This window comes from Lentzea sokolovensis (assembly GCF_033949975.1).
Taxonomy (GTDB): domain Bacteria; phylum Actinomycetota; class Actinomycetes; order Mycobacteriales; family Pseudonocardiaceae; genus Lentzea; species Lentzea sokolovensis.
Window position 1 is genome coordinate 674,312 of the sequence record NZ_JAXAVU010000009.1, and the last position, 113,732, is coordinate 788,043.

Sequence of the window (113,732 nt, forward strand, 5' to 3'; positions counted from 1 at the left end):
AGCCGTTGCTGCTCGTCCCGCAGCCACCGGTGGTGGTTGCGCAGGACCGTCAGCTGGTCCGTGCCGTCCAGCACCTTCGCCACCACGTCGAGGCCCAGACCCAGGTCGCGCAGCAGCAGGATCTGCTGCAGGCGGTGCACCTGTTCCTTCTCGTAGTAGCGGTAACCGTTGTCGCCGATCCAGGCCGGCGGCAGCAGCCCGATCGAGTCGTAGTGCCGCAGCGTCCTGGACGTCACCTTCGACATCCGGGCCACCTGGGCGATCGACCAGGCCATTCCGGTTCCTCCTTCGCGCTCTGAAATCGAAGGTAGAGGTTGACGCAGCGTCAAAGTCAAACAGCATTTGGCAGGATGGTGCGAATTCGCGCTGGCCGGACGACCAGCTGCCAGGCGAATTCGCCGGAGTCTGCGGAGCAGCGACAATGGATTCTGTGTGGACCATCGCCGGGTCTCTCGAACCCGTACCTGTGCTTTCCCGCCTCGACCTGGTTCCCGAACCCGTCGCGGCCGCGTTGAAGACCCTGGACGGCGCTGACCGTGTCGCCGTGGCCGAGATCGATCCGACTCTCGCCGACACCGCCGAGTTCTGCGCGCACTACGGCTCGCCGTTGGAAGCGTCGGCGAACTGCGTGGTCGTCGCGGGCAAGCGTGGCGACGTCGTCCGCTATGCGGCCTGCATGGTGCTCGCGACCATGCGTGCGGACGTCAACGGCGTCATCCGCAAGCGGCTTGACGCGCGCAAGGCGTCGTTCGCGCCGATGGACGAGGCCGTGGCGCTGACCGGCATGGAGTACGGCGGCATCACGCCCGTCGGCGTGCCCGCGGACTGGCCGATCCTCGTGTCGCCCGAGGTGGCCGCCGCCCCCGAACTGATCGTGGGCAGCGGCATCCGGGGCAGCAAGATCCTCATCCCCGGTGACGTGCTGATGAAGCTCACCGGGGCCGAGGTGCTGCCTGACCTGGCGCGCTAGCAACCAGAGGCGCACAGCCGGGTGATCACCTGGTCCGGGTCGAGGTTCCACCTGATCACCCGCGGGTCCGGGCCGGACGACGTGAGGTCGCCGCCCGCGTCGAACAGCACGGCGTTGACCGGGCCGGTGTGGCCGGTCAGCGTCGCGACCTGCGCGCCGTCGGTGACCTGCCACAGCGTGATCAGGCTGTCGTTCGCGGCCGCCGCCACGGTCGTGCCGTCCTGGCTGGCGGTGACCGCTCCGATGGCACCCCGGCCGGTGACGAGTGTGCGCGCCTTGCCGTTGCGATCCCACAAGGCGACCTCCCCGCCCGCGTCGCCCACCACCAGCAGGCCCGAACCGGGCACCGCGGCGATCGACTTCACCGCGGGGCCGGTCTCCCGGACGACCTCGACCTGGTCGCCGGACCACCGCAGCACCCGGCCGTCGGCTCCGCCCGAGACCACGAGGTCGCCGAGCAACGCCACGGCGTTGACCGGCCCCGAGTGACCGGTGGGCAGCGCGCGGCCTGGTTCGGCGGAGTTCAGGTCCTGCACGACGACCGCGGCGTCGGCACCGCCGGTCACCGCCCGATCGCCCGACACGACGAGGCTCTTGATCGCGCCGCGATGGCCCTGCCAGGTGCGCAGGACGCTGCCGTCGGTCCGCCACGACGACAACACTCCGCGCACGTCGGCGACCACGATCTCGGTCGCGGTCCGGAACGCCAGCGCCGTCACGTGCGCGGGGACGTCGATGCGTCCGATCTGTCTGCCCTCGCGGTTCCACAGCAGGACCATCCGGTCGCGCCCGCCGGTGGCCAGCACCGCACCGTCCGGGGAGAGGGCGATGCCGTCCGGCGGACTCGTGTGCCCGGTCAGAGGGGGCAGCGGCAGGCTCCAGAGGCTCACGCTCTCGTCGCCGCCCGCCGCGAACCAGTTGCCGTCCGGGCTGAGCGCCGCCACGTAGAACGGATGCGTGCGGGTGATCAACCCGGTCAGCCACCCGCCGTCGGGCACCGTCCACCAGCGGATGCTGCCGTCGTCGCTGGTGGACACGACCTTGGTGCCGGTCGCGTCGAACTGCACCGACTGCACACCGCCGACGTGCCTGCGCAGCCCGGACGTCTTGCCGGTCGCCAGCACCCGCAGCACCACCTGGTAGTCGTCTCCGCCGGACGCGAGGACACGGCCGTCGGGACTCAACGCGACCGTGCGGACGGCTGCGACGTGATCGGTGAACGAGCGCGCGACGCCGTTCTCCACCACCAACGTGCCCTTCTCGCCACCTGCGGCAAGCACGGATCCGTTCAACGCCAACGCGTGGACCTCGCCCAGTTCGTGCAGGACCGTGCCCGTCCGCGTCCAGTCATCCGTGCGCCACGAGGAGATCAGGCCGTCGGCTGTCGCGACTGCGGCGGTCGTTCCGTCCGCTGAGAGCACAAGGGCTCGTACCCCGGCGTCGAGAGAGATGGTCCGCAACGGAAGGTGCGTTCTGGTGTCCCACAAGATGATTCGCTGGTCGTCACCCGCGGACACCAGGGTCGTGCCGCCCGGTGTGAACGCGAGAGCACGCACGGCGCCGTTGTGCTGCATCAAAATCGCCGGTGCGTCAGCGGACGAGGGCGACCGCAGCAGCACCGAGTGGTCATCGCCCGCAGTGGCGAACAACGAGCTGTCCGCGCTGAACGCGACCGCGCGAACCGGCCCGCGATGATCCTTCAACACCGTCCGTGCGGGCTTGTAGGCCGCGGTGCTGAGCAACGCGCCGCGCGCTTCCGCGGTCGCCGACGTGCGGTAGGCGTCCACGGCGAGTTGCGCGGCCGCGTCCGGCCACGACGCGCTGAGGTCCTGTGCCTGCACCGCGATCTGACGTGATTCGGCGATCTGCTGTTCTCGCAGCGCGGCATTGCCCTGCACGACGGCCACGAACGTCACCACCAGGCACGCCACGGTCAGCACGGCCAGTGACTTCACCAGCGTGCGCAACCGGCGGGACTGCCGGTCCGCCGCCTGCCTGGAGGCACTCTCCTCGTCCACCGCCGCCTGCAGGAACTCGCGTTCCAGGTCGTTGGACGACATCGGCCACTCGATCCGGCCTGCCAGCTCGCGCATCGCGGCGAGCCGCGCGCCCCGGTAGAGCTCGCCGGGATCGCGCCCGGCCGACTGCCACGCCGCGGCGGCGGTGGTGAAGTCGCGGTGCAGCCGCAACGCCTCCCGGTCGTCGTCGATCCACTGCCGCAATCGGGGCCACGCGCGTACGAGTGCTTCGTGCGCGAGCTCCACAACGCCGTCCGCGACGACGATCAGCCGTGCGTTCGCGAGGACGTTCACGACGTGCGCGGTGTCGGTCGGCCGGCCCGCGGCCATCACCTCGTCGAGCGGGGCCCGGCGGCGCAGGTCGTTCACGTCGTCGTGGGTCTGCACGAGCCTGAGCAGCACCGCGCGTGCGACGGCTTGTCCGCGCACGGAGAGCTCGGCGTAGGTGCTCTCGGCCGTGGCGGCGACGGCGCCGGTGACCCCGCCACTCGCCCGATAACCGTCGAGGGTCAGCCGGCCGCGTTCGCGTCTTCGCCACGTCTCCAGCAGTGCGTGCGACAGCAACGGCAACGCGCCCGACTGCCCGCGCACGTCGGCCATCACGGCCGCGAGCACGTCCGGCTGCACCTTCAGCCCGGCGCGCACGGCCGGTAGTTCGACGGCGGCCCGCAGTTCGTCGTCGGTCATCGGCCCGACCAGCACCTGGGCATCGCGCAACGCGTCCACCAGGGCGGGCACCGTGGCGCAGTGACCGAGGAAGTCGGCCCGCACGGCGAGCAGCACCCGATTGCCGCCGTCGAACAGCGACTCGACGAACGCCTCCCGGTCGACCGCGCTGTCGAAGTGGGTGAACAACTCCTCGAACTGGTCGACCACCACGAGATCGGCCTGGCCGCCGCGCCAGGTCGTCGGTGTCGCGGTGAGGACCGTCCAGTCGGTCAGCGCCGGCAGCACCCCTGCGTGGATCAACGAGGACTTGCCGGAGCCGGACGGCCCGAACACGCCGACGACGCGCTGTCGCCGGATGCGGCCGGCGATGTCCGCGGCGAGGTCGTCCCGTCCGAAGAACCGGTCGGCGTCCTCGATCCCGAACGCACTGAGCCCGAGGTACGGCGTGGAGTCGTTCTCGCCCGTGGCAGCCTGCCGCCAGCGCTGCTCCCATTGGGCCACATCGCCTTCGCACGCCTGGACGTACGCGAGCGCCACCGCCAGCGACGGCAGCTGTTCTCCCGCGGCGGCCTGCGACAGCGCCGTGGCGGAGAAGTGCGCGCGCAGGGCGAGTGTCCGGTAGTTCGGCGAGCCTGCCTTCTCTCTCAGCTGCCGCAGCTCCCACGCGAACCGCTGGACGGGGCCTTCCTCGGGATCGATCGGCCGCTCTCGTCTACCCACTCGGACTCCAGTTGGTCTGGGTTGATTGAAAAGCGCCTGCGCCACTGCCTGATCAACTCAACCCGCTCTAAACCTGGTGCCGCAACGACTTCGGGCTGAGCAGGAGCGATGATGACCAGACGCTGGCGCACAGCACTTCTAGTGGCGTTGACGGGTGCGCTGAGTGCGGCGTTGCCCGTGCAGGCACAAGAGGCGGCGGACGAACTAATCCACAGCCGCCCAACGGGTGCGTTCGCATTGACGCCCGATTGGAGTCTCGAGTCCTCCGCGGCGCGGCTGCAGTCCGCGGTCGGCACCACGACGTCGGTCGCCGCCCTGCTGCGCGACGCGAACCGGGACATCGCCTCGTGCAACAGCGCGCAGCAGCAGGCGCTTCCGGAGAACTACGGCCGAACGGACTACCCGCTGACGTCCGGGCAGATCCTGCACAGCAGCGAGAAGTTCTGCTGGGACCCCGGTGACAGCAAGGTCGCCTACTGGATCCCCCAGGGCGTCACCGGTTCGTCGGACGCCGACGACGACGGCCTGTGGGGCGAGAACCGCATCCTGCTCGTGAGCTGGCACTACCGCGACTCCGGGCCGGACAAGGGCGTGCGCGTCTCGTTCGTCGACATGAAGAACCGCAAGTACCGGCACGTGCTGCTGGTCGAGCCGACCGCGAACGCCGACTACAAGGCGGTGCCGATCCACGCCGGCGGGCTCGCCTGGCTCGGCCACTACCTCTACGTGGCCGACACCTCCGGCGGGCTGCGCGTGTTCGACGTCGAGCGCCTCCTCGAGGTGTCCGACGCGCAGGACAGCATCGGCAAGAGCGGCAGCAACTACTACGCCTACAACTACAAGTACGTGCTGCCGCAGGTCGGCTGGTACCGGCAGCCGGTGCAGACGGAGTGCGAGCTGCCCAGCGCCTCCCAGCTGTGCTTCTCGTCGTTGTCGCTGGACCGCAGTTCCACGCCGGACACGCTCGTCGTCGGCGAGTACCGCGACGAACGCAGCACCGACGCCGCCGTCGACGGTGGCCGGGTGGTCCGCTACCGCGTCGACGCCTCGTCCCGGCAGCTCACGCTGACCAACGGCAAGGCCGTGCCGCAGGACGTGGTGACCGTGCCGCGCAGCAACCTCCAGGGCGTCCAGACCTGGAAGGACACCTACTACCTCGGCCGAAGCTCGAACCGCAACCACAGCTGGATGCACTTCGGTTCCCTCGGCGGAGCCACGAGCACCAACAGCTGGGCCATCGGCGGCGAGGACCTCTACCACGAGCACGGCCCTGGGATCACCGCCGGAAAGCTCTGGACGGTCTCCGAGCACGCCTGGACCGAGGACCGCAGCACCTTCATCGACCGGCGAGCGATCTTCGCCGTTCCGCTCAGCGAGATCGGCTGAGCCCACTCGACTTCCGCCTCCTCCGAGGCGGGAACCCCGGCAAACCTGGAGGAATCTTCATGCGCAGGCTCGTGCTTGCTTTCTCGATGGCCTTCCTGGCCGTCATGGGCTCGATGATGCCCGCTTCCGCGTCAGCGGAGGTCACCTCGATGCAGGCGTTGTCCGAGATCGGTGCGGCGGCGGACGGGATCGAGTTCGCCGTCGCCGGCACGCTGCCGCCCCGCTCGCAGCTGACGTGCCACTCCTACACGCCCGTCGAGATCTGTTACGAGAAGGGCGGTGACCACTGGTGGGTGCAGGACCAGGACAGCTCTGACGCGGCGTCGGCCGGTGTGTACTGGGAGAACTACCGAAACGGCTCGCTGTACCGCAACGGCACCTGCATCACCAGCCTCGGCAAGGGCAACTGGGGCCAGTGCAACAAGAACTACTACGAGGACAGCGAGCTGTACGGCATCCCCTGCACCTGGAACCGCAGCGCGGGTGGCGACATCGTGTGCAGGGGCACGGTCTACCCCTACCAGTAGGAGCTGATCGCCTCGCGCCCTGCTGGAGGGCGCGAGGCCGTCACAGGGCTAGGACTGGTACTTCTGCAGTAGCTCGATCGCCTCGTCCACGTCGTCGGTGACGAGGATCCACTGCTCGGCCTCCCGGCCCGCCGCGAGCTTCATCACCAGCGGCGCGGCCGGGATCTCGTCCGTCCAGAAGGCCTTGCCCAGGAAGATCATGGGCGCGGCCGGGCCGACGCTGCCGTAGTAGTTCTGCGTGAAGTCCTGGAAGACCTCCTGGACCGTGCCCGCCTTGCCCGGCGTGTAGACGATCCCGCCGGTCGCGACGGTCAGCAGGCCCTCCTCGCGCACCGAGTTCGCGAAGTACTTCGCGTGCAGCTCGCAGGCCGGGTTGGGCGGCTCGTGGCCGTAGAACCAGGTCGGGATGCCGATCGTGCGCGGGGTGTCGAAGCTGTGGATCTCGGGGAACGCCGCGAGCCACCGGCCGATCGACTCGTCGTCGTGGCCGAACGTCGGGGCCTGCGCGATGGCGTCGAGAACGTCCTGGTCGACCTCGCCGAGCCGCACGCCCAGCGGCACCGCCTCCATCGCGCCCGGTCCGCCGCCGGTCAGCACCGTGAAGCCCGCGTTGCCCAGCGAGGCGCCCAGCGCGACGGCGTTGCGGTAGCCGTCGGAGCCGCGGGCCAGCGCGTGGCCGCCCATGACCGCGACCGGCGAGCCCGTCAGCGTCTCGTCGAGGGCCTCGGTGATCGAGTGGTCGTGCAGGCGTTCGGCCAGCGCGTGCAGCGGGTCCGGGTGGTGGCCCTGCTGCTTGCTGTGCCGGTAGATCTCGGCGTCCGGGGTGTCGGCGTACGACTTGGGGTCGGCCGGGTCGAAGCCCGCGAACAGCTCCTTCGGCGTGTACAGCGACGACCGGTAGACGTCGTACGGCAGGTCGGGGATCACCGGGAAGACCAACGCTCCCGCGGCCTCCGCCCGGCGCTGCATGGTCTCGCTGAGGGTGCAGCCGAGCAGCAGTGCCCCGTCGAACGGCACCCGCACGTCCTCGCGAGTGAGGTCAAGCCCGATGATGACGGCTTTGCGCAGGTCAGGAGCTGCCCGCAGCTGGTCGAGGTCGGTGATTTCGATCCGCACGAGAAAAAGCCTATGCCCAGGGCGAACCAACGTGGCCTGGAATCCGAATGAGTTTGTGGGAACCGAGGTCCGCTCGCCATGCAAGACGAGCGGCCGCGGGCCGCGCTGCCCAGGAAAGGTTCCCCGCAATGACCACCGAACTGCTGACAGGATGCGCCGCCCGAGGCGCACGAGTGGTAGATCCCCACCGCGTCGAGTACCTCGACTGCGGTGGGTACGGAGTCCCTCTTCTCGGCCACGCCCACCCGGCCGTGGTGCAGGCCGTGGTCGGCCAGGTGCGCCGGCCGTCCCTGCTGGACCGCCTGATGCTCGACCTGGTCACCCCCAACGGGCTCGACCACGTCCACACCTTCGCCTCGGCCTCCGAGGCCGCCCAGTTCGCCGTTGCCCTCGCACAGGCGAACGGCCGCCCACGGGTGCTGACCACCGGTGACGTCCCGTACGGCGGCATCGACTCGTTGCGCGCCACCCTGGCCTCCGGGCCGCCGGCGTGCGTGCTCGTGGAACCGGTCCGCGGCGCCTCACTCCCGCCGACCGGCTATCTGAGCGCCGTGGCCGAGGTGTGCCGCGAGTCCGGCGCCCTGCTCGTCGTGGACGAGACGCGCTCCGGCCTCGGCCGCCTCGGCGTGTGGTGGGGCGTCGACCTCGACGGCGTGACGCCGGACATCATGCTGGTCGGCGAGGGCCTGTCCGGTGGCGTGCTCCCGATCGCCGCCGTGGTCGCCACGGCCGAGGTCGAGGTGCCGCTGCTGCGCGGCTCGGAAGCCGTGTCACCGCTGGCCTCCGCCGCCGTGAACGCCTGCCTGCGCGTCACGGCTTCCGAGGGGCTCGTGGAGCGGGCCAAGCTGCTGGGCGACGAGCTGCTGTACGGGTTGCGGGCCGTTGTCGCCGGCAAGGCCCATGCGACCGGCACAGGGCTCCTGCTCGGCGTCGAGTTGCCGGACAAGCACGCCGCCGACGTCTTCACCGGCGAGTTGCTGAGGTCGCGCGTGCTCGCGGACTTCCGCGGCCGGACCGTCTGCTTCACCCCGCCCGCCGTCATGTCGGCGGAGGACGCGGGGTGGATGATCGAAGCCGTGGGAATGGCAGCCAACAAGATCTGACAAACCGCTTCGCACGCACCGCGCACCCCTGCCATGATCACGGCCTGGGGGGTGTGCGGTGCGTTTGATTTCAGTGCTGATGTTGTTGCTGCTGACCGGTTGTGTGCCCGAGAGCAAGACCTCTCGGGAGCTCGAAGGCCTGGGCGAGCAGATCGTGGACCACTGGGAGGCGCGTCAGGAGGTCGCCGACGCGGACTACGAGTACTCCCAAGGCCTCGCGCCCGACGCCTATTACCTGCGCCTCGAGGTCACGCTGAAGGCCGAGGCCGTCACCGACCAGGTCGTGGACGAGATCGTCGAGATCGGTGAGCGAGACTGCTGGCTCGGCCCGTGGGACACCTACGACCCGACCTACGCGATCCGCAGCACCGACGGCACGGAGGTCCGTTCGGGCACCTTCTACCTGAGGCGCGACATGGAACAGAAGTGGGGACCTCGCACGCCCCAGGTGATCCCCACCAGCCGCTAGAAGATCACCGTCTGGTTTCCGTGCACCAGCACGCGGTCCTCCAGGTGCCACCGCAACCCGCGCGCCAGCACGACCTTCTCGATGTCGCGCCCCTTGCGGACCATGTCCGCCACCGAGTCGCCGTGGTGCACGCGCATCACGTCCTGCTCGATGATCGGCCCGGCGTCCAGGTCGGCCGTGACGTAGTGGCAGGTCGCGCCCACGAGCTTCACGCCGCGGCGGTGGGCCTGGTGGTAGGGGCGCGCGCCGATGAACGACGGCAGGAAGCTGTGGTGGATGTTGATCGTGCGGCCGGTCCAGGCGGCGCAGATCTCCGGCGGCAGGATCTGCATGAAGCGGGCCAGCACGACGGCGTGCGGGTCGTGCTTCTCCACCAGTTGACGCAGCTCGGCGAACGCCGCCTGCTTGCCCATGGGGTCGTTCGACGGGAACGGCACGTGGTGGAACGGGATGCCGTGCGCGCGCGTGATGTCGCCGAGTTCCGGGTGGTTGCCGATGACGGCGGACACCTCGACGTCGAGCTCGCCGGTCGCGACCCTGGCCAGCAGGTCGTAGAGGCAGTGGCCTTCCTTCGACACCAGGATGACCACGCGCTTGCGGGAGCCCGTGTCGGTCACCGTCCACGTCGACTGCGCGCCCAGCGACGCGGCCACCTCGGCGAACTGGGAGCGCAGCTCGTCCACGCCGAAGGGCAGCGAGTCCGCGCGGACCTCCTGGCGCGTGAAGAACCAGCCCGTCTCCGGGTCGGTGTGGTACGCGGCCTCGACGATCCAGCCGCCGTTGTCCGCGAGGAACGACGAGATCCTCGCGATGATGCCGGTGCGGTCCGGGCAGCCGAAGGTGATCACATAGCGACGCTCAGGCGATGACACGCCGCAGAAGTATTCACGGCCTGGGCAGCCCCGCCAACAGCGACTCGTCTCCGGTCACGATCGCGTGGCTCGGACGGCCCCACAACGCGCGGTAGACGGCGTCGGCCGTACCGGCGAGGGTGACGTCGGCGTCGACGGCCGAGTCCAGCACCCCGGTCACGACCAGCGGCTCACCGGGCGCGAGCCAGACCTCCCACGTGCGGCCCGCGTCGGCGGCGTGCACGAGGACCCGGCCGGTCGCCTCGATCACGCGGCCCAGCACCAGCTGCCGGGGCATCATGATCGTGAGCATCTCGTCGATGCCGTCCGCGGCGAACTCCGGGTCGAAGATCAGCGACGGCAGCTCGTGACCGGTCGCGAGTTCCGCGTCCAGGCGGTGGATCGACGTCTCGTGCGCCTGCCTGCGTGCCCAGAACCCCGCCTGCGAGGGGCCCTGGAAAGTCCACGCCGGACTGTTCGGGGGCGTGGAGCGCAGCCGTTCGAGAAGCAGGGAGGTCCCGTTCTCCCACCACGCGAGCGCCTCGTCCCAGTCCCGAGGGGCCTTGGGCCACTCCGGCCGGCCCGCCGCGGGCTCGGTGACGACGGACTGCGCCGCCCACGTGTGGACCTCGGCCATGTGCCGCACCAGTTTCCGCACAGTCCACTCAGGACACGTGGAAACGGGGGCGTCCGGGCCCGCCTTCACAGCGGCCGAACGCATCAACGAAGCCTGGGTCTCGATCTGCGCGACGAAGTCCACCCGGCCCACCCTAGGGCGCGACAGCCGCCCATTCGAGCGTGATTTCGCCGAGCCGCCACCGCCGCCGGTCGTCCAGCACCGGCCAGCCCCGCTCGGCCAGCAGCCGCGCCGACTCCACCCACCGCGCCCGAGGCCCGAACGGCGCGAACGGCGCCGCGGTGGCCCAGCAGGCGTCCAGCTCGGCCAGCAGCGCGTGCACGCGCTCGCCCGGCACGTTCTTGTGGATCAACGCCTTGGGCAGCCGTTCGGCCAGGTCAGAAGGCACGTCAATGCCGGACGGCTTGCACGCCAGCGTGAACCGCAACGGCCCGTCGGCGGACAGCGTCACCCAGGTGCACCGGCGCCCGATCTCGTCGCACGTGCCCTCGACGATCAACCCGCCGGGAGCCATGCGGCCGAGCATCGTGTCCCACGCCTCGAACGCCTGCTCCTCGGTGTACTGGCGCAGCACGTTGAAGGCGCGCAACAACACCGGCCGCGCACCGGCCAGCTCGAAGCCACCGCGCCGGAAGTCCAGGAAGGGCGGTGAAGCGACTGCCTTGCCCGCCTCGACCCGGTCGGTGTCGATCTCCAGTCCGAGCACGCGCACGTCCGGCCGCACGACCCGCAGCCGGGAGGCCATCTCGACCGTGGTGATCGGCGTCGCCCCGTACCCGAGGTCGACGACGAGCGGATCGGCCGCGCCGGCCAGGAAGCCGCCGAGCGTGCCGGTCATCCACCGGTCGACCCGGCGCAGGCGGTTCGGGTTGGTCGTGCCGCGGGTCGCAACGCCGAGCGCGCGGGCCCGGCCGGCCGCTAGCCGCGGTTTGCGAGCCATTGAGAGGTGAACTCGCTCTCCTTGTCGAGCAGCACGACGACCTGCTCCGCGATCAGCTTCTCGATCTTGCCGCCGACGAACGGGATGCTGACCTTGACCTCCCCCGTGAGGGTGAGCTTGGAGCCGGACCCGTTGTCCAGGACCGTGAACGAGCCGTCGAGCTTGCTGGGCACGCCGTTGACCGTCACCTCGACCGTGCCGGCGCCCGCCGCCCAGGTCTCCGTGCGCTGGATCACCAGGTCGCCACCGAGCACGGCCTTGACCGCCGATGGCACGTGCTCCGCGGGCACACCCTGCTTGAGCTGGTACGACGTCTGCTCGTCGGTGCTGGAGAACGTCACGAGCGCGGCGCCGGGGCCACCGATCGACGCCAGCCGGTCGCGCAGATAGGTCTCGTCGACCATCGCGCCGTAGACCTTCTCCGCCGAATGGGGTGACGTGGTGTGGTGCTCGATGCGGCGTGCCATGTCGCGGAGGCTACCGTTGACGTCTGTGACCACCACGCAGTCCGTACCTCTGGCCGAGCGCACCACGCTCCGACTCGGTGGCCCGGCCGCGCGGTTCGTCCACGCCACGACCGCCGCTGAGCTGGTCGAAGCCGTGCGAACAGCCGACGCGGCCGCCGACGAGAAGGTCCTCGTGCTCGGTGGCGGCTCCAACCTCGTGATCTCCGACGGCGGCTTCGACGGCACGGTCGTGCACGTCGCCACCAAGGGTTTCCGCCTCGACCCGCTGGGCGGCGGCATCGTCCAGTTCACCGTCGAGGCGGGCGAGGAGTGGGACGCGGTCGTCGCCGAGGCGGTCGCGCAGGGCCTCGGCGGCCTCGAGTGCCTGTCGGGCATCCCGGGCCTCAACGGCGCCACGCCCGTGCAGAACGTCGGCGCGTACGGCGTCGAGATCTCCCAGGTGCTGCAGTCGGTGGACCTGCTGGACCGCCGCAGCGGCAAGGTGCACCAGGTGCCCGCCGCCAAGCTGGGCCTCGACTACCGCACCAGCGTCCTCAAGGGCACGGACAACGCGGTCGTCCTGCGCACCAGGTTCTCGCTGACCTCCGGGGGCATGTCCGCGCCGATCCGCTACGGCGAGCTGGCGCGCGTTCTCGGCGTGGCGCAAGGTGATCGCGTTCCGGCGGACGCCGCCCGCAAGGCCGTGCTGGAACTGCGACGCGGCAAGGGCATGGTGCTCGACGCCGCCGACCACGACACGTGGAGCGCGGGCTCGTTCTTCACCAACCCGATCATCGACGACTCGACGTTCAGCGGCGTGCTGATCCGCATCGCCGAACGCCTCGGCGCCGACGTCGACGTGCCGAGCTACCCGGCGGGCCACGGCCAGAAGAAGCTCTCCGCCGCGTGGCTGATCGAACGGGCCGGGTTCCGCAAGGGTCACCAGGGCCCCGGCGGCCGGGTGTCGTTGTCCGGCAAGCACACGCTGGCCCTGACGAACCGCGGCGGAGCCTCGACCGAGGACCTGCTCGACCTCGCGCGCGAGGTGCGCGACGGCGTGCGGGCCGCGTTCGGCGTGGAGCTGCACCCGGAACCGGTCTTCGTAGGCGTTCAGCTGTAAGTCCGTCCGGGTGACTCCGTGTGACGAACCGCTACTTCCCGTGTTTCATTGAGGTAGGGCTTGTTGAACGGGGGTTGCCATGAGCTACCTCGACGAGAACGCGCGAGAGGTCATCAGGCCGGTCAAGCGCATGGTCGAAGACGAGTTCCTGTCGCGGCCCGGAGTGATCGGCGTCGACATCGGCGAGAAGGTCACCGGCGGACGCCCGACGGGCAAGGCCGCGATCGTGGTCTACGTGTGCGCCAAGGGACCTGACCATCCGCAGCAGATCCCGGTGGAGGTCGGCGGCGTGCCGACGGACGTCGTCGCCGAGTCGATCGTGCTGCACCGCGCCAGGATCACGCGCGCCGAAGACGAACAACCCGTTGCGGTGGAACGGCATCCGGTGCTGCGCGGGGGCATCGGCATCGGCCCGGCCAGGTCGTTCAGGGTCGTGCCGCCCGAGGTCGAGCGTGCCGGCGAGTACGTGATCGCGGGCACGCTCGGCGCGTTCGTCCTCACCCGTGACGAGTCTCGCAAGGTGTTGGGGCTCACCACTTTCCACGTCGGGTGTGTCGACGACTCGTGGTCGGTGGGCGACGAGTTCGTGCATCCGTCCCGAGTGGATGGTGGCGTGCCCGGTGCCGACCAGATCGCCGTGCTGGACCGCGCGGCGCTCGCCGGTGCCGTGTCCGCGGCGGGACTGAAGATGGGCGCCCGGCCGTTCCGCGCGGAGGTGCTCGACGTCGGCGCGATCATGGGCAGCGCCCGGGCGAAGATCGGCTCGACCGTGCGCAAACGCGGCCGCACCACCGAACTCACGTACGGCGTGATCGAGTCGACGGACTCGACGCTGCGACTCGACTTCGGCGACGGGATCGGCGTCCGCACGTTGCGCGACCAGATCCGCGTCCACTCGTCCGAACGCTTCGGCGACCACGGAGACAGTGGCGCGGTCCTGGTCGACGCCGACAACTTCGTGGTGGGCCTGTACGTCGCCGGATCAGGCTCGACGGGGTTCGCGAACCCCATCGAGCCCGTCCTGCGTCAGCTGGACGTGGACCTGCTCACTCCCGGTGTGCCCGAGTCGCGGAGGCCTGGGCCCGCGGCTTGAGCACGATGGTGTCCAGGTTCACGTGCGACGGCCGGGTGACGGCGAACGCGATCACGTCCGCCACGTCGTCCGCGACCAGCGGCGTGATGCCCTGGTAGACCTTGGCCGCGCGCTCGGTGTCGCCGCCGAACCGGTTCGCCGAGAAGTCCGTCTCGACCATGCCCGGCTGGATCTCGGTGATCCGCACCGGCTGACCGAGCAGCTCGCCGCGCAACGTGCGGTGCAGCGCCGACTGGGCGTGCTTGGCGCTCGTGTACCCAGAGCCGTTGTCATAGGCCTCGTACGCGGCGATGGACGTCACGGACACGATGTGCCCGTCCCCGGACGCGATCAGCTTCGGGATGAACGCCTTGGTCACCAGCAGGGTGCCCAGGACGTTCGCCTCCCACATCCAGCGCCACTCGTCCGCGACGCCCTCGGCGACGGTCGAGAGCCCGCGCGCGCCGCCCGCGTTGTTCACGAGGACGTTCGCCTGGGGTACCCGGTCCGCGAAGGCGGCGACGGAGGCTTCGTCGGTGACGTCCAGCTCGATGGCCGTCCCGTCGATCTCCTTCGCGATAACGTGGAGAAGGTCCAGACGACGTGCTCCGAGCACGACGTGGAAGCCCTCGGCGGCCAACCGGCGCGCGGTGGCCTCGCCGATGCCCGCGCTAGCTCCGGTCACAACTGCGACAGGTCGATTCACGACTTCGATCGTAGGTGCCGAACAGGGTGTGACTGACATCACTCACACCCCGGTGGGGTTCTGGACGTCCACCATGGTGGGAGGTCGAAACCGTGAAGAGAACACTTGTCGCGCTGGTCGCCGGACTGACGCTGCTGACCGGCTGCTCGAGTGTCGAGGCAGGATCGCCGAAGGCGGACAGCTCGTTGCCGTCCGCGAAGGTGACCCTGTCCCCGGTCGACGGAACCAAGGACGTGCAGGTCACGACCCCGGTCCAGGTCACCGTGGTGGACGGCAAGATCGAGTCCGTCGCACTGAAGTCCCCCGAGGGCGCCGACGTCAAGGGCACCCTCACCGAGGACAAGTCCGGCTGGACGACGGCCGAGCCCCTGGGCTACGGCAAGACGTACAGCTACAACGGCAAGGCCGTCGGCTCCGACGGCAAGCCGGTCGAGCTCAAGGGCTCGTTCACCACCGTCGCGCCCGGTTCGCAGACCCGCGCGACGCTCTGGCCCTCCGACAACCAGACCGTCGGCGTCGCGGCGCCGATCATGGTCAAGTTCGAGGCGCCGGTCGAGGACAAGGCCACCGTCGAGAAGGCCCTCAAGGTCACCAACTCGGCGAACGTCCAGGGTTCGTGGGCCTGGCTCAGCGCCCAGGAAGTGCACTACCGGCCGGAGAAGTACTGGCCCGCCAACACGACGATCAAGGTCGAGGCCAAGCTCTACGGCGTCAACTACGGCGGCGGCGCGTTCGGCAAGGCCGACGTGACCAGCGACTTCACCGTTGGCCGCAACCAGGTCGTGAAGATCGACAACCCGACGCACCGGCTCAAGGTGTTCCGCGACGGCGCACAGGTCGCCGACTACCCGGCGTCGTTCGGCAAGGACGCGGACCCCGAGCTCACGACGCCGAACGGCACGTTCGTCGTCATGTCGAAGAACGACACGTTCTCGTTCGACAACCCGCGCTACGGCTACACCAACGTCGTGAAGAAGTGGGCCGTCCGGTTCTCCAACCACGGCGAGTTCATCCACGAGAACAACGACAACGCGGCGAACATCGGCAGCAACAACACCTCGCACGGCTGCGCGAACCTGCTGGAAGCCGACGCGAAGGCGTACTACGACTCGGCGCTGGTCGGTGACCCGGTCGAGGTGACCGGCTCGATCACGACGCTGCCGGCCCAGTTCGACTGGTACGACTGGCAGCTCTCGTGGGACCAGTGGAAGGGCAAGTCCGCCATCAAGTAGGACCGGCGGGAATGCGTCCCCCGACCAGGTCGTTCGTACTTGTGTGCATCTGACACACGTTGCGGCGGCCGGCGGGGGACGACTGGCCGTACGTGAGGCAGGCAGGCCCGGCGCGCCACCGGTGGTGCTGATCCACGGCTGGGCGCAGACGGGCGCCGTCTGGGACCTGCCCGATTTTCACACTTACGCCGTTGACCTGCGAGGACACGGCGAGTCAGAGGACTTCGGCGACTACCGCGATTCCGCCCAGTGGGCCGCGGACCTGAAGGCCGTGCTCGATCACACAGGGCCCGCGACCGTTGTCGGATGGTCCTACGGCGGGCTCGTCATCACCGACTACCTGCGCGTGCACGGGACCGCGGGCATCAACGCGCTGGTGTTCGTGAGCGCGATCACCGAGATCGGCCGCGGTCGCCCCGGAGGCGAGACCGGCCCGGTGATGCGGGACGCGCTGCCCGGCGCGATCACCGACGACGCCGTGATGACGAAGTTCTGCGAGGCCATGGCGCCTCTCCTGCCTGGTGGGACCGTCGCCAAGCTCACTGCCTCCGCGACCTCCGTGAGCCATAAGGTGCGAGGCGAGCTGTTCCGCAGGGACGTGGGCAGCGCCGACGTGCTGAAGGCCGTAGACGTGCCGACCCTGGTCGTGCACGGAACTCAAGACGAGGTGGTCGCCCCTGCCGCCGCCGAGTACTCCGCCGCCCTGATCCCCGGAGCCGAGTTGAGCCTGTACCCCGACACCGCGCACGCGCCCTTCCTGGAGCGGCCCGCGCGGTTCACCGCCGATCTCCTGCGAGTCGCCCGATGAAGCGCGTCGCGGTGCTCTCAGTGCACACCTCGCCGCTCGAACAGCCGGGGACGGGTGATGCGGGCGGGATGAACGTCTACATCGTGCAGACGGCCACACGGATGGCCCAGCGCGGTGTCGAGGTGGAGATCTTCACGCGCGCCACGTCGTCGGAGCTGCCGCCGGTGGTCGAGCTGGCGCCTGGCGTGCGCGTCCGCAACATCGCGGCTGGACCGTTCGAGGGGCTCGGCAAGGAGGAGCTGCCGGGTCAGCTCTGCGCGTTCTCGGCGGGTGTCCTGCGCGCCGAGGCCCGGCACGAGCCCGGCTACTACGACGCGATCCACTCGCACTACTGGCTGTCCGGGCAGGTCGGCTGGATCGCGCGGGAACGGTGGGGCGTGCCGCTCGTGCACACCGCCCACACGCTGGCCAAGGTGAAGAACCTGGCGCTGGCCGAGGGCGACGCGCCGGAGCCCAAGATGCGGGTGATCGGCGAGGACCAGGTCGTCGCCGAGTCGGACCGGCTCGTGGCGAACACCGACATCGAGGCCGGCGAGCTGATCAAGCTCTACGACGCGGAGCCGTCCAAGGTGGCCGTCGTGCCGCCCGGAGTGGACCTCGACCGCTTCACGCCCGGTGACCAGTGCAAGGCCCGGCAGCGCTTCGGCATTCCGCAGGACGCGGTCGTGCTGGCGTTCGTCGGGCGCATCCAGCCGCTGAAGGCTCCTGACGTGCTGCTTCGCGCGGCCGCCGAGATGCTCGTGCGCGATCCCGGACTGCGGTCCCGGCTGGTGGTGCTGATCGTCGGCGGGCCGTCCGGCAGTGGGACCGAACGGCCGAAGGCACTGGAGGAGCTGGCCGCGCAGTTGCAGATCACGGACGTCGTGCGGTTCCTGCCGCCGCAGCCGGGGCCGGAGCTGGCCGAGGTCTACCGGGCAGCCGACCTGGTCGCGGTGCCGAGCTACAACGAGTCGTTCGGGCTGGTGGCGCTGGAGGCCCAGGCGTGCGGGACGCCGGTGGTCGCGGCGGCCGTCGGCGGGCTGCCGGTGGCCGTCAACGACGGGATCTCCGGGGTGCTCGTGCACGGGCACGAGCCGGAGGAGTGGGCCAGGGCGATCGGCTCGGTCGCGTTGCCGCAGCGGGAGCACCTGGCGAGCAACGCCGTGGGGCATGCGCGACGCTTCTCGTGGGACCGCACGACTGACGCCCTGCTGGCGGGGTATCAAGAGGCGGGAGAAGTGTTCCGCCGGGAGGTTTTCGCTTGAGCATCGATGGCGTCATCAAGGCTTTTCTGGACGAGCGTGAGCTGAAGTACGACCGGAGCGAGCCCGGCAAGTTCTTCGTGACGCTGCCGGGCACCAAGAAGCTCCAGACCAACCTGTGGCTGGTCGAGACGAAGCACGCGCTCGTGGTCGAGGCTTTCGTGTGCCGGCGGCCGGACCAGTCGTTCGAGGACGTGTACCGGTTCCTGCTGAGGCGCAACGCACGGCTGTACGGCGTGCACTACACGATCGACGCCGAGGGTGACATCTACCTGGTCGGACGGGTCGGCAAGCACGCCGTGACGCCCGACGAGCTGGACCGAGTGCTCGGGCAGGTGCTGGAGGCGGCGGACGGCGACTTCAACCCGTTGCTGGAGATCGGGTTCGCCGACGCGATCCGGCGGGAGTGGGCCTGGCGGGTGTCGCGCGGCGAGTCGCTGGCGAACCTGCAGGCCTTCCAACATCTCGTTTCGGACTAGCGGGCAACTCGTTTCGGCTTCCCCGGCAACCCCCGGTGCGCTCCAGCCCGTCCGATGAGCATGCGCAGACCAGGGGTGTGGGTGGGAGTCGCGTTGCTGGCCCTTGTCACGACGGGGTGCGGCAGCAGCAACATGAGTGGTGGGACGTCGGCGAAGGACGCCGCCGCGCCACCGCAGGCGGCGCAGAACAAGGCGCCGCAGCAGGAGAACAACGCCGGGCAGGGCGTGCAGCCGGTGCAGCAGCAGGAACGTCAGCTGGTGCGCACGGCGAACGTCGACCTGCGCAGTGACGACGTGCTGAAGGCGATCGGCCAGATCAAGGACCGGGCGGCGGCCGTCGGCGGGTTCGCGGGCGAGGAGAACTCGACCAAGAGCTCCGGGTCCGTGACCGTGCGGGTGCCGTCTGCCGAGCTGGACAAGGTCGTCCGCGACCTCACGAGTGTGGGCGAGGTCACCCGCAGCGAGGTGCGCAGCGAGGACGTCACCGATCAGCTGGTGGACGTCGAGGCGCGGATCGCGACGCAGAAGGCCAGCGTCGAGCGCCTGCGCGTGCTGTTCGAGCGTGCCGGGTCGACCTCCGAGGTCGCGCAGGTCGAGCAGGAACTGACCAAGCGGCAGGCCGACCTGGAGTCGATGCAGCGGCGCAGCGCGTCGTTGAAGGGCCAGGTCTCCATGGCGACGCTGACCGTCCGGGTCGCGACGGTCCCGATCGCGGCGCCCGAGCCCGAGAAGGTCGGGTTCTTCGGCGCTCTGGCGGGCGGCTGGGACGCGCTGGTCGCGGTGGTGGGCGTGATCCTCATCGGCGTCGGCGCGATGCTGCCGTTCCTGGTGGCACTGGGAGTGCCCGCCGCGCTGGTGGTCTATCTGCTGCGCAAGCGCAGGCGTGTCACCCGAATGAACGAAGCAGGGTGATCAAGTTCTACTGAGAGCGTGCCTTTGATGATGCGCGGAACGGCTCGGGAGAGAGGGGGAGTCGCATCGAGCCGTCCCGCGTCAAAGGTCCCCGCTGCTGTGGATCCGTGGACGGGGGGAGCCTGCGGATCCCAAGCGGGCCACGCGATTCGACGGGGGATGACGAATCGCGCTCGGTGCCTCGCGCTCGTCGAGTAAGCGTGGGAGCCGACTCGCGGAGGCGGTATCAACTTCTCAGATACATCCTTGCGATCACAAGTGCTTGTATTACTCCATTCGAGTGTATTTAGACGTGCTAAGTAACGTATCTGTAGCGATCGAGCAGTCCTTGACCTGCTCAGTGGGCTGGATCACGATGACCCCACAGGCTGGGTGTACAGCGCTGTACAGCGAGTGAATGAGGTCGCCGCATGGTCTTTCGCAGTCCGTACCCCGATGTCGAGATCCCTGATGTGTCGCTGCACCAGCTGTTGTTCGGCGACATAGCCGACCGGGCGGACCGGGTTGCGCTGATCGACGGCATGTCCGGCGCGTCCATGACCTACGGCCAGCTCGCCGGGGCGATCGACCGGATGGCCGCCGCACTGGCCGCGCGAGGTATTGGGAAGGGTGATGTCGTCGGCATCCTCAGCCCGAACACGCCCTACTACGCCGTCGTGTTCCACGGCATCCTGCGTGCGGGCGCCACGGCCACCACGATCAACGCGCTCTACACGCCTGACGAGGTCGCGCACCAGCTGCACGACGCGGGCGCGAAGATGCTGTTCACCGTCTCGGTGCTGCTGCCCAACGCCGCCCCCGGCGCCGCGAAGGCCGGCGTGACCGACGTGGTCGTGCTCGACGGCGCCGAGGGCTACCCGTCGTTGCCGGAGCTGCTCGCGAACGACCACCCGGTGCCCGAGGTGGAGATCAACCCGTCCGAGGACCTCGCGGTGCTGCCGTACTCCTCCGGCACGACCGCGTTGCCCAAGGGCGTGATGCTCACGCACCGCAACCTCGTCGCGAACCTCGTGCAGTGCGGCCCGATCCTGTCGGACGTCGGCGCGCACACCCGAATCCTCGCCGTGCTGCCGTTCTTCCACATCTACGGCATGCAGGTCCTGATGAACAACGGCCTGTACATCGGCGGTGTCGTCGTGACGCTGCCGAAGTTCGAACTGCCGGAGTTCCTGCGCGTCATCGCCGAGCACAAGACCGACCGCGTCTACATCGCACCGCCGGTCGCCGTCGCCCTGGCGAAGCACCCGATCGTCGACAACTACGACCTGTCACCGTTGCGCACGCTGTTCTCCGGCGCGGCCCCGCTGGACGAGGACCTCGCCGCCGCGGTGCGCAAGCGCATCGGCTGCCGCGTCGTGCAGGGCTACGGCATGACGGAGATGTCGCCGGTCAGCCACGCCATCCCGGACGGCCGCGACGACATCTCGGTCGGCACCGTCGGCGTGATCATCCCGAACCTCGAGTGCCGCCTGGTCGACCCGGCCACCGGCGAGGACGTGGGTGCCGGCGAGCGCGGTGAGCTGTGGTGCAAGGGCCCGAACATCATGAAGGGCTACCTGAACAACGCCGAGGCCACCGCCGCCACCATCGACGACGACGGCTGGCTGCACACCGGCGACGTGGCCGTGATCGACGCCGACGGCATCGTCTCGATCGTCGACCGCGTCAAGGAACTGATCAAGTACAAGGGCTACCAGGTCCCGCCGGCCGAGCTCGAGGCCGTGCTGCTCACGCACGAGGAGATCGCCGACGCGGCGGTCATCGGCGTGCGCGACGCGGACGGCGAGGAGATCCCGAAGGCGTTCGTGGTGCGCCAGGACGGATCGTCGATCGAGGGCGACGCCGTGATGGCGTTCGTGGCCGCGCACGTCGCGCCGCACAAGAAGGTGCGCGTGGTCGAGTTCATCGAGGCGATCCCGAAGTCGGCCGCCGGCAAGATCCTCCGGAAGGACCTCAGGGCCCGCGAACAGGCCTGATCTGAGGAACTTGAACGCCCTGGCGACGATCGTCGCCAGGGCGTTCGCCGTCAGTGCTGGGCCACTGGCTTCCGCACGCGGAAGCGGAGCATCGTCACCGAACCCGACTGCGTGCTGGCGAACGGTTCCAGGTCGATCCGCCCGAGATCCGGGGTCGAGAACCGCACGCCGTCGCCGAGCAGCACCGGCAGGACGTACACCAGGACCTCGTCGACGAGCCCTTCCCGCAGGCACTGGCTGGCCAGGTCGGCACCGAGGATCTCCAGGTCCTTCCCGCCCGCCGCCGCGCGCGCCGTGGCGACGGCCTCCGCGAGGCCGCACGTGAGGAACGTGACGCCGTGCTCAGGCTCGTCCGGCGGCCGGTGCGTCAGGACGAACTGCGGTCCGCCGTCGTAGGTGGTGTCCTCGTGGCGCATCTTCCTGGCGACCTCGTGGGTGCCCCTGCCGACGAGCATGGCGCCGGTGGCCTGCTCGACCTCGGGGAACGGGTTGTCCTTGAAGTGCTCGAAGACCCAGTCCATCGCGTGGCCGGGGCCTGCGATGAAGCCGTCCAGGGACATCGCCCTGTTGACCACGACCTTGCCGGGATCGGCATCCGAATCGCTCATACCGGTGCAGACCCGGTGAGGACCGCGAACTCATCGGTGCCGGCGGATCTCATGGCGTGGATCACGGAGCCCTGCCGGGGTACGGCGGGAGGGTCGGCATGGCAGGCTGGTCGCCATGTCTGTCGGAACTTTGATCCTGCTCCGCCACGGCGAGAGCACGTGGAACGCGGAGAACCTCTTCACCGGCTGGGTGGACGTTCCCCTGTCGGAGAAGGGTGAGAAGGAGGCCCGTCGCGGCGGCCAGTTGCTGCGCGACGCGGGCGTCCTGCCGGAGATCCTGCACACGTCGCTGATGCGCCGGGCGATCATGACCGCGAACCTGGCCCTCGACGCCGCCGACCGGCACTGGATCCCGGTCAAGCGCGACTGGCGTCTCAACGAACGCCACTACGGCGCTTTGCAGGGCAAGAACAAGAAGCAGACGCTCGAGGAGTTCGGCGAGGAGCAGTTCATGCTCTGGCGCCGCTCCTACGACACCCCGCCGCCGCCCATCGAGCCCGGCAGCGAGTACAGCCAGGACACCGACCCGCGCTACGCGGACCTCGGCCCCGACCTGCCGCTGACCGAGTGCCTGCTCGACGTCGTGAAGCGGATGATCCCGTACTGGGAGTCCTCGATCGTCCCGGACCTGCGCACCGGCAAGACGGTCCTCGTGGCCGCGCACGGCAACTCGCTGCGCGCCCTCGTGAAGCACCTCGACGGCATCTCGGACGAGGCCATCGCCGGGCTGAACATCCCGACCGGCATCCCGCTGCGCTACGACCTCGACGAGGACCTGAAGCCGATCAAGCCGGGCGGCCAGTACCTCGACCCGGACGCCGCCAAGGACGCCATCGCGGCGGTGGCGAACCAGGGTCGGTGATTTCTGCCGCGCCTCCGGCGCGGCGGCGAGTTCGCCTTGAAGTCGGTCGTCCGGCCGACTCGCGCACGCCGAAATTGGGCTCCGCCGAATTTCGACGTGCGCGGGTGACCGGACGACCGACGCGAACTCGCAACTTGGTCGAGCGCTGTTCCAAGCCCTTCCATCACGGTTGGGTGAACGGCGCCTGACCAGGGACGAAACAACCGTCCATTGAGGTGTCGCGGGCGTCACGGTTCACGCTTCCGCACTAGGCCAAGACACCTCTGAGCTGCTTACCATTCGCCTCGTGACCACAACGGGTTACCTCGCTGTGTCGATCGGCCTCGCGCTCATCGGCGTGATCGCCGCTTTCTTCATCGGCCGGTCCACCGCTCCACGGCACCCCCGGAAGCCGGAAGGCCTCACGGTCGCCGACCTCATCCAGCAGATCGTGCACGACTCGCACGACGGCATCGTGGTGCTGAACCACTTCGGTGACGTCGTGCTGCACAACCCCCGTGCCGAAGAGCTCGGGATCGTCCGCAACAACCGCGTGGACGACCGGGCCCGCAAGGCCGCGGAGGGTGTCCGCAACAGCAACGAGGTCGTGTACGTCGACCTCTCGCCGTTGGAGGGCTATCGGACCGGGCGTCAGCCGGAGGCCGTGCACGCCGAGGTCCGCCTGCTCATCGAGGACTTCACGGTCGTGGACGCCACGGACGAGTCGGAGTCGGTGCGGCTGGAGAAGACCCGGCGCGACTTCGTGGCGAACGTCAGCCACGAGCTCAAGACGCCGGTCGGCGCCCTCGCGCTGCTGGCGGAGGCCGTGCTGGACGCGAGCGACGACCAGGAGGAGGTCCGCCGGTTCAGCGCGAAGATCATGCAGGAGGCCACCCGCCTCGGCATGCTCGTCACCGAGCTGATCGCGCTGTCCCGCCTGCAGGGCGCGGAGAAGCTGCCGGAGCTGTCCGACACCGAGATCGACGTCGTGATCAACGAGGCGCTGTCGCGCTCCAAGCTCGCCGCCGAGTCAGTCAACATCTCGATCAACGTCGACGAACCGAGCGGGTTCGTCGTGCCGGGCGACCGGTCGTTGCTGGTCACGGCGCTGACGAACCTGCTGGACAACGCCGTCGCGTACTCGCCGCCCGGCAGTCCGGTGAGCGTGAGCCGGCGGCTGGTGGACGGGCACGTCGAGATCGCGGTGACCGACCGCGGCATCGGCATCGCCGAGGACCAGCAGATCCGCGTCTTCGAGCGGTTCTACCGCGTCGACAAGGCCCGATCGCGCGCGACCGGGGGCACCGGGCTCGGGCTCGCGATCGTCAAGCACGTCGCCGCCAACCACGGCGGTGAGGTGAAGCTGTGGAGCCTGCCAGGAACGGGGTCCACCTTCACGCTGCGGATTCCCGCCGCGGCGACCGAACCGAATCCGACTCTCGTGCCTTCCGGCGCGGGTGATCCAGGAGGAGAGCTGTGACCAGAGTGCTCATCGTGGAGGACGAGGAGTCCTTCGCCGATCCGCTCGCCTTCCTGCTGCGCAAGGAAGGGTTCACCGCGGCGCTCGCGGCCACCGGCCAGGAGGCGCTCGAGGAGTTCGACCGCAACGGCGCCGACATCGTGCTGCTCGACCTGATGCTGCCCGGCATGAGCGGCACGGACGTGTGCAAGCAGCTCCGCCAGCGCTCCGCCGTCCCCGTGATCATGGTGACGGCCCGCGACAGCGAGATCGACAAGGTCGTGGGTCTCGAACTCGGCGCTGACGACTACGTCACCAAGCCGTACTCGGCGCGGGAGCTCATCGCCCGCATCCGCGCGGTGCTGCGCCGTGGCGGCGAGTCCGAGGACCTGCTGCCGCAGATCCTGGAAGCGGGCCCGGTGCGGATGGACGTGGAACGCCACGTCGTCACCGTCGCCGGTCAGGACATCAGCCTGCCGCTCAAGGAGTTCGACCTCCTCGAGTACCTGCTGCGCAACGTCGGCCGCGTCCTGACCAGGGGCCAGCTGATCGACCGCGTGTGGGGAGCGGACTACGTGGGCGACACGAAAACGCTGGACGTGCACGTGAAGCGGCTCCGTTCGAAGATCGAACCCGACCCCTCGGCACCGCGGCATCTCGTTACGGTCAGGGGTCTGGGTTACAAGTTCGAGTCCTGACGGACACGACCAGGTACCGTTTCCGGCGTGCGCCTGGGCGTTCTCGACGTGGGGTCCAACACCGTCCACCTACTGGTGGTGGACGCGCATCGTGGTGCCCACCCAATCCCGATGACGTCCGAGAAGACGATCCTTCGTCTCGCCGAGCAGCTCGACGACCGGGGTCAGCTCTCCAAAACGGGCGCTGACCAGCTCGTTCGTGCCGTGGCCGCCGCCAAGGCGTCGGCCAAGAAGTCCGGCTGCGACGACATGATGGCGTTCGCGACCTCGGCGGTGCGCGAGGCGGGCAACTCGGCCGAGGTGCTCGACCGGGTGCGCACCGAGACCGGGGTCGAGCTGAAGGTCTTGTCCGGCGAGGACGAGGCCCGCTACACCTTCCTCGCGGTTCGTCGCTGGTACGGCTGGTCCGCGGGCAGGTTGCTCAGTCTCGACATCGGCGGCGGCTCGCTGGAGCTCGCCATCGGGCGTGACGAGAACCCGGACCTGGCCTTCTCCGTGCCTCTCGGCGCGGGAAGGCTCACCAGGACCCGGTTCAAGAAGGATCCGCCCCGGCGTTCGGAGGTCCGCGAGACCACCGACTGGCTCGCCGAGCAGCTCGCGCCCGTGGCGCGGAAGCTGAAGCGCGCGGGTGAACCCGATCGAGTGGTTGCGACCTCAAAAACTTTCCGAACGCTGGCGCGGCTCACCGGGGCCGCGCCATCGTCTGCCGGGCCCAGGGCGCGTCGGGTTCTCACCGACGCCGGCCTGCGGCAGCTGATCGCGTTCATTTCCCGGATGTCGGCCAACGACCTCGCGGAGCTGGAAGGCGTGAGCACTTCACGCGCACACCAGCTCGTCGCGGGAGCGTTGGTCGCGGAGGCAACAATGCGAGCCCTGTCACTCACGCAGCTGGAGATTTGCCCCTGGGCACTCCGGGAGGGTGTCATCCTCCGGCGGCTGGATCACACTGATGGGACGGACCAGAGCGATACTGGACGGACTGGCCAGACCGGGGCACGGTGGAGTTGATGAGTCGAGAGAGCGGATCGGACCAGACGCAGCGCACTGTCGCTGAGCTGCTCGCCCAGTACGGGGGCAGCGCAGAGAGTGCGCCACGTCGGCGACGCCGCCGCGCTGACGACGAGGAAGACGTCCAGCAGCCGGAGACCGCGCCCCAGACGATCATCGAGCGGGTGCTGTCCGACAGCGGCCGCCTGATGGCGATTCGCGACGACACCGCCGCACCGCAGCCCGGTCGTCGCGCCGCCCCGGAACCGCCGGCCGAGCGCACCGCGTACCAGCCGAAACAGCAGGTCGCGCCGCCGAAGCCGCCACAGCAGTCGCAGCAGATGCCGTTGCCGCAGGCCCAGCCGCCGCAGGTCCGCAGACCGGTTCCGCAGCCGCCGAAGCCGGCGCCTCCCGTGCCCAAGCCCGCCGCGCCGGTGCCGCCGCCTCCCGCGGCCGCCGAGCAGACCCGGCAGGTGCCGCAGGTCCGCGACCAGCCGTCCCGCTCGGACATGCCGCGCCCGGACGTGCCCGGCCGCCTGGAGGCACGGCTCGACCAGTCGGCCGCCGCGCCGTCGCGCACGAACATCGCCCGGCCGCCGAAGCCGGTGCCGCCGTCGGTGCAGATGCCGGTGCCGGGTCCGCCGCGCGAGGCGATGACCGAGCAGCTTCCGCGCATCCCGGCGAAGGCGCCGGTGGACAAGATCGCCGCGCTCGAGACCGAGTCCGTGCTGATCGTGCCGCCCGCCCCGCCGAAGCTGCCGGAGCCGTTGCCGGGCAACGTGCCCGACGCCTGGTTCAGCGACGACGACGCGCAGGCCAAGACCGATCTGTCCATGCCGCCGATGGAGGCGACCGCGGCGCACCCCGCCCCGTACGTGGACGACGACTCGCAGGAGTACGCCGCCTACCGCGCCGAGGACGACTACCTCGCGGACGCCGACGAGGAGGACGACGAGGACGAGGGTCCCGCCGGCCTCGACGACGCGGCCGATGTCGAGGAGGACGCGGAAGCCGAACCGCGCTCGGCCGGCAAGGAATGGCTCATCATGATCGGCCAGCTCGCCGTCGGCGTGCTCGGCGGCGCCGGGCTGTGGCTCGCGTTCAACTACCTGTGGCGCTCGGTACCGGCCGCCGCACTCGTGGTGGCGCTTGCCGTTACCGTGGGTCTGGTGTTGCTGGTTCGAAAGATCCGCAGAGCGGACGATCTGCAGACCACCGTCCTGGCCGTGCTCGTGGGCCTCATCGTGACCGTCTCACCAGCGGCGATGCTGCTGGTGAAGAATTGACCGCCCGCATCCCGGTCGGGCTTTCCACGGCGTCGGTCTACCCGCAGCCCGCCGGAGCGGCGTTCGAGATCGCGTCCGAACTGGGCTACGACGGCGTTGAGCTGATGGTGTGGGCCGACCCGGTGTCGCAGGACATCCGCGCGGTCGACCGCCTGTCGGCCCGGACGGGCATGCCGGTCCTCGCCGTGCACGCGCCCTGCCTGCTGATCTCGCAGCGGGTGTGGTCGCCGGACCCGGCCGAGCGGTTGCGCCGGTCGGTGCGGGCTGCTGCCGACCTCGGGGCGTCGACCGTCGTGCTGCACCCGCCGTTCCGGTGGCAGCGCAAGTACGCGGACGGGTTCGCGGAGCTGGTGTCGTCTTTGGAGGACGAGAGCGGGATCGCCATCGCGGTCGAGAACATGTTCCCGGTGCGCCGGCCTTTGGGGCGGGGGCGGTCGGTGGAGATGAACGCGTTCAAGCCTTCTGTGGACCCGACCGACGTCGGGCATGCCAACTACACCCTGGATCTGTCGCACTCGGCCGCTGCGCACATGGATGCGTTGGAGCTGGCGAAGCGGATGGGGGACGGGCTGCGGCACATCCACCTGGCTGACGGGTCCGGGGCGCCCAAGGACGAGCACATGGTGCCCGGGCGCGGGACTCAGCCCTGTGCGGAGCTTTGCGAGATGCTGGCTCGGAGCGGGTTCGACGGGCAGGTCGTGCTGGAGGTCAACACGCGTCGGGCCGGGACTCCTGCCGGGCGGCGGGAGATGTTGGCTGAGGCGTTGTTGTTCGCCCGGCTGCATTTGGACTGGGCCGCTGAGGGTGGGGCTGGGAAGGCTCGGCCTGGGGTTTCTCGCTGAGGGCTCGACCGGGCGGGTCGGCTTGCGGGCTACTTGCGTGCGTTCGTTCCTGTTCCAGCGGGGTTGGTCGCGTTCCTGACGTTCGGTCGCCTTGCGAGGGTGCTCGCGCAGGTCGTGACGAAGTGCGGGGTTGCGATTGGGGCTTGACCTTGAGCCTCTAGCTGGGTGCGCCGCATCCCAGGCGGCAGAGGTTCGGACGGCTCGCTTCGCATCGCCACGCCAGGCTTCGTACGTGGTCGCCTTGCGTTGATGGCTGCCGGTTGGCACCGCGCGGGGCGGGTTGCGGTGGTGCGTTGCGTTCCAGCGGGGTGGTTGCCTGCCGTGCGGGCCGTCGCCTTGCGAGGGTGGTCCCTTGGGCGTCTCTGGGCTGCGAGCCGCGCGTCCCGCCACCGGTCAACTGAGTGGCGAGTTAGGGTTTCCGGTGTGAACCCGCTGCGAGCGTTGATCATGGCCGCGTCTCGCAACGACGCGGTTCGTCATCTGGTCGCCAACGCGCCGATCAGCCGCGATGTCGTGAAGCGGTTCGTCGCGGGCGAGACCACGGAGGACGCGGTCGAGGTCGTGCGCGGTCTTGGGCTGCCGGTGACGCTGGACTACCTCGGAGAAGACACGAAGGACGAGTCCCAGGCCGAGCGGACCGTGCAGGCGTACCTCGAGTTGCTCGACGCGTTGCACGCTGCGGGGCTGGCGGTGAATGCCGAGGTCAGCGTGAAGTTGACCGCGGTCGGGCAGGCGCTCGACGAGTCGCTCGCCCTGACGAATGCCTCCCGGATCTGTGCCGCCGCCGAGCAGTGCGGGACGACCGTCACGCTCGACATGGAAGATCACACGACCACCGACTCGACGTTGCGGGTCCTGCAGGAGTTGCGTCGTACGTGGCCTTGGGTCGGTGCGGTGTTGCAGTCGTACCTGCATCGGACGTTGGACGACTGCAAGGCGCTCTCCGGGGCCGGAAGCAGGGTCAGGCTGGTCAAGGGGGCCTACGCGGAGCCGCCCGAGGTTGCGATTCAGGATCCATCCGAGGTTGATCTGAACTACGTGCGGTGCCTGAACGTTCTCCTCGCCGGAGAGGGGTATCCGATGTTCGCGACGCATGACCCGCGCTTGATCGAGATCATTGGCGAACGAGCGCGCTGGTATGACAAAACTGACTTCGAGCACCAGATGCTCTACGGCATCCGGACCGAGGAGCAGAAGCGTCTCGGCACTCGTGTTTATGTTCCCTACGGCGAGCAGTGGTACGGATATCTCATGCGGCGACTTGCGGAACGGCCTGCCAACGTGACCTTTTTCCTGCGGTCGCTGGCCAGCCGCTCATGACCTTCTCGAAGTCCAGCGCGGTGCGGTCGCTCGGTGACGGAACCTTCACCGCGTCCCTGCCCGCCGAGTGGACCGTGGGCCCGAAGCCCCACGGCGGTTTTCTTCTCGCGGTGATGACCCGTGCGGCTGCTCACGTCGCTGACGGTGATCCGCTGGCCGTGTCCGCGCAGTTCCTGCGTGCGCCGGAGGTCGGGCCCGTGCTGGTCCGCACCGACGTGCGCAAGGCCGGGCGGACGGCGACGGTCATCGCGGTGACGCTGGAGCAACGCGGTCAGGTGTGCGTTGAGGCGTCGGTCACCACGGGGCGGATCCCCGAGCACCGGGCCGACTACGTGAACCTGCCCACCATGCCCGCGGCGCCACCGCCCGGTTCGGTGGAGATGGCCACGTTCCCGACCGGCGGGGTCTACCGGGTGGGCGCGTTGTGCGACCTTCGGGTGGACCGCGAGTCGGCGACGTTCCTCGACCGGCGCACGGACGGTCCGCTCACGCTGAAGCTGTGGGCGCGGCCCACCGACGAGCAGCCCGACCCGTACTTCGCGTTGCTCGCGGGTGACCTGTCGATGCCCGTGACGTTCAACCTCGGGCGTTTCGGCTGGTCACCGACGGTGCAGCTGACGGCGCTGCTGCGGGCCCGGCCGGCGCCGGGCTGGCTGCGCATCCACGTCACCTGCCAGGCGGTGCACGGTCAGTGGTTCGACGAGGACGCCACGGTGATCGATTCCGCCGGCCGGTTGGTGTGTCAGGCACGGCAGCTGGCGTTGACGCCCGCTGTGTGAGACTTGACCGATGACGAAGATCGCGGTGCTCGGCGCGGGCAAGATCGGTGAGGCGCTGCTGTCCGGGCTCTTGCAGGGCGGCCGCGCCGCCACGGATCTGATGTTCACGGAGAAGCACGAGTCACGGGCTCGTGCCTTGACCGAGCAGTACGGGTTCGAGGCCGTCACGGTCGCGGGCGCGGCGGCTCAGGCCGACGTGCTGATCGTGGCGGTCAAGCCGCAGGACATCGAACCGCTGCTGGTGGAACTCGCGCCGGTGCTGCGTCCCGGCACGTTGATCGTCTCCCTGTGCGCGGGGCTGCCGACGGCCCTGTACGAGCGCAGGCTGCCCGAGGGCACCCCGGTCGTGCGGGTCATGCCGAACACCCCCATGGTCGTCGGTGAGGCCATGAGCGCCGTCTCCGGCGGTTCCAACGCGACGGCCGAGCACCTCAAGGTCGTCGAGGAGATGCTGTCGACCGTGGGCAAGGTCGCGGTGGTGCCGGAGTCGCAGCAGGACGCGGTGACGGCGCTGTCCGGCTCCGGGCCCGCCTACTTCTTCTTCCTGGTCGAGGCGATGATCGACGCGGGCATCCTGCTCGGCATCCCGCGCGACCTGGCCTCGACGCTGATCATCCAGTCGGCCGTGGGTGCCGCGACGATGCTGAACGAGGGCTCCTCGCACCCCGTGATCCTGCGTGAGGCCGTCACGTCGCCCGCGGGCACGACGATCATGGCCATCCGCGAGCTGGAGAAGCACGGCGTCCGTGCGGCCCTGCTCGCGGCCATCGAGAGCGCCCGTGACCGTTCGGTCGAGCTGGGCCGTCAGCACGAGGACTGAGCCAAGTGAGGGGTCGTCCCCACTTTGGACGTCGCAGGAGTCACACCAGTCCCGCTACTCTCAGAGGCAGCACGTGCGTGTCGAACCGTTGGTGGGGAAGACCGACGGCACGACACGTGTCGAAGGATGCGGTGATGTATGCCTGCGAAGGAGAACGAACGAACAGGTCTCGCTCAGGTTCAGTTCCTGACCGTGGCCGAAGTGGCCTCGATGATGCGGGTCTCCAAGATGACCGTGTACCGCCTGGTGCACTCCGGTGAGCTGCCCGCTGTTCGGGTCGGCAAGTCGTTCCGGGTGCCCGAGAAGGCGGTCCACGCCTACCTGGAGAACGCGTACTTCGACGCTGGCTGAAAGCTGGTGAACCTCGCCGGGTAGACTGGTAGGCCGATCGTGCTTACCGGCGCGCCGTGCTTGACACGGCCAAGGCTGGGGCGCGCCAGTCAAAGCAACGTCTAGAGCTAAGGAACCCGCATGGGCTCGGTCATCAAGAAGCGCCGCAAGCGCATGTCGAAGAAGAAGCACCGCAAGCTGCTGCGCAAGACCAGGGTCCAGCGCAGGAAGCGCGGCAAGTAAGCCCGCATGCGCTCTGCCGCCGCCGGTCTCCTCACGGAGGTCGGCGGCGGTTGCGTTTCCAAGGACGGCTCAGGGGTACTCGCCTGGGTGCTTGCACCGGCACGGATATCACCCTCTGAGACGAACCACGGGAAACACGGGATCGGTCGCCGCCGTTCGGGTGATTAGCCGGTAAAGCCTGCGTGACCTGCGTCAAGACGGCGTTCCGGCCCCCTGCGGTTCTCTATTCGGTCTGTAGCATCGACCAATCGCACCACCCTTCGTGCTTGGAGTCGCATGACGCCCAAGGTCGTCCTCGTCACCGGAGTCAGCCGCTTCCTCGGCGGCCACCTCGCCGCGCGCTTCGCCGCGAACCCGGACATCGAGCGCGTGCTCGGTGTGGACACCGAACCGCCGCCGCGCGATCTGCTGCGCCGCATGGGCAGGGCCGAGTTCGTGCGGGCCGACATCCGCAACCCGCTGATCAGCAAGGTCATCTCCACCGCGAACGTGGACACGGTCGTGCACGCCTCCGTCACCGCGAACCCGGCCGGGCCCACCGGCCGCACGGTGATGAAGGAGATGAACGTCATCGGCACCATGCAGCTGCTGGCCGCCTGCCAGAAGTCGCCCAAGGTGCAGAAGCTCGTCGTGAAGTCCACCAGCGCCGTCTACGGGTCCAGCAGCCGCGACCCGGCGGTGTTCACCGAGGACATGGGCCCCAAGGACCTGCCGTCGTCCGGGTACGCCAAGGACGCGGTGGAGGTCGAGGGGTACGTGCGCGGGTTCGGCCGCCGCAGGCCGGATGTGAACGTCACCACGCTGCGCTTCACGAACTTCATCGGCCCGCGCATCGACACGGTGCTGACGCGCTACTTCGCTCTTCCGGTCGTGCCCACGGTTCTGGGCTACGACGCTCGTGTGCAGTTGTTGCACTCCGAGGACGCACTGGCGGTCCTGGAGCGCGCGACGATGCACGACCTGCCCGGTGTGTTCAACGTGGGCGGCGACGGCGTGCTGCTGCTGTCGCAGGCGATCAGGCGGGCGGGCAGGCTGAACCTGCCGGTGCCCAGCATGGCCGTGCCCACGGTCGGTGGCTTCTTCCGGAGCGCCCGGCTCGTCGACTTCTCGCCGGACCAGATGAGGTTCCTCAACTGGGGGCGCGTGGTCGACACCAACCTGCTGAAGAAGGAATTCGGGTTCACGCCGCGGTGGACCACCCAGCAGGCGTTCGACGACTACGTGAACGGCCGAGGTCTGAAGCCGCTCATCGACCCGGAGACGGTCGAAGCCGCGGAGCGGGGAATCCTCGACGCGGCCGCCAGATTCCGCTGATCTTTGCTTTGAGGAGATGAACGCAGTGGCAGGAGCACGCGTTATCCCGCTGCACGACCCGGAACGCGACGCCGCGCGCCGAGCGCGCCACGTCGAGGTGGTTCCCGAGCCCGAGCAGCAGCAGTCCGAGACATCGGACTGGGAACGCAGGCTGGCCGACCTGCTGTCGTTCGCACGCAGGCGGATCGCGGGCGACTACCAGATCGACGAGTTCGGGTTCGACCGCGACCTCACCGAGAACGTGCTGATGCCGCCGCTGAAGCCGTTGTACGAGAAGTGGTTCCGCGTCGAGACCATCGGCATGAACAACATCCCGCTGGCCGGCGGTGCGCTGATCGTCGCGAACCACTCCGGGACGTTGCCGCTGGACGCCCTGATGACGTCGTACGGCATCGCGTCCGAGCACCCGGCGCACCGGTCCCTGCGCGGGCTCGGCGCAGACCTGGTGTTCCGCACGCCGCTGCTCGGCGCGATCGCCCGCAAGGGCGGCCAGACGCTCGCCTGCAACGCGGACGCCGAACGGCTGCTGTCCTCCGGTGAGCTCGTCGGCGTGTGGCCGGAGGGCTTCAAGGGCGTCGGCAAGCCGTTCAAGGACCGCTACAAGCTGCAGCGCTTCGGCCGCGGCGGCTTCGTGTCGGCGGCGCTGAAGACCGGTGTGCCGATCATCCCGTGCTCGATCGTCGGGGCAGAGGAGATCTACCCGATGATCGGCGACATCAAGGCTCTCGCGCGGCTGTTCGGCTTCCCGTACTTCCCGGTGACGCCGTTCTTCCCGCTGCTCGGTCCGCTGGGCGCGATCCCGCTGCCGTCGAAGTGGTACATCGAGTTCGGCGAGCCGATCCAGACGGACGTGTTCGGCGAGAACGCGTCCGACGACCCGATGCTCGTCTTCAACCTCACCGACCAGGTGCGGGAGACGATCCAGCAGACCCTCTACCGGCTGCTCACCCAGCGTCGGAACGTGTTCCTCGGCTGATCAGGTCCTGGACCTGGTCGTAGCTGAACGACGGTGAGGCGGGCTTGCCGTCGCGCACTGCTTCGGCGGTCGCGACGGTGTGGCGCAGCGCTGCCCTGAACAGCAGCGAGCCGGTGCTGATCCGCTTCACGCCGAGGTCTCCGAGTTCCTTCGGCGTGCGTTGCTGGGCCAGCACGTTCAACGGAGCGAGCGTCGCGAGCTTCTCGATGTCCCGCGGCTCGGTCAGGCCCGCCACGAAGATCCCGTCCGCGCCGGCGTCGACGTAGCGGCGGGCCCGGTCCTCGGTCTCCTCCAGGGCCACGCCCTGCCAGTGGGTGTCGATGCGGGCGTTGAGGAAGACGCCGGGCGCGCGTTCCTTCACGGCCGCGATGAGTTCTGCCTGCTCCTGCGGGGTGGCGAGGCCGTGCGGGCGGCCGTCCTCCAGGTTCACCCCGGCCACGCCGAGGTCCGCCACGAGTTCCGCGACTTCCGCCGGTGTCCTGCCGAAACCCGACTCCAGGTCCGCGGTGACCGGGCAGGGCAACGTGGCGAGCAGCCTCGCCAGTGCCGTCGCCTGCTCGCCGGCCAGGCCCATGCCGTCCGGGATGCCGTGCGCCGCCGCGACACCGAGGCTCGTCGTGCCGATCGCCGTGAAGCCCGCCGCGTGCAGAGCCACGGCCGAGGCGTGGTCCCAGGCGTTGGGGAGGATCAGCGGCTCGTCCTGGTGGTGCAGGGCCCTGAACGCCATGTTCTTGGCGATCCGGGTGGCCAGGTGCCGGCCGGGGCAGGCGTGCGGGCCGTGGCCGAACGGGTGGGCGTCGAGACTCACCTCGATGGTGCCGGTCTCCGCGGCCCTGCGGGTGATCGGGACCGGCGGGGCCTGGTTGCCGGTGCGCAGGTGCTCGGCCAGGGCGTTCGTGGCCGCCCAGGCCTGGACGAGCAGGCCGATTCGCGCTGCCGACTCCTCGTCGTGGGTGCCGGCCAGGCGTTCCACGGCCGCGTCGGCTGCCGCGGTGATCGGCTCGTGCGGCTGGTAGCTGGGGGCGATTCCGGCGATGTCGTCCAGCGAGCCGGGCAGGCCCAGCGCGGTGGCCAGCTCGTCGAGCGTGGTCGCGGTGACGTCGTCGAGGAGCTTGGTCGTGAGCGCACGCCTGCGGGCGTGGTCCGGGCCGTTGCTGAAACGGACGACGGTGGCGCGCAGCCACGCCACGCCCCGGTCGCCGCCGGGGACGCTTGGCACGGGGAGGCTCAGCAGCTCTTCGGTCATGGTGCCGACGCTAGAGCCGGGACGGTTCGGCGCGGGCCGAAGTGTTCCGGCCGCAGAATGGGTTCATGGAGGGACTTGCGCAGGTGGCCGGGTTGCTCGCGGACCGGACGCGGGCGGCGTTCTGCGGGGCCCTGCTGGACGGACGGGCCTGGACGGCCCGAGAGCTGGCCGTTCACGCCGGGGTGGCCGCCTCCACCGCCAGCGAGCACCTGACCAGGCTGGTCGAGGGCGGGCTGCTGGTCGAGCACCGGCAGGGGCGGCACCGGTACGTGGCTCTGGCCGGGCCGCACGTCGCGGAGCTGCTGGAGAGCATGGTCGCGTTCGCCGGGCCCGGCGCGCGGCCTCGTTCGCTGCGGGCGGCCTCTGCCTCGGAGGCGATGGCGCGCGGCCGGACCTGCTACGACCACCTGGCCGGGCAGCTCGGGATCGCGTTGAAGTCAGGGCTGGTCGGACTGGGCGTGGTCACGGCGGAGCTCGCCGTCACCGAGCCGGGGATGGTGTGGCTGAAGGAGCTCGGGTTCGAGCCCTCGCCGCGCCAGGTCAGCCGGGCCTGCCTGGACTGGACCGAGCGCGTGCCTCACCTGGCCGGCGCGGCTGGAGCCCATCTGTGCCGGGTGTTCTTCGAACGCGGCTGGGTGCGGCGGATCGGGTCCGGTCGTGCCGTCGTCCTCGCTCCCGCGGGCGAGCAGGCGTGGCGGGAGCTGGGGATCGTCTGACCCGCTACTTCACCCGGCGGCGGTAGGCCATCGTGGCCGCCACGGCTCCGGCCAGCGCGCCCGCGCCCAGCACCGACGGGACGCCGATCTTCGCCGCCTTGCGGCCGGTGCGGAAGTCGCGGATCTCCCAGCCCTTGCGGCGGGAGACCTCGCGCAGCTGCGAGTCCGGGTTCACGGCCACGGCGGTGCCCACGACCGACAGCATCGGGACGTCGTTGGACGAGTCCGAGTAGGCGGTGCAGCGGCGCAGGTCGAGGCCTTCCTTGGCGGCCAGCGAACGGACCGCCTGCGCCTTGGCCTTGCCGTGCAGGAGGTCGCCGACCAGGCGGCCGGTGTAGACGCCGTTCGTCGACTCGGAGACCGTGCCCAGGGCGCCGGTCAGGCCCAGGCGGCGCGCGATGATCTGGGCGAGCTCCACCGGGGTCGCGGTGACGAGCCAGACGCGCTGACCCGCGTCGAGGTGCATCTGGGCGAGGGCCTGGGTGCCCTTCCAGATGCGGTCGGCCATCAGCTCGTCGTAGATCTCCTCGCCCAGCGAGACCAGTTCGGCGACGCTGCGGCCCGCCACGAAGGAGAGGGCCTGCTCGCGGGAGGCCTTCACCGACTCCGGGTCCTCGCGGCCGCCCACGCGGAACTTCATCTGCTGCCAGACGAAGCCCGCCAGGTCCGAGGACGAGAAGTACTTGCGCGCGGCCAGGCCACGGGCGAAGTGGAAGATCGACGCGCCCATCATCATCGTGTTGTCCACGTCGAAGAAGGCCGCTGCCGTCAGGTCCGGCGGGACCGTCAGTGACGCTTCGAGCTCCGGCGCCATCGCGGCGGCCTGGATCGCGGCGTCCGCCGATGCCTCGCCGGCTAGTGCGGCCAGCCGGTCGCTCTCCACGTCACGCTTGCTTGCCATGTCCCAAGCGTAGCGATCAGGTTCGTCGGAAACCGCTCGACTCAGCCGAAGCTGATGCCGGGGAGCAGCGGAAGCGAGATGCTCGGCAGCGGGAGCGGCAGCGGAATCGTGATTCCGGGCTTGCCGGTCGAGGGCTGGGGCGAGGTGCCCGGCTTGGGCGTCTGCGGGTTCGACGTGCCCGGCGCCACCGACTGGGTGGGCTGGACCGGCGGGACCGCGGAACCCGAGGGCGTGGGCAGGCCGGACGGGGTCGGCTGGACCGAGGACGGCTTGCGGCCCGACGAGGAGTTCGGGTCGGTGACCGCCGCGGCGCACTCGTCCTTGGCCGGCAGCGGGCCGAGCGGGTCGGAGGAACCGCTGATCACGGCGTCGCATCCGGCACGGGCGGCCAGGTCGTGGGCTCGCTGGGCGATGCTCGCCAGCAGCCACATCGTGGTGTCGGCGTGGGCGCCGGCGTCACCGGGCAGGCGGGGGCGCAGAGTGCCGATCTTCACGTACTGGGCGAGCGCCCAGTCGCGGAGCGCGGGCAGAGCGGTCTCGTCGGACGAGGTCGCGTAGGTGGTGAGCTGGCGGGCGCCCTCGACCGCGTCGGCGTCCAGGTCGGACAGCGCGGTGAGCTGCGCTTCCGGGGCCGAGGAGCGGTCGGCCAGGGTCTCCATCTCGGTGACCCGGGACGCGGCGAACTCCAGGTGCTTGAGGGCGCGGTCCTCGTCGTCGAAGGTCAGGCCCAGCGACGCGCTTTCGGTGGTGCGCTTGATGCCGTAGAGCGGGTCTCCCGGGAGCGCGTCACGGCTGAGCAGCACACTCATGCCGGCGAGTGACAACAGCAAGCAGAGGACCGCGGCCGCTGCGACCGCTAATCGTGCGCGCGCTCCCACCCGTCTTACCGACGAGAGCTCCAGTGGCTTCTCGGGCGGGGGCGCGGTGAGGACGCGCTGTCTCATCCGTTCGCGCGCCTCGGCGTCCGGGCCGACGTCCATCCGCCGGAGGAGTTCGACGATCGCGAGGTCCTCAGCGAGGTCGTCGTTTCCCACCGGCTGTGGGCCGCCTTCAACGGCACGAGCGAAGCGCTCGTGCTCCGTGTGCCGCCACCGCGGTGTTCTTCCCTTGCCGTCCATCTCAGCCCGAGTAACGAAGTTGATCTAGTTTGGGTTACGCGTCTGCGATCGCAATCACCGCAACCACGACGGAAGAATCTGTGCGAGCCGCCTCACGGCCCTGTGTTGCAGCGCCTTCACGGCGCCCTCGTTGCGGTCCATGATCTGCGCGACCTCGGACACGGACTTGCCCTCGATGAACCTCAGCACGATGCAGTCGCGCTGGTCGTCACCCAGCTGGGAGACGCATCGGAGCAGCTCCGCGTTGGTCGCCTCGGTCATGACCTCCTGTTCAGGGCCGCTCGTCTCCTCGCGGTTGTCCTGCAGCTCAGCCGTGGTGATCTCGAGCCGGTAGCGGCTCGACTTCACGTGGTCGAACACGATGTTGCGGGCGATCGTGACGAACCACGCCCCGACGTCGCGGCCCTGGTAGCTGACCGAACCGATGCTCCGCAGCGCCCTGAGGAAGGTCTCGCTCGTCACGTCCTCGGCGAACGCGCGATCGCCGCCCACCCGGAAGAGGACATAGCGGAAGACCATGTCGACGTAGTTGTCGTACAGCACTCCGAACGCCTCGGTGTCACCCGCCTGGGCGGCCTTGACGAGCTGCCACGGCTCGTCGGCGGCGTTGTCGTGCTGACCCCCCGTCATGGTCCGGGTGGTCCTGATCGTGTTCGGTCGTGCCCGCGCGGTCATCGGCTCGCGGCACCTCCACAGAGTCGCCGTGGCGGCAGCATACGTGTTGTTACTCCGTAGTAGGTAGCGGATGGTTCTGTGGTGCAGACGAGCCAACCGTGACTTCATGACGCTCGTCACGCGTGGAAGACTGCTCGAAGCGTCCAGTTGTTCATGAGGAGGCCATGTTGACTTCCGCTCGCAATGTGTCAGATCTGGTCCGTGCTTCGGCACAGCGGGGACCCAGCCACGTCGCCTTGGTCGACGTAGCGAGCGGTAAGAGCCTCACGTGGGAAACCATCGACGGCGCGACCGATGCTTTCGCCCGCCATTTGGCTGATTCAGGACTCGAATCGGGCGACCGAGTGGCGGTACGGCTGCCCACGAGCCCCGAGTTCGTGGTCGCCGTGTTCGGAATTCTGCGTGCGGGCGGCGTCGTGGTGCCCACCGGCCCCGGCATCCCGCCGCGCGAGCTCCAGCGGATCCTCGCCGACTCCGGCGCCGCGCTGCTGGTCGGCGACGGCGAGGGCTCCGACGCGACAGTGATCGACGTTCCGGACGTCACGGCTGTGGGTGAGCCCTTCGAGGCCGTTCGCGGCGGTGAGGACCTGGCGGTTCTCGGCTACACCTCGGGCACGTCCGGCGTGCCGCGCGGAGCGATGCTGTCGCACCGCGCGTTGCTCGCGAACGTCTCGCAGTGCGCCTCCCTGCGCCCCGCCCCCGTGACGGCGGGCGACCGGGTGCTGCTCGCGCTGCCGCTGTTCCACGTCTACGGCCTCGGCCCCGGCCTGCTGCAGGTGGCGGGCGCCGGTGCCACAGCGGTACTGCTGGAGCGCTTCGACCCGGCGGCGGTGCTGGACGTCATCGAGGAGCACCGCGTCACCACGATGGTCGGCGTGCCGCCCATGTACCGGGCGCTGCTCGCGCACCCGGTCGAGGTGCTGCGCGAGAAGCTCGCCACCATCCGCCTCTTCACCTCCGGCGCGGCTCCGCTCCCGGCGCGCGTCATCGCGGAGATGCGCGGCGCGATCGGCATCCCGATCTACGAGGGCTACGGCCTGACCGAGACGGGCCCGGTGCTGACGTCCACGCTGGTCGGCGGCGTGCCGAAGCCGGGTTCGGTGGGCCAGGCACTGCCGGGCGTCGAGATCCGCCTGGTCGACACCGACGGATCGGTGCTCGACATCGACGAGGACGAGCCCGGCACGGGCCTGGTGTCCGCGAAGGGCGACAACCTCTTCAGCGGCTACTGGCCGGACGGCGCGTACGGCCCGGACAGCTCCGGCTGGTTCCGCACGGGCGACGTCGGCTTCATCGACGCCGACGGCGACCTGCACCTGGTCGACCGCGCGGGAGACCTGATCATCGTCAACGGCTTCAACGTCTACCCGCACGAGGTGGAGCAGATCGTCGGCGAGATGGACGGGGTCGTGGAGGCCGCGGCCGTCGGCGTGCCGGACGAGAAGACCGGCGAGTCGGTGAAGGTCGTCGTGGTGCTCCGCGACGGCGCCACGGTGTCCGTCGAGGACGTCGTCGCGCACTGCGCCGCGCGCCTGGCCAAGTTCAAGGTGCCGACGTCGGTCGAGTTCGCCCCGGCCCTGCCGCACTCGCCGACCGGCAAGCTGGCGCGCGCCGTCCTGCGCAAGCCGCTGGGAGCATGACCGGCATGAGCCACCACGTGACGCTGATGAGCCGGGTCGACTGCCACGCCTGCGAGGAGGCGGCGACCGAGATCGAGCGGATCTGCGCCGACCTGGGCGCGACCTGGTCCGTTGAAGACGTGGACTCCGACTCGGAGCTGCGGGCCGAGTACGGGGACCGGGTGCCGGTGTTCCTGGTGGACGGGTCCGAGCACGGGTACTGGAAGGTCGAGGAGGACCGCCTGCGGGCGGCTCTTGCCGACTAGTTGATTACCGAGGGCTTACGACCTGAGCGAACCAGGGCCGCTCGGGTGTCGAATGAGAGGCATGAAGCCCGCCAAGGCCGCACTCACCGGACTGCTCGCCCTCGTGGCCGCCCTGGCGGCAGGGCACCTGGTGGCGGCCTTCGTGGGCATCAGCGCCTCCCCGTACCTCGCGGTGGGCAACGCCGCGATCGACCTCACGCCGTCCTGGCTGAAGGACTTCGCGGTCACCACGTTCGGCACGGCCGACAAGCTCGTGCTGCTCACCGGCATGGCCCTGGTCCTGGCGGGCATCGGCGTCGGTGCGGGCCTGGCCAGCAGGAACAGTGCCGCGCCGGGGTCCCTGGTGGCCGTGCTGCTCGGGTTCGTGGGGGTCGTGGCGGTCGTCACGAGGCCGGACGTCGGCCAGCTCGCGGTCCTCGCACCCGTCGCCAGCACGGCCGCGGGCGTCTACGTGTTCCGCTACCTGCACAAAGAGGCCGAGGAGAGTGACAGCAGGCGCGGCTTCCTGATCACCGCCGGGCTGACGGTCTTCGCCGGGGTCGCGGGGCAGCTGTTCGGCAACCGGACGGACGTCGAGGGCTCGAGGCAGGCCATCGGGGACCTCACGCCGAAGACGAAGGCGCCGGAGATCCCGTTCAACGCCGACTTCGTCAAGGACGGCACCCCGAGCTTCATCACCAGCGGCAAGGACTTCTACCGGATCGACACCGCGCTGAGCGTGCCGCGGATCCGGGCGGAGGAGTGGGCGCTGCGGGTGCACGGCATGGTCGAGCGGCCGATGGTGCTGACGTTCGAGGAGATCCGCAGCAAGGACCTCGTGGAGGAGACCGTCACGCTGACCTGCGTCTCCAACGAGGTCGGCGGGCCGTACATCTCCACGGCCAACTTCATCGGCGTCAAGATCGGCGACGTGCTGCGGGAGGCCGGCGTGAAGGCGGGCGCCGACCAGCTGTTCAGCACCAGCGACGACGGGTTCACGGCGGGCAGCCCGCTCGACTACGTGCTGGAGAACGGGCTGATCGCGATCGGCATGAACGGCGAACCGCTGCCCGCCGAGCACGGCTTCCCCGCGCGGCTCGTGGTGCCGGGGCTCTACGGCTACGTCTCCGCGACCAAGTGGGTCACCGACCTCAACGTCACCACGTTCGCGAAGGAACAGGGCTACTGGATTCCGCGCGGGTGGGCGACCAGGGCGCCGATCAAGGCGTCCTCGCGGATCGACCGCCCCCGGCGGATGGGCAAGGTCCAGGGCAAGACCATGATCGCGGGAACGGCGTGGGCGCAGCCCAAGGGCGTGGCCAAGGTCGAGGTCCGCGTCGACGGCGGGCCGTGGCAGGAGACCGAGCTCGGGGCCGACGTCAGCGACAGCACCTGGCGGATGTGGAAGATCGAGATGGACCTCTCCCGGGGCAGTCACACGGTCGAGTGCCGGGCCACCGACAAATCGGGGTTCACCCAGGACCAGGCCCGCCTGGACCCCGTTCCCGACGGCGCGACGGGATGGCATTCGGTCACCTTCACCGTCGAGTAGGCGCTCACCCCGTAGTGATCATGAACCGCTGAAGTGCTGGTCACGCCCTGTCACCAGTGCTGTGACACCCGATCACCGACTTTGTGCATGCGTTCACAAGCGGTACGGTGTGAGCATCACCAACGCCGCGGGGTCCCTGCGGTGAAGCACACCCGGAGGTCGGAGAGCGTGGCATCACAGCGGGGCGAAGGTGAGACGACCACCACCCCTCTGGAGCCTGCCGACAGGGAGCGCGCTCGTGCGATTCCGGAGGCGGCCGTGGCCCGCCTCGCCGTGTACCTGCGCGTGCTGTCCGGCATGGCCGACCAGGGCGTGACGGCGGTCTCGAGCGAGGAACTGAGCCAGGCCGCCGGCGTCAACGCGGCGAAGCTCCGCAAGGACCTGAGCTACATCGGCAGCTACGGCACGAGGGGCGTCGGGTACGACGTCGAGGTCCTCGTGAGCCACATCGAGCGCATCCTCGGCCTCACCCGCAACCACTCCGTGGCCGTCGTCGGCATCGGTAACCTTGGTCACGCTCTCGCCAACTACGGCGGGTTCCCCGGCCGTGGGTTCCCGGTCACCGCCCTATTCGACGTGGACGACGATCTCGTCGGAATCCCTGTTGGGGGCATCCCCGTCAACCACATCGACGAGATCACGTCGGTCTGCATGGAGCGCGAGGTGTCGATCGGCGTCATCGCGACGCCTCCGCCAGCGGCTCAGTCGGTTTGCGACCGTTTGGTATCTGCGGGCGTCCAGTGCATTCTGAACTTTGCACCAGTTGTCCTTCAGGTTCCAGACAACGTCGAGGTGCGCAAGGTTGACTTGGCGGTCGAGATGCAGATCCTGTCGTTCCACGTCGCTCGACGTGCGGACGAGGCTGCCAGCGTCTCGGTCGGCAACAACGGACTCGGTGTGGACGGGATGGTGATTCGCCCGTGAGCGTGAGCCAATCGGCTCCGGCAGACGTGGTGACCACATGAGCTTGCTCGTAGTCGGTCTGTCGCACCGCACCGCCCCCGTTCCGGTCCTGGAACGCGTCACCGTGGCCGAGCCCGACCTGTCCAAGGTCCTCGGTCAGCTGCTCGCCGCGCCCAGCGTCTCCGAGGCGATGGTCCTGTCGACCTGCAACAGGGTCGAGGTCTACGCCGTCGTCGAGTCGTTCCACGGCGGCATGTCCGAGGTCGTCGACGTCCTCGCGCAGCACGCCCAGGTCGACGCGAACTCGCTGTACGAGCACTTTTACGTGCATTACGCCGCCGCTGCCGTCGAGCACCTGTTCTCCGTCGCGGCCGGCCTCGACTCGATGGTCGTCGGCGAGTCCCAGATCCTCGGCCAGCTGCGCGGTGCGTACGCGGCGGCGGACGAGGCGGGCACCGTCGGCAGGACCGTCCACGAACTCACCCAGAACGCGCTGCGCGTCGGCAAGCGCGTGCACTCCGAGACCGGCATCGACCACGCGGGCGCGTCGGTCGTGTCCGAGGCCCTCGGTGACGCGGAGGCCCAGCTGGGCACCCTCGTCGGCAAGCGCGCGCTGCTCGTCGGCGCGGGCGCCATGGGTGGCCTGGCCGCCGCGCACCTGCGCAGGGCGGGCATCGGCGAGGTCGTCATCGCGAACCGGACGCAGGCCAACGGTGTGCGTCTCGCCACCTCGCTCAAGGCCGAGGGCGTCCCCGCGACGGCCGTCGACCTGACCGCGCTGGGCGTCGAGATCGACCTCGCGGACATCGTCTTCGCGTGCACCGGGTCGGTCGACACGGTCGTCCGCGCGGACATGATCGGCAAGCGCTCGCGGCCGTTGGTCGTGTGCGACCTGGGCCTGCCCAAGGACGTCGACCCGGCCGCGGCCGTTCTGCCGAACGTTCGTGTGGTGGACCTGGAAACGCTGCAGCGCCGTCTCTCGGACGCGCCCGCGGGCCAGGACGCACGCCTGGCGGCCCAGCTGGTCGCCGACGAGGTCAAGGCCTACCTCGCCGGCCAGCGTTCCGCCGAGGTCACGCCGACCGTCACGGCCCTGCGCAAGCGGGCCGCCGAGGTGGTCGACGCCGAACTGCTCCGTCTTGATTCGCGACTTCCCGAACTGGACGCCGCGACACGCGGTGAATTGGCCAAGACGGTGCGTCGCGTTGTAGACAAGCTCCTGCACACGCCGACCGTCAGGGTGAAGGAGCTCGCCTCCGCCCCTGGTGGTACCGGCTACGCGGAGGCTCTCCGCGAACTGTTCGGGCTCGACCCCCAGGCTCCTGGGGTTGTCAGTCAGACCAAGCAAGCTTCTGTGGATGGTGAAACGCGGTGACCCGCACCCTACGGATCGGTACCCGAGGCAGCGCTCTGGCGCTCGCGCAGACGGGGACCGTGGCCGAGGCGCTGAAGGCTGCCGGAGCACAGGTCGAGATCGTCGTCATCAAGACGCCGGGCGACCTCTCCGACGCTCCGATCGCCCAGATCGGCATCGGCGTCTTCACGTCGGCCCTTCGCGACGCGCTCGCGAACGGTGAGATCGACGTCGCCGTCCACTCCTACAAGGACCTCCCGACCGCGCCGGACCCCCGGCTGACGCTCGCGGCCGTGCCCCGGCGAGAGGACCCGCGCGACGCTCTCGTGGCGCGCGACGGCCTCACGCTCGGTGAGCTGCCGCAGGGGTCCACTGTGGGCACCGGTTCGCCGCGCCGCGCGGCCCAGCTGGAGGCCCTCGGCCTCGGGCTGGACATCGTTCCGTTGCGGGGCAACGTGGACACGCGGATCGGCAAGGTCCGCAACGGCGAGCTCGACGCGGTGGTGCTGGCTCGCGCCGGCATCGCGCGGCTCGGCCGCACGAGCGAGATCACCGAGAACCTGGAGCCCATCCAGATGCTTCCCGCACCCGCGCAGGGTGCGTTGGCAGTCGAGTGCCGGGTCGACGACGTCGACGCCGAGCACCTGATCCAGTCCACTTTGGACGATTCGGCCAGCCGGGCCGCTGTGACCGCTGAGCGCGCCATGCTGGCCGCGCTCGAAGCGGGCTGCAGCGCGCCGGTCGGCGCGCTGGCCGATGTGGTGGAAGACCTCGATGACGACGGGAAGGTCGTGTACCGACTTTCCCTGCGCGGGGTCGCTGCGACGCCGGAGAACGATCTCCTCCGGGCGTCCGCCACCGGTGACTTGACCGAAGCTGAGGGACTTGGCCGGGCGCTGGCCGCCGAGTTGCTCGACCTCGGGGCCGCGGTTCTCAGCGGTCCAGAGGCGTAATCGATGGGGAGTGCCCTGATGACCCGCGCACGCAAGACCCCCGGACGCGTCGCCTTCGTGGGCTCCGGCCCCGGCGACACCGGGCTGCTCACGGTCCGGGCCCACGACTTGCTCACCAGGGCTGAACTCGTGGTCACGGACCCGGACGTTCCTGCGGACGTCCTCGCGACCGTGCCGGAGGGAGTCGAGGTCCGCCCCGCTGTCGGTGAGTCCGCCGACGTGGCCAAGGACCTGGTGAACGAGGCGCGCAACGGTGCGACCGTCGTCCGTCTCGTCGCGGGTGACCCGCTGACGCTCGACTCGGTCGTCAAGGAAGCGCAGGCCGTCGCGAAGTCGACGATCCCGTTCGACGTCGTACCCGGTGTGCCCTCGGGCACCGCGGTGCCGGCGTACGCGGGTGTCGCTCTCGGTGGCGTGCACACCGAGGTCGACGTGCGCGCCGTGACGGACTGGGCCGGCCTCGCCGCCGCGCCCGGCACGCTCGTGCTGCACGCGACCGGCTCGCACCTGGCCGAGGCCGCGTCGAACCTGGTGGAGAACGGCCTCGCGCCGCAGACACCGGTCGCCGTGACCGCCGAGGGAACGGGCTTCCAGCAGCGCACCATCGACACCACGCTGGCCGCCGTCGCGGCCGACGCCGGTGAGATGGGCGGCCCGCTGGTCGTCACCGTCGGTGCCGCCGCCGCCAACCGCTCGAAGCTCTCCTGGTGGGAGTCGCGGGCGCTGTACGGCTGGCGAGTGCTGGTCCCGCGGACCAAGGAGCAGGCAGGCGCGATGTCCGAGCGTCTGCACTCGCACGGCGCTATCGCCGTCGAGGTGCCGACGATCTCGGTCGAGCCGCCCCGCAGCCCCGCGCAGATGGAGCGCTCGGTCAAGGGTCTCGTCGACGGCCGCTACCAGTGGGTCGTCTTCACCTCGACCAACGCCGTCCGCGCGGTGTGGGAGAAGTTCCGCGAGTTCGGCCTGGACGCCCGTGCGTTCTCCGGCGTGAAGATCGCGTGCGTCGGCGAGGCCACGGCCGCGAAGGTGCGCTCGTTCGGCATCATCCCGGAGCTCGTGCCGTCGGGTGACCAGTCGTCCGAGGGCCTGCTGAACGACTTCCCGCCCTACGACGACATCCTCGACCCGGTCGACCGCGTGCTGCTGCCGCGGGCCGACATCGCCACCGAGACGCTGGCCGCCGGCCTGCGCGAACGTGGCTGGGAGATCGACGACGTGACGGCGTACCGCACCGTGCGTGCGGCCCCGCCGCCCGCCGACACCCGCGAGATGATCAAGTCCGGTGGCTTCGACGCGGTGTGCTTCACCTCGTCGTCGACCGTGCGGAACCTGGTCGGCATCGCGGGCAAGCCGCACGCCCGCACGCTCGTCGCGTGCATCGGCCCGCAGACCGCCGAGACGGCGCGGGAGTTCGGCCTCCGGGTCGACGTGCAGCCCGAGGAGGCGAACGTGCCCGCGCTGGTCGACGCGCTGGCCGCCCACGCCGCCCGGTTGCGCGCCGAGGGAGCCCTTCCTCCCCCGCGCAAGACCAAGCGCCTGCGCAGGAGCTAGAACACACTGAAGCCGTCGGGGCCACTCAAGATCCTTTGAGTGGCCCCTTCGACTCTCTTCCGTCAGGGAGTCAAGATGTACCCACTTCACCGGCCGAGGCGTCTGCGCACGACGCCCGCCATGCGCCGCCTGGTCTCCGAGACCGAGGTGCGCCCGAGGCAGCTCGTGCTGCCGATGTTCGTCAAGGAAGGCCTGGCCGAGCCTGCTGAGATCAGCAGCATGCCGGGCGTCCTGCAGCACTCCCGTGACTCGTTGCGCAAGGCCGCGGTCGAGGCCGTGCAGGCAGGTGTCGGCGGCATCATGCTGTTCGGCGTCCCCGCCGTGCGCGACGCCGTCGGCTCCGGCGGCACCGACCCGGACGGCATCCTCAACGCCGCACTGGGCGACCTGCGTGCGGAACTGGGCGACAGCACCGTGCTCATGTCGGACTGCTGCCTCGACGAGTTCACCGACCACGGCCACTGCGGCGTTCTCGCCGCCGACGGCACCGTGGACAACGACGCGACCCTTGAGGTCTACGGCGAGATGGCCGTGGCCCAGGCGCGCGCCGGTGCCCACGTCGTCGGCCCCAGCGGCATGATGGACGGCCAGATCGCCTTCATCCGCAACGCTTTGGACCAGGCGGGCCTGCCGGACACCGGCATCCTCGCCTACTCGGCCAAGTACGCGTCGGCGTTCTACGGCCCGTTCCGCGACGCCGTCGAGTCGCAGCTCGCGGGCGACCGCAAGACCTACCAGCAGGACCCCGCGAACGCCCGTGAGGCGATCCGCGAGGTGCAGCTGGACCTCGCCGAGGGCGCGGACATGGTCATGGTCAAGCCCGCCCTGCTGTACCTGGACGTGCTGCGCTCGGTCGCCGAGGTCTCGGACGTTCCCGTTGCGGCGTACCAGATCTCGGGCGAGTACTCGATGATCGAGGCCGCTGCTCAGAACGGCTGGATCGACCGCGAGCGCTCGATCCTGGAGTCGCTCACGTCCATCCGCCGGGCCGGGGCGGACATCGTGCTCACGTACTGGGCAACCGAAGCCGCCCGATGGCTGGACCGGTAACTCCCGCTCCTGTCCCGAAGCTGGTCGACGTCGCGCGCTGGTTGTGGATCGCCGGCGCGTGCGTCGGCATGCTGCGGTTCGTGGTGCAGCTCTTCGACCGCGAGACCCTCGTGGCCGAGGCGCGCCGCCAGAATCCCTCGCTGGGGCAGGATCAAATCGATGCGGGCGTGAATGGCGGTGTCCTCTTCGGACTGCTGATCGCCGTCGCCGTGCTGCTCGCGTACACGCGGTTCGCGAACGCGATGGCGCGCGGCCGCAACTGGGCCCGGATCGTGCTGACCGTGCTGGGAGGGGCGTCCGTCGCGTTCGGACTGTTCCGGCTCGGCGCCTGGGCCAGCGGGGTCGCGGCGGAGCTCGGGGTGGAGATGCGGGCGGTCGATCTGGCCGTAACGCTGGTCACCACCGTGCTGGACGCGACCGCGATCGTGCTGATGTACCGGGTGTCCGCGCACTTCAGGAAGCGCGTCACGGTGGACAGCACCTTCCCGCGGACCTAGGTTTCGAGCGTGACGTCTCCGAAGGAATCGGGCACCCCTCGCACCATCACCGCGGGCTACTGGCTCGTCGTGGCAGGTGTGGCCCTCAGCGTGCTGGCCTCGCTGTACGTGCTGCTGAACAAGCAGGTGCTGGTCGAGGCCGCCGTCCAGGGCAACAAGGATCCGAAGATCACCCCGGACATGATCGCCTCGACGGTGAACACCCTGGTGATCGTCTCGCTGGTCGTGACTCTCGTGCTGGCCGGCCTCGCGGCGTGGCTCGCGGGCAAGGTCAGGGCGGGGATCAAGAAGAGCCGCACCGGCCTGATGATCACGTTGCTGATCGGCCTGTTCTTCCAGATGATCACGAACACGCTGGGCATCGTGACGGTCCTGATCGCCGTCTCCGGCCTGGTGCTGTTCTACTTCCGGCAGTCGACCGACTACCTGACCGAACGCGAGCAGCTGACGTGAACGACGCTCCCCGGCCGGTCCGCATCGCCGTCGGGCTCTGGCTCGCGATCGCCGTCTTCGTGTTGTTCACCACCGCCGGCCTGTGGTTCCAGCGCGGTGAGGTGCAGGAGCTGACCGGCTGGACGTCCGGGCAGGTCACGAGCTTCCTGGCCACGCTGTCCGTCGTCGCGCTGCTCTTCGTGGCCGCCTACGCGTTGCTGACCAGGCTGTTCCTGAAGCGCAGGAACTGGGCTCGGATCGCGTTGTCGTTCATCGCGATCGTCCACATGATCTGGATCCTGTTCGTCGGGATCAGCGCGTCGAGCTTGGTCACGTTGCTGCTCATCTGCGTCGCAATCGTCTTCACGTGGCAGGCGCGTACGGCACAGTGGCTCGCGGAGGTGCGTGAGCAGTGACCTATCCGCAAGACCCGTGGCAGCGGCAGAACCCCGACGACGTCCAGTGGCAGAACCCCGCGGGCGCCTATCCTGTGACCCCGGCGCCCACCGGGCAGTACCAGGTGAACCACGTCGGGCAGGCGAGCTTCTCGATGGCGCCGCTCGCGCCCGTGCTGCCCCACGAGATGGCGCCGCCGCGGCCCGCGACGATCACCGCCGCGATGTGGATCTGGATCGCGGGCGCCGTGCTCTCCGTGGCCGTGCTCCCGGTGATGCTGCTCGTCAACGGCGACTACTTCATCAACGAGGGCAGCGTCGTCACGGACGAGGAGCGGCAGGCCAACGAGCTCGGTGTGCGGGTCATGGCCGTGCTGTTCGGGTTCGCCATGCTCGTCGCCGCCGCGCCGTACGTCGCGTTCGCCGTCGTGCTGCGCAACGGCCAGAACTGGGCGCGCATCCTGCTCACGATCCTCGGCGTCATCGGGTTCCTGTCGATGATCGCGATCATGCTCATCTCGCTGAACGCGCGGGTGTGGCAGCCGAGCGTGGTGATCAGCGTCGTCGTGATCGGGCTGACGATCGCGGCCGTGGTGCTGCAGTTCCTGCCCGCCTCGAACAAGTTCGTGCGCTAGTGCTCTACCGGGAGTCCGGCAGCAGCTGGTGGCCGTTGGTGTGGGGACCGGGGTTCGCGGTCGCCGGGTACCTGATCGAGCTCATCACCGGGCCCGCGTCCGTGGCGCTGTGGGCGATCGTGGGGCTCGTGCTGACGCTCTGTGCGGTGTTGTGGGTGAACCTCAGGGTGAAGACCGGCAGCGTCGCGCTGACGACCGAAGAGGCCCAGTTCGGGCGGGAGAAGCTGCCGGTCGCGATGATCCAGGCCTTCACCGACGTCGGCGCGCCCACGGGCGCCAAGGTGCTCGGTGGCGGCTGGTCGGTGCCCAAGGGGACGACCGCCATGCCGTTGCGGCTGGTCGACGGCACGGTGGTGCTGGGATGGGCGCGCGATCCGGAAGCCTTCCTCGCGGCGCTGCGGCGGGTCGTGAGAGGGTGAGCGACGTGACAGAGGCCGTGACTGAGCCGGAGTCGGACACCGTGGTGGAGGAGCCTGAGCAGGCCCCGCCGGCCGGTCCGAGCCTGCACCAGCCCCAGCGGTGGCTCATCGCCGCGGGCGAGGTCGTCGCGATCGTCGTGCTGGTGATCGTCGCCGTGTGGGCCTGGAACCGCGGCGTCGTGCGCCTCGAGTACCCGATCGAGGGCCGCGAGCCGTTGATCTCCACGCGCTATCACGGCAACTGGCTGGGCACCGCCGCCGGCGCGCTCACGCTGGCCGTGGTCCTCGTTCTGGACGTGGCGCGGCAGGTCCTGCTGGCTGTGCGCACCCGGCCGCAGAAAGCCGCCGACTCCGACATGTGAGACTGGGGTACGTGACTGCGAGTCGATCCCAGGCCCTGTTCGAGCGCGCGTCGACGCTGACCCCCGGCGGGGTCAACTCTCCGGTGCGGGCGTTCCACTCCGTCGGCGGCACCCCGCGATTCATGGTTCGCGGCGAGGGCCCGCACCTGTGGGACGCGGACGGCAACCGGTACGTCGACCTGGTGTCCTCGTGGGGCCCGATGATCCTCGGGCACGCCCACCCGGCCGTGGTCGAGGCCGTGCGGAAGGCGGCGGTGAACGGCCTGTCGTTCGGCACGCCGACCGAGGGCGAGATCGACCTCGCGGCCGAGATCATCGACCGGGTCGAGCCGGTCCGCCAGGTTCGCCTGGTCAACTCGGGCACCGAGGCCACGATGAGCGCGATCCGCCTCGCCCGCGGCTTCACCGAGCGCCGCAAGATCATCAAGTTCGCCGGTTGCTACCACGGTCACGTCGACGCGCTGCTCGCCCAGGCGGGCTCCGGTGTCGCGACCCTGGGCCTGCCCTCGTCGCCGGGTGTCACGGGCGCGCAGGCCGAGGACACGATCGTCCTGCCGTACAACGACATCGAGGCCGTCCGCGCCGCGTTCGCGGAGAACCCCGGCGAGATCGCCTGCGTCATCACCGAGGCGGCGGCGGGCAACATGGGCGCGGTCGCGCCCGGCCAGGACTTCAACGCGGGCCTGCGGGAGATCTGCGACGCCGACGGCGCGTTGCTGATCATGGACGAGGTCATGACCGGCTTCCGCGTCTCGCGCGCCGGCTGGTTCGGCCTGGAGCGCGTGCGCGGCGACCTCTACACGTTCGGCAAGGTCATGTCCGGCGGCCTGCCCGCGGCGGCGTTCGGCGGCCGCGCGGACGTCATGGCGCGGCTGGCGCCCTCCGGTCCCGTCTACCAGGCGGGAACGCTGTCCGGTAACCCCGTCGCCGTCGCCGCCGGCCTGGCCACGTTGAAGGCCGCCGGCGAGGACGTCTACCGGGCCCTCGACCGCAACGCCGCGCGCCTCGGCGCGCTGTTCACGGCAGCGCTGACGGAAGCGGGTGTCGAGCACCGAGTGCAGTTCGCTGGCAACCTGGTGAGCGTGTTCTTCGGTGCCACCGAGGTGAAGGACTACGCGGGCGCGCAGGCGTGCGAGACGTGGCGTTTCCCGCCGTTCTTCCACGCCCTGCTGGAGCGAGGCGTCTACGCCCCGCCGTCGGCGTTCGAGGCGTGGTTCGTGAACGCCGCCATGGGTGAAGAGGAGTTCGCAGTGATCGCCGACGCACTGCCGCACGCGGCCCGTGCCGCCAAGGAGGCCCGCAAGTGACCCGCACCGTCGTCCACCTGCTCCGCCACGGCGAGGTGCACAACCCGACCGGCGTCCTCTACGGCCGCCTTCCCGGCTTCAAGCTGTCCGAGCGGGGGCAGAAGCAGGCGCTGACCGTGGCCGAGCACCTGGCGGACCACGACATCGTGCACGTCGTCGCGTCCCCTTTGGACCGTGCACAGCAGACCGCCTCGCCCATCGCCGACTCGCATCGGCTGGAGCTGGCCACCGACGACCGGTTGATCGAGGCCGACAACCAGTTCGAGGGGCTGAAGGTCGCCGTGGGCGACGGGGCACTGCGGTCGCCCCAGCACTGGCCGAAGCTGGTCAACCCGTTCAAGCCCTCGTGGGGTGAGCCGTACATCGAGATCGCCCACCGGATGATGGGGGCGGTGCAGAAGGCCCGGGCCGCCGCCGAAGGTCATGAGGCCGTGTGCGTTTCGCATCAGCTGCCCATTTGGACCGTGCGACGGTTCCTGGAGGGCAAGCGGATGTGGCACGACCCGCGCAAACGGGAGTGCTCGCTCGCCTCGCTCACCTCGCTGATCTTCGAGGGCGAGCAGCTGGTCCGCATCGCCTACTCCGAACCGGTGGGTGCGACCAATCCTCGGGTGACCGGGGCATGAAGCGGTTTCTCGTTCTGCTTCTGCTGCTCGCCGGATGCACCACCGGGAAGGACGCCGCCCAGATCGGGGCCGGGGACTTCTACCTCGTGGCTCCTGGCGGGCAGGTCAAGCTCCGGTACGCGCCGAGCGAGCGCAAGGAGTTGAAGGGGCTCGAAGGCGAGTCCCTGCTCGAAGAGGGCAAGGTCGTCAAGCTCTCCGACTACGCGGGCAAGCCCGTCGTGATCAACATCTGGGGGGCCTGGTGCGGGCCCTGCCGGACCGAGGCGCCCGAGATGCAGAAGATCTTCGACGCCGGCACCCAGGTGGTCGGCGTCGACGTCAAGGAGACCTCGAAGGACCATCCCCGGGACTTCATGAAGGACCGGTCGCTGACCTATCCGTCCATTTACGACGCTTCGGCCCGGAGCTTCATCAACGTGTTCCGGGGAGTTCCCGCCAACACCGTGCCTTCCACGTTCATCGTGGACAAGAACCACAAGGTGGCGGCGGCGTTCCTGGTGCCGGTGCTGGCTTCCGATCTCCAGACCGTCCTGGACGAGCTGGCCAAGGAATGAGAAAAGGGGGCCGCGAGGCCCCCTTCTTCGTGTCGCTCGCCTACTGGGCGGGCGGTTCCACCGGGGCGTTCAGCGACGGGATCTTGGCCTTGAAGGCCTTGACCATCGCGTCGCGTCCGATCGAGTTGAACTGCTTGCCCAGCGTGCGCATGATCGAGTTGCCGGTCGGCCGGTAGAGGCCCGTCTTGTAGTACCGAGCACCCTCGACCGGGGCGATCACGCCGCCGTCCGGGGAGGGCTGGCCGAGGTACTCGCCCCACTTGGCGCCGGTCGGGTCGCTGGTCACGTTGATCTCACGCGGTTCGGAGCCCGTGTAGTTCGCGTACGGGTAGTCGTACTCGTCGGCCAGGCCGCCGATCGAGTGGCCGAGCTCGTGGATCGCGATCTGACCGGCCTGGGCGTTCGAGCCGGAGGCGGTGGCCACCGAACCGCCCGCACCGCCGTACTTCGCGGTGTTGCCGAGCGCGATCACCTGGTCCGCCTGCGGGGCGAGGGCCGCGAACTCCTTGGCCTTGGTCTCGTTGACGCAGAGCAGGCGCTCGGTGTTCGCGTCGCGGCCCTGGCACCAGAAACCCATGTCCAGCGCGGTGTTCTTGAGCAGGCCCTTGGTCGGGTCGTGGTCCACACCGGACTCGGCGGAGACGACGTTGACCTGCCAGACGTTGAAGTACTCCTTGTAGGAGGCGAAGGGCTCCACGGCGGAGAGCTCTTCCCACTTGCTCTTCACGTTGCCGGTGTAGGTCTCCAGGTCGTCGGTCGTGTAGCCGTCGCCCACGAAGACGAGGTCGAAGCGGTCGGCCGAGTCGCCGGTCACCTGGACGGGGACCACGTCGGCCGCGACCAGGGCGCGGAGGTTCGTCGATTTCTCGGCTGGTGCTTTCGGGGTCAGGGCCTGGGTGATGGAGCCGTCCTCGTTGAAGACCTCGCGCCATTCCATCGCCGGGGCAGCGCCACCGGCCGGTACCTGCGCGAACAGTGCCAGCGCCGCGACGGTGAACGCGGGAAGTAGCAGCCGGGAACGATGCATGAGCTGACGCTAAGCAACCGTGATGTCACCCACAAGCGGCAATTGTCGGTACTTTTGGCCCAAGCCTTGTGTCGGGTCAAAACCGGTGCCGGTCGTCGCGTGATCTGGGCAACTACCTACTCTGAGGTCTGTGAACCCCACCGATCTGGCGATCTCCGGGCCGTTGCTGCTGGCCACCGGGGTTGCTCTGCTCGCTGGGTTCATCTCGTTCGCGTCACCGTGCGTGGTGCCGCTCGTGCCCGGCTACCTCGCGTACCTCGCCGGTCTGGTCGGTGCCGAGGCGCCTCGGGTGGAGGCGAACGAGCCGGCGAAGCAGGGCCGGTGGCGCGTCGCCGGGGCCTCGTTGCTGTTCGTGCTCGGGTTCACGGTCGTCTTCGCGTTGGCCTCGATGGCCATCCTCGGTGCGTCGGACGCGCTGTTCCTCAACGCCGATCTGTTCCAGCGCATCGGTGGCGTCGTCACGATCCTGATGGGACTGGTGTTCCTCGGACTCGTGCCGGCGTTGCAGAAGGACGTGCGGTTCCACACCAAGCCCAACGCCGGGTTGTTCGGAGCTCCGGTGCTCGGGGCCGTGTTCGCGCTCGGGTGGACGCCGTGTCTCGGGCCGACGCTGGCCGGCGTGCTCGCCGTCGCGCGCAGCACCGAGGTCGGGTCGTCGACGGCGCGTGGCGCAGTGCTGGTCCTGGCCTACTGCCTGGGCCTCGGGTTGCCGTTCGTGGTGCTCGCGCTCGGCGCTCGGTGGGCGCTGGGCGTCACGAAGTGGCTGCGCACGCACGCCCGGCAGGTGCAGATCTTCGGTGGTGTGCTGCTGATCCTGGTCGGGATCGCGCTGGTCACCGGGCTCTGGGGTGAGTTCGTCGGGTGGCTGCGCTACTCGTTCGTCGACGTAGTGAGGCTGCCGCTCTAGTGATCGCCTTCCTCCGCAACACGTGGCGCGGGCTCACCTCGATGAGGACCGCGCTGACCCTGCTGTTCCTGCTCGCGCTCGCGGCGATGCCCGGCGCGTTGCTGCCGCAGCTCTCGCTCAACGCCGCCAAGGTCGACGAGTACGTCGCCCAGCGCGGCTGGTGGGGGCAGTTGCTGCTCAAGCTCGGGTTCTTCGAGGTGTACGCCACGCCGTGGTTCGCCGCGATCTACCTGCTGCTGTTCACGTCCCTCGTCGGGTGCCTGCTTCCCCGCACGTGGGAGTACTTCAAGCAGATGCGCGCGAAGCCGGTGCTGACGCCGCGCAATCTCTCGCGGATGCCGCACCACGCCCAGGCCGAGCTCGACGTGACGCCGGACGAGGCCGTCGCACGAGCCAAGAAGGTCCTGCGCGGCTGGCGGATGGAGACCGGCGAGGACACGGTCAGCGCCGAGCGCGGGTTCCTGCGCGAGACCGGCAACCTGGTCTTCCACTTCGCGCTGCTGGGCCTGCTGGTGTCGTTCGCACTGGGCAAGATGTTCAACTACGAGGGCCAGATCATCGTCCAGGCCGACGGCGGCCAGTTCTGCAACGGCGGCATCTTCAACTACGACCAGTTCCGGCCGGGCCTGCGGGTCGACGGCACGGACCTCACGCCGTTCTGCGTCGAGATCGGCAAGTTCTCCGCCGAGTACCTCGACAACGGCCAGCCCGTCGGCTTCAAGGCGGACATCCGCTACCAGTCGGGCGAGAGCCTCGCCTCGAACACCTGGAATCCGTACACGCTGCAGGTCAACCACCCGCTGCGCACCGAGGGCGATCGTCTCTACCTGCTCGGACATGGCTACACGCCGACGTTCACGGTGACGTTCCCCAACGGCGAGAAGCGCACGCAGGGCATCCAGTGGCTGCCGACCGACCAGCTCACGCTGGCCTCGGAGGGCGCGACGAAGTTCGACCCGCCCGGAGTCACGGACTCCGAGACGCGGCGCAAGAACCAGATCGCGGTGACGGGCCTGCTGGCGCCGACGCCGTTGCTGCACGGCAACATCCTGAACTCGAAGTTCCCGGCGCTGAACGACCCGATGGTCGCCGTCGACGTGTACCGCGGCGACCTGGGCGTGGACGACGGCCGCGGTCAGTCGATCTTCTCGATCGATCAGAAGATGGTCGACCAGGGCCGGTTGCAGAAGGTCGCGCGCAAGAACCTCGCGCTGGGCGAGGAGATCGCGCTCGACGACGGCACCAAGGTGCGCTTCGACTCCGTGAACGACTGGGTGTCGCTGCAGGTCTCGCACGACCCGACCCAGGGTTACGTGCTGATGTTCGCCATCCTGATCATCCTCGGCCTGGGGGTCTCGCTGACCGTCAAGCGCCGCAGGGTGTGGGTCCGTGCGACTCGTCTGGACGACGGGCGTACTTTGGTCGAGGTCGGCGGGCTCGCCCGTACTGACCAGGCAGGATACGGCGAGGAGTTCACGCGGCTCGCCCGCGCGGTGCTGAACGAGGAGAAGTCCTGATGCCGGTCAACGAGACCCTCGCGACCTACAGCGACTGGCTGTACCGCAGCGCACTCGGGGTCTACCTCTTCGCGATCCTGCTCTACGCGGTCGAGCAGGCCTTCGCCCGTGCCCCGCGCAAGGCGCTGGTCGGCGCCGGCGGGCCGGACGTCCTCGTCGACGAGCCGAAGGCCGAGCTGACCAGGGCCGAGCGCATCGGCCGCATGGGTGCCGCGATGACGGTCCTCGGTGCGGTGCTGCACCTCGGCTCGTTGGTCATGCGCGGACTGTCCGCCGGGCGCGCTCCCTGGGGCAACATGTACGAGTACATGTCGCTGCTGTGCCTCGCGGCCGTGGTGACGTGGATCGTGCTGATGGCGAAGTTCCCGATCCGCCGTCTCGGCGTGTTCGTGCTGCCGCCGATCCTGGTCCTGCTGTTCCTCGGCGGCACCGTCCTGTACGCCGAGGCCGCGCCCGTCCAGCCGGCGCTGCGGTCGTACTGGCTGGTGATCCACGTCTCGGTGATCTCGATCTCGTCCGGCGTGCTGCTGATCCCCGGCGTGACGTCGATCCTCTACCTGCTCAAGGACACCAGGTCGGACCGCTTCCCGAAGCTGCCGTCCGCCGACGTGCTCGACCGGATGTCGTACCGGACCACCGTGCTGGCGTTCCCGCTGTTCACGGCCGGAATCATCCTCGGCGCGATCTGGGCGGAAGCCGCGTGGGGCCGGTTCTGGGGCTGGGACCCGAAGGAGACGGTCGCGTTCGTCTCGTGGGTGGTCTACGCGGCGTATCTGCACGCGCGCGCTACGGCCGGTTGGCGTGGCCGTGGGGCCGCTTGGATCAACATCGCGGGCTTCGCCCTGAACGTGTTCAACCTGTTCTTCATCAACTTGGTCACCAGCGGGTTGCATTCGTACGCGGGTCTCTAACGAGTTAGCCCCCAGGTCGATGGAACCGTTGTCGGTTGCGTACCGTCGCAACCTGGGGGTCGGGGAAGTCTCGGTCCCTCTTGCTCAGGGAGGGCCACAGCGGTGACATGGCAACCACCGGGTGAGGAACAGGGCTCCGGCCCGCAGTACGTCGACCCGCAGGCGGCGGCCTACCTCGACCCGCAGCAGTCCGGTCCGCAGCACGTCAGCGGCGGCCAGTCCGGCCCGTACAACTTGGGCAACCAGTCGGGGTCCTACCAGGTGCCCGGCAACGCCTCCGGCCCGTACCAGGTGCCGGGCAACGCTTCAGGTCCCTACCAGGTTCCCGGCACCACGTCGGGTTCCTACCCGGTGCCGGGCGCGCAGTCGGGCCCCTACCAGGTGGGTGGCGGCCAGTCGGGTCCCCACAACACCCAGAACACGGCGCAGTACGGCCAGTTCGCCGGCGCTCAGTACCCGAACAACTTCCCGCAGCAGGAGTACCGCTCGCAGGCGCAGGAAGTGTCGTCGCAGCAGCTGATCAAGAAGGAGAAGCGTCCGCCGACGTCGGGATGGCGCAAGTCCCTGCACTCGCTGACCGGTGGCGCCATCAACCTCGGCGAGAGCCCCGCCGACGTGCGGCGACGCGAGCTGATCGCACGGATCAACCAGCCGCTGCGCGGGTGCTACAAGATCGCGATGCTGTCCCTGAAGGGCGGCGTCGGCAAGACCACGACGACCACGACGCTGGGCTCGACGTTCTCGTCGCTGCGCGGCGACCGGGTGGTCGCGGTCGACGCGAACCCCGACCGCGGCACGCTCGCGTTGAAGATCCCGCGCGAGACCACGGCGACCGTGCGTCACCTGCTGCGCGACGCTCCGAAGATCAAGAAGTACAGCGACGTGCGCGCGTACACCTCGCAGTCGCCGGCGCGCCTCGAAGTGCTGGCGTCCGAGCAGGACCCGTCCGTCTCGGAGGCGTTCAGCGAGGACGACTACCGGCGCACGGTGGACCTGCTGGAGCACTTCTACAACATCGTGCTCACCGACTGCGGCACCGGCCTGATGCACTCCGCGATGAAGGGCGTCCTGGACGAGGCGGACTCGCTCGTCCTGGTGTCGTCCGGCTCGGTCGACGGCGCGCAGACGTCAGCGGCGACGCTCGACTGGCTGGAGGCGCACGGCTATCGCGACCTGGTCGCGAAGTCCGTCTGCGTGATCAACTCGGTGCGCCCGAAGTCGGGCAAGGTCGACCTCGACAAGCTCGCCGCGCACTTCCAGCAGCGATGCCGTGCCGTGGTCCGCCTGCCGTTCGACGAGCACCTCGAAGAAGGCGCGGAGATCGCTCTGGACCAGCTCGCGCCGGAGACCCGCCTCGCGTTGCTGGAGCTCGCCGCCGTGGTGGCGGACGACTTCCCGCACTCCTGAGCCGGTCTGGAAACTAGCGGAAAGGGGTCCTGTCGATCAGGGCCCCTTTTCCGTCACTCGTCGCGCTTGCGCTGCTCGTCGAGCTTGCGCAGGAACTCCGGGTCGTCGTCGGGCGCGATCACCTTGCGGCCTGGGGTGTACTCCGAGTGCTGCGGGGCGAAAGCTCGCCACACGAGCACAGCCACGGTGAGCGCACCGATCACCGCCAGCAGGTAGATCATCGTGTCGCCACCTCCCTTTGCCACGAGATTACCCGCGGCACAGGGATAACTACGGTTTCAGTGGCGGACGGGTTCAGTCGCCTCGGTGGTCAGCTCTGAAAGCAGGGCCTTCACCTCGGTCTCACGGAACCTGCGATGTCCTCCAGGGGTGCGGATCGAGCCGATGCGACCTGCGGTGGCCCATCGGGTCACGGTCTTCGGGTCGACCCGGAACAGATTGGCGACTTCCCCAGGCGTCAAGAGCCGCTCGGTGGCTGCAGTCACTCGTCCTCCTCAGATCAGACGTTCCGGTCTGATCGTGGCATCTGACCCATCAGGTACTCGAACGCTTGTTTTTTGGTAAAGAGGTAGTAAGGGACGACCGGCGCGATTCGGACAGAACTGTCTGCGCTCGCTCCGCTCCCGCGGCGAGTTCGCCCTCAGGCGGCCGTCGCGAACTCGCGGCCATGTGACCGGGGCGACCTGCAGGCACTCCGTAGGCATAGGGTGTCGCGGGTGGATGCTCTTGATCGACAGATCATCGCCGCACTTCGTGCCAACGGACGGGCCACGTACGCCGACCTCGGCAGGCAGGTCGGCCTGTCCGCCTCCGCCGTGCACGAGCGGGTCGGCAAGCTCGAGTCCAGCGGCGTGATCGTCGGGTATCACGCGGTCGTCGACCCCAGCGCGGTCGGCCTGGGCGTGACGGCGCTGATCGGCATCCACCCCACCGACATCGCGGACGACAACGAGGTCGCGGTCGCTCTGGCCGAGCTCAACGAGGTCGAGTCCTGCTATCGGGTGGCGGGCGACGAGTCGTTCATCGTGAAGGTCAGGGTCGCGACGGTGGACGATCTGGAGCGTGCGCTCGGGCGGTTGCGGCGCATTCACGGTGTGGCTCGCACGCGAACGACGGTGGTGCTTTCCACTCGCTTCGAGGGACGCCCGAACACCGGTGACGAGGAAGGCGACGTAACCTGAACGGGTGCTCGCTCGTGATGTGACGCTCTACGTCCTCGCCCGCCTCGGCCTCGTGGTCGTGGTGATGGGCGCGCTCATGTTGTTCAAGGTTCCTTTGCTGCCGGCCCTCGCCGTGGGCGTGGTCGTGGCGCTGCCGGCCTCGCTGTTCATCTTCAAGGGGTTGCGGGAGCGGGTCGCGACCGGCCTCGACGCGCACCAGGCCGTGCGCAGGGCCGAGCGCGAGAAGCTGCGTTCCGAACTGCGTGGTGACGAAGGTCCTCTCACCCAGGCGTAGGACGTCTGCCCGGTTATCGTGCGGGCTGTGAGTACCTCCGTTGACCGCGTTTGCAGCAGGACCAGGCACTGGGTGTGCGAGGCCGTCGGGATCATCGAGGCGGACGCGAACCGCAGCGCGGACACGCATCTGCTGCGCTACCCGTTGCCGCTCGAATGGGGCATCGACCTCTATCTGAAGGACGAGTCGACGCACCCCACGGGTTCGTTGAAGCACCGGCTGGCGCGCTCGTTGTTCCTCTACGCGATCTGCAACGGCTGGATCACCGGTGGCACGCCCGTCATCGAGGCCTCCTCCGGTTCCACGGCGGTGTCCGAGGCGTACTTCGCCCGGCTGCTCGGGCTGCCGTTCATCGCGGTGATGCCCCGCTCGACCTCGGCCGAGAAGGTCGCGCTGATCGAGCGCCAGGGCGGCAGGTGCCACTTCATCGACGAGCCGTCGGCGCTCTACGACGAGTCGCGGCGGCTGGCGTCCGAACTCGGCGGCCACTTCATGGACCAGTTCACGCACGCCGAGCGCGCCACGGACTGGCGGGGCAACAACAACATCGCCGAGTCGATCTTCGAGCAGATGAAGCTGGAGCCGTCGCCCACCCCCGACTGGATCGTCGTGGGCGCGGGCACGGGCGGCACGTCGGCCACGATCGGCCGGTACATCCACTACCAGAAGCTGAACACGCGTCTCGCCGTCGTCGACCCCGAGCACTCGGTCTTCTTCGACGCGTGGCGCGACGGCAACCGCGACCTGGTCGCGACGCGCGGGTCCGGCATCGAGGGCATCGGGCGGCCGCGGGTGGAGCCGTCGTTCATCGGTGAGGTCATCGACCGGATGATCAAGGTGCCGGACGCGTCGTCCGTCGCGACGATCCGGTACGTCGAGGACCTGCTCGGACGGCGGGTCGGAGGGTCGACCGGGACGAATCTCTGGGGAGCGTTCCAGATCGTGGCCGAGATGAGGCAGTCTCGCACCCGCGGAAGCGTGGTGACTTTGTTGTGCGACGGTGGCGAGCGTTACGCGAACACCTACTACGACGACACATGGGTATCCGCTCAGGGCATGCATCTCGACCCGTGCCTTGAACGTCTCGACAACTTCCACCGCACGGGGAACTGGTGACGAGAGTTCTGCGTCACAGCGTGACCTGAGCACCTGAGTCCGCAGGGGGGACGCTGTGTCGTCGCTGTTCACCGACGCGGCCGAGATGCGCGCGTACGCCGAGTACCTGCGCACCGAGGCCCAAGAGTTCGACACGATCCGCAAGTACGTCCACGCCACGGCGTGCGACAAGGCGGGCTTCACCGGCCTGCTGACGTTGCTGCAGCCGGGCGTGGACATCGTGCGGGCGTTGTTCGACGAGACGCTCGACTTCGGCAAGTCGAAGCTCGAAGGCACGGCCGCGGCGGTGGACGCGACGGCGAAGGGCTACGAGGACATCGACGCCCTTCAGCGGCGGATCTTCGAGGGGCTGCTGAAGTGACGACCGCGTCCTACAGTTCCCCGCGCCCGGTCGCGGCCTCGCTCAAACAGCCCGACGTCGACACGGCGTCGTTGAACGATGTCCTGCGCGACCAGGGCTGGGGCGTGCAGGCGGTCAACTGGGTGTTCGAGGCCGTGACCGGCGAGAGCCTGGTCTCCACGATCATCACGCCGATCACCGGCGACTGGTCGAAGATCCGTGCGGACGGCGACGCCTGGCGCATGGTCGGCAACGCCATGAACGACGTCTCGTACAACCTCACCGACGCGGTGGGCAAGGTGCGCGGCCACTGGGACGGTGACGCGGCTCGCGCCCACGAGAAGTACATCGCTCTGGGCTGGAAGGCCGGCCTGCTCGCGGAGATGGGCGTCGCCCAGCTGATCGCGAAGGGCTTCGACACGGTCGCGTCCGGCGCCGAGGCCCTGGGCAAGCAGGCAGCCAGGCTTTTGGACTACCTGGTCAACAAGCTCCTCGAAGCCGCCGCCACCGTCTGGATCCCGGTCGCGGGCTGGATCAAGGCAGCCGAGATGGTCTGGAACGCGTACCAGATCTACCGGCGCGTGATGGACATCATCGACACGGTCCAGAAGCTCATCGCCGACGTGAAGGCGCTCTTCGACGCCGTCGGCCGCGTCTTCTCCGCCATCGGCAAGCTGAAGGACGCCGACTCCCTCGCCGAGGCCATGAACGCCACCCAGGAGGTGGCGGAGGCGGGCCGCGACGTCCGCAACGCCGTCAGGGACATCAGCGACGACGCCGCGTCCATCAAGGACTCGGCCACCGAGATCGCCGACCGGGGCCGCGACGTCGGCTCGAAGGTCCGCGAGATCTACACCCCGCCAGGCGGCACGGAGGACACCAAACCGGCCGCCGTCTCCTCCGTGGCGCCCGGCGGCGCTTCGGTAGCGCCCCCGCCCACCCTGCACGCAGGCCCCGACGCCCCCGCCACCCACGCCGCGGCGGCCACTGGCCCAGCCGTGTCCGCACCGCCTTCGACGGGCGGCGGTGGAGGCGGCGGCATGCCGACCGGCGGCGTTCCCACCGGCGGTCACTCCAGCTCGGGCGGCGTGCCCTCGTCCGGCGGGCCTTCGTCCGGCGGTCACGGCCCCGTCGTGCCACCCAGCACCAACACCACCCACGCGGCCGGCGCAGCCCCTGCTGCGGCCCCGCCGGCCTCCCACCAGCCCGTCATGGGCGGCGCGATGCCGATGGGCGCCCCCATGGCCCCGGGAGCGGGCGGCGGCGACCAGACCAGGAGCTCCGGCTCCCGTCCGGGCGCGGGCGGCGTCCCGTCCTTCCCGAGCGCGGGAGCCCCGGCCGGGCCCAAGGCCCCCACGGGCCTGCCGACCCCTCCCGGCCACGCCTCAGGTCTCCCCACCCCGCCCGCGACCCCGGCGTCCGGCACTCGCCCTGGTGGCTCCGGCCTGCCCACGCCCCCGTCGGGCACCGGCACGTCGGGCAGCAGCCACCCCGGCACGCACCAGACGCCAGGTTCCGCCGGTACCCACCCGACGCCCGGCTCGGGCAGCGGCCTGCCGACCCCGCCGAACTCGGGCAGTCACGCGACTCCTGGCAGCGGTCTGCCGACCCAGCCCAACTCCGGCGCGCACGCGACGCCTGGTTCGGGCAGCGGCCTGCCGACCCCGCCCAACTCGGGTGCTCACCCGACGCCAGGCGGCTCCGGCCTGCCCACGCCCCCTGACCACCCGACCGCCGGCTCGGGCACGGCAACCGCGCCGGCCCCGTCCCACACGGGCGGCGGTCTGCCCTCCCCTCCCGGTCACCCGAGCCCCGGCACGGACCACCCGGCGCCGAGTTCCGGTGGCGGCCTCCCGTCGCCTCCCGGGCACGCGTCCCCGAGCGCGGGCGGCGGTCTGACCTCCTCTCCGGGACACCCGAGCCCCGGCACGGACCACCCGGCCCCCAGCGGCTCGGGAGGCTCGGCGCCGCACGACGGCGACACGCGTCCCCACGACACGACTCCGTCCGGCACCGCTCCTCACGACCCGTCGACCACGCGTCCCCACGACACCACGCCCAACGGGTCGACGGACACCAAGCCCCACGACACCCCGGACGGCACCAAGCCCCACGACGCCGACACCCGGCCGCACGACGCTGACCCGAAGCCGCACGACAGCGACACCAAGCCGCACGACGCTGACGCCAAGCCGCACGACAGCGACACCAAGCCCCACGACGCCGACCCCAAGCCCCACGACGGCGACACCCGGCCCGACGACGGGAAGCCGCACGACACCGACGCGAGCGGTGCCGAGGACGTCAGGCCCCACGACACCCAGCCGGACCACGACACCCCGGCCCCCCACGACACCGACCCCAAGCCCGGCCACGACGACGCCACCACCCCCGGCCACAACGACAACGGCGACGGCAGCACCCCGCCGCCGCCCACCGGGCCGGACCTCAAGGGCCACTTCGACGCGGCCGCCATGGCGGCGCAGGGCCAGGGCTACCAGCACCAGCTCGAGCAGATGCTGCCCAACCAGGCCGACCGCGACCGCTACGTCGAGCTGAGCCAGAAGCTGTCCACCGACCTGAGCCCGGCCGAGGCCCAGCACGTGGCCGACGTCCGCAACCAGATCAAGGTCGACTCCGGCGACATCGTCACCAAGGCCCTCAACCCGAGTGCGGTCAGCACCTACCTGCCCGACCAGCCGCACGCCGCCGGCAGCAAGCAGGAGACCTGGCAGAACCAGATGGGCGGCTCGATCGCCCGCGGCCAGGACGTGGTCGACGTCAACACGCCGCAAGGGCTCAGGGACGGCCTCGCGCTCGACGACAAGGGCAAGGGCTGGACGCCCATCCCGGCGGGCGCGCCGAACGCGATGCAGCTCAGGTACGAGATCACCGACCAGAACGCCGGTGCACACAACGTGCCGTTCGGCGGGCCGAAGAAGGACACGCCGGACTTCACCCAGCCAGGGCCGTACCCGGCGGACCAGTACCAGTCACCGCAGGAGAAGGCGCACTACGAGGCGTCGCAGCAGCAGATGGCGGCGGCAGGTGGCGCGGCGAAGCCGTACGACGGCTACGACCCGTTCACCGGTACCGGGTCCACGATGGGCGGGATGCCGGAGTGGCGCGTCGACGGCGGCACACCGTTGCCTGATCGTGCCGAGATCTGGCAGGTGAACGCGGACGGAACTGAGAAACTGCACGCCGTGTACGACCGCAAGTTCGGCTGGACGAAGCTCTGATGACCCAGTACTCCCAGGAGATGGCCGAGTACCGCGGCGAGACCTACTTCGCGGGCGCGGAAGGGAACGACGTCTGGATCCGCAAGATCCCCGGCGTGACCTACGCGAACAGCGAAGGGTTCCAGACCTACGGGAACCGTGAGCTCAAAACGGTGGCTGTGAAAGAACTCCAGGCCTGGTACCTGGACACCTGCACGGCCACCTGGCGCGGGCAGCCGTTCAACGTCGTCAGGACGGAGAACGGCAAGGCCGAGGCCGGGTACGCGGGTGGCGAGTACGTGTGGGCCGCGCAGAACGGGCTCGAAGGCGACCAGTACAACGGCTATCGGGCCACGCTCGACGTCGACGAGCTTCAGGACGTGCAGATCGACCGCACGGACTTCCTGGCGCGGTGGAAGGAGAAGAACCCGGGATGAGCACCCCACAGGCCGTGCGCAAGGCGGCCGGCATCGGGCCGGAGACGATCCTGCAGAAGATCGTGCACCCCGCGATCGCGCAGCTCTACCTGGGCAACGTCGTGGTGCCCGGCAAGTTCGAACCGCACCGGGTTGCCGGGTTCGTGACGCGCGGGCAGGACTTCCCGCAGGGCACGTCCGACCAGTTCGCCGAGGCGTTCGGCGTCGACAAGGTCGCTGACTGGCCGAAGGGCACCCAGTACCTGCTGCGCTTCCTGGCCCACACCACCGAGCTCTTCGACACCAGCTTCGGCGGTCCGACGCTCGACGGCGCGCAGAAGATGGGCACCACCCGCGTCTACCCGGTCCCGTTCACCGGCACCGGCTACACGCCGAGCGCGAACCCCATCCCCGAGTACGTCATGGAGCTCGCGGAACTCCCCGCGGGCACGGAACTCTGGCGCTTCGAGCCCAACGGAGAAGGCCGCAGCGTCGGCAAGTACCTCAACCGTCAGGTCGGCTGGGTCCCCACGGGAGACGTCGGCTTCGGTCCCGGAAGGTACTGGCAGGCACCGGTTCCGCACCGGCCGACCGTCCGTCGTGGACTGATCGGGAAGTTCCAGGGCCGGGACTTCGACGTCGACTTCGGTCCGGCGCCCGGCTCCGTTCTGCTGCACCCGCTGGCCGGTCAGCCCGCGCCGCCGGACTTCACCGAGGAGAACGGCGTCCAGTTCCTCGAGGTGCCGGACGCGGTCGTCGAGGACCTCCAGCTGGTCCGCACGCTCTGCACGTACCGGGGCGCGGAGTTCGAGATCATCGGTGTCCTCGGTGACCAGGCCGTGCTGCACTTCCTCGGCGAGAACTACGAAACGGCCCAGCGGCTCGGTCTGTCCGAAGTAGACTTCCGGCAGTGGCGCACCCTCGCTCAACGCGCCGAGGTGAACGACATCCGCGGTGAGGCCAGGCCGATTCAGCGCGGGCTCTTCGCGAGGGAGAACTGATGACCACCCCGAACGACAGCTGGAAGTCCGCGGAGCTGCGGGCGGCCGAGGCGCAGGTCGACGCGCGCTTCAAGGAGGCGCAGGACCTGGCGAACCGCCTCAAGGACACGCCGCTGCCGCCCGTTCCGCCGGTCGACTTCAAGGCGATCGCCCAGCAGGTCGAGCGGGCAGCGCAGGAACGGGACGCGCCCGAACAGCTCAAAGCGTTGAAGCGCAAGGTGGACGCGGGCGAGTTCACCTGGGAGGACGTCGTCTCCGGCAAGGCGGCGCAGGACCCCGACGTGCAGGCCATGCAGCAGGAGAACGTCAACAAGATGAAGCAGGCGTTCCAAATGTTGCAGGAGGGCCTGACCGCCGAGGAGATCATGGCCGCCCAGGACCCGCGCAGGAACCGGGGTGACGACGGCGACGAGAACGCTCCCGACATCTTCACGGAGGACAAGTGGTGATGACGGCCTGGCGGACACCGGACATCCTCGCGGCGGAGGACTTCCTGAGCAGTGCCGTCGCCGAGGCGGACCGCGCGATGCGCTCCGCCCAGCAGAACCTCAAGGGCAAGGAACCATCCACTGAGGACATCCGCAGGGTGATGCAGTTCGCGAAGTCCAGCGACGCCTCACCGGCGATGCGTCAGCTCGCCGACCGCATCGCGCGCGGTGCCGGCCTGAGCTGGCGTCAGGTCCTCACCGGCGAGGCGGGCCACGATCCGCTGGTGCGCCGGGCACTCGACGCCGACCGCGCCAGGCTGGACGAGCTGATCAAGGGCGAGACGGCACCGCCGCCACCTCCGCGCAGGCCCGTGCGAACGGATGACGACGAGCCGACCCAGTTCACCGAAGACGCCTGGTAGAGCCTCAGTCCAGGACTAGACCGACGCTGACCAGCACGGCCCACGCCAGCATCGCGATCCCGGTGAACTGCAGCACCGGGATCAGGTCACGGCCGCCACGCCCGGCGGCCACCCGGCGCACGGCGGGCAGCAGCACCGGCGCCGCGAGGAAGCCCAGCAACGCGTACGGCACCCGCACGGTCATGCCCAGCGCGATCAGGAACGGCACCGCGACCAGCGCCAGGTACAGCCTGCGGGTGTCCTTGTCGCCCAGCACCACGGCCAGGGTCCGCTTGCCCGTCACCGCGTCCGTCGGGATGTCGCGCAGGTTGTTCGCCACCAGCACCGCGGCCGAGATCGCTCCCATCGCGATGGACGCCCCGATGCCGATGCCGGTGATCTCGCCGGTCTGCACGTACAGCGTGCCCAGCACCGCGGCCGGGCCGAAGAAGAGGAACACCGCGATCTCGCCGAGGCCCGCGTAGCCGTACGGACGCTTGCCGCCCGTGTAGAACCACGCCCCGGCAATGCACACCGCGCCGAACCCGAGCAGCCACCAGTGACCCGACAACGCCACCAGCGCCACGCCGGCCAGCGCGCCGACGCCGAGCGAGATGAACGCCGCCAGCCGCACCTTCGCGGGCTCGGCGGCACCGGACCCGGTCAGCCGGAACGGTCCCACCCGGTTGTCGTCGGTGCCGCGGATGCCGTCGGAGTAGTCGTTCGCGTAGTTCACGCCGACCTGGAACGCCACCGAGACGACGAGAGCGAGCACCGTGTAGAGCACGTTGAACTCGTCGATGTGGTGCGCCGCAGCAGCTCCCACGACCACGGGGGCGATCGAGTTCGGCAGCGTGCGCGGGCGGGTCCCCTGGATCCACTGGACGACTGAGGCCATGCCTCCATCCTCCGGTATGGCTCCTGAGGACCCGCCGAAGGGGTGTATCAGCAGGCAGTAGCGCCGCTCACACCCGCGACGTACGCCTTGGCGATGTGCTTGCCCGACGCGATGCGGTACCAGACGTTCGACGTGCCCTGCGTGCCCGACACCGACTCGCCGGTGAGCTGGCAGGTCACCCTGACCTGCGCGTAGTTGCCGGCCAGACCCACCTGCGACGACGAGGAGTTCGCGCCGCTGCGGACGTTCACCGTGCCGTTGGCCGCGGACGTGCGCACCGTCCCGACAGGACCGGAGCCCGTCCACAGGTAGGTCACGGTCACCCACGAGTTCGTGGTCAGCTTCAGGCCGTCCCAGAACGTGCCGTCCGCCAGGTCGATGCCCGCGGGGTTCGCGACCTCACGCCCGTACTGGTCCTTGCCGCCGTTGTAGTTGTTCTCGTACGCGGCCTGCGCTTCTGGCTTGCCCTGCGGCAGGTCCTTCCACATCTCACGGGTCGCGGACGGGTTCCAGTAGTCGTCCTTGGTGTTCCACGGGCCGACGTCCCACACGGGCGCCCATTCGCAACGGCCGTTCGACGCGCACACCTGCACGCTGTAGTTGCCGGAGTTCTTGTTCGCCAGGCCACGCCGCGACGGCAGCGCGACGAAGTGGTCGCGCGAAACGATCGTGTGGCCGTTCGCCGTGGTGCCGCCGACCAGACCCTCGCGCGTCGCGTAGACCCGGTACGAACGTCCAGCGGCAGCAACGGAAACGTCGTCCGCGGCCACGGTCGCGGGCGCCTGCCTGGCGGTCAGCTTCACGCGCGATGCCTTGCCACTGCTCAAAACCACGCGGGTCTCGATCGTGGACGTGGTCACCGGCAACGTCGCCGGCGCCTCCAGCCACTCGGTCCACTGGCCGTCCGCACGCAGGCCGCGCACGTCGACGACACCATCGCCGGTCACCGCCGCCGTGACCGCGTTGGCGGGCTGAGCGAGTCTGTGCGAGCCGAGCTCGATCAGCCCCGTGCGCGGAGAACCGCCCCACGTGACGGTGCGGCCGCTGACGTCGGCGGTCCACTCGTTCGAGGCGGCCGCCGCCTGGGCGGGCGACGCCAGACCGACCACCAGCGTGGCGCCGGCGACCAGCGGTAACAGGTAGCGCATGAAGAAACCCCCATCGCTAACGCACGCGGCTAGGGTTCCGCGCGCTTCGCGGGGAGAGTTGTCCTCAGCGGTAAAGGTTCACCTAAAAGCGTCGGCGACGGCTGTCCTGTCGACCTTGCCCGGTCCGCGCAACGGCAGCTCGGACACGAACCGCACCAGCTTCGGCGCCGCCGCCCTGCCCACGTCCCGTGTCACGGCAGCCTTCAGCTCGTCGACCGAAGGCTCCTCACCGCGTGCGACGACCACGGCGGCCACGACCTGACCCCACTCGTCGTCCGGAATGCCGACGACACACGCCTCCAGGACGCCCTCGACGGTCGCCAGGGCCCGTTCGACCAGCACCGGAGGCACCTTCTCGCCGCCTGTGACGATGACGTCGTCCGCGCGGCCCAGCACCTCCAGCCGTCCCTCGCGCAGCCGCCCGAGATCGCCGGTGCGGAACCACTCGCCGAACGGTTCCGCGCTGCCGCGATACCCCAGTGCCAGCACCGGACCGCTGATCTCGATGACGTCATCGGTGCGCAACGAGACGCCCCGCAACGGTTCGCCGTCGTACACGCACCCGCCGGCCGTCTCGCTCATGCCGTACGTCGTCACGACCTGCACGCCGAGCGCGCGCGCCTGCTCCAGCAGCTTCGGCGGGGTGGCGGCCCCGCCGATCAGCACGCCGTCGAACTGCCGCAGCGCCTCCAGCCCCGGCCCCTCACCCACGACGAGCCGCGAGAGCTGCGTGGGCACCAACGCGGTGTAGTGGCGTCCCGGCTCGTCTAGCACGGGCCGCGCGGCGTGCGCGAAACCCATGGCGCGGAAGCCCTTCGACATGTCGAGCACGCCGGGGGTCGTGCCGGCGACGATCGACCGCACCAGCACCTGCGCTCCGGCGATGTGGCCGGTGGGCAACGCCAGCAGCCACGTGCCGGGCCCGCCGAGGCGTTCGTGCGTGGCCTGGGCGGACGTCGTCAGCGCGTCCGCGTCGAGCAGCACCGTCTTCGGCTCGCCCGTCGACCCGGAGGTCGGCACGCCGAGCACGGCCCGCTTCTCCCAGCCGTCGAGCGGTCCGTCCACCAGCGGGTCGCCGCCCTGCAGGGCCGCGCGCAGTTCGTCGAGCATGTTCTACCTGCTCAGAAGTAGTACGGATAGTTCGACCAGTCGGGGTCGCGCTTCTCCAGGAACGAGTCCCGCCCCTCGACGGCCTCGTCGGTCATGTACGCGAGACGGGTCGTCTCGCCGGCGAAGATCTGCTGTCCCACCAGACCGTCGTCGATCAGGTTGAACGCGTACTTGAGCATCCGCTGGGCGGTCGGCGACTTGCCGTTGATCTCGCGCGCCCACTGCAGCGCCGTCGTCTCCAGTTCGGCGTGCGGCACGACCTCGTTGACCGCGCCCATCTTGTACATGTCCTCGGCGGAGTACGTGCGGCCGAGGAAGAAGATCTCGCGGGCGAACTTCTGCCCGACCTGCCGTGCGAGGTAGGCCGACCCGTAGCCGCCGTCGAACGAGCCCACGTCCGCGTCGGTCTGCTTGAACTTGGCGTGCTCGGCGCTCGCGATCGTGAGGTCGCACACGACGTGCAGGCTGTGCCCGCCACCGGCCGCCCAGCCGGGAACGACCGCGATGACGACCTTCGGCATGAACCTGATCAGTCGCTGGCACTCCAGGATGTGCAGCCGGCCCGCGCGTGCCGGGTCGACGCTCTCCGCGGTCTCACCGGAGGCGTACTGGTAGCCGCTGCGACCACGAATCCGCTGGTCACCGCCACTGCAGAAGGCCCAGCCACCGTCCTTGGCACTGGGGCCGTTGCCGGTCAGCAGCACGCACCCGACGTCCGACGACATCCGCGCGTGGTCCAGTGCCCGGTACAGCTCGTCCACCGTGTGCGGCCGGAACGCGTTGCGCACCTCTGGCCGGTTGAACGCGATGCGGACCGTGCCCTGGTCGAGCGCGCGGTGGTAGGTGATGTCGGTGAAGTCGAAGCCTTCGATCGGCTTCCACAACGACGGGTCGAAGAGCTCCTGATCTGCCACGGACGAGACTCTAAGCGCCCCGGACCGAGACCAGCGGGCGACCTCTCAGGTGTCCCGGTGACAATTGAGGGATGAACCCGTCCACGACGCAGGCGAGGGTGATCGTCGACGAGCTGGTGCGCAACGGCGTGCGTCACGTCGTGCTGTGCCCCGGTTCGCGCAACGCCCCGCTGTCGTTCGCGCTGCACCAGGCCGAGCAGCAAGGCCTGCTCACGGTGCACGTGCGCATCGACGAGCGCAGCGGCGGCTTCCTCGCGCTGGGCCTCGCGAAGACCGGCGAACCAGCCGTGGTGACGTGCACCAGCGGCACCGCCGTCGCGAACCTGCACCCGGCCGTGATCGAGGCGCAGCTCACGAACGTGCCGCTGATCGCGCTGACGGCCGACCGCCCGGTCGACCTCTACCGCACCGGCTCCAGCCAGACGATCAACCAGTACGACGTGCTCGGCATCCCGACGCTGCACATGCCCGAGGGCGCCGACGAGCCCACCACGCGCTCGTTGATCTGCCGTGCGATCGCCGCGGACGGCCCCTCGCACGTCAACGTGCCTTTCCGGCCGCCTTTGACGCCTTCCGACGACACGTGGCCGTCCTCGGATCGAGGCCCGTGGACGGAGACGGACCGCACGTTCACCGTCGAGACCCGGCCGTCCTCGCTGCCGGCTCGCACGCTCGTGCTGCTCGGCGACGACCGTCCGGAGCGGCTGTTGAAGGCCTCTCGGCTGGGCTGGCCGGTGATCGCCGAGCCGACCGCGCCCGGTGGACTGCGGCACGGGTCGTTGCTGCTCAACGTGGGTCTGCCGGAGCATCTGAAGCCCGATGCCGTGCTCGTCGTCGGTCGCGTCACCCTGTCGAGGGGTCAGCAGACGCTGCTGGGAAGCGCTCCCGTCGTGCACGCGGTCGGTGACCAGGCGCAGTGGCCGGACGTCCAGTTCACCGCCACGCGCGCCTCGACCTGGCTGCCGGAGCCCGCCGCGCTCGACGGCGAGTGGCTGCAGTCGTGGCAGAGCGCCGTGAAGAACGTCAGCGTCGCCGTCGACGACCTGCTGGACGCCGAGCCGTGGCCGACCGGCCTGCACGTCGCACGTGATCTGACGCAGGCGATGCCGCCGGGTTCGCTGCTGTTCGTGGGCTCGTCCAACCCGATCCGCGACGTCGACTTCGCGGGCGAACGGCGCTCGGACATCGCCGTGCACGCCAACCGGGGTGCCGCGGGCATCGATGGAAGCGTGTCCACGGCCATCGGGCTCGCCCTGAACCACGACGGGCCCGCGTTCGCGCTGATGGGCGACCTGACGTTCCTGCACGACAGCAACGGCCTGCTGGCCGACCGGGTGCCGGACCTGACGATCGTCGTGCTCAACGACGACGGGGGCGGGATCTTTTCATTGCTGGAACAGGGCGCGCCGGAGTACGGCGGAAGTTTCGAGAAGATTTTCGGCACCCCGCACGGGACTGATCTGACCGCTTTGTGCGCGGGCTACCGAATTCCCCACTCCACAGTGGACGGCCAGGAGGAGTTCCGTAGCGCGATTGCGTCACCGAAGGGCCTCCAAGTGGTCGAAGTGCAGGCAAAACGTGACGAACTGCGCGCGTTGCACCAACGTCTCAAGTCGACGGTGTCAATCGTTTTCACCAGGTAGGAAACATACGTAAGTCGGTAGTTCGTCCATGATCGTGTGGATAGCGTCCGCCGCATGTCGATCAGATCAAAGACGACGGCCGCGGTGGCGTCCGCGGCCGCGATTGCGTTCTTCGCGGGGACGGCGCTCGCGGCGTCTCCGGGTGCTCCCGGAGCCGGCGACCCGTACTTCCCGACGTACGGCAACGGCGGGTACGACGTCTCCCACTACGACATCAGGCTCAACTACAACCCGACGGGCGACCAGCTGTCGGGCACCACGACGATCCTGGCGAAGGCCACCCAGGACCTCACGCAGTTCAACCTCGACTTCCTGCTCAAGGTGAAGTCGGTCCGCGTGAACAACGTGCCGGCCTCGTTCGTCTCGGACGCGGGCGAGCTCACGCTCACCCCGCGCGGCGGCGTCCGCAAGGGCCAGGACCTCACGATCGTCGTCACCTACGCCGACAGCCCGTCCACGGTGAAAGACCGCAACGGCTTCACGGCGTGGACGAAGACCACCGACGGCGCCCTGGCCATCGGTGAGCCGGAGATCGCCTCCTGGTGGTTCCCGTCCAACGACCACCCCACCGACAAGGCCACCTTCGACGTCAACGTCGCCGTCCCGAACGGCGTCGAGGCGATCTCGAACGGCACCTTCGTCGGCCAGACCCGCCAGATCAACGGCTACACCCGCTGGAACTGGCGCAGCACCAAGCCGCAGGCGACGTACCTGACGTTCCTGACCATCGGTCAGTTCGAGCTCCGCCAGGGCACCACGCCCTCCGGCCAGCCGTACGTCAACGCCTACTCCGAGCGCCTCGGCGAGAACGCCGACGCGGCCAAGGCCAGCATCGAGCGCACGCCCGAGATCACCGAGTTCCTGGCGGAGAACTTCGGCCCGTACCCGTTCGAGGCGCAGGGCGGCGTCGCCACCCCGAACCTCGGCTACGCGCTGGAGAACCAGACCCGCCCGACCTACGACACGGGCTTCTTCCGCCGCGGCGCCAACACCTACGTCGTCGCGCACGAGCTGGGCCACCAGTGGTTCGGCGACTCGGTCTCGGTCCACCACTGGCGGGACATCTGGCTGAACGAGGGCTTCGCCTCCTACGCGGAGTTCCTCTGGTCCGAGCACGTCGGTGAGGGCACGGCGCAGGAGAACGCCGACTTCACCTACGACCTGTACCCGGCCGACAGCGAGTTCTGGAACGTCCTGCCCGGCGACCCCGGTGCCGGCTCGGTGTTCGACGGCGCCGTCTACGACCGCGGCGCGCTGGCCGTGCACGCCCTGCGCGTGGCCGTGGGCGACGAGAAGTTCTTCGAGATCCTGAAGACCTGGACCGCGGAGAAGAAGTACTCGGACGCCACGATCGAGGAGTTCATCGCGCTGTCGGAGCGGGTCTCCGGCCAGCAACTCGACCAGCTGTTCCAGACGTGGCTGTTCACGAAGGGCAAGCCGGCCGAGGCCCCCGGACGCCCGGCGGACGTCGCGTCGAAGTCGCTCTCGGTGGCCAAGGCCGCGGAGCCGAAGTCGCGCGCCAAGATCCAGCTGACCCACGAACTGCTGGACGCGCACAAGTAGTCCGCGCACGAGCGATGCCGGACTGTCAGACCGGCTGAGTACGTTATGACGCAGGGGTTCCCAACTCGGGGGGGACCCCTGCGTCAGCGTGTGGAGGAGCCTTGACCGCAGACCGTGACCGACCTGGACCCGTGGCCTGGCCGCCCGCGCCGATCAAGACCGAGCGGCTCGTGCTCCGCCAGTCGGAGGCGCGCGACCGACCGGCGTTCGTCGACCTGTTCTCCTCACCGGAGGTCGGCACCTACATCGGTGGCGCCCAATCGCGCGAAGAGCTGGAACGCACCGTGCCCGAGCTGCCGGGACGGCGCTTCGGCTTCTTCGTGGTCGAACTCGACGGCACGATGATCGGCATGATCACGTTCGACCGGCGCGACCCCAGCCGCAAAGGCCGAGTCTGGCCGGACGCGGGAGAGGCCGAGCTCGGCTACATGTTCCTGCCGCACTCGTGGGGCCACGGGTACGCGGCCGAGGCGTGCGCGGCGGCTCTCGACTGGTTCACCGCCACGCACCCCGGCGAACCGGTGGTGCTGTCGACCCAACTCGCCAACAGGGCCTCGCTTCGCCTCGTGGCGAAGCTGGGGTTCACCGAAGTGGACCGGTTCGAGGAGTACGGAGCCGAGCAGTGGTTCGGAGCGCGGTCCGGGCCGAATGAATGAGGACGCCCCGGCCTGGGCCTACGAGCGGGCCGAACTCCACCCGCACGACCCGCGATGGGCCGGCCGCGCGGCAACAGAACGCGACACCCTCCACGAGCTGCTGAACCCCTGGCTGGTCGACGGCATCGAACACATCGGCTCCACAGCCGTCCCGGGCCTCTCCGCCAAGCCGATCGTCGACCTGATGGCCTCGGTGACCGACCTGGACACCGTCGTCACCAACGCGTCCGATCTCCTGGCCGCAGCGGGCTGGTCCTACGTGCCCGAGGAACTCGACAACCGCCCGTGGCGCCGCTTCTTCGTCAAACCGGACGCCACCAAGCAGCGACGAGAAGCCCATCTGCACCTGATCCAGGCAGGCCACCAGAGGTGGACCGACCAGCTCCGCTTTCGAGACGCACTGAGAAACGACAAAGAGCGAGCGCAAGCCTACGAAGACCTGAAACGCCAACTAGTTCAACAAAACGGCCACGACCGTGAGGCCTACACGAACGGCAAAGCAGCGTTCGTGGCGAGCGTTATAGGCCTTCCAGGGCCTCACGCATAGGCCGCATCTTGGCGTGCGCCTCCTGCACCTCGATGTCGGGATCGGAGTCGGCCACCAGCCCACATCCGGCGAACAACCGAGCCGTGGATCCCGAGATCTGCGCACAACGCAGCGCGATTCCGAGCTCTCCGTCGCCGTTCCCGTCGATCCACCCGACGGGCCCGGCGTACCGCCCGCGGTCCATCCCCTCCAGCTGTGAGATCAGCTGAGTGGCGTCCAGCCGAGGCGTCCCGCCCACGGCAGCGGTCGGATGCACGGCCTCACCGAGGTGCAGCAACGACACGGACGACTCCAACGTCCCGATCACGTCCGAAGACAGGTGCGACACGTTGGGCAGCCGCAGAACCGAGGGGCCCTCGACGGACATGGTCGTGCAAAAGGGCCGCAACGTCTCCGCGAGAGAGGTGATCGCGTAGTCGTGTTCCTCGAGGTTCTTCTCCGACGACATCAACGCCGAAGCAAGCTCTTCGTCCGACACCCCGTCGTGCGGCCAGGTGGTCCCGGCCAGCACTCGCGAGTCCACGACCGACCCGGTTCGCCGAAGCAGCAGCTCAGGTGTGGCGCCGATTAGGCCGTCCACGGCGTAGGCCCAGCACTCGGGGTAGCGGCGGGCCAGGCCCTGCAGCACGAACCGCTGGTCCAGCCGCCGGTCGGTGCGCGCCACCAGGTCGTGGGCCAGTACCACCTTGTCCAGTTCGCCGCCGCGCATCCGGTGGACGGCCTCGCGCACGGCCTCGCGGTACTGCGTGACCGGCAGCTGTCCGTTCGAGTACCGCACGGTGGAAGGTCGCGACAGCGGCGTGACCAGCGGCGCGGGGTCTGAAGCGCCGATCGTGGTGACCCACTGCTCGCCGTTGCGGCGGCCGACGACCACCTCGGGCACGATCAGCACCGAGTCGCCGGGCGAGTCGGCGAAGGCCATCGAGACGAACGCCACGGGGCCGCTGCCCGGCACGCCCAGTTCGTCGTCCACGTCGAGGTGCGACACGAACTCCTGCCACCACTTGTCGGCCTGCGCGAACCTGTCCGGGCCGCTGACCTCCAGCCGTGCCGCCTCGCCCCAGCCGACCAGACCGGACCCGTCGCGCACCCACGCGAGCGCGCGCTCCGGGTCGGGCAGCATTCCGAGCAGGTCACCGGCGGTGTCCCGCTTCGACCGGACGCGGATTCGCTGCCGTGCTCGCGATGTCGGTGCTGAGGTCACTCTTTGACTGTATGGACCTCAACCTGAAAGCGCGGCATCCGCCCGGCTCTAGACTTCTCAGTTGTGGTGGAGGACGCAGTGACCAAGTCGCCCCGCGGTGTACGCGTCCGCCGTGCGGTTTGCAGGGCTTTGTTCGTCGTCGGTGGCGTGATCACGCTTGTATGCGTGCTTCTGCCGATCGCGTGCTGGCGTGATGACGTGGCCATCGAGCGGTCGATGGGGCAGGCGGTCGCGCAGGTCGACTCCGTGTCCTTCAACCGGACCGTTGTGCGCTACGCCACACCGGACGGGCGCGTGATCATCCCGTCGCAGGGCGTGCTGTACCCGGACGGGCTGAAGGTCGGGGACAACGTGCGGGTCGAGTACGACCAGACGAACCCCGAACTCACCCGCGTCGCCGGCCGGACCGCGACGCTGAGCTTGCTTCCCGTCGGAACCTTCCTCGTGTCCGTCTGGATCGTCATCGCCGCCGTTGTGACAGTTCTACGCAGATTCGGCGTCCGGGTGTAACATCGGGGCATGGCGGATGACCTGGAGCTGCGCTTCGAGCGCACCGTGCGGTCCGAATCGCGCATCGAACCGCGCGACTGGATGCCCGACGGCTACCGCAAGACCCTGATCAGGCAGATCGCCCAGCACGCGCACTCCGAGATCATCGGGATGCAGCCGGAGGGCAACTGGATCAGCCGCGCGCCCTCGCTGCGCCGCAAGGCGATCCTGCTCGCGAAGGTGCAGGACGAGGCAGGTCATGGCTTGTACCTGTACTCGGCGACGGAGACGCTCGGCGCCGACCGCGAGGACCTGACGACCAAGCTCATCGAGGGCCGCCAGAAGTACTCGTCGATCTTCAACTACCCGACGCTCACGTTCGCCGACGTCGGCGTCATCGGCTGGCTGGTCGACGGCGCCGCGATCTGCAACCAGGTCCCGTTGTGCCGCACGTCCTACGGGCCGTACGCGCGCGCCATGATCCGCATCTGCAAGGAAGAGTCGTTCCACCAGCGTCAGGGCTACGAGCTGCTGATGACGATGATGAGCGGCACCCAGCAGCAGCGCGACATGGTGCAGGACTCGGTGAACCGCTGGTGGTGGCCGGCGCTGATGATGTTCGGCCCGCCGGACGCCGAGTCGACGAACACCGAGCAGTCCATGGCGTGGCGGATCAAGCGCGACACCAACGACGAGCTGCGGCAGAAGTTCGTGAACATGAGCATGCCGCAGGCCGAGAAGCTCGGCGTGACCTTCCCGGACCCCGAGCTCAAGTGGAACGAAGAGCGCGGCGAGTACGACTTCGGTCAGCCCGACTGGAACGAGTTCTGGCAGGTCGTCAAGGGCGGAGGCGTCTGCAACGAGCAGCGCATCGCCCACCGCCGCAAGGCGCACGAGGACGGTGCGTGGGTCCGTGAAGCCGCGGCCGCGCACGCTCAGAAGCACGCACGTAAGGAAGGTGCCGCGTGAGCACGTCTTGGCCGCTGTGGGAAGTGTTCGTGCGCGGCAAGCGCGGGCTGAACCACGTGCACGTCGGTTCGCTGCACGCGCCGGACGCCGAGATGGCGCTGCGCAACGCCCGTGACGTCTACACGCGCCGCAACGAGGGCGTGTCGATCTGGGTGGTGCCCGCGACGGAGATCACCGCCTCCTCGCCGGACGAGAAGGACCCGTTCTTCGCGCCCGCGGGGGACAAGGTCTACCGGCACCCGACGTTCTACGCGATTCCCGAGGACGTGCCGCACCTATGAGCTTCGACAATGCCTATGAGTCGCTTCTCGGGCACGAGGACGCGCACTGGGCGTTCGGAACGGGCTTCTCGGAGGCCCTGTCCGGCGTCAACCGCGAGTTCCCCGCCGGGGTCGACAAGGAAGCCCTCGCCGCGTACTGCCTGATGCTCGGTGACGACGCGTTGATCTTCTCGCAGCGCCTCTCGGAGTGGTGCTCGCGCGCTCCAGAGTTGGAAGAGGACATCGCGCTCGCCAACATCGCGCTGGACCTGCTCGGCCAGGCCCGCATGCTGCTCACGCGCGCCGGCGAGGTGCTCGGCCGGGACGAGGACGCCCTGGCCTACCTGCGCGACGAACGCGAGTTCCGCAACGTGCACCTGGCCGAGATCGACTGCGGCCCAGGCCCCGGCGGCGACTTCGCGACGACCATCGCGCGCCTGCTGGTGTTCTCGTCGTGGCGTCTCGCGCTCTTCTCGCGCCTGCGCGGTTCGGCCGACCCGGTCCTCGCCGCGATCGCCGAGAAGGGCCTCAAAGAGCTGGCCTACCACCGCGACCACGCCGCCCAGTGGACCGTCCGCCTCGGCGACGGCACCGACGAGTCGCATCGCCGCATGCAGGCGGGCCTGGAACGCGTGTGGCCGTTCGTGGACGAGCTGTTCGCGACGCACTCGGTCGAAGCCGCGCTTCAGGGCGTCGCCGTCGACCCGGCCTCGCTGCGGTCCGAAGTGGACGGTGTGCTGGAAGCGGTGCTCAGCGCCGCAGGCCTCACACGTCCCAAGGACACCCGCGCCGCCCGTGTCGCGGGCATGGCGGGCCGCGACGGCGTGCACACCGAGGCCATGGGCTACCTGCTCGCCGAGATGCAGCACCTGCACCGTTCGCTGCCGGGAGCGGTCTGGTGACGACGGCACTGGAGGTCGCGTCGGCCGTGCGGGACCCGGAACTCCCGGTCCTCACGCTGGCCGACCTCGGCGTGCTCCGCGAGGTCTCCGAACAGGACGGTCGCGTCGTCGTCACCATCACCCCGACCTACTCGGGCTGTCCCGCGATCGACGAGATGGGCGCTGACCTGCGCCGATCGCTCGTCGGCGCCGGGTACGCCGACGTCGAGGTGCGCCTGTCGCTCTCCCCGGCCTGGACCACGGACTGGATCAGCGACGAGGGCCGTTCGAAGCTGGCCGCCGCCGGCATCGCGCCGCCGTCCCGGATCGGCCCGGCGGTCGCGGGCCCGATCCCGCTGAACCTCGTGCCGCCGTCACGCCAGGTCGCGTGCCCGCAGTGCGGCTCGCTGAACACCTCGGAGATTTCACGGTTCGGCTCGACCGCGTGCAAGGCCCTGCGCCGCTGCCACGCCTGCGCCGAACCGTTCGAGCACGTCAAGGAGATCTGAGTTGTCGCGCCGCGCCGCCTTCCACAAGCTCACGGTCGCCCAGGTCGACCGCCTCTGCGACGACGCCGTGGCCGTCACCTTCGACGTGCCAGGGGACCTCGCGGACGAGTTCGCCTTCGCCGCGGGCCAGTACCTGACCCTGCGCCAGGGCGACGAACGCCGCTCGTACTCGATCTGCGCCCCCACGGGTGCCGCCCCGCGCATCGGCGTGCGCCGAGTGGACGGCGGCCAGTTCTCGACGTGGCTCGTGGACCGGCTCGTCCCAGGTGACGTGATCGAGGTCCTGCCTCCACTGGGCAAGTTCACCCCGACCGGCGTCGGCACCCACCACGGCCTGGTCGTCGCCGGCTCCGGCATCACCCCGGCCCTGTCGATCGCCGCGACCGTGCTGGCCACCGGCGCCCGTGTGACCCTGATGTACGGCAACCGCAGCACGAACACGGTGATGTTCGCCGACGAGCTGGCCGACCTGAAGGACCGCTACCCGGCCACGTTCCAGCTGATCCACGTCCTGTCCCGCGAACCGCGCGACGTGGAACTGTTCACCGGCCGCCTGACCGCCACGAAGCTGACGGCTCTATTCGGCAGCGTCGTCCCGTTCGACGCCATCGACGAGTGGTGGCTGTGCGGCCCCTACGAGATGGTGCAGGACGCCACAGCCGTGCTGCGCGATCGCGGCGTTGCTCCCGACCGCGTGCATCACGAACTCTTCTACGTGGACGAGCCACCACCCCCACCGCGCCGCACGGAAGCCGTAGTAGACGCCGCGGCATCGGTCACGGTCGTGCTGGACGGCAAGTCGACCACGCTGCCCCTGCCCGCCGACGAGGCGATCCTGGACGCGGCCCAACGCGTCCGCGCCGACCTGCCGTTCGCCTGCAAGGGCGGGGTCTGCGGCACGTGCCGTGCGCTGGTGACCGAGGGCAGCGTCGAGATGCGCCGCAACTACGCGCTCGACGAGTCCGAGGTGGCCGCCGGGTTCGTGCTGACCTGTCAGGCGTTGCCGACCAGTGAGTGCGTGACGGTCGACTTCGACGCCTGAACGGAGTAGCTCGTTACTTCTTTGAGACCATATGGTCATGTGGCACGGATTCTTGGACGAGTCGCGGCGCGGCCCCACCTACCTCGTCGTCGCGGTTGTCGTTCGACCGCGGGAACTGGACGCCGTCCGCACTTCTTTGCGACGGCTGGTGAGGTCTGGCCAGCGCCGCGTCCATTTCAAGAAGGAGAGCGACTCGCGCAGACGAGAGCTCGTCTCCCGACTGCGCGAGATGGGCCTGCGCGCGGCTGTGTGGACTGTTCGCGACTCGGATGACATCCGTGCTCGCCGGCTTTGCCTGTTTGCGGCCGCCGCTTGGCTCCAGGAGTTCGGAGTCACCCGGCTCGCCATCGAAAGCTGTGCCCACCAGGACGTTCGTGACAGGCAGACTCTTGCTGCCGCACTGGAGAAGGTGGATGTGCCGTTCGCCTACGAGCACCTGCGGCCGGCGGAGGATCCGGTTCTGTGGGTGAGTGACGCGCTCGCGTGGTGCTTCGGCGCGGGAGGCGACTGGCGGCAACGAGTGCAGCCGATGCTCGATGTGGTGGTGCGGCTCGACCAGTGCCCAGAAAGCGCGAAACCCGGCAACCGACCGTCCGGACGGTGAACCGGGTCCACTTTCAGCTCCTACTGGAACTGACACGACAACTTTAGCACCTCGAGAAACCCCCGCACGGCCTTCCCGGCCGTGGCACGATCAACGTCATGGGGATCGTCGTCCGCTCAGCTCTCTGGGGTGCCGCCACCGGCACCCTGCTGATGGGCGCCCTCATCACGTTCATCGACATGACGGTCCCCAGCGACGAACCGCCGTCCTCGGCCTTCATCACGATCCTCGCGATCATGGTGGTCTCCTTCATGATCGGCACCATTCCCGGCGCGGTCGTCGGTACCGGCGTCGGCTTCATCCGCCGTTCCGTCCAGCAGCCGCGGCAGCCGCGGCAGATGCCCAGGCCGATGCATCCGCCGGTCCCGCAGCAGCCCTACGACATGTGGTCCGATCTGGTCGAACGCTGCGCCGCGTCCACGCGCAGGGTCGCCGCGGCGGTCCAGACCGTGCCGAAGTCGGCGGCCAAGGACTGGCTGCAGCGGATCAGCGAGCAGCTGACCAAGGAGCTCGACGACGTGCGCGGCATCGCACAGCTCGGTCGTGCGCTCGGCGCTGTCGACCGGCAGCACCCGATCTACCAGCGGTTGCTCAGGGCGTCGCACGACTTCCACCAGTTCGAGAACGAGGTCGGGCGCGTGGCGTTGCAGATGTTCGATCACCCCGAGTTGGACGAGGCGCGGACGCATCTCGAGATGCTTGAGAAGCAGCTTCCTCAGTTGTCGACCTGAAGCGCGGACTGCCACCAGCCCAGCACCTCGTCGGCCGCCTCGGGAGCGGCGACCAGTAGTCCGTCGACGGGCAGTTGGGCGCCCTCGCCGCGTCTGTCGAGCACGACCGCACCCGACTCGACGGCCAACGACACCGCACCGGCGACGTCCCACTCGTGGTAGCCGTGCAGCACGGCCGCTGCCACGTGTCCCAGCGCCACTTGTGCGACGGCCAGGCACTTCGAGCCGAGAACGCGCACGCCCGTGCCGGCTATCGCGGCCGTGGAGATGAACTCGCCCATGCCGGGCCACGGGCCGGTGCGCGTCATCTCGGTGCACACGACAAGAGAGTCGCCTTGGCGTTCGGTCAGGCGGATCGGTGTGCCGTTCGCACGCATGCCACGGCCGCGGGCGGCGGCGTAGATCTGCGAGCGGTACGGGTCGGCGACGACGCCGACCACCGGGCCCCAGCGGTCCACCAGAGCCAGGCTGTAGGCGCACCAAGGCATGCCCGCCGTGTAGTTCGCGGTGCCGTCGACCGGATCGACGACCCAGCGGAACTCCGACTCGGTGGGCGCGTTCCCGTCGTCGGAGTTCTCGCAGAACACCGGGATCGAGGGGAACTCCTTGGTGAGCACGCGCCGGGTGTGGCGTTCCAGGGTGCGGTCGGTGTCGGTGACCCAGTCGAACGGTGACTCGCCGGAGTCGGGACGCACGCCGCGGCCGGCGGTGGCCATGATGACGTCCGAGGCGTCGTTCGCCAGGCGACCGGCCACTTCCAGCGCGATGGACACCAGGCCGGGGTCGACCGGCTGGGCGGGACGGGACGACAAGACGGTCATGCTGGCCTAGTTTCACCGCGTCGGATGTCCGGGAACCCAAGCGCAGATGACGAATTGACGATCACCTGGCCACGACGTGAGGTGTTCCGTCCACGTCAAATCTGAGGTCACGCGGACTTCATGCGGGCACCTCATGGTGTCCCTGTGCGAGTAGCGATCGTGACCGAGAGCTTCCTGCCTCAGGTGAACGGCGTCACCAACTCCGTGCTCCGCGTGCTGGAGCACCTGCGCCGCAACGGCCACCAGGCGCTCGTCGTGGCGCCCGGAGCCGGTGCGGAAGAACACCACGGCACGCCCGTCGTCAGAGTGTCGGCGGTCGACGTGCCCATGGTGACCAGTCTGCCCATCGGCGTGCCCAGCCCGAGAGTGCTGCACGCGCTCGCCGACTTCCAGCCCGACGTCGTGCACCTCGCGTCGCCGTTCGTGCTGGGCGCGTACGGCCTCAGAGCCGCGCGCAAGCTCGACGTGCCGACCGTCGCGGTCTATCAGACCGACGTCGCGGGGTTCGCCGGCAACTACGGCCTCGGACTCACCAAGCGCGCGGCGTGGCGGTGGACCAAACGCCTGCACACGCTGGCGGACCGCACGCTGGCACCGTCGAGCTCGGCGGTCGAGGCGCTGGAACAGCACGGCGTGCCGCGCGTGCACAGGTGGGCCCGCGGCGTCGACATCGACCTCTTCCACCCGCGCCCGAGGCACAACGACGAGCTCACCATCGGCTACGTCGGCCGCCTGGCACCGGAGAAGCAGGTCCAGAGGCTCAGGGAACTGCACGACCTGCCGGGCGTGAAGCTGCGGATCGTCGGCGACGGCCCGGACCGCGAGCAACTGGAGAAGGACATGCCGGACGCCGAGTTCCTGGGCTTCCGCACCGGCCACGAACTGGCCGAGGCCTACGCGTCGTTGGACGTCTTCATCCACACGGGCCCGCACGAGACGTTCTGCCAGGCCGTGCAGGAAGCCCTGGCGACCGGCCTGCCGGTGCTCGCACCGAACGCGGGCGGCCCGCGCGACCTGGTTCGCCACGGCCGCACCGGATACCTCTTCGAAGAAGACATCGCGCAGTACGTGGACCTGCTCCGCGACCCGATGCTGCGCAGGCGCTTCGGTCTCGCGGCCCGCAAGTCGGTGCTCAGCCGCACCTGGCCGGCGATCTGCGACGAGCTGATGGGTCACTACGCCGCGGTGATCGGACTGACTCACCAGGCGGCCGCTTGAGAATCGTGCAGCTCGCCAACTTCTACGGCCCCAAGTCGGGCGGCCTCCGCACGGCGCTGCACCACCTGGGCACCGGCTACGCGCAGCTGGGCCACGAGGTGGTGCTCGTCGTGCCGGGCCCCCACCACGCCGACGAGGAACTCCCAGGCGGAGTCCGCCGAATCACCCTCCCGGCACTGAAGATCCCGTACACCGGCGGCTACCGCGTAGCGGACCCGTGGCACGTCAAAACCCTCATGGAACACCTGCGCCCGGACCGCCTGGAGGTCTCCGACCGCCTGACCCTGCGCGGCATGGGCGCATGGGCGACCGAGCGCGACATCCCGAACGTGGTCATCTCCCACGAACGTCTCGACCGCCTGCTCCAGTTCGTCCTGCCCGCGACCCCGGCAGAACGGGCCGCGGACTGGGCGAACCGCCGCATGGCCGCCTCCTACGACACCGTCGTCTGCACGACAGGTTTCGCCCGCGAGGAGTTCGACCGAATCGGCGCCTCGAACGTCACCCAGGTCCCACTGGGCGTGGACCTCGCCACCTTCACCCCAAGCCGCCACTCGGCAGACCTCCGCCAAGACCTGCTGCAGGGCAAGGAGAAACTTCTGATCCACTGTGGACGCTTGTCGCCGGAGAAACACGTCGAACGCTCGGTCGACACCCTCGCCGAACTGCACGAACAGGGTCACTCCACCCGCCTGGTGATCGCCGGCGACGGCCCGAGACGTTCTTTCCTGGAAAAGCGGGCGACGGGCCTCCCGGTGACCTTCCTGGGCTTCGTGAAGTCCCGCCTGGACGTGGCCTCCCTGCTGGCTTCGGCAGACCTGTCCCTGGCTCCAGGTCCACACGAGACGTTCGGACTGGCCGCGCTGGAAGCCCTGGCCAGCGGCACCCCGGTAGTGGTCAGCCAGAGCAGCGCTCTGAAGGAGATCGTCCAACCGTCCTGCGGCGCGGCGGTCTCCGACGACGCCCCGGCCTTCGCCTCCGCAGCCCAACGCCTGCTGACATCGGGCTCCCGGGAAGCTGCCAGAGCCAGAGCCGAGGAGTACCCGTGGCACGCGGCGGTGGACGGCATGCTGACGGCCCTGAAGGTGCCCTGAAGATGATCTCAGCGAGTCTGACTTAGTCTCTTGGTATGTCGCGAGCCGGCCTGGACAAGAACCCCCGCGAGGTAGCCGAGATGTTCGACGGCGTGGCCAAGGGCTACGACCGCACGAACTCGGTCATGACGCTGGGCTTCGACCGCCGCTGGCGGGACTGGAGCAGGCGCGTCCTCGACGCCCGCCCAAATGAAAAGGTCTTGGACCTCGCAGCGGGTACCGCGGTCTCGACCGTCGAGTACGCCGCGTCGGGCGCCTGGTGCGTGGCGGCGGACTTCTCCGTGGGCATGCTCGCCTCAGGAGCCCACCGCCCAGTCCCGAAGGTGGCCGCGGACGCCCTCCGCCTGCCCTTCAAGGACAACTCGTTCGACGCGGTCACGGTCTCCTTCGGCATCCGCAACTTCAACGACACGGTCGTGGCCCTCCAGGAGATGGCCAGGGTCACCAAGCCGGGCGGCCGCATGGTGATCTGCGAGGTCTCCACCCCGGTCTGGAAGCCGTTCCGCTTCGTCTACATGCGCTACCTGCTCAAACTCCTCCCGCTCATCGCGAAGTTCGTGTCGAGCAACCCGGTCGCCTACTCCTACCTGGCCGAATCCATGGCCACCTGGCCGGACCAGCGCACGCTCGGCGAACTCATCTCGCAGGCGGGCTGGGAGGACGTGGCCTGGTTCAACCTGACCGGCGGCATGGTCGCCCTGCACCGCGCGACCAAGCCGAAGCCGAAGGCAGAACCCGAAGCCGCAGCCGAGGCAGCCGAGCCGACGGCCTGAGGCGCCGCCCTCGCAAGGCGACCCGCTCTGCCACGAGGCCCTCAGCAATGTCCGGTTAGAGTCGCCAGCAGAAGCTGTGACCGGTACACGCAGGGAGTCTGGATGAGCAGGCGCGGGATCAACGAGGACGCCGACGTCATCGTGGTGGGGGCGGGACCGGCGGGCTCGACCGCGGCGACCTACCTCGCCAGGGCAGGCCTCGACGTCCTCCTCCTGGAGAAGAGCACCTTCCCGAGGGAGAAGGTCTGCGGCGACGGCCTGACCCCGCGAGGCGTCAAGCAACTCATCGACCTGGGCATCGACACCCGCGAGAGCAACGGCTGGCTGCACAACAAGGGCCTGCGCGTGGTCGGCGGCGGCGTGACGATGGAGCTGGACTGGCCGGACCTGGCCACGTTCCCGAACTACGGCGTCGTGCGCCCGCGCATGGACTTCGACGAGATGCTCGCGAACGCGGCGAAGGCGGCCGGCGCGCGCATGCACGAGCACACCACGGTCACCAAGGCCATCATCGAGAACGGCCGGGTCGTCGGCGTCGAAGCCAAGCAGGGACCGGAAAAGAACCCGGTCACCTACCGAGCCCCGATCGTCGTCGGTTGTGACGGTGTGTCAGCACGCCTCGCCCTCTCAGCAGGCCTGCAGAAGGACGACGCCAAGCCCATGGGCGTCGCGGTCCGCCGCTACTACAACAGCCCGCGCACCAAGGACGACTACCTCGAGTCGCACCTCGAACTCTGGGCTCCGGACGGCAAGCTGCTCCCCGGCTACGGCTGGATCTTCGGCATGGGCGACGGCACCGTGAACGTCGGCCTGGGCATTCTCAGCACGTCAAAGGCCTACGGCACCACCGACTACCGCCAGCTCCTGCGGTCGTGGCTCGACGGCACCCCGGAGGAGTGGGGCTTCCGCGAGGAGAACGCGACGAGCCGCATCGGTGGCGCCGCGCTGCCCATGGGCCTCAACCGCAAGCCGCACTACCGGGCGGGCCTGCTGCTCGTCGGCGACGCCGGCGGCATGGTCAACCCCTTCAACGGCGAGGGCATCGGCTACGCCATGGAGTCGGCCAGGATCGCGTCCGAGTCGATCGTCCAGGCACTCGCGCGCACCGGCGTCAACCGTGAACGGGCGCTGCACGGCTACCCGGTCCGGATCGAAGAGGCTCTCGGCAGTTACTACCGGCTCGGGAACGTCTTCTCGAAGCTCATCGGAAACCCGGCGATCATGCGGACCGCAACGAAGTACGGAATGCCGCGGAAACGCCTGATGAAACTGGTGCTCAAGCTCCTCGCGGGCCTCTACGACCCCAAGGACGGCGACTCAATGGACCGCCTCATCGTGGCCGCCACGAAGCTCGCTCCCAGCGCCTAAATTACTCCGAATAGGTGACGGCACCGGCTCAATACGAGCCGGTGCCGTTTCGCATGTGTCCACCATGTTAAAGCCCCAGGTCAGACCCTGTGATCTAGGTCATTTACAGGCGTTCTACACTGGCGGGCGAGCTTGTGAATCACTTCACAACAGTCTGAACAAGCTTGTGAACTGTTTCACAAGCGTTTGTTAGGTTCGCCTAACAAACGAGCTGGAGAACAACACCCTTAGGGTGCGGGCGACCGCGAGGAAAGGACGACGGAGCGTGCTTGACCCTTACCTCCCCCTCGTATTGATGTTCGCGCTCGCCGGGGCGTTCGCACTGTTCTCGGTGACCGCGGCTCCCTACATCGGACCGCGCCGCTACAACAAGGCGAAGCTCGACGCGTACGAGTGCGGCATCGAGCCGAGCCCGCAGCCGGTCGTGGGCGGTGGGCGCATGCCCGTCGCCTACTACCTGACGGCGATGCTGTTCATCTTGTTCGACATCGAAATGGTCTTCCTCTACCCGTTCGCCGTAGCGGCCGACAAGCTCGGCCTGTTCGGGCTGGTGGAGATCGTCCTGTTCGTCGCCACGGTCGGCTTCGCGTACGTCTACGTGTGGCGTCGCGGCGGCCTCGACTGGAACTGAGGAAGTCATGGGTCTCGAGGAGAAGCTCCCGAACGGCATCCTGCTGGTCAGCGTCGAGAAGCTGGTCAACTGGACCCGCAAGTCCTCGCTGTGGCCTGCCACCTTCGGCCTGGCCTGCTGCGCCATCGAGATGATGACGACGGGTGGTCCGCGGTACGACCTGGCCCGCTTCGGCATGGAGGTCTTCCGGGCCTCACCGCGCCAGGCGGACCTGATGATCGTGGCCGGCCGCGTCACCAACAAGATGGCGCCGGTGCTGCGGCAGATCTACGACCAGATGCCCGAGCCGCGCTGGGTGCTGGCCATGGGCGTGTGCGCCAGCACTGGCGGCATGTTCAACAACTACGCGGTGGTGCAGGGCGTCGACCACGTCGTGCCCGTCGACATGTACCTGCCGGGCTGCCCGCCGCGGCCGGAGATGCTGATGGACGCGATCCTCAAGATCCACGCCAAGATCATGGACGAGCCGCTGGGCGCCGTGCGCGCCAAGGCGCTCGCCGACTCGGGCTACCGCACCGATCTCATCCCGTCGTCCGAGCGTTTTGCGAGGAAGAAGTGACCGAGCCAGGGGGAGAGCACTCCAGCGTCAACCGCGCGGGAGAAGACCTCGAGAAGACCAACCCGACAGACGCGCAGGCGAAGGCGCCGATCCTCTCCGGCAAGGAGCGTCAGGGCCTGTTCGGCGTCACCGGTTCCGGTGACACGTCCGGCTTCGGTGGCCTCAGGTTGCCCGCCCACGTCTCCGCGCCCGCCGAGCGCCCGTTCGGTGGCTGGTTCGACGAGGTCGCGGACGAGCTGTTCGCTTCGATCGCGGACAAGGGCCTGCCCGCCGACACGGTGCAGCAGGTGACGGTCGACCGCGGCGAGATCACCTTCTACCTCAAGCCGGAGACGCTGCTGGAGGTCGCGCGGATCTTCCGCGACACCCCGGCGCTGCGCTTCGAGCTCTGCAGCTCGGTCTCCGGTGTGGACTACGGCGCCGACGTGCCGCAGCGCCTGCACTCGGTCGTGCACCTCACGTCGATGACGTACCGCCGCCGCGTCCGGCTGGAGGTCGCGGTCGACGTCGAGCACCCGCACGTGCCGAGCCTCGTCGAGGTCTACCCGACGGCGGACTGGCAGGAGCGCGAGACCTGGGACATGTTCGGGATCATCTACGACGGTCACCCCGGACTGACCCGCATCCTCATGCCGGACGACTGGGACGGACACCCCCAGCGCAAGGACTACCCGCTGGGTGGCATCCCGGTGGAGTACAAGGGCGCGGAGATTCCTCCGCCGGACCAGAGGCGGTCCTACTCATGACCGAGCGGCTTTCCGACGCGACCACGGGCACCGACACGAGCGGTCCCGGGCGCGACAGCGTCGAGACCCACGAGACCCCGGAGATCGCCGACTCCCGCAAGACCACCGAGGGCACCGTCTACACGGTGACCGGCGGCGACTGGGACGAGGTGCTCGCGGACGCGGTCCACGACGAGCGCATCGTCATGAACCTCGGCCCGCAGCACCCCTCGACCCACGGCGTGCTCCGCCTGGTCCTGGAGCTCGAGGGCGAGACGGTCACGCACGCGCGCAGCGTCATCGGCTACCTGCACACCGGCATCGAGAAGAACCTCGAGTACCGGAACTGGGTCCAGGGCGTCACCTTCATCACGCGCACCGACTACCTCGCGCCGCTGCACCACGAGGCCGCGTACTGCATGGCCGTCGAGAAGCTGCTCGGCGTCACGGTGCCGGACAAGGCGCAGGCCATCCGCGTGCTGCTGATGGAGATCAACCGGATCAGCTCGCACCTCGTCGCGCTCGCCACCGGCGGCATGGAGCTCGGTGCCCTCACCGGCATGACCTCCGGCTTCCGCGAGCGCGAAGAGGCCCTGCACCTGCTGGAGCACCTCACCGGCCTGCGGATGAACCACGCGTTCATCCGTCCCGGCGGTCTCGCGCAGGACCTGCCGGACGACGCGGTCGAGAAGATCACCGCGTTCGTCAAGATCATGGAAAAGCGGCTGCCGGACTACGACAAGCTGCTCACCGGCCAGCCGATCTGGCGCAACCGCATGGCGGGCGTGGGTTACCTGCCCGTCGACGCGTGCCTCGCGCTCGGCATCACCGGCCCGATCCTGCGCTCCGCCGGCCTCGCCTGGGACCTGCGCAAGATCGAGCCGTACAGCGGCTACGAGAACTACCAGTTCGACGTGCCGACCTCGAACGCGGCGGACTGCTTCGCGCGGTACCTGCTGCGTCTCGAGGAGATGCACCAGTCGCTGCGGATCATCAAGCAGGTCGTGAAGAGCCTGCCGACCGGTCCGGTCATGGTCGAGGACGCGAAGATCGCGTGGCCGGCGCAGCTCACGATCGGCAGCGACGGCATGGGCAACTCGCTCGAGCACGTCCGCAAGATCATGGGCCAGTCCATGGAGTCCCTGATCCACCACTTCAAGCTGGTGACCGAGGGCTTCAAGGTTCCGGCGGGCCAGGTGTACGTGCCGGTCGAGTCGCCGCGCGGCGAGCTCGGCTACCACGTCGTCTCCGACGGCGGCACCAGGCCGATGCGCGTGCACCTGCGCGAACCAAGCTTCGTGAACCTCCAGTCGATGCCCGCGATGTGCGAGGGCGGCATGGTCGCCGACGTCATCGCGTCCGTCGCCTCGATCGACCCGGTGATGGGTGGTTGCGACCGATGACTCAAGCACAAGAAACCGCTTTCGACCAGTCCACTGTGGACCGCGCGCAGGCGATCGTCGCCCGCTACCCGCAGGCCCGCAGTGCGCTGCTGCCGATGCTGCACCTGGTGCAGTCGGTCGAGGGCTACGTCTCCCAGGACGGCATCCGGTTCTGCGCCGGACAGCTCGACCTGAGCGAGGCCGAGGTCAGCGCGGTCGCGACGTTCTACACGATGTACAAGCGCAAGCCGTGCGGTGAGCACCTGGTCAGCGTGTGCACGAACACGCTGTGCGCGGCGCTGGGCGGCGACGAGATCTACTCGACGCTCAAGAGCCACCTCGGTGTGGGCCACGAGGAGACCGCGGGCGAGCCCGGCACGCAGGGGTCGATCACGCTGGAGCACGCCGAGTGCCTCGCCGCGTGCGACCTCGGCCCGGTGCTGCAGGTCAACTACGAGTTCTACGACAACCAGACGCCGGACAAGGCCCTGGGACTCGTGAAGGCGTTGCAGTCAGGGGACAAGCCCGCCCCGACGCGCGGCGCCCCGCTCACCGACTTCAAGCAGGCCGAGCTCCAGCTCGCCGGGTTCTTCGAGGGTCGCGACGCCGACCTCGACGGCCCGTCGGCGGCGCCGGAGACGCTGGCCGGTGCGCAGATCGCCAAGGACCGCGGCTGGGACGCGCCGAACACGCCGTCCAACGCCGAGTTCCCTGCCCTGCCGGAAAAGAAGTAGGGAAAACAATGGTTGACCCGCTGACTCCTGTTCTCACCAAGCGCTGGACTGAGCCCAAGTCCTGGACCATCGAGACCTACGAGCGCACCGGTGGCTACACCGCCCTGCCCAAGGCGCTGAAGGCCCACCCGGACCAGCTCATCCAGCAGTGCAAGGACTCCGGACTGCGCGGCCGTGGCGGCGCGGGGTTCCCCACCGGCATGAAGTGGGGCTTCATCCCGCAGGGCGACGGCAAGCCGCACTACCTCGTCATCAACGCCGACGAGGGCGAGCCGGGCACCTGCAAGGACATCCCGCTGATGATGGCGGACCCGCACTCGCTGATCGAGGGCGTGATCATCACGTCGTTCGCGATCCGCGCGAACTTCGCGGCGATCTACGTCCGCGGCGAGGTCCTGCACTGCATCCGCCGCCTCAACGCGGCGGTGCGCGAGGCGTACGCCAAGGGCTACCTGGGCAAGAACATCCTCGGCAGCGGGTTCGACCTCGACGTGGTGATCCACGCCGGCGCCGGCGCGTACATCTGCGGCGAGGAGACCGCGCTGCTCGACTCGCTGGAGGGCCGTCGTGGCCAGCCGCGACTCAAGCCGCCGTTCCCCGCGACCTCGGGCCTCTACGCGTCGCCCACCGTGGTGAACAACGTCGAGACCATCGCGTCGGTTCCCTTCATCGTCAACGGTGGCGCCGACTGGTTCCGCGAGATGGGTCGCGACCGCTCACCCGGTCCGAAGATCTACTCGCTGTCCGGTCACGTCACGCGGCCCGGCCAGTACGAGGCGCCGATGGGCACCACGCTCCGGCAACTGCTCGACATGGCCGGTGGCATGAAGGACGGCATCCCGATCAAGTTCTGGACGCCGGGTGGCTCGTCCACCCCGCTGTTCACCGCGGAGCACCTCGACGTGCCGCTGGACTTCGAGGGTGCCGCCGAGGCCGGTTCGATGCTGGGCACCACCGCCCTGCAGATCTTCAACGAGACCGTGTCCGTGCCGTGGGCCGTCATGAAGTGGACGGAGTTCTACAAGCACGAGTCGTGCGGCAAGTGCACGCCGTGCCGCGAGGGCACGTACTGGCTCGTGCAGATCCTGCAGCGGATGGTGGCGGGCAACGGCACGGCGAGCGACATCGACACGTTGCTCGACGTCTGCGACAACATCCTCGGCCGCTCGTTCTGCGCGCTGGGTGACGGTGCCGTCAGCCCGATCACCAGTGGCATCAAGTACTTCAAGGACGAGTTCCTCGCCCTGTGCGACCAGAACTCCAAGGTCCTGGCTGGAGCGAACGCATGACCATCGCGCCTGACAAGCCCACTGAGGCTGAGGTCGTTGTCCCGGAAGGACACGTCAAGCTCGTCATCGACGGCGAGACGGTCGTCGCGCCCAAGGGCGAGCTGCTGATCCGCACGGCCGAGCGCCTCGGCACCGTCATCCCGCGCTTCTGCGACCACCCGCTGCTGGAGCCCGCCGGCGCCTGCCGCCAGTGTCTCGTCGAGGTCGAGATGGGCGGCCGGCCCATGCCGAAGCCGCAGGCCTCCTGCACGATGACGGTCGCGGACGGCATGGTCGTGAAGACCCAGCTGACGTCGCCGGTCGCGGACAAGGCCCAGCAGGGTGTGATGGAGCTGCTGCTCATCAACCACCCGCTGGACTGCCCGATCTGCGACAAGGGCGGTGAGTGCCCGCTGCAGAACCAGGCGATCGCCCACGGCCGCAGCGACTCCCGCTTCCACGAGCACAAGCGGACGTTCCCGAAGCCGATCAACATCTCCACGCAGGTGTTGCTCGACCGCGAGCGTTGCGTGCTCTGCCAGCGCTGCACCCGGTTCTCCGCGCAGATCGCCGGCGACCCGTTCATCGAACTGCTGGAGCGCGGCTCGCAGCAGCAGATCGGTGTGGCGCAGGACAAGCCGTTCCAGAGCTACTTCTCCGGCAACACCATCCAGATCTGCCCGGTCGGCGCGCTCACGTCGGCGGCCTACCGCTTCCGCGCCCGGCCGTTCGACCTTGTGTCGACGCCGAGCGTCTGCGAGCACTGCTCGTCGGGTTGCGCCGAGCGCACCGACTGGCGGCGCGGCAAGGTGCAGCGCAAGCTCGCCGGCGACGACCCGCAGGTCAACGAGGAGTGGATCTGCGACAAGGGCCGGTTCGCCTTCCGCTACGCCACGACCGGTGACCGGATCAAGCGCCCGCTGGTCCGCGACGCCGAGTCCGGTGAGCTGCGCGAGTCGTCCTGGACCGAGGCGCTGCAGGTCGCGGCGGCCGGTCTGGCGGCGGCACGGGACGCGAACGGCGTCGGTGTCCTCACCGGTGGCCGGCTGACCGTCGAGGACGCCTACGCGTACTCGAAGTTCGCCCGGATCGCGTTGCACACCAACGACATCGACTTCCGCGCCCGGCCGCACAGCGCCGAGGAGCTGGAGTTCCTGTCCGGCACCACGGTGTTCACCAACCCGGACAACGGAGTCACCTTCCAGGGCATCGAGTCCGCACCGGCCGCGTTGCTGGTCGCGTTCGAGCCCGAGGAAGAGGCGCCGATCGTCTTCCTGCGCCTGCGTAAGGCCGCTCGCAAGGGCACCACGAAGGTCTTCCACCTCGGCCAGTACACGACCCCGGCCGTGGAGAAGACCTACGGCACGCTGCTCGCCTGCGTGCCCGGTGCCGAGGCGAACGCCATCAACGCGTTGCCGGAGCACGCTTCCGACGTCGTCGACCTGCTCGGCAAGCCCGGTGCGGTGATCCTGGTCGGCGAGCGCGCCGCCGAGATCCCCGGCGCGTTCTCCGCGGTCGCCAGGCTGGCCGAGCGCACGGGCGCCAAGGTCGCGTGGATCCCGCGCCGTGCCGGTGAGCGCGGCGCGCTCGCGGTCGGTGCCACGCCGAACCTGCTGCCCGGCGGCCGCCACGTCGCGAACGCCGCGGCGCGCACCGAGGTCGAGCGCACCTGGGGCGTCGAGGAGGGCTCGCTTCCCGCGACGCCGGGCCGCGACACCACGGGCATCCTGGAAGCCGCCGCGAACGGCGAGCTGTCCGGTCTGCTGATCGGTGGCGTCGACCCGTTCGACCTGCCCGACCCGCGGCTCGCGGAGAAGGCCCTGTCGGGTGCCGGTTTCATCGTGAGCCTGGAGCTTCGGCCCAGCGCGGTCACCGCGTACGCCGACGTCGTGCTCCCGATCGCGCCCTCGGTCGAGAAGGCCGGCAGCTACCTCAACTGGGAGGGCCGCCGCCGCGAGTTCGGCACCACGCTCGAAGGCACCGGCTCGCTGCCCGACTGCCGCGTGCTCGACACCCTCGCGGTGGAGATGGACGCGGACCTGTTCACGCAGACGCCCGCCGCCTCTGCCGCCGACCTGGCCCGTCTGGGCGAGGGGACGCCGAGCGGTTCCTCGCTCAACGTCGCCGCGCCGCTGGTGTCCCCGGCCGGTGCGGGCAAGGCCGTGCTCGCCACGTGGCACCGCCTGATCGGCAACGGCTCGCTGCAGGTGGACGAACCGCACCTCGCCGGCACGGCCCGCCCGGTCGTCGCGAAGGTCGCCGAGACCACCGCGCGGCAGTTCGGCCTTCAGACCGGCGGTCAGGTCACCGTGTCCACCGACCGCGGCGCGATCACGCTCCCGGTCGAGACCGACGACCTGCCAGAGGGCGTCATCTGGCTGCCCACCAACTCGGGTGACGTGACCGTGCGCCGCACGCTCGGCGCGGGCCACGGTTCGATCGTCTCCGTCAGTGGGGTGAACTCATGACCCAGCACGTTTACGCAGCGGAGATCGGCGAGACCGGCCGGCTGCTCGCCGACGACCCGATCTGGCTGGTGCTGATCAAGGTCGTGGCGATCTTCGCGTTCCTCGTGGTCATGACTCTGTTCATGATCAACTGGGAGCGCAAGGTCGTCGCGAGGATGCAGCACCGCCCCGGCCCGAACCGGGTCGGTCCCAACGGCTGGCTGCAGTCGCTCGCGGACGGTCTGAAGCTCGCGTTCAAGGAGGACATCCGCCCGGTCCTCGCGGACAAGTGGGTGTTCTTCCTCGCCCCGGTGATCTCGTGCATCCCCGCGTTCCTCGCGTTCTCGGTGATTCCGCTCGGCGGACCGGTGAGCATCAACGGCGAGTGGACCACGTTGCAGCTCGTCGACCTGCCGGTCGGCGTGCTCGTGGTGCTGGCCTGCTCCTCGATCGGCGTCTACGGCATCGTGCTGTCCGGCTGGGCCTCCGGCTCGCCGTACCCGCTGCTCGGCGCGCTGCGGTCGGCCGCGCAGGTGATCTCCTACGAGATCGCGATGGGCCTGTCGATCGTCGCGGTGATCATGTTCACCGGCTCGATGTCGACCGGTGACATCGTCGGCGCGCAGGCGACCACCGTGCTCGGGTTCGCTCCCGGCTGGTTCGGCCTCCTGCTCTTCCCCAGCTTCGCGATCTACGTCGTGTCGATGGTCGGCGAGACCAACCGCGCCCCGTTCGACCTCCCCGAGGCCGAGTCGGAGCTCGTCGGTGGTTTCCACACGGAGTACAGCTCGCTGAAGTTCGCGCTGTTCTTCCTCGCCGAATACGTCAACATGGTCACCGTCTCGGCGCTCGCGACCACGCTCTTCCTCGGCGGCTACCACGCCCCGTGGAGCGGCGAGTTCCTGAACACCGGCTGGTGGGGCCTGCTCTGGTTCATCGTCAAGACGCTGGGCTTCCTGTTCATCTTCATCTGGCTGCGCGGCACGCTGCCCCGCATGCGCTACGACCAGTTCATGCGCCTGGGCTGGAAGGTGCTGGTCCCGACCAGCCTCGTCTGGATCATGGCCGTCGCGGTCATCCGCACCGGCGCGATCCAGCAGCTCTCCACGGCACAGCGGCTCATCGCGCTCGGCGTGATCGTCGGCCTGGTGCTGCTGGTCTCGTTCCTGCTGCCGGACAAGAAGGTCCAGGACACCAAGGGCGTTCCGCTCGCGGGTTCCGGCTTCCCCGTGCCGCCGCTCGACCTCGTCGTTCCCAAGGCCGCGCCGAAACGCAAGGTCAAGGTCGCCACTCTCCCCAAGGAGACGGCAGCCGTCACCACCGGTAAGGAGGCTGAGTAGGGATGTTCGAGTCCCTGAAAGGCTTCGGAGTCACCTTCGGCACCATGTTCAAGAAGGTGGTGACGGAGGAGTACCCCGAGGTCAAGAAGGTGACCGCGCCGCGGTTCCACGGCCGTCACCAGCTCAACCGGCACCCGGACGGGCTGGAGAAGTGCGTCGGCTGCGAGCTGTGCGCGTGGGCCTGTCCGGCGGACGCGATCTTCGTCGAGGGTGGTGACAACACCGAGGAGGCGCGTTTCTCTCCCGGTGAGCGCTTCGGCGCCGACTACCAGATCAACTACCTGCGCTGCATCGGCTGCGGCCTGTGCATCGAGGCGTGCCCGACCCGTTCGCTCACGATGACGAACGAGTACGAGCTCGCCGACGACAACAGGCAGGACCTGATCTTCACCAAGGAGGACCTGCTCGCCCCGCTGCTGCCCGGCATGGAGCAGCCGCCGCACCCGATGCGGCTCGGCGCGAACGAGCAGGACTACTACGTGAACGGCCCGCAGCTGGCCAAGGAGGCCGAGCTGTGAGTCTTCTCGTCAGTTTCCTGGCCCAGCAGCCGGAACCCGTGCAGCGCGTGGTCGACACCGTCACCACGGGCGAGGCCATCGCGTTCTGGGTCCTCGGCCCGCTCGCGCTGGCCGGTGCGCTCGGCATGCTCTTCGCGCGCAACGCGGTGCACTCCGCGCTGTGGCTCGTCGTGACGATGCTCAGCCTCGGCGTGCTCTACATGATCCAGCAGGCGCCGTTCCTCGGCTTCGTGCAGATCATCGTCTACACCGGCGCGATCATGATGCTGTTCCTGTTCGTGCTGATGATGGTCGGCCGCGACAGTTCGGACTCCGTCGTCGAGGTGATCCGCGGCCAGCGGCTCGCGGCCGCGTTGCTCGGCATCGGGTTCGCCGTGATCCTGGTCGGTTCGGTCGGCCGCGCGCTGAACGGTGTCGACGCCCGCGGTCTCGCCGAGGCGAACACCACGAACGGCGGCAACGTCGGCAACATCGGCCAGAAGCTCTTCACGGACTACCTGTTCGCGTTCGAGCTCACGTCGGCGCTGCTGATCACCGCCGCCCTCGGCGCGATGATCCTGGCCTTCGTCGGCCGCGACGGGAAGCCCTCCAAGAAGACGCAGAAGGAACTCGTCGAGGAGCGCTTCCAGGACGGCAAGCGGGTCGGCTCGCTGCCGGGCCCCGGCGTCTTCGCCACCGCCAACTCGGTGGCCACCCCCGCCCTGCTGCCCGACGGCACCGTGGCGGAGGAGTCGCTGTTCGAGGTCATCGAGGCGACCGACAAGGCCACTCTCTCGGACGACGTCGCCGACGTGGCCGGCACCGGGCATCAGGCCGACGCGCACGCGCTCAAGGGAAGTGAGTCGTGACTCCCACGTACTACCTGCTGCTGTCGGCACTGCTGTTCAGCATCGGCGCCGTCGGCGTTCTGGTGCGCCGCAACGCCATCGTGGTCTTCATGTGCGTCGAGCTCATGCTCAACGCGGTCAACCTGAGCCTCGTGACGTTCGCGCGGATCAACGGCTCGCTCGACGGTCAGGTGATGGCGTTCTTCGTGATGGTCGTCGCCGCGGCGGAGGTCGTCGTCGGCCTCGCGATCATCATGTCCATCTTCCGGACGCGTCGCTCGGCCTCGGTCGACGACTCGAACCTGCTGAAGTACTGAGGGGTCACCGGTGACGGAACCTGTTGTCGCCAGCGGGGTCGCGAGCTTCGCCTGGTTGTTGCTCGCGCTGCCCGCGTTCGGTGCGGCGGTGCTGTTGGTCAGTGGCAGGCGCGCCGACAAGTGGGGCCACCTGCTCGGCAGCGCCACGTTGCTGGCGTCGTTCGGCTACGCGCTCGCGTTGTTCTTCTCGACGATCGGCATCTCGAACGCAGAGGAGCGGGTGCAGAACCTGCACCTGTTCAACTGGATCGACGTCAACGCGCTGACCGTCGCGTTCGGACTGCGGATCGACCCGCTGTCGCTGACGTTCGTCCTGCTGATCACCGGTGTGGGCTCGCTGATCCACATCTACTCGATCGGCTACATGGCGCACGAGGAAGGCAGGCGGAAGTTCTTCGCCTACCTCAACCTCTTCGTCTCGGCGATGCTCCTGCTGGTGCTGGGCAACGGCTTCGTGACCCTGTACTTCGGCTGGGAGGGCGTCGGTCTCGCCTCGTACCTGCTGATCGGCTGGTACCAGTACAAGCCGGAAGCGGCATCGGCGGCCAAGAAGGCCTTCCTGATGAACCGCGTCGGTGACCTGGGCCTCGCCATCGCGATCTTCCTGATGTTCAACAAGCTCGGGACGACGCAGTACACCGAGGTCTTCAGCCGCGTCGGCGAGTTCTCCTCCGCCGAGGTCCTCGCGATCACGCTGCTGCTGCTCCTGGGTGCCTGCGGCAAGTCCGGTCAGTTCCCGCTCCAGGCCTGGTTGCCGGACGCGATGGCCGGCCCGACCCCGGTGTCCGCCCTGATCCACGCGGCGACGATGGTCACCGCGGGCGTGTACCTGATCGCCCGCTCCAACCCGCTCTACAACCTGAGCGAGGACGGCCGCCTGGTCGTCATGATCATCGGTGCCGTCACGCTGCTGATCGGGTGCATCATCGGTTGCGCTTACGACGACTTCAAGAAGGTCCTGGCGTACTCGACGGTCTCGCAGATCGGTTACATGATCCTCGCGGTGGGCCTCGGCCCGATCGGCTACGCGCTGGGCATCATGCACCTGCTGACGCACGGTTTCTTCAAGGCCGGGCTCTTCCTCGGTGCCGGTTCGGTCATGCACGGCATGAACGACGAGGGCAACATCCGCAGGATGGGCGGGCTCTACAAGTTCCTGCCGATCACCTTCGTCACCTGGACGCTCGGCTACCTCGCGCTGATCGGCATCCCGCCGTTCGCGGGTTACTTCTCGAAGGACGCCATCATCGCGGCGGCGTTCACCGGGGAGGGCTGGCGCCCGTACGTCTTCGGTGGTGTCGCACTGCTCGGCGCCGCGCTGACCGCGTTCTACATGACGCGCCTGCTGATCCTCGTCTTCCTGGGCAAGCCCCGCTGGAAGGAACTGAAGTCCGAGGACGGCAAGGAATACCACCCGCACGAGTCCCCGCTGACGATGACCGTTCCGATGATCATCCTCGCGGTCGGCTCGATCGGTGGCGGCTGGTTCCTCTCCTCCGGCGGACGTCTGGCCGGCTGGCTGGAGCCCTCGCTGGGCGAGCTGAAGGAAGAGCACGGTGTCATCTCGCACGGCATGGTCGGGATCCTGACCGTCGTGCTCGCGCTCGTCGGCGCCGGTCTCGCGTTCCTGCTCTTCGGCCGCCGCAAGCAGCCGGTCGAGCGGCCGGCTCGCGTGTCCTGGCCGGTGCGCGCGGCCCGTGCGGACCTCTACGGCAACGCACTGAACGAGGCCCTGTTCGCGCGGCCGGGCACCTGGCTCACCCGCGCGCTGGTGTTCTTCGACCTCAAGGGCGTCGACGGGCTGGTCAACGGCACCGCGGCGCTGCTCGGCGGTAGCTCCGGCCGGTTGCGCAGGCTGCAGACCGGGTTCGTCCGCTCCTACGCACTGTCCATGCTGCTGGGCTCGATCTTCGTGCTCGGGGCGCTCCTGGTGGTGAGGTTCTCGTGACCTGGGTTCTGATCGCACTGCTGGTGGTGCCGCTGGTCGGCGCACTGGTGGTGGCGTTCCTGCGCAAGGACGACAAGAAGGCCAAGCTCGTCGCGTTGGCGTTCTCGCTCGTCGAGCTCGTGCTCGCCGCTCTGCTGTGGTTCGCCTACGACCCGGACGGCGATCGCATCCAGCTCGCCTCGGGCGTGGACTGGATCCCGGCGTTCGGCGTGCGGCTGCAGTTCGGCATCGACGGCATCGCGCTGGTGATGATCGCGGTCATCGCGCTGCTGATCCCGCTGGTGATCGGTGCCGGCTGGACGGAGAAGCTGCCCGCCGGTCGTTCGCAGGGCGGTTACCTCTCGCTGATCCTGATCCAGGAGGCCGTGACGGTCGCGGTGTTCGCCGCCACCGACGTCTTCCTGTTCTACGTGCTCTTCGAAGTCATGCTGATCCCGATGTACTTCCTGATCGGCGGCTACGGCGGCGCGCGCAGGCAGTACGCGGCGGTCAAGTTCTTCCTGTACTCGTTCCTCGGCGGCCTGATCATGCTGGCCTCCGCGATCGGCGCCTACGCGATGGCGTCGGACGAGCTGGGCAAGGGCACGTTCGACTGGGCGACGCTGGTGAAGGTGGTCAGCGACGCCGACTCGACGACGCAGACCTGGCTGTTCCTCGGCTTCTTCCTGGCGTTCGCGATCAAGGCGCCGCTCGTGCCGTTCCACACCTGGCTGCCCGACGCGGCCGCCGAGGCGCCCATCGGCGTCACGGTGATCGTCGTCGGCATCCTGGACAAGGTCGGCACGTTCGGCATGCTGCGCTACCTGCTGCCGATGTTCCCGGAGGCGTCGAAGAACCTGGCGCCGTACGTGCTCGTGCTCGCGGTGGCCGGTGTCCTTTATGGATCGCTGCTCGCCACGGGCCAGCGAGACATGAAGCGGTTCCTCGCCTACGTCTCGATCGCCCACTTCGGCTTCATCGCGCTCGGCATCTTCTCGTTCACGTCGCAAGCGGGCGTGGGCTCGGTGTCGTACATGCTCAACCACTCGATCTCGACCGGCATGCTGATCCTCGTGGTCGGCATGGTGATCGCGCGCGGTGGTTCGTCGCTGATCGCCGACTACGGCGGCATGTCGAAGGTGGCGCCGCTGCTCGCGGGCATGCTGCTGCTGTCGGGCCTGACCACGCTGTCGCTGCCGGGCACGAACTCGTTCGTCTCGGAGTTCCTCGTGCTGATCGGCTCGTTCCCGACGCAGCCGGTGTTCACGATCATCGCGACGGTCGGCATGGTGCTCGCGGCGCTCTACGTGCTGTGGCTCTACCAGCGGATCATGACCGGCCCGCTGCGCGGCGACGCGCTCGTGGCCGCGGCCGCCGGTCCGGGAGCCGTCGGCGACCCGGAGAAGAAGACCACCATCGGCGACCTCTCCAAGCGTGAGATCGCAGTGCTGGCACCGCTCGTTGTCATCGTGCTGGCGCTCGGGTTCTACCCGCAGCCGGTGCTCGACGTCATCACCCCGACCGTTGGGGCGACGCTGACCGAGGTCGGCGTGACCGACCCGGTCACCGTGCAGGAAGGCAAGTGACGTGAACCTTCTCGTCGCTCAGGCGCAGACGATCGAGGCGCCGGAGATCGATTACGGCGCCATCGCGCCGCTGCTGATCGTGCTCGGCGCGGCATGCGTCAGCGTGCTGCTGGAAGCGTTGCTGCCCAAGCATCAGCGGTGGGCCGTGCAGCTCGTGCTCACGCTCGTGACGCTGGTCGGTGCCGTTGGCGCACTGATCGTCTACGCCACGTCGGAGCGCCCCGAGCAGGGCGTGGCGACGCTGGCGGGCGCGATCGCGGTCGACTCGCCGTCGCTCTTCCTGTGGGCCACCTTGCTGGTGCTGGGATTCGGCTCGGTGTTGCTGATCGCCGACCGCTCGGTCGAGCCCGGCGGCGCGTTCGTGGCTCAGGCCGCGATCCGTCCCGGCACCGTGCAGGACCGCGCGCAGGCGACGAAGACCGGCATGCAGACCGAGGTCTTCCCGCTCACGCTGTTCGCGCTCGGCGGCATGATGACGTTCGTCGCCTCGAACGACCTGCTGACGATGTTCATCGCGCTGGAAGTCCTGTCGCTGCCGCTGTACCTGCTGTGCGGCCTGGCTCGCCGCCGTCGCCTGCTCTCGCAGGAAGCGGCCGTGAAGTACTTCCTGCTCGGCGCTTTCGCCTCCGCGTTCTTCCTGTACGGCGTCGCTCTGCTGTACGGCTACGCGGGTTCGGTGAAGCTCTCGGCCATCGCGACCGCAGCCGGTGGCACGGACCGTTCCGACACGCTGCTGTTCGCGGGCTTCGGCCTGCTGGTGGTGGGCCTGCTGTTCAAGGCCGCCGTCGGCCCGTTCCACGCCTGGACCCCGGACGTGTACCAGGGCGCGCCGACGCCGGTGACGGCGTTCATGGCCGCGTGCACCAAGGTCGCCGCGTTCGGCGGCATCCTGCGCGTGCTCACGGTCGCGTTCGAGAACACGCAGTGGGAGTGGCGCGGCGTGCTTTACGGCGTCGCGGTCGTGTCGATGGTGATCGGCGCGATCCTGGGCCTCACCCAGACCGACGTGAAGCGCATGATCGCGTACTCCTCGGTGGCCCACGCGGGCTTCCTGCTGATCGGCTCCATCGCGCTGACGCCGGAAGGCGACGCACCCGGTGTGAGCGCGACCATGTTCTACCTGCTGGCGTACGGCTTCACCACGATCGCCGCGTTCGGCATCGTGTCGCTGGTCCGCAACTCGGACGGCGAGGCGACGCACCTGTCGCAGTGGGCGGGTCTCGCGAAGCGGTCGCCGATCGTGGCGGCCACCTTCACGTTCCTGCTGCTGGCCCTGGCCGGAATTCCGCTGACGTCCGGTTTCATCGGCAAGTTCGTCGTGTTCAGCGCGGCGATCGAAGCCGGCCTGACGCCGCTCGTGGTGATCGCACTGGTGGCCTCGGCCGTCGCGGCGTTCTTCTACCTGCGGGTGATCGTGCTGATGTACTTCAGCGACCCGGCTCCGGACGGTCCGACCGTGACGGTGCCCGGCGCGTTCACCACGATCGCGATCACGCTGGGCGCCGTGGTGACCTTGGTGCTGGGTTTGTGGCCCACGTTCGTGCTCGATTGGGCGGGTACCGGCTCCTTCCTCAGCTAGGTGTACGTAGGCTGCTGGTGTGACCAGTAGCGAGCATGAGGGACCGGGGTTCGCGTTGGTGGACCCCGTGCTCACTCAGGTAGTCCAGGACGGCCTGGCCGAGGTGGAGCAGATCCTGCACGACGTCGTGCAGAGCGAGTTCCACCCGGTCACGGAGACGTCCCTGCACCTCGTGGAGGCGGGCGGCAAGCGGATCCGCCCGCTCTTCACACTCCTCGCATCGCAGTTCGGCGCCGACTGGGACCGGGAAAAGGTCATCAAGGCGGCCGCTGTGGTCGAGCTCACCCACCTCGCGACGCTCTACCACGACGACGTCATGGACGAGGCGACCATGCGGCGCGGAGCGGTCTCCGCGAACGTCAAGTGGGACAACAGCATCGCGATCCTGACGGGCGACTTCCTGTTCGCCCACGCGTCCCGGCTCACCGCCGATCTCGGCACGGACGCGGCGCGGATCATCGCGGAGACCTTCTCGGTCCTGGTGACCGGTCAGATGCGCGAGACCGTCGGGCCGAAGCCGGACGAGGACCCGATCTCCCACTACCTCACGGTGATCGAGGAGAAGACGGGCGTCCTGATCGCCACCGCGGCCAGGTTCGGCGGCATGTTCTCCGACGCGACCGACGAGCAGACGGACGCGCTGCGCCGGTACGCCGAGGTGATCGGGGCGGCGTTCCAGATCTCCGACGACGTGATCGACATCGCTTCGCCGTCCGTGACGTCCGGCAAGACACCGGGCACGGACCTGCGCGAGGGCGTGAAGACGCTGCCGATGCTCTACGCGCTGGCGGACCCGTCCGAGACGCGGCTCGCCGAGCTGCTGGCGGAGCCGATCACCGAGGACGAGCTGGTGGACGAGGCCCTGGCCCTGCTGCGGAAGTCCGCGGGCATGGACAAGTCGCGCGAGATGCTCGACGACTACGTGGACCGGGCCCGCACGGAGCTGAGCAAGCTGCCGGAGTGCGCCGCCCGTGACGCTCTTGAGGAGCTCGCGGTCTACGTCGTGGAGCGTTCTCGCTAGTGATCAGCTGACCGGCGCGAGCGCCTGCTTGCGCCGGTTCCTCATCGCGTCGACCGTGAAGATCGCGAGCGCCAGCCAGACGAGGGCGAACCCGATCCACCTGCTGGCCGGCATCGGTTCGTGCACCACGAACACGCCCCAGGCGAACTGCAGCACCGGAGCGAGGTACTGCAGCATGCCCATCGTGATCAGCGGAATCCGTTGCGCGCCCGCGCCGAACAACACCAGCGGGACCGCCGTGACGATGCCGGTGCTCAGGAGCAGCAGGGTGTGACCGGTGCCTTCGGTGGTGAAGGTGTTCGCGCTGCCTAGGACGAGCAGGTAGACGAGCGCGATCGGGGCGATCACGGCGCTCTCCGCGGTGAGGCTGGTGATGGAGTCCAGCGGCACCTTCTTCTTGAGCAGGCCGTAGACGCCGAACGAGAAGCCGAGGATCAGCGAGATGATCGGCAGCCTGCCGTAGTCGACGGTGAGCACGATCACAGCGACGATGACCACAGCGATCGCTACGGTCTGCGGCAGCCGCACGCGTTCCTTCAGGAAGATCATGCCCAGCGCGACGCTCACCAGCGGCGTGATGAAGTAGCCGAGCGCGGCCTCCACGACGTGGTGGGCGTTGACCGCGTAGATGTAGGTGCCCCAGTTCACCGTGATCAACACGGCCGCTGCGGTAACGATCAGCCAGCCTTTTCCGGATAGTTCGAGGAAAGGTCGCCACCGTCGGAGGATCATGACGACGATGGCGAGCGTGACGAACGACCAGACGATCCGGTGCGCGAGCACCTCGACCGGCTGGGCGGGTACGAGGAGTGGCCAGTACGCCGGGAACAGGCCCCAGAGGACGTACGCGAGTGCGCCGTAGGTGAGCCCTCGCCCCTGGGTGTGAACTTCTGGCGAAGTAGTGGCCGAGGTTGTCAGAGGGGGCACAAAATCCCACTCTACGCTGGGCTTTCCACCCGTTATTTGCGCTGAACGGCGTAGTGACGGAGCATCATCAAAGGCACTGTAGTTTGGCCCTGCTCACCCTTCCGAGTGAGTGAGGTCGGAGTGTGGTCTTAGAAGGGGCTTACCCGTGAACATCTTCGGGCAGGTCTGGCTGTGGAGCCTGCTGTCCTTCGTTGCGGGAGTACTGCTCACCTGGTTGGTGATGGTGCGCCCCGCACGCAAGCAGATCGCCGACCTTGATGATCAACTTCTCGACGCGCGCAGGTCGGCGTCGCCGGTCGTGGCGACCGTTGCCGCGGAGGACTTCGAGGTCGAGTGGGACGCGCCGCCGCGCTCGTTGAGCGACGACGTGCTGACGCCGCCCACGGCCGTTCCGGCGCTTCCCCCCGCGCCCGCGCCGTACGCGGAGCCGCCCGCCTACTTCGGTGAGCCCGTGCCGGCTCCCGCCCCGGCGCCGCTCCCGGTTCCGGCGCCGCTCCCGGTCGTGGAGGAGCCAGAGCCCGCGCCGTACGAGAGCGCGCCGTACGAGACCACGACGTTCGAGGCCCAGCCCGAGGTCGAGCCTGAGGTCGAGGAGGAGCCTGCCGCGCCGGTCCGCCAGTACCTGGAGCCGGAGGAGGCCCAGCGCCGTTTCGAGGAGCAGCTGGCCGAGCAGAAGGCACTCGCCGACGCCGACGACGACCGTCCGAGGTCGCTGTTCGAGCGCCTCGGGCCGGAGGACGTCCCCGCCGAGACGCCGGCCGAGCAGACGACGGTCCTGCAGCTCTCCGGCCTGGAGGCCGCGGACTTCGACGACGAGCCGGAGCTCCCGTCCGAGCAGACGTCGTACGTGCCCACGGTCAAGCCGGTCGCCGAGCCCGGTGCCCCTGCCTCGCAGCCGACCGCGGGGCCGGAGGTCGACGAGCAGGCCGACGACTTCATCTACCAGCCGCGCGAGGTGTGGGCCCAGGAGGAGCAGGAGGCGTTCCTCGACGAGGCCGCCGAGCAGGAGGACGAGCCCACCGGCACCCGCTCCGAGCAGACGACGTTCATCGCCGTCGAGGAGAGCAGCTGGCCGGACAACGACCTCACCGGTGAGTACCCCGGCCTGCGCGACGAGATCTCCGGTCAGCTGGACGGTTTCACCGAGCCCGCGCACGAGGTCGAGCCCGAGTCACCGGCCGAGCAGACCGGCCTGATCGAGCCGATCGTCGAACCGGTCGACCTGGACGCGCCGAGCGTTCGCAACGGCGTCTTCGAGTCGACGCTGGCCGAGGAACAGGCGTTCACGGAGCCGGAGCGCGAACCAGAGCCGGAACCCGAACCGGAGCCGGAGCCCGCGCAGGAATCCGCGCACTCGCTGCGCGAGGAGCCTGAGCCGGTCTTCGAGGAGTTCGTCGAGCCCGAGCCCGCTTACGAGCCTGAGCCCACTTACTCCCAGTCCCTGTTCTCCCAGCCGTTCAGCACTCCCGGTGCCCCGGCGCCCGCGCCGTTCTCGGCGTTCGAGCCGCGCGTCGAGCTCGACGAGGTCCCGGAGCGCACCCCGCGTGCTGTCGGTGCCGCGTTCTCCCACGGGACCGAGGCCCCCGCCGCACCGGTGGCGCCGCCGGCCCCGGCCGCCGAAGCCCCGCGTTCGCTGTTCGAACCGTTGCTGGACGCCGACGAGCCGTTGCCCGCTCTCGGGCAGACCCGCGCGCTCCCGGACACGAGCAACGACCAGCCGTTCGTGCCGAAGTTCGTGCCGAGCGGAGAGCCGCTGCTCGCCGCCCCGCCGGAGCCGGACCCCGAACCGGTCATCGAGGACCTGCCGCAGCGGCACACCGAGGCGGGCCTGCCGATCCGCGAGGCCCGTCGCACCACGCCGCAGCGTCAGCAGAGCTTCCCGGCGTTCTCGGCGTTCGAGTCGCCGAAGCAGGAACCTCAGCCCACCCCCGCGGCGGCGCTCCCGGCCCGCCCCCGTCCGGTCGGCTTCTCGCCGTCCACCGGCGGCCGTCCGAACGGCACTCCCGCCGGCGGCCCGTCGTCGGGGGCGCGGTTCCAGCAGCCGGAGGGCTTCAACCCGCGCTCGCCGTTCGGTCCCGGCTCGGTGCTGCCGAAGTCGGACGGCCACGCGCCGGCCGCGGACTTCTCGGTGAAGGCCACGCTGACCGGTCGCCGTTACTACGCCGAGGGCTCCGCGAACTTCGTGGAGACGCGGGCCGACGTGTGGTTCCGCACCGAGGCCGATGCGGAGAAGGCCGGCTTCCGTCCCGCTCCCTGATCAATCACCGCCAAATGGAACGCTGTTCTGGCTGCGGATGACGTGCGTCGATAGCTTCGGCGCATGTCATCCGAGCTGGCGAAATCCCAGATCTCCTCGACCATCGTGGACTCGATCGAGGATCTGAAGGGCACCCACCACGGCTTCCGCCGCGCCCACGCCCGAGGCTTCGTCTACGAAGCCGTGTTCACGCCCAACGGTGCCGCGGCGCCGTTCACGACCGCCCCGCACCTGCAGGGCGCGCCGGTCCGCGCGACCGTTCGCTTCTCGCACACCGACGCCAACCCGCACGCGTTCGACAGCGACCGGTCGGTGCGGGGGTTCGCGACGAAGTTCCACCTCGCCGACGGCACCAACACCGACCTGGTGATGGTGAACGTGCAGCGGTTCGTCGCCGCGACGCCCGAGGAGTTCGTGGAGTTCATCAAGGCCGCCAAGGCGGACACCGATGCCCACGACCCGTCCGTGCCGCACATCAAGTCGTTCGTCGGCGCGCATCCGACCGTCGGCCCCGCGCTGGTGGCGGCCAAGACCATCGCGATCCCGGACAGCTACGGCACCACGCAGTACTGGGCCATCCACGCGTTCCTGTGGCGTGACGCTTCCGGTGTGGTGCGCCCGATCCGCTACTCGTGGGTGCCGGAGGCGGGCATCGTCGACGCCGCCGACTCCTCGTCGTGGACCCCGCACCACCTCACCGAGGAACTGCGCGACCGGCTGCCGATCTCGTTCGTGCTGCGCGTGACGTTCGGCGAACCGGGCGACCCGACGCACGACTCGACGGTGGCGTGGCCGGACGACCGCCGGTCCGTCGACGTCGGCCGGATCGAGATCATCGGGGAGGCGCCGGACCAGGAGTACTGGCAGTCGCAGGTGTTCGACCCGACCTCGCTGGTGTCCGGCATCGAACTGTCGGACGACCCGGTGCTGGCCGCCCGCAGCACGATCTACGCGGTCTCCTACGACCGCCGCTCGCACCAGAGGTGACAAAAAGGCCCCCACCGCGTTCGGTGGGGGCCTTCGAGTGGTTCCGGGGTCAGCCGACCACGGTCCAGGTGTCCTTGCCGTGCAACAGCTTGCTCAGGTCCGCGGCCTTGGCGTTCTTGGCCTCGTTGACCTGCGCACGCACGCCGTCGTCGTACGTCGCGCGGTCCGCACGCCGGAAAATGCCCGTGACGGTGTGCGTGAGGTCCTGCGTCGACAGCCGCGAGAGCGCGAACGACAGGTTCAGGTCCGACGCGTCGTGCACGACGATGTCGCTCGCGTCCACGTCCGCGGACTTCGCGACCGCGAGCCCGAAGCCCTCGCGCACCACGCAGTACTCGCCCTCACGACCGAACCTGATCGGCTCGCCGTCGACGACGTGGATGATCCGCCGCTGTGCCTCGTCCGCGTCCTTCAGCACGTCGAACGCGCCGTCGTTGAAGATGGGGCAGTTCTGGTAGATCTCCACGAGCGCCGAGCCGCGGTGTTCCGCCGCCTGGCGCAGCACCGAGGTGAGACCGGCCTTGTCCGAGTCGAGCGCCCGGCCCACGAAGGAGGCCTCCGCGCCCAGTGCCAGCGACACCGGGTTGAACGGGTGGTCGACCGAGCCGATCGGCGTCGACTTGGTGACCTTGCCCGGCTCCGAGGTCGGCGAGTACTGGCCCTTGGTGAGGCCGTAGATCCTGTTGTTGAACAGCAGGATCTTGAGGTTCACGTTGCGCCGCAACGTGTGGATCAGGTGGTTGCCGCCGATGGACAGCGCGTCACCGTCACCGGTCACCACCCACACGCTCAGGTCCGGCCGCGCCACGGCGAGACCCGTCGCGATGGCCGGCGCACGGCCGTGGATGGAGTGCATGCCATAGGTGTTCATGTAGTACGGGAAGCGGGACGAGCACCCGATGCCCGAGACGAACACGATGTTCTCGCGCTTGAGACCCAGCGACGGCAGGAACGACTGCATGGTGTTGAGCACGATGTAGTCGCCACAGCCGGGGCACCAGCGAACTTCCTGGTCCGACTTGTAGTCCCTGGCCGACTGCTTCTCGTCGGTGGTGGGAACCCCGGTCAAGCCGGGGAGACCGATGTCGATTGCGGTCACGCCGACACCCCCTTGATCACGTCAGCGAGCACGTCCTGCAGCTCTTCCGCCTTGAAGGGCAGGCCCTGCACCTTGGTGTACGACACGGCGTCCACCAGATACTTCGCCCTCAGCAGCAACGCCAGCTGGCCGAGGTTCATTTCCGGCACGATGACCTTCTCGTACGACTTCAGCACGTCACCCAGGTTCTTGGGGAACGGGTTGAGGTGCCGCAGGTGCGCGTGCGCGACCGGAAGGCCGAGCTTGCGGACCCGCCGTGCCGCCGCGCCGATCGGACCGTAGGACGAACCCCAGCCGACGACCAGGACCTTCGCGTTGCCGTCCGGGTCCTCGACCACGACGTCCGGCACCTCGATGCCGTCGATCTTCGCCTGGCGCAGGCGGACCATCTTGTCGTGGTTGTCGGGGTCGTACGAGATGTTGCCGGTGATGTCCTGCTTCTCCAGACCGCCGATGCGGTGCTGCAGACCAGGGGTGCCGGGCACCGCCAACGGCCGTGCCAGCGTCTCCGGATCACGGGAGTACGGCTGGAAGTTCTCCGGATCCGTCGCGAACTCGACCGTCAGGTCCGGCAGCGTCTCGACGTCGGGGATCATCCACGGCTCGGAGCCGTTCGCGATCGCGCCGTCCGACAGGAACAGCACCGGCGTGCGGTACTTCAGCGCGATCCTGGTCGCGTCGACCACGGCGTCGAAGCAGTCCGAAGGGGACTGCGGCGCCACGATCGGCACGGGCGACTCGCCGTTGCGGCCGAACATCGCCTGCAGCAGGTCGGCCTGCTCGGTCTTCGTCGGCAGACCGGTCGACGGGCCACCGCGCTGCACGTCGATCACGAGCAGCGGCAGTTCGGTCATCACGCCGAGGCCGATGGTCTCGGACTTCAGCGCGATGCCGGGGCCGGACGTCGACGTCACGCCGATCGCACCGCCGTAGGACGCGCCGAGGGCGATGCCGATGCCCGCGATCTCGTCCTCGGCCTGCACCGTGGTGATGTCGAAGTTCTTGTGCTTGCTCAGTTCGTGCAGGATGTCCGACGCCGGCGTGATCGGGTACGTGCCGAGCACGACCGGCAGGCCCGACAGCTGCGCCGCCGCGACGATGCCGTACGCCGTCGCCGTGTTGCCGGTGATCTGGCGGTACGTGCCGACGTTGAGCTTCGCGGGCGCCACCTCGTAGGTGACGGCGAAGGCCTCGGTCGTCTCGCCGTAGTAGAAGCCGGCGCGGAACGCCAGGACGTTGGCCTCGGCGATGTCGGGCTTCTTCGCGAACTTCTCGCGCAGGAACCGTTCCGTGCCCTCGGTCGGCCGGTGGTACATCCACGACAGCAGGCCGAGCGCGAACATGTTCTTCGCGCGTTCGGCGTCCTTCTTGCCGAGGCCGGTCTCTTCGAGAGCGCCGATGGTCAGCGTCGCCATGGCGACCTTGTGGACCTGGAACCGTTCGAGCGAGTCGTCCTCGAGCGGATTCGAGTCGTACCCGACCTTCGTCAGGTTCCGCTTCGAGAACTCGTCGGTGTTGACGATGAGGATGCCGCCGTCCGGCAGGTCGACGACGTTCGCCTTGAGCGCGGCGGGGTTCATCGCGACGAGAACGTCGGGACGGTCGCCGGGCGTCAGGATGTCGTAGTCGGCGAAGTGCAGCTGGAACGACGACACACCGGGCAGCGTGCCCTGTGGTGCGCGGATCTCGGCGGGGAAGTTGGGCTGCGTGGCGAGGTCGTTGCCGAACGCCGCCGCTTCCGACGTGAACCGGTCTCCGGTGAGCTGCATACCGTCACCGGAGTCGCCGGCGAAGCGGATCACAACGCGATCCAGCTTGCGAGTCTCAGTGCTCATTCCTACGCCGATACCTCTCTCCAAGGGTGGCCGTGCCCCACCACGAGGGTAGTCGCCAGGACCGCCTGCGAGACGGGCCGTGTACCACCAGGCGAGACGAACTGTCCCATCTGCCGCACCGGGTCCTTAACTAGACGGTAAGCACAGCGCTACCAGCGGATACCCGAATGCGGCAGACGTCACCCTCGATATCTGTTACCCAAGGTAACACCTACCGCCCGCTGATCCGAGCCTTCATCGCGGCAAGCCTCGCAGCGAACTCTGGAGTGTCGATCGAAGTCACCTGTGGTGTCAGCTCGATCTCCACCGCTTCCGCGTGGTCGTCGAGAACATCGGTCACGCGCATCGTGGCCTTGATGGTCCGGACGAGTTCCGCTGGGGCCTCGGCAGATACCCTGGCCAGCTCTTTTGCTACTGCCAGTGGGTCTTCGGCCCTGGCATAGGCCAGCCCGTGAGCGACGGCCTGGTCGGCGTCCAGGATCTGCCCGAAGAGCGTCATGGCCGTAGCGGTCTGCCGGTTGGTGATCCGCTGCAACATCCACGTCATACCGCCGCCGGGGTGGATGCCGAGCTGCAGGAACCGGGCGTCGAACCTCGCTTTCGGCCCGGCGATCCGCACGTCCGCCGCCAGCGCGAGGTTGAGCCCGGCGCCGACCGCCGCACCGTTGACCGCGGCGATCGTCGGGATGGCGGCGTTGGCCACCGCGAGGAAGCCCTTGTAGATCTTCTTGAGGCCCTCGTCCTTGGAGTTGCCGAGCTGGGTGAGGTCCGCGCCGGCGCAGAACGCGGGCGGCGCACCCGTGACGATCAGCGCGTTGGCGTTCTGCTCCGCTTCCTCGACCTTGTCCGCCAGCTCCTGCGAGAGGTCGATGGTCAGTGCGTTGCGCCGCTCCGGATCGTTGATCGTGATCACGGCGACGGACTCGTCGTACTCCAGCAGAACCTCAGCCATGCCCCGAACCCTAGGGTGCCAGCGGCCGGTCCAGGAGCCGGGACAGCACGACCGTCGACACGGTCCTGTCGATGATCTCGACGGCCCGCAGCCGCTCCAGCGCCGTCTCCAGGTGATGGATGTCCGCGGCCCGCAGGTGCACGATCGCGTCCGCCGCCCCGGACACCGTGTAGGCGGCGCTGACCTCGGCCATCGGCTCCAGCCGGTGCTGGATGTCGTGCGGCGCGACGTTCCCCTTGCAGTGCACCTCGACGAACGCCTCGGTGCCCCACCCGAGCGCCTCGGGGTCCACCACGGCCGTGAACCCCCGCAGCACCCCCGTGTCCAGCAGTTTGTCCACCCGCCGCTTCACCGCGGGAGCGCTCAGCCCCACCTCCTTGCCGATCTCCGCGTAGCTGGAACGGGCGTTGGCCATGAGGCACGAAATGATTCGCTGGTCGATGCTGTCCACACGCAACATTCTGCCCTAGTTAACGCAATGTCGCGGCGTTGATCGATGGTCTAACCGCCCTTTACATTTCGATCCATGACCGTATCCATCTCCGGGCCGGGCGAGCCGATCACGCTCGACATCGCCACGCCCCTCGCGGCTGCACAGGATTTCCTTCCTGGGCGCGTGCCCACGACCCGTCGGTACCTCATGTGCCCGCCGACGTACTTCACGGTGGAGTACGCCATCAACCCGTGGATGGATCCCACCCAGCCGACCAGCACGCAGCTGGCCGTGGAGCAGTGGACCGCGCTGAAGGAGACCTACGAGCGCCTGGGCCACGACGTACAGGTCATCGAGCCGATCCCAGGCCTGCCGGACATGGTGTTCTCCGCGAACAGCGGCACCGTGATCGACGGCCGAGTCCTGGGCTCCCGCTTCCGCGCCTCCCAGCGCTCAGCCGAGGCCGACCACTTCCGCCGCTGGTTCCTGTCGTCGGGCTACAACTCCGTCGTCATGCCCACCGCCGTGAACGAGGCCGAAGGCGACTTCACCTGGACCGGCTCGTTGCTGCTGGCCGGCACCGGCTTCCGCACAGACCCCGGCGCACACTCAGAGGCCCAGGAGGTCCTCGGCGTCCCGGTCGTGTCCCTGCAACTGGTGGACCCGCGCTTCTACCACCTCGACGTGGCCCTGTTCATGCTCGACGACCAGTCCTCAACCCCTCTGGTCGCCTACTACCCGGAAGCCTTCTCGCCGGGCTCCCAGCAGGTGCTGAGGCGCC

At 69.1% G+C, this 113,732-nt stretch carries 118 protein-coding genes (2 of these 118 running past the window's edge); 91 read left to right on the forward strand and 27 right to left on the reverse strand.

Annotated features, from left to right (window positions below; genetic code table 11):
* Positions 1–275, reverse strand: the start of a protein-coding gene (locus SK854_RS20765) for a MerR family transcriptional regulator (RefSeq protein ID WP_319976745.1). Its footprint begins 484 nt before the window's first position; 275 of the gene's 759 nt are visible here — the first part of the coding sequence; its start codon is at positions 273–275; its stop codon lies beyond the left edge, outside the window.
* Positions 276–421: 146 nt separating this feature from the next.
* On the opposite strand from SK854_RS20765, the gene SK854_RS20770 reads away from it, so the two are divergent.
* Positions 422–970 (forward strand): YbaK/EbsC family protein, encoded by a 549-nt coding sequence (locus SK854_RS20770; RefSeq protein ID WP_319976746.1) that lies wholly within the window; start codon positions 422–424, stop codon positions 968–970.
* Here the strand turns inward: SK854_RS20770 and SK854_RS20775 are convergent.
* Positions 967–4,377 (reverse strand): nSTAND1 domain-containing NTPase, encoded by a 3,411-nt coding sequence (locus tag SK854_RS20775; RefSeq protein ID WP_319976747.1) that lies wholly within the window; start codon positions 4,375–4,377, stop codon positions 967–969. The two genes, SK854_RS20770 and SK854_RS20775, sit on opposite strands and share 4 nt — an antisense overlap.
* A 111-nt stretch (positions 4,378–4,488) precedes the next feature.
* On the opposite strand from SK854_RS20775, the gene SK854_RS20780 reads away from it, so the two are divergent.
* Together SK854_RS20780 and SK854_RS20785 are read left to right on the forward strand one after the other, a co-directional pair.
* Complete coding sequence (locus SK854_RS20780) at positions 4,489–5,763, forward strand: hypothetical protein (protein ID WP_319976748.1); 1,275 nt, start codon at positions 4,489–4,491, stop codon at positions 5,761–5,763.
* A 59-nt stretch (positions 5,764–5,822) separates the two neighbouring features.
* Positions 5,823–6,290, forward strand: a complete 468-nt coding sequence (locus tag SK854_RS20785) for a hypothetical protein (RefSeq protein WP_319976749.1) — start codon at positions 5,823–5,825, stop codon at positions 6,288–6,290.
* Positions 6,291–6,338: 48 nt separating this feature from the next.
* Here the strand turns inward: SK854_RS20785 and SK854_RS20790 are convergent, their stop codons facing one another.
* Complete coding sequence (locus SK854_RS20790) at positions 6,339–7,406, reverse strand: LOG family protein (RefSeq protein ID WP_319976750.1); 1,068 nt, start codon at positions 7,404–7,406, stop codon at positions 6,339–6,341.
* A gap of 128 nt (positions 7,407–7,534) precedes the next feature.
* On the opposite strand from SK854_RS20790, the gene SK854_RS20795 reads away from it, so the two are divergent.
* Together SK854_RS20795 and SK854_RS20800 are read left to right on the forward strand one after the other, a co-directional pair.
* Complete coding sequence (locus SK854_RS20795) at positions 7,535–8,509, forward strand: aminotransferase class III-fold pyridoxal phosphate-dependent enzyme (RefSeq protein WP_319976751.1); 975 nt, start codon at positions 7,535–7,537, stop codon at positions 8,507–8,509.
* A 58-nt stretch (positions 8,510–8,567) separates the two neighbouring features.
* Complete coding sequence (locus SK854_RS20800) at positions 8,568–8,978, forward strand: hypothetical protein (RefSeq protein ID WP_319976752.1); 411 nt, start codon at positions 8,568–8,570, stop codon at positions 8,976–8,978.
* Here SK854_RS20800 and purU read toward each other — a convergent pair.
* Genes purU through SK854_RS20820 form a run of 4 tightly spaced genes read right to left on the reverse strand, consistent with a single transcriptional unit; the run spans position 8,975 to position 11,873 of the window.
* Positions 8,975–9,826 carry a formyltetrahydrofolate deformylase gene (gene purU / locus SK854_RS20805; protein ID WP_319976753.1) on the reverse strand — a complete coding sequence of 284 codons (852 nt, stop codon included), beginning with the start codon at positions 9,824–9,826 and terminating at the stop codon, positions 8,975–8,977. The genes SK854_RS20800 and purU overlap by 4 nt on opposite strands.
* Positions 9,827–9,863: 37 nt before the next feature.
* Positions 9,864–10,589 carry a maleylpyruvate isomerase family mycothiol-dependent enzyme gene (locus SK854_RS20810; RefSeq protein WP_319976754.1) on the reverse strand — a complete coding sequence of 242 codons (726 nt, stop codon included), beginning with the start codon at positions 10,587–10,589 and terminating at the stop codon, positions 9,864–9,866.
* A gap of 10 nt (positions 10,590–10,599) precedes the next feature.
* Positions 10,600–11,406: a class I SAM-dependent methyltransferase gene (locus tag SK854_RS20815; RefSeq protein ID WP_319976755.1), complete on the reverse strand. Its 807-nt coding sequence runs from the start codon at positions 11,404–11,406 to the stop codon at positions 10,600–10,602.
* Entirely contained in the window at positions 11,385–11,873 is a 489-nt protein-coding gene (locus tag SK854_RS20820; protein WP_319976757.1) for a DUF2505 domain-containing protein, read from the reverse strand. Before SK854_RS20820 ends, SK854_RS20815 begins: the two co-directional genes overlap by 22 nt.
* On the opposite strand from SK854_RS20820, the gene SK854_RS20825 reads away from it, so the two are divergent.
* Together SK854_RS20825 and SK854_RS20830 are read left to right on the forward strand one after the other, a co-directional pair.
* Entirely contained in the window at positions 11,872–12,972 is a 1,101-nt protein-coding gene (locus SK854_RS20825) for a UDP-N-acetylmuramate dehydrogenase (RefSeq protein WP_319976758.1), read from the forward strand. The two genes, SK854_RS20820 and SK854_RS20825, sit on opposite strands and share 2 nt — an antisense overlap.
* A 79-nt stretch (positions 12,973–13,051) precedes the next feature.
* On the forward strand, positions 13,052–14,065 hold the full coding sequence (locus SK854_RS20830; RefSeq protein WP_319976759.1) for a chymotrypsin family serine protease: 1,014 nt from the start codon (positions 13,052–13,054) through the stop codon (positions 14,063–14,065).
* On the opposite strand, the gene SK854_RS20835 is transcribed toward SK854_RS20830, so the two are convergent.
* Complete coding sequence (locus SK854_RS20835; RefSeq protein ID WP_319976760.1) at positions 14,019–14,750, reverse strand: SDR family NAD(P)-dependent oxidoreductase; 732 nt, start codon at positions 14,748–14,750, stop codon at positions 14,019–14,021. The two genes, SK854_RS20830 and SK854_RS20835, sit on opposite strands and share 47 nt — an antisense overlap.
* Before the next feature lie 92 nt (positions 14,751–14,842).
* On the opposite strand from SK854_RS20835, the gene SK854_RS20840 reads away from it, so the two are divergent.
* The 6 genes from SK854_RS20840 (at position 14,843) to SK854_RS20865 (ending at position 21,398) form a co-directional block, all read left to right on the forward strand.
* Positions 14,843–15,982 carry a L,D-transpeptidase gene (locus tag SK854_RS20840; protein ID WP_319976761.1) on the forward strand — a complete coding sequence of 380 codons (1,140 nt, stop codon included), beginning with the start codon at positions 14,843–14,845 and terminating at the stop codon, positions 15,980–15,982.
* Positions 15,983–16,025: 43 nt separating this feature from the next.
* Positions 16,026–16,790 carry an alpha/beta fold hydrolase gene (locus SK854_RS20845; protein WP_319976762.1) on the forward strand — a complete coding sequence of 255 codons (765 nt, stop codon included), beginning with the start codon at positions 16,026–16,028 and terminating at the stop codon, positions 16,788–16,790.
* On the forward strand, positions 16,787–18,034 hold the full coding sequence (gene mshA / locus SK854_RS20850; protein ID WP_319976763.1) for a D-inositol-3-phosphate glycosyltransferase: 1,248 nt from the start codon (positions 16,787–16,789) through the stop codon (positions 18,032–18,034). The genes SK854_RS20845 and mshA overlap by 4 nt, the downstream gene beginning before the upstream one ends.
* Entirely contained in the window at positions 18,031–18,510 is a 480-nt protein-coding gene (locus SK854_RS20855; protein ID WP_319976764.1) for a type III secretion system chaperone family protein, read from the forward strand. Before mshA ends, SK854_RS20855 begins: the two co-directional genes overlap by 4 nt.
* Before the next feature lie 54 nt (positions 18,511–18,564).
* Positions 18,565–19,422, forward strand: a complete 858-nt coding sequence (locus tag SK854_RS20860; RefSeq protein ID WP_319976765.1) for a DUF4349 domain-containing protein — start codon at positions 18,565–18,567, stop codon at positions 19,420–19,422.
* A gap of 410 nt (positions 19,423–19,832) precedes the next feature.
* Positions 19,833–21,398: a 4-coumarate--CoA ligase family protein gene (locus SK854_RS20865; protein ID WP_319976766.1), complete on the forward strand. Its 1,566-nt coding sequence runs from the start codon at positions 19,833–19,835 to the stop codon at positions 21,396–21,398.
* A 50-nt stretch (positions 21,399–21,448) separates the two neighbouring features.
* Here the strand turns inward: SK854_RS20865 and SK854_RS20870 are convergent, their stop codons facing one another.
* Positions 21,449–22,006 (reverse strand): dihydrofolate reductase family protein, encoded by a 558-nt coding sequence (locus SK854_RS20870; protein WP_319976767.1) that lies wholly within the window; start codon positions 22,004–22,006, stop codon positions 21,449–21,451.
* Between the two features lie 115 nt (positions 22,007–22,121).
* Here SK854_RS20870 and SK854_RS20875 point away from each other — a divergent pair, with 115 nt between their 5' ends.
* From SK854_RS20875 to SK854_RS20935, 13 genes are all read left to right on the forward strand, one after another.
* Positions 22,122–22,868 (forward strand): phosphoglyceromutase, encoded by a 747-nt coding sequence (locus tag SK854_RS20875; protein WP_319976768.1) that lies wholly within the window; start codon positions 22,122–22,124, stop codon positions 22,866–22,868.
* Positions 22,869–23,154: 286 nt separating this feature from the next.
* Entirely contained in the window at positions 23,155–24,327 is a 1,173-nt protein-coding gene (locus SK854_RS20880) for a sensor histidine kinase (RefSeq protein WP_319976769.1), read from the forward strand.
* A complete protein-coding gene (locus SK854_RS20885) occupies positions 24,324–25,004 on the forward strand; it encodes a response regulator transcription factor (RefSeq protein ID WP_030477953.1) in 681 nt (226 codons plus the stop codon). The genes SK854_RS20880 and SK854_RS20885 overlap by 4 nt, the downstream gene beginning before the upstream one ends.
* A 27-nt stretch (positions 25,005–25,031) precedes the next feature.
* Positions 25,032–26,012 carry a Ppx/GppA phosphatase family protein gene (locus tag SK854_RS20890; RefSeq protein ID WP_319976770.1) on the forward strand — a complete coding sequence of 327 codons (981 nt, stop codon included), beginning with the start codon at positions 25,032–25,034 and terminating at the stop codon, positions 26,010–26,012.
* On the forward strand, positions 26,012–27,277 hold the full coding sequence (locus tag SK854_RS20895; protein ID WP_319976771.1) for a hypothetical protein: 1,266 nt from the start codon (positions 26,012–26,014) through the stop codon (positions 27,275–27,277). The genes SK854_RS20890 and SK854_RS20895 overlap by 1 nt, the downstream gene beginning before the upstream one ends.
* Positions 27,274–28,119 (forward strand): sugar phosphate isomerase/epimerase family protein, encoded by an 846-nt coding sequence (locus SK854_RS20900; protein WP_319976772.1) that lies wholly within the window; start codon positions 27,274–27,276, stop codon positions 28,117–28,119. Before SK854_RS20895 ends, SK854_RS20900 begins: the two co-directional genes overlap by 4 nt.
* Positions 28,120–28,542: 423 nt before the next feature.
* The gene (locus tag SK854_RS20905; RefSeq protein ID WP_319976955.1) at positions 28,543–29,439 is read left to right on the forward strand and encodes a proline dehydrogenase family protein; all 897 of its coding nucleotides are present in this window, start codon (positions 28,543–28,545) and stop codon (positions 29,437–29,439) included.
* Entirely contained in the window at positions 29,436–30,218 is a 783-nt protein-coding gene (locus SK854_RS20910; protein WP_093605842.1) for a thioesterase family protein, read from the forward strand. Before SK854_RS20905 ends, SK854_RS20910 begins: the two co-directional genes overlap by 4 nt.
* Before the next feature lie 10 nt (positions 30,219–30,228).
* Entirely contained in the window at positions 30,229–31,038 is an 810-nt protein-coding gene (gene proC / locus SK854_RS20915; protein ID WP_319976773.1) for a pyrroline-5-carboxylate reductase, read from the forward strand.
* Between the two features lie 138 nt (positions 31,039–31,176).
* Positions 31,177–31,389 (forward strand): helix-turn-helix domain-containing protein, encoded by a 213-nt coding sequence (locus tag SK854_RS20920; protein ID WP_030477960.1) that lies wholly within the window; start codon positions 31,177–31,179, stop codon positions 31,387–31,389.
* Between the two features lie 120 nt (positions 31,390–31,509).
* Positions 31,510–31,611 carry a 30S ribosomal protein bS22 gene (locus SK854_RS20925; protein ID WP_015105422.1) on the forward strand — a complete coding sequence of 34 codons (102 nt, stop codon included), beginning with the start codon at positions 31,510–31,512 and terminating at the stop codon, positions 31,609–31,611.
* A 276-nt stretch (positions 31,612–31,887) separates the two neighbouring features.
* Positions 31,888–32,925: an NAD-dependent epimerase/dehydratase family protein gene (locus SK854_RS20930; RefSeq protein WP_319976774.1), complete on the forward strand. Its 1,038-nt coding sequence runs from the start codon at positions 31,888–31,890 to the stop codon at positions 32,923–32,925.
* Positions 32,926–32,941: 16 nt separating this feature from the next.
* A complete protein-coding gene (locus SK854_RS20935) occupies positions 32,942–33,901 on the forward strand; it encodes a lysophospholipid acyltransferase family protein (protein ID WP_319976775.1) in 960 nt (319 codons plus the stop codon).
* On the opposite strand, the gene SK854_RS20940 is transcribed toward SK854_RS20935, so the two are convergent.
* Positions 33,870–35,147: an isocitrate lyase/PEP mutase family protein gene (locus tag SK854_RS20940; protein WP_319976776.1), complete on the reverse strand. Its 1,278-nt coding sequence runs from the start codon at positions 35,145–35,147 to the stop codon at positions 33,870–33,872. The genes SK854_RS20935 and SK854_RS20940 overlap by 32 nt on opposite strands.
* Before the next feature lie 65 nt (positions 35,148–35,212).
* Here SK854_RS20940 and SK854_RS20945 point away from each other — a divergent pair, with 65 nt between their 5' ends.
* Positions 35,213–35,863, forward strand: a complete 651-nt coding sequence (locus tag SK854_RS20945; protein WP_319976777.1) for an ArsR/SmtB family transcription factor — start codon at positions 35,213–35,215, stop codon at positions 35,861–35,863.
* A gap of 4 nt (positions 35,864–35,867) precedes the next feature.
* Here SK854_RS20945 and SK854_RS20950 read toward each other — a convergent pair whose 3' ends face one another.
* From SK854_RS20950 to SK854_RS20960, 3 genes are all read right to left on the reverse strand, one after another.
* On the reverse strand, positions 35,868–36,764 hold the full coding sequence (locus tag SK854_RS20950; protein ID WP_319976778.1) for an HAD family hydrolase: 897 nt from the start codon (positions 36,762–36,764) through the stop codon (positions 35,868–35,870).
* A gap of 41 nt (positions 36,765–36,805) precedes the next feature.
* Complete coding sequence (locus SK854_RS20955) at positions 36,806–37,798, reverse strand: DUF5667 domain-containing protein (RefSeq protein ID WP_319976779.1); 993 nt, start codon at positions 37,796–37,798, stop codon at positions 36,806–36,808.
* A 138-nt stretch (positions 37,799–37,936) separates the two neighbouring features.
* On the reverse strand, positions 37,937–38,557 hold the full coding sequence (locus SK854_RS20960; RefSeq protein ID WP_402904827.1) for a sigma-70 family RNA polymerase sigma factor: 621 nt from the start codon (positions 38,555–38,557) through the stop codon (positions 37,937–37,939).
* A 164-nt stretch (positions 38,558–38,721) separates the two neighbouring features.
* On the opposite strand from SK854_RS20960, the gene SK854_RS20965 reads away from it, so the two are divergent.
* The 17 genes from SK854_RS20965 to SK854_RS21045 all read left to right on the forward strand — a co-directional run bounded on the left by SK854_RS20965 (position 38,722) and on the right by SK854_RS21045 (position 53,011).
* Complete coding sequence (locus SK854_RS20965) at positions 38,722–40,197, forward strand: AMP-binding protein (protein WP_406601797.1); 1,476 nt, start codon at positions 38,722–38,724, stop codon at positions 40,195–40,197.
* 5 nt (positions 40,198–40,202) lie between these two features.
* On the forward strand, positions 40,203–40,442 hold the full coding sequence (locus SK854_RS20970; RefSeq protein ID WP_319976782.1) for a glutaredoxin family protein: 240 nt from the start codon (positions 40,203–40,205) through the stop codon (positions 40,440–40,442).
* 61 nt (positions 40,443–40,503) lie between these two features.
* Positions 40,504–41,973 (forward strand): molybdopterin-dependent oxidoreductase, encoded by a 1,470-nt coding sequence (locus SK854_RS20975; RefSeq protein ID WP_319976783.1) that lies wholly within the window; start codon positions 40,504–40,506, stop codon positions 41,971–41,973.
* A gap of 168 nt (positions 41,974–42,141) precedes the next feature.
* A complete protein-coding gene (locus SK854_RS20980) occupies positions 42,142–42,897 on the forward strand; it encodes a redox-sensing transcriptional repressor Rex (RefSeq protein ID WP_319976784.1) in 756 nt (251 codons plus the stop codon).
* 37 nt (positions 42,898–42,934) lie between these two features.
* On the forward strand, positions 42,935–44,251 hold the full coding sequence (locus SK854_RS20985) for a glutamyl-tRNA reductase (RefSeq protein WP_319976785.1): 1,317 nt from the start codon (positions 42,935–42,937) through the stop codon (positions 44,249–44,251).
* A complete protein-coding gene (gene hemC, locus SK854_RS20990; protein WP_319976786.1) occupies positions 44,248–45,183 on the forward strand; it encodes a hydroxymethylbilane synthase in 936 nt (311 codons plus the stop codon). The genes SK854_RS20985 and hemC overlap by 4 nt, the downstream gene beginning before the upstream one ends.
* A gap of 18 nt (positions 45,184–45,201) precedes the next feature.
* Complete coding sequence (locus SK854_RS20995; protein WP_319976787.1) at positions 45,202–46,734, forward strand: bifunctional uroporphyrinogen-III C-methyltransferase/uroporphyrinogen-III synthase; 1,533 nt, start codon at positions 45,202–45,204, stop codon at positions 46,732–46,734.
* Positions 46,735–46,809: 75 nt separating this feature from the next.
* Entirely contained in the window at positions 46,810–47,784 is a 975-nt protein-coding gene (gene hemB, locus SK854_RS21000) for a porphobilinogen synthase (RefSeq protein WP_319976788.1), read from the forward strand.
* Positions 47,769–48,281 (forward strand): hypothetical protein, encoded by a 513-nt coding sequence (locus SK854_RS21005; protein WP_319976789.1) that lies wholly within the window; start codon positions 47,769–47,771, stop codon positions 48,279–48,281. The genes hemB and SK854_RS21005 overlap by 16 nt, the downstream gene beginning before the upstream one ends.
* Positions 48,282–48,290: 9 nt before the next feature.
* A complete protein-coding gene (locus SK854_RS21010) occupies positions 48,291–48,734 on the forward strand; it encodes a hypothetical protein (protein WP_319976790.1) in 444 nt (147 codons plus the stop codon).
* Entirely contained in the window at positions 48,731–49,129 is a 399-nt protein-coding gene (locus SK854_RS21015) for a hypothetical protein (protein WP_319976791.1), read from the forward strand. Before SK854_RS21010 ends, SK854_RS21015 begins: the two co-directional genes overlap by 4 nt.
* Positions 49,126–49,743 carry a hypothetical protein gene (locus SK854_RS21020; RefSeq protein ID WP_319976792.1) on the forward strand — a complete coding sequence of 206 codons (618 nt, stop codon included), beginning with the start codon at positions 49,126–49,128 and terminating at the stop codon, positions 49,741–49,743. Before SK854_RS21015 ends, SK854_RS21020 begins: the two co-directional genes overlap by 4 nt.
* A complete protein-coding gene (locus tag SK854_RS21025) occupies positions 49,743–50,162 on the forward strand; it encodes a DUF3093 family protein (RefSeq protein WP_319976793.1) in 420 nt (139 codons plus the stop codon). The genes SK854_RS21020 and SK854_RS21025 overlap by 1 nt, the downstream gene beginning before the upstream one ends.
* A 5-nt stretch (positions 50,163–50,167) precedes the next feature.
* A complete protein-coding gene (locus SK854_RS21030; protein ID WP_319976794.1) occupies positions 50,168–50,524 on the forward strand; it encodes a hypothetical protein in 357 nt (118 codons plus the stop codon).
* An 11-nt stretch (positions 50,525–50,535) separates the two neighbouring features.
* Positions 50,536–51,831 carry a glutamate-1-semialdehyde 2,1-aminomutase gene (gene hemL, locus SK854_RS21035; protein ID WP_319976795.1) on the forward strand — a complete coding sequence of 432 codons (1,296 nt, stop codon included), beginning with the start codon at positions 50,536–50,538 and terminating at the stop codon, positions 51,829–51,831.
* Entirely contained in the window at positions 51,828–52,457 is a 630-nt protein-coding gene (locus SK854_RS21040; RefSeq protein ID WP_319976796.1) for a histidine phosphatase family protein, read from the forward strand. Before hemL ends, SK854_RS21040 begins: the two co-directional genes overlap by 4 nt.
* A complete protein-coding gene (locus SK854_RS21045; RefSeq protein ID WP_319976797.1) occupies positions 52,454–53,011 on the forward strand; it encodes a TlpA family protein disulfide reductase in 558 nt (185 codons plus the stop codon). Before SK854_RS21040 ends, SK854_RS21045 begins: the two co-directional genes overlap by 4 nt.
* A gap of 40 nt (positions 53,012–53,051) precedes the next feature.
* Here the strand turns inward: SK854_RS21045 and SK854_RS21050 are convergent, their stop codons facing one another.
* Complete coding sequence (locus SK854_RS21050) at positions 53,052–54,038, reverse strand: M64 family metallopeptidase (RefSeq protein WP_319976798.1); 987 nt, start codon at positions 54,036–54,038, stop codon at positions 53,052–53,054.
* Positions 54,039–54,159: 121 nt separating this feature from the next.
* Here SK854_RS21050 and SK854_RS21055 point away from each other — a divergent pair, with 121 nt between their 5' ends.
* The 4 genes from SK854_RS21055 (at position 54,160) to SK854_RS21070 (ending at position 58,780) form a co-directional block, all read left to right on the forward strand.
* The gene (locus tag SK854_RS21055) at positions 54,160–54,945 is read left to right on the forward strand and encodes a cytochrome c biogenesis CcdA family protein (protein WP_319976956.1); all 786 of its coding nucleotides are present in this window, start codon (positions 54,160–54,162) and stop codon (positions 54,943–54,945) included.
* 41 nt (positions 54,946–54,986) lie between these two features.
* Positions 54,987–56,462 carry a cytochrome c biogenesis protein ResB gene (gene resB / locus SK854_RS21060; protein WP_319976957.1) on the forward strand — a complete coding sequence of 492 codons (1,476 nt, stop codon included), beginning with the start codon at positions 54,987–54,989 and terminating at the stop codon, positions 56,460–56,462.
* Positions 56,462–57,373 (forward strand): c-type cytochrome biogenesis protein CcsB, encoded by a 912-nt coding sequence (gene ccsB / locus SK854_RS21065; RefSeq protein ID WP_319976799.1) that lies wholly within the window; start codon positions 56,462–56,464, stop codon positions 57,371–57,373. The genes resB and ccsB overlap by 1 nt, the downstream gene beginning before the upstream one ends.
* A 102-nt stretch (positions 57,374–57,475) precedes the next feature.
* Positions 57,476–58,780, forward strand: a complete 1,305-nt coding sequence (locus tag SK854_RS21070; protein ID WP_319976800.1) for an AAA family ATPase — start codon at positions 57,476–57,478, stop codon at positions 58,778–58,780.
* A 53-nt stretch (positions 58,781–58,833) separates the two neighbouring features.
* Here the strand turns inward: SK854_RS21070 and SK854_RS21075 are convergent, their stop codons facing one another.
* Both SK854_RS21075 and SK854_RS21080 read right to left on the reverse strand, forming a co-directional pair.
* Complete coding sequence (locus SK854_RS21075) at positions 58,834–59,001, reverse strand: hypothetical protein (RefSeq protein WP_086667950.1); 168 nt, start codon at positions 58,999–59,001, stop codon at positions 58,834–58,836.
* A 57-nt stretch (positions 59,002–59,058) separates the two neighbouring features.
* Positions 59,059–59,265, reverse strand: a complete 207-nt coding sequence (locus tag SK854_RS21080) for a BldC family transcriptional regulator (protein ID WP_030473853.1) — start codon at positions 59,263–59,265, stop codon at positions 59,059–59,061.
* A 231-nt stretch (positions 59,266–59,496) separates the two neighbouring features.
* Here SK854_RS21080 and SK854_RS21085 point away from each other — a divergent pair, with 231 nt between their 5' ends.
* The 9 genes from SK854_RS21085 to SK854_RS21125 are packed head-to-tail and all read left to right on the forward strand — an operon-like array spanning position 59,497 to position 67,179.
* Positions 59,497–59,961, forward strand: coding sequence for an Lrp/AsnC family transcriptional regulator (locus SK854_RS21085; protein ID WP_093605870.1), 465 nt, complete (start codon positions 59,497–59,499; stop codon positions 59,959–59,961).
* Positions 59,962–59,965: 4 nt separating this feature from the next.
* Positions 59,966–60,235 (forward strand): DUF4229 domain-containing protein, encoded by a 270-nt coding sequence (locus SK854_RS21090; RefSeq protein ID WP_319976802.1) that lies wholly within the window; start codon positions 59,966–59,968, stop codon positions 60,233–60,235.
* A gap of 27 nt (positions 60,236–60,262) precedes the next feature.
* Complete coding sequence (locus tag SK854_RS21095; protein WP_319976803.1) at positions 60,263–61,351, forward strand: L-cysteine desulfhydrase Cds1; 1,089 nt, start codon at positions 60,263–60,265, stop codon at positions 61,349–61,351.
* Between the two features lie 55 nt (positions 61,352–61,406).
* On the forward strand, positions 61,407–61,712 hold the full coding sequence (locus tag SK854_RS21100; protein ID WP_319976804.1) for a hypothetical protein: 306 nt from the start codon (positions 61,407–61,409) through the stop codon (positions 61,710–61,712).
* Positions 61,709–64,933, forward strand: coding sequence for a methyl-accepting chemotaxis protein (locus SK854_RS21105; protein WP_319976805.1), 3,225 nt, complete (start codon positions 61,709–61,711; stop codon positions 64,931–64,933). Before SK854_RS21100 ends, SK854_RS21105 begins: the two co-directional genes overlap by 4 nt.
* Entirely contained in the window at positions 64,933–65,349 is a 417-nt protein-coding gene (locus tag SK854_RS21110; protein ID WP_319976806.1) for a hypothetical protein, read from the forward strand. The genes SK854_RS21105 and SK854_RS21110 overlap by 1 nt, the downstream gene beginning before the upstream one ends.
* Entirely contained in the window at positions 65,346–66,329 is a 984-nt protein-coding gene (locus SK854_RS21115; protein WP_319976807.1) for a hypothetical protein, read from the forward strand. Before SK854_RS21110 ends, SK854_RS21115 begins: the two co-directional genes overlap by 4 nt.
* Positions 66,329–66,778 (forward strand): hypothetical protein, encoded by a 450-nt coding sequence (locus SK854_RS21120; protein ID WP_319976808.1) that lies wholly within the window; start codon positions 66,329–66,331, stop codon positions 66,776–66,778. The genes SK854_RS21115 and SK854_RS21120 overlap by 1 nt, the downstream gene beginning before the upstream one ends.
* Positions 66,778–67,179, forward strand: a complete 402-nt coding sequence (locus tag SK854_RS21125) for a hypothetical protein (protein ID WP_319976809.1) — start codon at positions 66,778–66,780, stop codon at positions 67,177–67,179. Before SK854_RS21120 ends, SK854_RS21125 begins: the two co-directional genes overlap by 1 nt.
* 4 nt (positions 67,180–67,183) lie before the next feature.
* Here the strand turns inward: SK854_RS21125 and SK854_RS21130 are convergent, their stop codons facing one another.
* From SK854_RS21130 to SK854_RS21145, 4 genes are all read right to left on the reverse strand, one after another.
* The gene (locus SK854_RS21130; RefSeq protein ID WP_319976810.1) at positions 67,184–68,056 is read right to left on the reverse strand and encodes a 1,4-dihydroxy-2-naphthoate polyprenyltransferase; all 873 of its coding nucleotides are present in this window, start codon (positions 68,054–68,056) and stop codon (positions 67,184–67,186) included.
* 47 nt (positions 68,057–68,103) lie between these two features.
* On the reverse strand, positions 68,104–69,204 hold the full coding sequence (locus SK854_RS21135; protein WP_319976811.1) for a hypothetical protein: 1,101 nt from the start codon (positions 69,202–69,204) through the stop codon (positions 68,104–68,106).
* Between the two features lie 78 nt (positions 69,205–69,282).
* A complete protein-coding gene (gene menE, locus SK854_RS21140) occupies positions 69,283–70,314 on the reverse strand; it encodes an o-succinylbenzoate--CoA ligase (protein WP_319976812.1) in 1,032 nt (343 codons plus the stop codon).
* 11 nt (positions 70,315–70,325) lie between these two features.
* Complete coding sequence (locus SK854_RS21145) at positions 70,326–71,228, reverse strand: 1,4-dihydroxy-2-naphthoyl-CoA synthase (RefSeq protein WP_093605881.1); 903 nt, start codon at positions 71,226–71,228, stop codon at positions 70,326–70,328.
* Positions 71,229–71,299: 71 nt separating this feature from the next.
* Here SK854_RS21145 and menD point away from each other — a divergent pair, with 71 nt between their 5' ends.
* From menD to SK854_RS21165, 4 genes are all read left to right on the forward strand, one after another.
* Entirely contained in the window at positions 71,300–72,871 is a 1,572-nt protein-coding gene (gene menD / locus SK854_RS21150) for a 2-succinyl-5-enolpyruvyl-6-hydroxy-3-cyclohexene-1-carboxylic-acid synthase (RefSeq protein WP_319976813.1), read from the forward strand.
* Between the two features lie 54 nt (positions 72,872–72,925).
* Positions 72,926–74,434 (forward strand): M1 family metallopeptidase, encoded by a 1,509-nt coding sequence (locus SK854_RS21155; RefSeq protein ID WP_319976814.1) that lies wholly within the window; start codon positions 72,926–72,928, stop codon positions 74,432–74,434.
* A gap of 101 nt (positions 74,435–74,535) precedes the next feature.
* Positions 74,536–75,090: a GNAT family N-acetyltransferase gene (locus SK854_RS21160; RefSeq protein ID WP_319976815.1), complete on the forward strand. Its 555-nt coding sequence runs from the start codon at positions 74,536–74,538 to the stop codon at positions 75,088–75,090.
* A complete protein-coding gene (locus SK854_RS21165) occupies positions 75,083–75,637 on the forward strand; it encodes a GrpB family protein (RefSeq protein WP_319976816.1) in 555 nt (184 codons plus the stop codon). The genes SK854_RS21160 and SK854_RS21165 overlap by 8 nt, the downstream gene beginning before the upstream one ends.
* Here SK854_RS21165 and SK854_RS21170 read toward each other — a convergent pair.
* On the reverse strand, positions 75,609–76,841 hold the full coding sequence (locus tag SK854_RS21170) for an isochorismate synthase (protein ID WP_319976817.1): 1,233 nt from the start codon (positions 76,839–76,841) through the stop codon (positions 75,609–75,611). The genes SK854_RS21165 and SK854_RS21170 overlap by 29 nt on opposite strands.
* Positions 76,842–77,006: 165 nt before the next feature.
* Here SK854_RS21170 and SK854_RS21175 point away from each other — a divergent pair, with 165 nt between their 5' ends.
* The 8 genes from SK854_RS21175 to SK854_RS21210 all read left to right on the forward strand — a co-directional run bounded on the left by SK854_RS21175 (position 77,007) and on the right by SK854_RS21210 (position 82,326).
* A complete protein-coding gene (locus tag SK854_RS21175; RefSeq protein ID WP_319976818.1) occupies positions 77,007–77,351 on the forward strand; it encodes a DUF3592 domain-containing protein in 345 nt (114 codons plus the stop codon).
* A 9-nt stretch (positions 77,352–77,360) separates the two neighbouring features.
* Positions 77,361–78,299, forward strand: coding sequence for a 1,2-phenylacetyl-CoA epoxidase subunit PaaA (gene paaA / locus SK854_RS21180; protein ID WP_319976819.1), 939 nt, complete (start codon positions 77,361–77,363; stop codon positions 78,297–78,299).
* Positions 78,296–78,580 carry a 1,2-phenylacetyl-CoA epoxidase subunit PaaB gene (paaB, locus tag SK854_RS21185; protein ID WP_090065945.1) on the forward strand — a complete coding sequence of 95 codons (285 nt, stop codon included), beginning with the start codon at positions 78,296–78,298 and terminating at the stop codon, positions 78,578–78,580. The genes paaA and paaB overlap by 4 nt, the downstream gene beginning before the upstream one ends.
* Positions 78,577–79,461: a 1,2-phenylacetyl-CoA epoxidase subunit PaaC gene (paaC, locus tag SK854_RS21190; protein ID WP_319976820.1), complete on the forward strand. Its 885-nt coding sequence runs from the start codon at positions 78,577–78,579 to the stop codon at positions 79,459–79,461. The genes paaB and paaC overlap by 4 nt, the downstream gene beginning before the upstream one ends.
* Positions 79,458–79,949 carry a 1,2-phenylacetyl-CoA epoxidase subunit PaaD gene (gene paaD / locus SK854_RS21195; RefSeq protein WP_319976821.1) on the forward strand — a complete coding sequence of 164 codons (492 nt, stop codon included), beginning with the start codon at positions 79,458–79,460 and terminating at the stop codon, positions 79,947–79,949. The genes paaC and paaD overlap by 4 nt, the downstream gene beginning before the upstream one ends.
* Before the next feature lies 1 nt (position 79,950).
* Positions 79,951–80,991, forward strand: a complete 1,041-nt coding sequence (gene paaE, locus SK854_RS21200) for a 1,2-phenylacetyl-CoA epoxidase subunit PaaE (RefSeq protein ID WP_319976822.1) — start codon at positions 79,951–79,953, stop codon at positions 80,989–80,991.
* A gap of 52 nt (positions 80,992–81,043) precedes the next feature.
* Positions 81,044–81,595 carry a PI-PLC domain-containing protein gene (locus SK854_RS21205; protein ID WP_319976823.1) on the forward strand — a complete coding sequence of 184 codons (552 nt, stop codon included), beginning with the start codon at positions 81,044–81,046 and terminating at the stop codon, positions 81,593–81,595.
* A 98-nt stretch (positions 81,596–81,693) separates the two neighbouring features.
* Positions 81,694–82,326 carry a hypothetical protein gene (locus tag SK854_RS21210; RefSeq protein ID WP_319976824.1) on the forward strand — a complete coding sequence of 211 codons (633 nt, stop codon included), beginning with the start codon at positions 81,694–81,696 and terminating at the stop codon, positions 82,324–82,326.
* Here the strand turns inward: SK854_RS21210 and SK854_RS21215 are convergent.
* Positions 82,311–83,147, reverse strand: coding sequence for an inositol monophosphatase family protein (locus SK854_RS21215; RefSeq protein ID WP_319976825.1), 837 nt, complete (start codon positions 83,145–83,147; stop codon positions 82,311–82,313). The two genes, SK854_RS21210 and SK854_RS21215, sit on opposite strands and share 16 nt — an antisense overlap.
* Positions 83,148–83,291: 144 nt before the next feature.
* On the opposite strand from SK854_RS21215, the gene SK854_RS21220 reads away from it, so the two are divergent.
* The 19 genes from SK854_RS21220 to SK854_RS21310 all read left to right on the forward strand — a co-directional run bounded on the left by SK854_RS21220 (position 83,292) and on the right by SK854_RS21310 (position 104,461).
* Positions 83,292–84,365 carry a glycosyltransferase family 4 protein gene (locus tag SK854_RS21220; protein WP_319976826.1) on the forward strand — a complete coding sequence of 358 codons (1,074 nt, stop codon included), beginning with the start codon at positions 83,292–83,294 and terminating at the stop codon, positions 84,363–84,365.
* Entirely contained in the window at positions 84,362–85,459 is a 1,098-nt protein-coding gene (locus tag SK854_RS21225; protein ID WP_319976827.1) for a glycosyltransferase, read from the forward strand. The genes SK854_RS21220 and SK854_RS21225 overlap by 4 nt, the downstream gene beginning before the upstream one ends.
* A 35-nt stretch (positions 85,460–85,494) precedes the next feature.
* Positions 85,495–86,232, forward strand: coding sequence for a demethylmenaquinone methyltransferase (locus SK854_RS21230; protein WP_319976828.1), 738 nt, complete (start codon positions 85,495–85,497; stop codon positions 86,230–86,232).
* Positions 86,233–86,334: 102 nt separating this feature from the next.
* A complete protein-coding gene (locus SK854_RS21235) occupies positions 86,335–87,600 on the forward strand; it encodes a geranylgeranyl reductase family protein (RefSeq protein ID WP_319976829.1) in 1,266 nt (421 codons plus the stop codon).
* Between the two features lie 265 nt (positions 87,601–87,865).
* On the forward strand, positions 87,866–88,231 hold the full coding sequence (locus SK854_RS21240) for an NADH-quinone oxidoreductase subunit A (RefSeq protein WP_030478224.1): 366 nt from the start codon (positions 87,866–87,868) through the stop codon (positions 88,229–88,231).
* A gap of 7 nt (positions 88,232–88,238) precedes the next feature.
* On the forward strand, positions 88,239–88,790 hold the full coding sequence (locus SK854_RS21245) for a NuoB/complex I 20 kDa subunit family protein (RefSeq protein WP_090013186.1): 552 nt from the start codon (positions 88,239–88,241) through the stop codon (positions 88,788–88,790).
* Complete coding sequence (locus SK854_RS21250) at positions 88,787–89,536, forward strand: NADH-quinone oxidoreductase subunit C (RefSeq protein ID WP_319976830.1); 750 nt, start codon at positions 88,787–88,789, stop codon at positions 89,534–89,536. The genes SK854_RS21245 and SK854_RS21250 overlap by 4 nt, the downstream gene beginning before the upstream one ends.
* Positions 89,533–90,918 (forward strand): NADH-quinone oxidoreductase subunit D, encoded by a 1,386-nt coding sequence (locus SK854_RS21255; protein ID WP_319976831.1) that lies wholly within the window; start codon positions 89,533–89,535, stop codon positions 90,916–90,918. The genes SK854_RS21250 and SK854_RS21255 overlap by 4 nt, the downstream gene beginning before the upstream one ends.
* Positions 90,915–91,631, forward strand: coding sequence for an NADH-quinone oxidoreductase subunit NuoE (gene nuoE / locus SK854_RS21260; protein ID WP_319976832.1), 717 nt, complete (start codon positions 90,915–90,917; stop codon positions 91,629–91,631). The genes SK854_RS21255 and nuoE overlap by 4 nt, the downstream gene beginning before the upstream one ends.
* An 8-nt stretch (positions 91,632–91,639) precedes the next feature.
* On the forward strand, positions 91,640–92,920 hold the full coding sequence (gene nuoF, locus SK854_RS21265) for an NADH-quinone oxidoreductase subunit NuoF (protein ID WP_319976833.1): 1,281 nt from the start codon (positions 91,640–91,642) through the stop codon (positions 92,918–92,920).
* Positions 92,917–95,367 (forward strand): NADH-quinone oxidoreductase subunit G, encoded by a 2,451-nt coding sequence (locus SK854_RS21270; RefSeq protein WP_319976834.1) that lies wholly within the window; start codon positions 92,917–92,919, stop codon positions 95,365–95,367. The genes nuoF and SK854_RS21270 overlap by 4 nt, the downstream gene beginning before the upstream one ends.
* A 23-nt stretch (positions 95,368–95,390) precedes the next feature.
* Positions 95,391–96,686, forward strand: coding sequence for an NADH-quinone oxidoreductase subunit NuoH (gene nuoH, locus SK854_RS21275; protein WP_406601806.1), 1,296 nt, complete (start codon positions 95,391–95,393; stop codon positions 96,684–96,686).
* Between the two features lie 2 nt (positions 96,687–96,688).
* Positions 96,689–97,204, forward strand: coding sequence for an NADH-quinone oxidoreductase subunit NuoI (nuoI, locus tag SK854_RS21280; protein ID WP_319976836.1), 516 nt, complete (start codon positions 96,689–96,691; stop codon positions 97,202–97,204).
* Entirely contained in the window at positions 97,201–98,052 is an 852-nt protein-coding gene (locus tag SK854_RS21285) for an NADH-quinone oxidoreductase subunit J (protein WP_406601798.1), read from the forward strand. The genes nuoI and SK854_RS21285 overlap by 4 nt, the downstream gene beginning before the upstream one ends.
* Entirely contained in the window at positions 98,049–98,348 is a 300-nt protein-coding gene (gene nuoK, locus SK854_RS21290; RefSeq protein ID WP_030473209.1) for an NADH-quinone oxidoreductase subunit NuoK, read from the forward strand. Before SK854_RS21285 ends, nuoK begins: the two co-directional genes overlap by 4 nt.
* Before the next feature lie 10 nt (positions 98,349–98,358).
* On the forward strand, positions 98,359–100,296 hold the full coding sequence (nuoL, locus tag SK854_RS21295) for an NADH-quinone oxidoreductase subunit L (protein ID WP_319976837.1): 1,938 nt from the start codon (positions 98,359–98,361) through the stop codon (positions 100,294–100,296).
* Positions 100,293–101,861, forward strand: coding sequence for an NADH-quinone oxidoreductase subunit M (locus SK854_RS21300; RefSeq protein WP_319976838.1), 1,569 nt, complete (start codon positions 100,293–100,295; stop codon positions 101,859–101,861). Before nuoL ends, SK854_RS21300 begins: the two co-directional genes overlap by 4 nt.
* Before the next feature lies 1 nt (position 101,862).
* Entirely contained in the window at positions 101,863–103,440 is a 1,578-nt protein-coding gene (gene nuoN / locus SK854_RS21305) for an NADH-quinone oxidoreductase subunit NuoN (RefSeq protein WP_319976839.1), read from the forward strand.
* Positions 103,441–103,459: 19 nt separating this feature from the next.
* A complete protein-coding gene (locus SK854_RS21310; RefSeq protein ID WP_406601799.1) occupies positions 103,460–104,461 on the forward strand; it encodes a polyprenyl synthetase family protein in 1,002 nt (333 codons plus the stop codon).
* 3 nt (positions 104,462–104,464) lie between these two features.
* On the opposite strand, the gene rarD is transcribed toward SK854_RS21310, so the two are convergent.
* The gene (rarD, locus tag SK854_RS21315) at positions 104,465–105,388 is read right to left on the reverse strand and encodes an EamA family transporter RarD (RefSeq protein WP_319976840.1); all 924 of its coding nucleotides are present in this window, start codon (positions 105,386–105,388) and stop codon (positions 104,465–104,467) included.
* A 145-nt stretch (positions 105,389–105,533) separates the two neighbouring features.
* Between rarD and SK854_RS21320 the strand changes: the two genes are divergently transcribed.
* Complete coding sequence (locus SK854_RS21320; protein ID WP_319976841.1) at positions 105,534–107,645, forward strand: sunset domain-containing protein; 2,112 nt, start codon at positions 105,534–105,536, stop codon at positions 107,643–107,645.
* Positions 107,646–107,708: 63 nt separating this feature from the next.
* Positions 107,709–108,632 (forward strand): catalase family peroxidase, encoded by a 924-nt coding sequence (locus SK854_RS21325; protein ID WP_319976842.1) that lies wholly within the window; start codon positions 107,709–107,711, stop codon positions 108,630–108,632.
* 49 nt (positions 108,633–108,681) lie between these two features.
* Here the strand turns inward: SK854_RS21325 and SK854_RS21330 are convergent, their stop codons facing one another.
* The 4 genes from SK854_RS21330 to SK854_RS21345 form a co-directional block, all read right to left on the reverse strand.
* Positions 108,682–109,731: a thiamine pyrophosphate-dependent enzyme gene (locus tag SK854_RS21330; protein ID WP_319976843.1), complete on the reverse strand. Its 1,050-nt coding sequence runs from the start codon at positions 109,729–109,731 to the stop codon at positions 108,682–108,684.
* Positions 109,728–111,566, reverse strand: coding sequence for a 2-oxoacid:acceptor oxidoreductase subunit alpha (locus SK854_RS21335; protein ID WP_319976844.1), 1,839 nt, complete (start codon positions 111,564–111,566; stop codon positions 109,728–109,730). Before SK854_RS21335 ends, SK854_RS21330 begins: the two co-directional genes overlap by 4 nt.
* Before the next feature lie 211 nt (positions 111,567–111,777).
* The gene (locus tag SK854_RS21340; protein ID WP_319976845.1) at positions 111,778–112,518 is read right to left on the reverse strand and encodes an enoyl-CoA hydratase; all 741 of its coding nucleotides are present in this window, start codon (positions 112,516–112,518) and stop codon (positions 111,778–111,780) included.
* Between the two features lie 10 nt (positions 112,519–112,528).
* Entirely contained in the window at positions 112,529–112,969 is a 441-nt protein-coding gene (locus SK854_RS21345; protein ID WP_035913697.1) for an Lrp/AsnC family transcriptional regulator, read from the reverse strand.
* Positions 112,970–113,044: 75 nt separating this feature from the next.
* On the opposite strand from SK854_RS21345, the gene ddaH reads away from it, so the two are divergent.
* Positions 113,045–113,732, forward strand: partial view of a dimethylargininase gene (ddaH, locus tag SK854_RS21350; RefSeq protein WP_406601800.1) — the 5' portion only. The gene runs 215 nt beyond the window's last position; the window shows 688 of its 903 coding nt (coding positions 1–688); the start codon lies at positions 113,045–113,047; its stop codon lies off the right edge, out of view.

What these genes read in the sequence shown, in the direction of transcription:
- SK854_RS20770 (WP_319976746.1), top strand. Translation starts at nt 422, where the DNA reads ATGGATTCTGTGTGGACCATCGCCGGGTCTCTCGAACCCGTACCTGTG.
- SK854_RS20780 (WP_319976748.1), top strand. Translation starts at nt 4,489, where the DNA reads ATGACCAGACGCTGGCGCACAGCACTTCTAGTGGCGTTGACGGGTGCG.
- SK854_RS20785 (WP_319976749.1), top strand. Translation starts at nt 5,823, where the DNA reads ATGCGCAGGCTCGTGCTTGCTTTCTCGATGGCCTTCCTGGCCGTCATG.
- SK854_RS20795 (WP_319976751.1), top strand. Translation starts at nt 7,535, where the DNA reads ATGACCACCGAACTGCTGACAGGATGCGCCGCCCGAGGCGCACGAGTG.
- SK854_RS20815 (WP_319976755.1), bottom strand. Translation starts at nt 11,406, where the DNA reads ATGGCTCGCAAACCGCGGCTAGCGGCCGGCCGGGCCCGCGCGCTCGGC.
- SK854_RS20825 (WP_319976758.1), top strand. Translation starts at nt 11,872, where the DNA reads ATGTCGCGGAGGCTACCGTTGACGTCTGTGACCACCACGCAGTCCGTA.
- SK854_RS20820 (WP_319976757.1), bottom strand. Translation starts at nt 11,873, where the DNA reads ATGGCACGCCGCATCGAGCACCACACCACGTCACCCCATTCGGCGGAG.
- SK854_RS20830 (WP_319976759.1), top strand. Translation starts at nt 13,052, where the DNA reads ATGAGCTACCTCGACGAGAACGCGCGAGAGGTCATCAGGCCGGTCAAG.
- mshA (WP_319976763.1), top strand. Translation starts at nt 16,787, where the DNA reads ATGAAGCGCGTCGCGGTGCTCTCAGTGCACACCTCGCCGCTCGAACAG.
- SK854_RS20860 (WP_319976765.1), top strand. Translation starts at nt 18,565, where the DNA reads ATGAGCATGCGCAGACCAGGGGTGTGGGTGGGAGTCGCGTTGCTGGCC.
- SK854_RS20865 (WP_319976766.1), top strand. Translation starts at nt 19,833, where the DNA reads ATGGTCTTTCGCAGTCCGTACCCCGATGTCGAGATCCCTGATGTGTCG.
- SK854_RS20870 (WP_319976767.1), bottom strand. Translation starts at nt 22,006, where the DNA reads ATGAGCGATTCGGATGCCGATCCCGGCAAGGTCGTGGTCAACAGGGCG.
- SK854_RS20875 (WP_319976768.1), top strand. Translation starts at nt 22,122, where the DNA reads ATGTCTGTCGGAACTTTGATCCTGCTCCGCCACGGCGAGAGCACGTGG.
- SK854_RS20895 (WP_319976771.1), top strand. Translation starts at nt 26,012, where the DNA reads ATGAGTCGAGAGAGCGGATCGGACCAGACGCAGCGCACTGTCGCTGAG.
- SK854_RS20910 (WP_093605842.1), top strand. Translation starts at nt 29,436, where the DNA reads ATGACCTTCTCGAAGTCCAGCGCGGTGCGGTCGCTCGGTGACGGAACC.
- proC (WP_319976773.1), top strand. Translation starts at nt 30,229, where the DNA reads ATGACGAAGATCGCGGTGCTCGGCGCGGGCAAGATCGGTGAGGCGCTG.
- SK854_RS20920 (WP_030477960.1), top strand. Translation starts at nt 31,177, where the DNA reads ATGCCTGCGAAGGAGAACGAACGAACAGGTCTCGCTCAGGTTCAGTTC.
- SK854_RS20925 (WP_015105422.1), top strand. Translation starts at nt 31,510, where the DNA reads ATGGGCTCGGTCATCAAGAAGCGCCGCAAGCGCATGTCGAAGAAGAAG.
- SK854_RS20930 (WP_319976774.1), top strand. Translation starts at nt 31,888, where the DNA reads ATGACGCCCAAGGTCGTCCTCGTCACCGGAGTCAGCCGCTTCCTCGGC.
- SK854_RS20935 (WP_319976775.1), top strand. Translation starts at nt 32,942, where the DNA reads ATGAACGCAGTGGCAGGAGCACGCGTTATCCCGCTGCACGACCCGGAA.
- SK854_RS20940 (WP_319976776.1), bottom strand. Translation starts at nt 35,147, where the DNA reads ATGACCGAAGAGCTGCTGAGCCTCCCCGTGCCAAGCGTCCCCGGCGGC.
- SK854_RS20945 (WP_319976777.1), top strand. Translation starts at nt 35,213, where the DNA reads ATGGAGGGACTTGCGCAGGTGGCCGGGTTGCTCGCGGACCGGACGCGG.
- SK854_RS20950 (WP_319976778.1), bottom strand. Translation starts at nt 36,764, where the DNA reads ATGGCAAGCAAGCGTGACGTGGAGAGCGACCGGCTGGCCGCACTAGCC.
- SK854_RS20960 (WP_402904827.1), bottom strand. Translation starts at nt 38,557, where the DNA reads ATGACCGCGCGGGCACGACCGAACACGATCAGGACCACCCGGACCATG.
- SK854_RS20965 (WP_406601797.1), top strand. Translation starts at nt 38,722, where the DNA reads ATGTTGACTTCCGCTCGCAATGTGTCAGATCTGGTCCGTGCTTCGGCA.
- SK854_RS20970 (WP_319976782.1), top strand. Translation starts at nt 40,203, where the DNA reads ATGAGCCACCACGTGACGCTGATGAGCCGGGTCGACTGCCACGCCTGC.
- SK854_RS20975 (WP_319976783.1), top strand. Translation starts at nt 40,504, where the DNA reads ATGAAGCCCGCCAAGGCCGCACTCACCGGACTGCTCGCCCTCGTGGCC.
- SK854_RS20985 (WP_319976785.1), top strand. Translation starts at nt 42,935, where the DNA reads ATGAGCTTGCTCGTAGTCGGTCTGTCGCACCGCACCGCCCCCGTTCCG.
- SK854_RS20995 (WP_319976787.1), top strand. Translation starts at nt 45,202, where the DNA reads ATGACCCGCGCACGCAAGACCCCCGGACGCGTCGCCTTCGTGGGCTCC.
- hemB (WP_319976788.1), top strand. Translation starts at nt 46,810, where the DNA reads ATGTACCCACTTCACCGGCCGAGGCGTCTGCGCACGACGCCCGCCATG.
- SK854_RS21005 (WP_319976789.1), top strand. Translation starts at nt 47,769, where the DNA reads ATGGCTGGACCGGTAACTCCCGCTCCTGTCCCGAAGCTGGTCGACGTC.
- SK854_RS21045 (WP_319976797.1), top strand. Translation starts at nt 52,454, where the DNA reads ATGAAGCGGTTTCTCGTTCTGCTTCTGCTGCTCGCCGGATGCACCACC.
- SK854_RS21050 (WP_319976798.1), bottom strand. Translation starts at nt 54,038, where the DNA reads ATGCATCGTTCCCGGCTGCTACTTCCCGCGTTCACCGTCGCGGCGCTG.
- resB (WP_319976957.1), top strand. Translation starts at nt 54,987, where the DNA reads ATGAGGACCGCGCTGACCCTGCTGTTCCTGCTCGCGCTCGCGGCGATG.
- ccsB (WP_319976799.1), top strand. Translation starts at nt 56,462, where the DNA reads ATGCCGGTCAACGAGACCCTCGCGACCTACAGCGACTGGCTGTACCGC.
- SK854_RS21075 (WP_086667950.1), bottom strand. Translation starts at nt 59,001, where the DNA reads ATGATCTACCTGCTGGCGGTGATCGGTGCGCTCACCGTGGCTGTGCTC.
- SK854_RS21110 (WP_319976806.1), top strand. Translation starts at nt 64,933, where the DNA reads ATGACCCAGTACTCCCAGGAGATGGCCGAGTACCGCGGCGAGACCTAC.
- SK854_RS21115 (WP_319976807.1), top strand. Translation starts at nt 65,346, where the DNA reads ATGAGCACCCCACAGGCCGTGCGCAAGGCGGCCGGCATCGGGCCGGAG.
- SK854_RS21120 (WP_319976808.1), top strand. Translation starts at nt 66,329, where the DNA reads ATGACCACCCCGAACGACAGCTGGAAGTCCGCGGAGCTGCGGGCGGCC.
- SK854_RS21125 (WP_319976809.1), top strand. Translation starts at nt 66,778, where the DNA reads ATGACGGCCTGGCGGACACCGGACATCCTCGCGGCGGAGGACTTCCTG.
- SK854_RS21130 (WP_319976810.1), bottom strand. Translation starts at nt 68,056, where the DNA reads ATGGCCTCAGTCGTCCAGTGGATCCAGGGGACCCGCCCGCGCACGCTG.
- SK854_RS21135 (WP_319976811.1), bottom strand. Translation starts at nt 69,204, where the DNA reads ATGCGCTACCTGTTACCGCTGGTCGCCGGCGCCACGCTGGTGGTCGGT.
- menE (WP_319976812.1), bottom strand. Translation starts at nt 70,314, where the DNA reads ATGCTCGACGAACTGCGCGCGGCCCTGCAGGGCGGCGACCCGCTGGTG.
- menD (WP_319976813.1), top strand. Translation starts at nt 71,300, where the DNA reads ATGAACCCGTCCACGACGCAGGCGAGGGTGATCGTCGACGAGCTGGTG.
- SK854_RS21155 (WP_319976814.1), top strand. Translation starts at nt 72,926, where the DNA reads ATGTCGATCAGATCAAAGACGACGGCCGCGGTGGCGTCCGCGGCCGCG.
- SK854_RS21165 (WP_319976816.1), top strand. Translation starts at nt 75,083, where the DNA reads ATGAATGAGGACGCCCCGGCCTGGGCCTACGAGCGGGCCGAACTCCAC.
- paaA (WP_319976819.1), top strand. Translation starts at nt 77,361, where the DNA reads ATGGCGGATGACCTGGAGCTGCGCTTCGAGCGCACCGTGCGGTCCGAA.
- paaC (WP_319976820.1), top strand. Translation starts at nt 78,577, where the DNA reads ATGAGCTTCGACAATGCCTATGAGTCGCTTCTCGGGCACGAGGACGCG.
- SK854_RS21210 (WP_319976824.1), top strand. Translation starts at nt 81,694, where the DNA reads ATGGGGATCGTCGTCCGCTCAGCTCTCTGGGGTGCCGCCACCGGCACC.
- SK854_RS21215 (WP_319976825.1), bottom strand. Translation starts at nt 83,147, where the DNA reads ATGACCGTCTTGTCGTCCCGTCCCGCCCAGCCGGTCGACCCCGGCCTG.
- SK854_RS21230 (WP_319976828.1), top strand. Translation starts at nt 85,495, where the DNA reads ATGTCGCGAGCCGGCCTGGACAAGAACCCCCGCGAGGTAGCCGAGATG.
- SK854_RS21235 (WP_319976829.1), top strand. Translation starts at nt 86,335, where the DNA reads ATGAGCAGGCGCGGGATCAACGAGGACGCCGACGTCATCGTGGTGGGG.
- SK854_RS21245 (WP_090013186.1), top strand. Translation starts at nt 88,239, where the DNA reads ATGGGTCTCGAGGAGAAGCTCCCGAACGGCATCCTGCTGGTCAGCGTC.
- SK854_RS21255 (WP_319976831.1), top strand. Translation starts at nt 89,533, where the DNA reads ATGACCGAGCGGCTTTCCGACGCGACCACGGGCACCGACACGAGCGGT.
- nuoE (WP_319976832.1), top strand. Translation starts at nt 90,915, where the DNA reads ATGACTCAAGCACAAGAAACCGCTTTCGACCAGTCCACTGTGGACCGC.
- nuoF (WP_319976833.1), top strand. Translation starts at nt 91,640, where the DNA reads ATGGTTGACCCGCTGACTCCTGTTCTCACCAAGCGCTGGACTGAGCCC.
- SK854_RS21270 (WP_319976834.1), top strand. Translation starts at nt 92,917, where the DNA reads ATGACCATCGCGCCTGACAAGCCCACTGAGGCTGAGGTCGTTGTCCCG.
- nuoI (WP_319976836.1), top strand. Translation starts at nt 96,689, where the DNA reads ATGTTCGAGTCCCTGAAAGGCTTCGGAGTCACCTTCGGCACCATGTTC.
- SK854_RS21325 (WP_319976842.1), top strand. Translation starts at nt 107,709, where the DNA reads ATGTCATCCGAGCTGGCGAAATCCCAGATCTCCTCGACCATCGTGGAC.
- SK854_RS21335 (WP_319976844.1), bottom strand. Translation starts at nt 111,566, where the DNA reads ATGAGCACTGAGACTCGCAAGCTGGATCGCGTTGTGATCCGCTTCGCC.
- SK854_RS21340 (WP_319976845.1), bottom strand. Translation starts at nt 112,518, where the DNA reads ATGGCTGAGGTTCTGCTGGAGTACGACGAGTCCGTCGCCGTGATCACG.